This window comes from Saccharothrix stipae (assembly GCF_054781895.1).
Genome location: NZ_BAAGTN010000009.1, coordinates 221078 through 336420 on the forward strand (window position 1 = coordinate 221078; position 115343 = coordinate 336420).

At 71.4% G+C, this 115343-nt stretch carries 110 protein-coding genes, 2 tRNA genes and 1 riboswitch (2 of these 113 running past the window's edge); of the genes, 68 read left to right on the top strand and 44 right to left on the bottom strand.

Features of this window, described 5'->3' with window-relative positions; translation table 11 throughout:
* Positions 1–86, top strand: partial view of a hypothetical protein gene (locus ACYVLT_RS24150; RefSeq protein ID WP_461122480.1) — the end only. The gene continues 364 nt to the left of window position 1, outside the view; only the last 86 of its 450 coding nucleotides appear in the window; the start codon falls outside the window, past its left edge; the stop codon is at positions 84–86.
* Positions 87–324: 238 nt separating this feature from the next.
* Here the strand turns inward: ACYVLT_RS24150 and ACYVLT_RS24155 are convergent, their stop codons facing one another.
* Positions 325–975 carry a uridine kinase family protein gene (locus ACYVLT_RS24155; protein ID WP_461122481.1) on the bottom strand — a complete coding sequence of 217 codons (651 nt, stop codon included), beginning with the start codon at positions 973–975 and terminating at the stop codon, positions 325–327.
* Between the two features lie 83 nt (positions 976–1058).
* Here ACYVLT_RS24155 and ACYVLT_RS24160 point away from each other — a divergent pair, with 83 nt between their 5' ends.
* From ACYVLT_RS24160 to ACYVLT_RS24195, 8 genes are all read left to right on the top strand, one after another.
* Positions 1059–1592, top strand: coding sequence for a YlcI/YnfO family protein (locus ACYVLT_RS24160; RefSeq protein ID WP_461122482.1), 534 nt, complete (start codon positions 1059–1061; stop codon positions 1590–1592).
* An 87-nt stretch (positions 1593–1679) separates the two neighbouring features.
* The gene (locus ACYVLT_RS24165) at positions 1680–2525 is read left to right on the top strand and encodes a DUF4097 family beta strand repeat-containing protein (protein ID WP_461122483.1); all 846 of its coding nucleotides are present in this window, start codon (positions 1680–1682) and stop codon (positions 2523–2525) included.
* Between the two features lie 22 nt (positions 2526–2547).
* A complete protein-coding gene (locus ACYVLT_RS24170) occupies positions 2548–3507 on the top strand; it encodes an ATP-binding cassette domain-containing protein (RefSeq protein WP_461122484.1) in 960 nt (319 codons plus the stop codon).
* Entirely contained in the window at positions 3504–4343 is an 840-nt protein-coding gene (locus ACYVLT_RS24175) for an ABC transporter permease (protein WP_461122485.1), read from the top strand. The genes ACYVLT_RS24170 and ACYVLT_RS24175 overlap by 4 nt, the downstream gene beginning before the upstream one ends.
* A 74-nt stretch (positions 4344–4417) precedes the next feature.
* Positions 4418–7390, top strand: a complete 2973-nt coding sequence (locus ACYVLT_RS24180; protein WP_461122486.1) for a UvrD-helicase domain-containing protein — start codon at positions 4418–4420, stop codon at positions 7388–7390.
* A gap of 30 nt (positions 7391–7420) precedes the next feature.
* Complete coding sequence (locus ACYVLT_RS24185; protein WP_461122487.1) at positions 7421–7840, top strand: VOC family protein; 420 nt, start codon at positions 7421–7423, stop codon at positions 7838–7840.
* Positions 7841–7999: 159 nt separating this feature from the next.
* Positions 8000–9313, top strand: coding sequence for an alpha-lytic protease prodomain-containing protein (locus ACYVLT_RS24190; RefSeq protein ID WP_461122488.1), 1314 nt, complete (start codon positions 8000–8002; stop codon positions 9311–9313).
* A gap of 194 nt (positions 9314–9507) precedes the next feature.
* On the top strand, positions 9508–11484 hold the full coding sequence (locus ACYVLT_RS24195) for a serine/threonine-protein kinase (RefSeq protein WP_461122489.1): 1977 nt from the start codon (positions 9508–9510) through the stop codon (positions 11482–11484).
* Here the strand turns inward: ACYVLT_RS24195 and ACYVLT_RS24200 are convergent.
* Positions 11435–12577: an APC family permease gene (locus ACYVLT_RS24200; RefSeq protein WP_461122490.1), complete on the bottom strand. Its 1143-nt coding sequence runs from the start codon at positions 12575–12577 to the stop codon at positions 11435–11437. The two genes, ACYVLT_RS24195 and ACYVLT_RS24200, sit on opposite strands and share 50 nt — an antisense overlap.
* Entirely contained in the window at positions 12574–12966 is a 393-nt protein-coding gene (locus tag ACYVLT_RS24205) for a DUF2000 domain-containing protein (RefSeq protein ID WP_461122491.1), read from the bottom strand. The genes ACYVLT_RS24200 and ACYVLT_RS24205 overlap by 4 nt, the downstream gene beginning before the upstream one ends.
* Positions 12967–13070: 104 nt before the next feature.
* Between ACYVLT_RS24205 and ACYVLT_RS24210 the strand changes: the two genes are divergently transcribed.
* Entirely contained in the window at positions 13071–13529 is a 459-nt protein-coding gene (locus ACYVLT_RS24210) for an Lrp/AsnC family transcriptional regulator (RefSeq protein WP_461122492.1), read from the top strand.
* 125 nt (positions 13530–13654) lie between these two features.
* Entirely contained in the window at positions 13655–14992 is a 1338-nt protein-coding gene (locus ACYVLT_RS24215) for a hypothetical protein (RefSeq protein WP_461122493.1), read from the top strand.
* On the opposite strand, the gene ACYVLT_RS24220 is transcribed toward ACYVLT_RS24215, so the two are convergent.
* Complete coding sequence (locus ACYVLT_RS24220; protein WP_461122494.1) at positions 14943–16514, bottom strand: dolichyl-phosphate-mannose--protein mannosyltransferase; 1572 nt, start codon at positions 16512–16514, stop codon at positions 14943–14945. The genes ACYVLT_RS24215 and ACYVLT_RS24220 overlap by 50 nt on opposite strands.
* Positions 16515–16538: 24 nt before the next feature.
* Here ACYVLT_RS24220 and rsmI point away from each other — a divergent pair, with 24 nt between their 5' ends.
* Positions 16539–17384: a 16S rRNA (cytidine(1402)-2'-O)-methyltransferase gene (gene rsmI / locus ACYVLT_RS24225; RefSeq protein ID WP_461122495.1), complete on the top strand. Its 846-nt coding sequence runs from the start codon at positions 16539–16541 to the stop codon at positions 17382–17384.
* A 3-nt stretch (positions 17385–17387) separates the two neighbouring features.
* Here the strand turns inward: rsmI and ACYVLT_RS24230 are convergent, their stop codons facing one another.
* Positions 17388–17753, bottom strand: a complete 366-nt coding sequence (locus ACYVLT_RS24230) for a hypothetical protein (protein ID WP_461122496.1) — start codon at positions 17751–17753, stop codon at positions 17388–17390.
* A 152-nt stretch (positions 17754–17905) separates the two neighbouring features.
* Between ACYVLT_RS24230 and metG the strand changes: the two genes are divergently transcribed.
* The 8 genes from metG (at position 17906) to ACYVLT_RS24270 (ending at position 27699) form a co-directional block, all read left to right on the top strand.
* Complete coding sequence (gene metG / locus ACYVLT_RS24235; RefSeq protein ID WP_461122497.1) at positions 17906–19696, top strand: methionine--tRNA ligase; 1791 nt, start codon at positions 17906–17908, stop codon at positions 19694–19696.
* A gap of 31 nt (positions 19697–19727) precedes the next feature.
* Positions 19728–20564 (top strand): TatD family hydrolase, encoded by an 837-nt coding sequence (locus tag ACYVLT_RS24240; protein ID WP_461122498.1) that lies wholly within the window; start codon positions 19728–19730, stop codon positions 20562–20564.
* Positions 20565–20843: 279 nt separating this feature from the next.
* On the top strand, positions 20844–22277 hold the full coding sequence (locus ACYVLT_RS24245; protein WP_461122499.1) for a transglycosylase family protein: 1434 nt from the start codon (positions 20844–20846) through the stop codon (positions 22275–22277).
* Between the two features lie 89 nt (positions 22278–22366).
* Complete coding sequence (gene rsmA / locus ACYVLT_RS24250; protein WP_461122500.1) at positions 22367–23245, top strand: 16S rRNA (adenine(1518)-N(6)/adenine(1519)-N(6))-dimethyltransferase RsmA; 879 nt, start codon at positions 22367–22369, stop codon at positions 23243–23245.
* A gap of 86 nt (positions 23246–23331) precedes the next feature.
* Positions 23332–23422, top strand: a riboswitch (SAM riboswitch).
* 204 nt (positions 23423–23626) lie between these two features.
* On the top strand, positions 23627–24637 hold the full coding sequence (locus ACYVLT_RS24255) for a methionine ABC transporter ATP-binding protein (RefSeq protein ID WP_461122501.1): 1011 nt from the start codon (positions 23627–23629) through the stop codon (positions 24635–24637).
* A complete protein-coding gene (locus tag ACYVLT_RS24260; protein WP_461122502.1) occupies positions 24634–25317 on the top strand; it encodes a methionine ABC transporter permease in 684 nt (227 codons plus the stop codon). Before ACYVLT_RS24255 ends, ACYVLT_RS24260 begins: the two co-directional genes overlap by 4 nt.
* Positions 25318–25382: 65 nt before the next feature.
* Entirely contained in the window at positions 25383–26189 is an 807-nt protein-coding gene (locus ACYVLT_RS24265) for a MetQ/NlpA family ABC transporter substrate-binding protein (RefSeq protein ID WP_461122503.1), read from the top strand.
* A gap of 544 nt (positions 26190–26733) precedes the next feature.
* Complete coding sequence (locus tag ACYVLT_RS24270; RefSeq protein WP_461122504.1) at positions 26734–27699, top strand: 4-(cytidine 5'-diphospho)-2-C-methyl-D-erythritol kinase; 966 nt, start codon at positions 26734–26736, stop codon at positions 27697–27699.
* Position 27700: 1 nt separating this feature from the next.
* Here ACYVLT_RS24270 and ACYVLT_RS24275 read toward each other — a convergent pair whose 3' ends face one another.
* A complete protein-coding gene (locus ACYVLT_RS24275) occupies positions 27701–28045 on the bottom strand; it encodes a PASTA domain-containing protein (RefSeq protein ID WP_461122505.1) in 345 nt (114 codons plus the stop codon).
* 117 nt (positions 28046–28162) lie between these two features.
* Between ACYVLT_RS24275 and ACYVLT_RS24280 the strand changes: the two genes are divergently transcribed.
* The gene (locus tag ACYVLT_RS24280; protein WP_461122506.1) at positions 28163–29932 is read left to right on the top strand and encodes an ABC-F family ATP-binding cassette domain-containing protein; all 1770 of its coding nucleotides are present in this window, start codon (positions 28163–28165) and stop codon (positions 29930–29932) included.
* A 173-nt stretch (positions 29933–30105) separates the two neighbouring features.
* Here ACYVLT_RS24280 and ACYVLT_RS24285 read toward each other — a convergent pair whose 3' ends face one another.
* Positions 30106–31350, bottom strand: coding sequence for a DivIVA domain-containing protein (locus tag ACYVLT_RS24285; RefSeq protein ID WP_461122507.1), 1245 nt, complete (start codon positions 31348–31350; stop codon positions 30106–30108).
* 107 nt (positions 31351–31457) lie between these two features.
* Here ACYVLT_RS24285 and ACYVLT_RS24290 point away from each other — a divergent pair, with 107 nt between their 5' ends.
* Positions 31458–33107, top strand: coding sequence for a fatty acyl-AMP ligase (locus ACYVLT_RS24290; protein WP_461122508.1), 1650 nt, complete (start codon positions 31458–31460; stop codon positions 33105–33107).
* Positions 33104–33898, top strand: coding sequence for a DUF3626 domain-containing protein (locus ACYVLT_RS24295; RefSeq protein WP_461122509.1), 795 nt, complete (start codon positions 33104–33106; stop codon positions 33896–33898). The genes ACYVLT_RS24290 and ACYVLT_RS24295 overlap by 4 nt, the downstream gene beginning before the upstream one ends.
* Before the next feature lie 46 nt (positions 33899–33944).
* Here the strand turns inward: ACYVLT_RS24295 and pth are convergent, their stop codons facing one another.
* The 9 genes from pth to ACYVLT_RS24340 form a co-directional block, all read right to left on the bottom strand.
* A complete protein-coding gene (gene pth / locus ACYVLT_RS24300; RefSeq protein WP_461122510.1) occupies positions 33945–34514 on the bottom strand; it encodes an aminoacyl-tRNA hydrolase in 570 nt (189 codons plus the stop codon).
* Positions 34504–35016, bottom strand: a complete 513-nt coding sequence (locus ACYVLT_RS24305) for a DivIVA domain-containing protein (protein WP_461122511.1) — start codon at positions 35014–35016, stop codon at positions 34504–34506. The genes pth and ACYVLT_RS24305 overlap by 11 nt, the downstream gene beginning before the upstream one ends.
* Before the next feature lie 58 nt (positions 35017–35074).
* On the bottom strand, positions 35075–35680 hold the full coding sequence (locus ACYVLT_RS24310; protein WP_360463453.1) for a 50S ribosomal protein L25/general stress protein Ctc: 606 nt from the start codon (positions 35678–35680) through the stop codon (positions 35075–35077).
* Between the two features lie 201 nt (positions 35681–35881).
* Positions 35882–40189 carry a hypothetical protein gene (locus tag ACYVLT_RS24315; RefSeq protein WP_461122512.1) on the bottom strand — a complete coding sequence of 1436 codons (4308 nt, stop codon included), beginning with the start codon at positions 40187–40189 and terminating at the stop codon, positions 35882–35884.
* Between the two features lie 31 nt (positions 40190–40220).
* The gene (locus ACYVLT_RS24320; protein ID WP_360463481.1) at positions 40221–41192 is read right to left on the bottom strand and encodes a ribose-phosphate diphosphokinase; all 972 of its coding nucleotides are present in this window, start codon (positions 41190–41192) and stop codon (positions 40221–40223) included.
* 13 nt (positions 41193–41205) lie between these two features.
* On the bottom strand, positions 41206–42684 hold the full coding sequence (gene glmU / locus ACYVLT_RS24325; RefSeq protein WP_461122513.1) for a bifunctional UDP-N-acetylglucosamine diphosphorylase/glucosamine-1-phosphate N-acetyltransferase GlmU: 1479 nt from the start codon (positions 42682–42684) through the stop codon (positions 41206–41208).
* 67 nt (positions 42685–42751) lie between these two features.
* Positions 42752–44398, bottom strand: coding sequence for a GGDEF domain-containing protein (locus ACYVLT_RS24330; protein WP_461122514.1), 1647 nt, complete (start codon positions 44396–44398; stop codon positions 42752–42754).
* Between the two features lie 93 nt (positions 44399–44491).
* A tRNA-Gln gene (locus ACYVLT_RS24335) sits at positions 44492–44562 on the bottom strand.
* A 342-nt stretch (positions 44563–44904) separates the two neighbouring features.
* Entirely contained in the window at positions 44905–46050 is a 1146-nt protein-coding gene (locus ACYVLT_RS24340) for an alpha/beta hydrolase family protein (protein ID WP_461122515.1), read from the bottom strand.
* A 155-nt stretch (positions 46051–46205) separates the two neighbouring features.
* Here ACYVLT_RS24340 and ACYVLT_RS24345 point away from each other — a divergent pair, with 155 nt between their 5' ends.
* Together ACYVLT_RS24345 and ACYVLT_RS24350 are read left to right on the top strand one after the other, a co-directional pair.
* Positions 46206–47165: an acyl-CoA desaturase gene (locus ACYVLT_RS24345; protein WP_461122516.1), complete on the top strand. Its 960-nt coding sequence runs from the start codon at positions 46206–46208 to the stop codon at positions 47163–47165.
* Positions 47166–47279: 114 nt separating this feature from the next.
* Entirely contained in the window at positions 47280–47873 is a 594-nt protein-coding gene (locus ACYVLT_RS24350) for a TetR/AcrR family transcriptional regulator (protein ID WP_053719425.1), read from the top strand.
* Positions 47874–48065: 192 nt separating this feature from the next.
* Here the strand turns inward: ACYVLT_RS24350 and ACYVLT_RS24355 are convergent, their stop codons facing one another.
* Both ACYVLT_RS24355 and ACYVLT_RS24360 read right to left on the bottom strand, forming a co-directional pair.
* The gene (locus ACYVLT_RS24355) at positions 48066–49193 is read right to left on the bottom strand and encodes a PQQ-dependent sugar dehydrogenase (protein ID WP_461122517.1); all 1128 of its coding nucleotides are present in this window, start codon (positions 49191–49193) and stop codon (positions 48066–48068) included.
* A 53-nt stretch (positions 49194–49246) separates the two neighbouring features.
* Entirely contained in the window at positions 49247–49813 is a 567-nt protein-coding gene (locus tag ACYVLT_RS24360; protein WP_461122518.1) for a DUF4291 domain-containing protein, read from the bottom strand.
* Positions 49814–49957: 144 nt separating this feature from the next.
* Between ACYVLT_RS24360 and mfd the strand changes: the two genes are divergently transcribed.
* The 6 genes from mfd to ACYVLT_RS24390 all read left to right on the top strand — a co-directional run bounded on the left by mfd (position 49958) and on the right by ACYVLT_RS24390 (position 60822).
* Positions 49958–53536, top strand: coding sequence for a transcription-repair coupling factor (mfd, locus tag ACYVLT_RS24365; RefSeq protein WP_461122519.1), 3579 nt, complete (start codon positions 49958–49960; stop codon positions 53534–53536).
* A gap of 13 nt (positions 53537–53549) precedes the next feature.
* The gene (locus tag ACYVLT_RS24370) at positions 53550–54506 is read left to right on the top strand and encodes a SurA N-terminal domain-containing protein (protein WP_461122520.1); all 957 of its coding nucleotides are present in this window, start codon (positions 53550–53552) and stop codon (positions 54504–54506) included.
* Positions 54503–55417 carry a nucleoside triphosphate pyrophosphohydrolase gene (locus ACYVLT_RS24375; RefSeq protein ID WP_461122521.1) on the top strand — a complete coding sequence of 305 codons (915 nt, stop codon included), beginning with the start codon at positions 54503–54505 and terminating at the stop codon, positions 55415–55417. The genes ACYVLT_RS24370 and ACYVLT_RS24375 overlap by 4 nt, the downstream gene beginning before the upstream one ends.
* A gap of 521 nt (positions 55418–55938) precedes the next feature.
* A complete protein-coding gene (locus ACYVLT_RS24380; protein WP_461122522.1) occupies positions 55939–59112 on the top strand; it encodes a S41 family peptidase in 3174 nt (1057 codons plus the stop codon).
* Between the two features lie 99 nt (positions 59113–59211).
* Complete coding sequence (locus ACYVLT_RS24385) at positions 59212–59757, top strand: hypothetical protein (RefSeq protein WP_461122523.1); 546 nt, start codon at positions 59212–59214, stop codon at positions 59755–59757.
* 213 nt (positions 59758–59970) lie between these two features.
* Positions 59971–60822 carry a lytic transglycosylase domain-containing protein gene (locus tag ACYVLT_RS24390; protein WP_461122524.1) on the top strand — a complete coding sequence of 284 codons (852 nt, stop codon included), beginning with the start codon at positions 59971–59973 and terminating at the stop codon, positions 60820–60822.
* Here ACYVLT_RS24390 and ACYVLT_RS24395 read toward each other — a convergent pair whose 3' ends face one another.
* The 3 genes from ACYVLT_RS24395 to ACYVLT_RS24405 all read right to left on the bottom strand — a co-directional run bounded on the left by ACYVLT_RS24395 (position 60823) and on the right by ACYVLT_RS24405 (position 62313).
* Positions 60823–61155: a DUF6968 family protein gene (locus ACYVLT_RS24395; protein WP_461122525.1), complete on the bottom strand. Its 333-nt coding sequence runs from the start codon at positions 61153–61155 to the stop codon at positions 60823–60825.
* Positions 61152–61529, bottom strand: a complete 378-nt coding sequence (locus ACYVLT_RS24400; RefSeq protein WP_461122526.1) for a tetratricopeptide repeat protein — start codon at positions 61527–61529, stop codon at positions 61152–61154. Before ACYVLT_RS24400 ends, ACYVLT_RS24395 begins: the two co-directional genes overlap by 4 nt.
* 67 nt (positions 61530–61596) lie before the next feature.
* A complete protein-coding gene (locus tag ACYVLT_RS24405) occupies positions 61597–62313 on the bottom strand; it encodes an alpha/beta fold hydrolase (protein ID WP_461122527.1) in 717 nt (238 codons plus the stop codon).
* Between the two features lie 109 nt (positions 62314–62422).
* On the opposite strand from ACYVLT_RS24405, the gene eno reads away from it, so the two are divergent.
* The 5 genes from eno to ACYVLT_RS24430 all read left to right on the top strand — a co-directional run bounded on the left by eno (position 62423) and on the right by ACYVLT_RS24430 (position 67555).
* On the top strand, positions 62423–63709 hold the full coding sequence (gene eno / locus ACYVLT_RS24410; protein ID WP_461122528.1) for a phosphopyruvate hydratase: 1287 nt from the start codon (positions 62423–62425) through the stop codon (positions 63707–63709).
* The gene (locus ACYVLT_RS24415; protein ID WP_461122529.1) at positions 63709–64266 is read left to right on the top strand and encodes an FtsB family cell division protein; all 558 of its coding nucleotides are present in this window, start codon (positions 63709–63711) and stop codon (positions 64264–64266) included. The genes eno and ACYVLT_RS24415 overlap by 1 nt, the downstream gene beginning before the upstream one ends.
* Positions 64263–64754: a DUF501 domain-containing protein gene (locus ACYVLT_RS24420; RefSeq protein WP_360463397.1), complete on the top strand. Its 492-nt coding sequence runs from the start codon at positions 64263–64265 to the stop codon at positions 64752–64754. Before ACYVLT_RS24415 ends, ACYVLT_RS24420 begins: the two co-directional genes overlap by 4 nt.
* Before the next feature lie 165 nt (positions 64755–64919).
* Positions 64920–66230, top strand: a complete 1311-nt coding sequence (locus ACYVLT_RS24425) for a lytic transglycosylase domain-containing protein (protein ID WP_461122530.1) — start codon at positions 64920–64922, stop codon at positions 66228–66230.
* Positions 66231–66604: 374 nt separating this feature from the next.
* Positions 66605–67555, top strand: coding sequence for a Ppx/GppA phosphatase family protein (locus ACYVLT_RS24430; RefSeq protein ID WP_461122531.1), 951 nt, complete (start codon positions 66605–66607; stop codon positions 67553–67555).
* A gap of 124 nt (positions 67556–67679) precedes the next feature.
* On the opposite strand, the gene ACYVLT_RS24435 is transcribed toward ACYVLT_RS24430, so the two are convergent.
* On the bottom strand, positions 67680–69164 hold the full coding sequence (locus ACYVLT_RS24435) for a S10 family peptidase (RefSeq protein ID WP_461122532.1): 1485 nt from the start codon (positions 69162–69164) through the stop codon (positions 67680–67682).
* 30 nt (positions 69165–69194) lie between these two features.
* On the opposite strand from ACYVLT_RS24435, the gene ACYVLT_RS24440 reads away from it, so the two are divergent.
* The 11 genes from ACYVLT_RS24440 (at position 69195) to ACYVLT_RS24490 (ending at position 78429) form a co-directional block, all read left to right on the top strand.
* Positions 69195–69899 (top strand): uracil-DNA glycosylase, encoded by a 705-nt coding sequence (locus tag ACYVLT_RS24440; RefSeq protein WP_461122533.1) that lies wholly within the window; start codon positions 69195–69197, stop codon positions 69897–69899.
* A gap of 177 nt (positions 69900–70076) precedes the next feature.
* On the top strand, positions 70077–70736 hold the full coding sequence (locus ACYVLT_RS24445; RefSeq protein ID WP_461122534.1) for a DUF4129 domain-containing protein: 660 nt from the start codon (positions 70077–70079) through the stop codon (positions 70734–70736).
* A complete protein-coding gene (locus ACYVLT_RS24450; RefSeq protein ID WP_461122535.1) occupies positions 70733–71200 on the top strand; it encodes a hypothetical protein in 468 nt (155 codons plus the stop codon). Before ACYVLT_RS24445 ends, ACYVLT_RS24450 begins: the two co-directional genes overlap by 4 nt.
* Positions 71197–72177: an AAA family ATPase gene (locus tag ACYVLT_RS24455; RefSeq protein WP_461122536.1), complete on the top strand. Its 981-nt coding sequence runs from the start codon at positions 71197–71199 to the stop codon at positions 72175–72177. The genes ACYVLT_RS24450 and ACYVLT_RS24455 overlap by 4 nt, the downstream gene beginning before the upstream one ends.
* 13 nt (positions 72178–72190) lie before the next feature.
* Complete coding sequence (locus tag ACYVLT_RS24460) at positions 72191–73591, top strand: DUF58 domain-containing protein (RefSeq protein ID WP_461122537.1); 1401 nt, start codon at positions 72191–72193, stop codon at positions 73589–73591.
* 160 nt (positions 73592–73751) lie between these two features.
* Complete coding sequence (locus ACYVLT_RS24465; RefSeq protein ID WP_461122538.1) at positions 73752–74258, top strand: hypothetical protein; 507 nt, start codon at positions 73752–73754, stop codon at positions 74256–74258.
* A 170-nt stretch (positions 74259–74428) separates the two neighbouring features.
* Positions 74429–75754 carry an NAD(P)/FAD-dependent oxidoreductase gene (locus ACYVLT_RS24470; RefSeq protein ID WP_461122539.1) on the top strand — a complete coding sequence of 442 codons (1326 nt, stop codon included), beginning with the start codon at positions 74429–74431 and terminating at the stop codon, positions 75752–75754.
* A 194-nt stretch (positions 75755–75948) separates the two neighbouring features.
* Positions 75949–76071 carry a hypothetical protein gene (locus ACYVLT_RS24475; RefSeq protein WP_267935188.1) on the top strand — a complete coding sequence of 41 codons (123 nt, stop codon included), beginning with the start codon at positions 75949–75951 and terminating at the stop codon, positions 76069–76071.
* 3 nt (positions 76072–76074) lie between these two features.
* Positions 76075–77193, top strand: a complete 1119-nt coding sequence (locus ACYVLT_RS24480) for an ATP-grasp domain-containing protein (RefSeq protein WP_461122540.1) — start codon at positions 76075–76077, stop codon at positions 77191–77193.
* Positions 77174–78268, top strand: a complete 1095-nt coding sequence (locus tag ACYVLT_RS24485) for a SagB family peptide dehydrogenase (protein WP_461122541.1) — start codon at positions 77174–77176, stop codon at positions 78266–78268. The genes ACYVLT_RS24480 and ACYVLT_RS24485 overlap by 20 nt, the downstream gene beginning before the upstream one ends.
* Before the next feature lie 87 nt (positions 78269–78355).
* Positions 78356–78429: transfer RNA gene (locus ACYVLT_RS24490), tRNA-Leu, on the top strand.
* Positions 78430–78599: 170 nt separating this feature from the next.
* Here ACYVLT_RS24490 and ACYVLT_RS24495 read toward each other — a convergent pair.
* From ACYVLT_RS24495 to ACYVLT_RS24545, 11 genes are all read right to left on the bottom strand, one after another.
* Entirely contained in the window at positions 78600–80234 is a 1635-nt protein-coding gene (locus tag ACYVLT_RS24495; RefSeq protein ID WP_461122542.1) for a DUF885 domain-containing protein, read from the bottom strand.
* Positions 80235–80287: 53 nt separating this feature from the next.
* Positions 80288–80935: a LuxR C-terminal-related transcriptional regulator gene (locus ACYVLT_RS24500; RefSeq protein WP_461122543.1), complete on the bottom strand. Its 648-nt coding sequence runs from the start codon at positions 80933–80935 to the stop codon at positions 80288–80290.
* Complete coding sequence (locus tag ACYVLT_RS24505; RefSeq protein ID WP_461122544.1) at positions 80887–82164, bottom strand: sensor histidine kinase; 1278 nt, start codon at positions 82162–82164, stop codon at positions 80887–80889. The genes ACYVLT_RS24500 and ACYVLT_RS24505 overlap by 49 nt, the downstream gene beginning before the upstream one ends.
* A 59-nt stretch (positions 82165–82223) precedes the next feature.
* Complete coding sequence (pqqB, locus tag ACYVLT_RS24510) at positions 82224–83099, bottom strand: pyrroloquinoline quinone biosynthesis protein PqqB (protein WP_360453370.1); 876 nt, start codon at positions 83097–83099, stop codon at positions 82224–82226.
* Positions 83096–84166, bottom strand: a complete 1071-nt coding sequence (pqqE, locus tag ACYVLT_RS24515; protein ID WP_461122545.1) for a pyrroloquinoline quinone biosynthesis protein PqqE — start codon at positions 84164–84166, stop codon at positions 83096–83098. The genes pqqB and pqqE overlap by 4 nt, the downstream gene beginning before the upstream one ends.
* Positions 84159–84428 (bottom strand): pyrroloquinoline quinone biosynthesis peptide chaperone PqqD, encoded by a 270-nt coding sequence (pqqD, locus tag ACYVLT_RS24520; RefSeq protein WP_461122546.1) that lies wholly within the window; start codon positions 84426–84428, stop codon positions 84159–84161. The genes pqqE and pqqD overlap by 8 nt, the downstream gene beginning before the upstream one ends.
* 28 nt (positions 84429–84456) lie before the next feature.
* The gene (gene pqqC, locus ACYVLT_RS24525) at positions 84457–85161 is read right to left on the bottom strand and encodes a pyrroloquinoline-quinone synthase PqqC (protein WP_461122789.1); all 705 of its coding nucleotides are present in this window, start codon (positions 85159–85161) and stop codon (positions 84457–84459) included.
* Between the two features lie 102 nt (positions 85162–85263).
* Positions 85264–85359, bottom strand: coding sequence for a pyrroloquinoline quinone precursor peptide PqqA (pqqA, locus tag ACYVLT_RS24530; protein WP_360453379.1), 96 nt, complete (start codon positions 85357–85359; stop codon positions 85264–85266).
* Positions 85360–85434: 75 nt separating this feature from the next.
* On the bottom strand, positions 85435–86592 hold the full coding sequence (locus ACYVLT_RS24535) for a polysaccharide deacetylase family protein (protein ID WP_461122547.1): 1158 nt from the start codon (positions 86590–86592) through the stop codon (positions 85435–85437).
* A 131-nt stretch (positions 86593–86723) separates the two neighbouring features.
* Positions 86724–87425 carry a class F sortase gene (locus tag ACYVLT_RS24540; RefSeq protein WP_461122548.1) on the bottom strand — a complete coding sequence of 234 codons (702 nt, stop codon included), beginning with the start codon at positions 87423–87425 and terminating at the stop codon, positions 86724–86726.
* A gap of 26 nt (positions 87426–87451) precedes the next feature.
* Positions 87452–88873: an MSCRAMM family protein gene (locus ACYVLT_RS24545; RefSeq protein ID WP_461122549.1), complete on the bottom strand. Its 1422-nt coding sequence runs from the start codon at positions 88871–88873 to the stop codon at positions 87452–87454.
* Between the two features lie 251 nt (positions 88874–89124).
* Here ACYVLT_RS24545 and ACYVLT_RS24550 point away from each other — a divergent pair, with 251 nt between their 5' ends.
* Positions 89125–89925 (top strand): Bax inhibitor-1/YccA family protein, encoded by an 801-nt coding sequence (locus tag ACYVLT_RS24550; RefSeq protein ID WP_461122550.1) that lies wholly within the window; start codon positions 89125–89127, stop codon positions 89923–89925.
* A gap of 194 nt (positions 89926–90119) precedes the next feature.
* Here the strand turns inward: ACYVLT_RS24550 and ACYVLT_RS24555 are convergent, their stop codons facing one another.
* Both ACYVLT_RS24555 and ACYVLT_RS24560 read right to left on the bottom strand, forming a co-directional pair.
* A complete protein-coding gene (locus ACYVLT_RS24555; protein ID WP_461122551.1) occupies positions 90120–90332 on the bottom strand; it encodes a hypothetical protein in 213 nt (70 codons plus the stop codon).
* Positions 90333–90387: 55 nt separating this feature from the next.
* Entirely contained in the window at positions 90388–91608 is a 1221-nt protein-coding gene (locus ACYVLT_RS24560; RefSeq protein WP_461122552.1) for an acetyl-CoA C-acetyltransferase, read from the bottom strand.
* Between the two features lie 177 nt (positions 91609–91785).
* On the opposite strand from ACYVLT_RS24560, the gene ACYVLT_RS24565 reads away from it, so the two are divergent.
* The 3 genes from ACYVLT_RS24565 to ACYVLT_RS24575 all read left to right on the top strand — a co-directional run bounded on the left by ACYVLT_RS24565 (position 91786) and on the right by ACYVLT_RS24575 (position 95675).
* Positions 91786–93156: a cystathionine beta-synthase gene (locus ACYVLT_RS24565; protein ID WP_461122553.1), complete on the top strand. Its 1371-nt coding sequence runs from the start codon at positions 91786–91788 to the stop codon at positions 93154–93156.
* A gap of 196 nt (positions 93157–93352) precedes the next feature.
* Positions 93353–94438 carry an RDD family protein gene (locus ACYVLT_RS24570; RefSeq protein ID WP_461122554.1) on the top strand — a complete coding sequence of 362 codons (1086 nt, stop codon included), beginning with the start codon at positions 93353–93355 and terminating at the stop codon, positions 94436–94438.
* 85 nt (positions 94439–94523) lie between these two features.
* A complete protein-coding gene (locus ACYVLT_RS24575) occupies positions 94524–95675 on the top strand; it encodes a cystathionine gamma-synthase (RefSeq protein WP_461122555.1) in 1152 nt (383 codons plus the stop codon).
* Positions 95676–95943: 268 nt separating this feature from the next.
* Here the strand turns inward: ACYVLT_RS24575 and ACYVLT_RS24580 are convergent, their stop codons facing one another.
* The 3 genes from ACYVLT_RS24580 to hppD all read right to left on the bottom strand — a co-directional run bounded on the left by ACYVLT_RS24580 (position 95944) and on the right by hppD (position 97845).
* The gene (locus ACYVLT_RS24580) at positions 95944–96216 is read right to left on the bottom strand and encodes a DUF2277 domain-containing protein (protein ID WP_360453408.1); all 273 of its coding nucleotides are present in this window, start codon (positions 96214–96216) and stop codon (positions 95944–95946) included.
* A gap of 22 nt (positions 96217–96238) precedes the next feature.
* Positions 96239–96469: a hypothetical protein gene (locus ACYVLT_RS24585; RefSeq protein ID WP_461122556.1), complete on the bottom strand. Its 231-nt coding sequence runs from the start codon at positions 96467–96469 to the stop codon at positions 96239–96241.
* A gap of 194 nt (positions 96470–96663) precedes the next feature.
* Positions 96664–97845, bottom strand: coding sequence for a 4-hydroxyphenylpyruvate dioxygenase (gene hppD / locus ACYVLT_RS24590; RefSeq protein ID WP_461122557.1), 1182 nt, complete (start codon positions 97843–97845; stop codon positions 96664–96666).
* A gap of 74 nt (positions 97846–97919) precedes the next feature.
* On the opposite strand from hppD, the gene ACYVLT_RS24595 reads away from it, so the two are divergent.
* Complete coding sequence (locus tag ACYVLT_RS24595) at positions 97920–98414, top strand: Lrp/AsnC family transcriptional regulator (protein WP_461122558.1); 495 nt, start codon at positions 97920–97922, stop codon at positions 98412–98414.
* A 57-nt stretch (positions 98415–98471) separates the two neighbouring features.
* On the opposite strand, the gene greA is transcribed toward ACYVLT_RS24595, so the two are convergent.
* The gene (greA, locus tag ACYVLT_RS24600) at positions 98472–98966 is read right to left on the bottom strand and encodes a transcription elongation factor GreA (protein ID WP_360453420.1); all 495 of its coding nucleotides are present in this window, start codon (positions 98964–98966) and stop codon (positions 98472–98474) included.
* 185 nt (positions 98967–99151) lie between these two features.
* On the bottom strand, positions 99152–99562 hold the full coding sequence (locus ACYVLT_RS24605) for a DUF4307 domain-containing protein (RefSeq protein WP_461122559.1): 411 nt from the start codon (positions 99560–99562) through the stop codon (positions 99152–99154).
* A gap of 110 nt (positions 99563–99672) precedes the next feature.
* On the opposite strand from ACYVLT_RS24605, the gene mca reads away from it, so the two are divergent.
* From mca to ACYVLT_RS24675, 14 genes are all read left to right on the top strand, one after another.
* Entirely contained in the window at positions 99673–100554 is an 882-nt protein-coding gene (gene mca / locus ACYVLT_RS24610; protein ID WP_461122560.1) for a mycothiol conjugate amidase Mca, read from the top strand.
* Positions 100551–100874, top strand: coding sequence for a hypothetical protein (locus tag ACYVLT_RS24615; RefSeq protein ID WP_461122561.1), 324 nt, complete (start codon positions 100551–100553; stop codon positions 100872–100874). The genes mca and ACYVLT_RS24615 overlap by 4 nt, the downstream gene beginning before the upstream one ends.
* Before the next feature lie 67 nt (positions 100875–100941).
* The gene (locus ACYVLT_RS24620) at positions 100942–102909 is read left to right on the top strand and encodes a thioredoxin domain-containing protein (protein WP_461122562.1); all 1968 of its coding nucleotides are present in this window, start codon (positions 100942–100944) and stop codon (positions 102907–102909) included.
* A gap of 76 nt (positions 102910–102985) precedes the next feature.
* Positions 102986–103543, top strand: a complete 558-nt coding sequence (locus tag ACYVLT_RS24625) for a hypothetical protein (protein ID WP_360453435.1) — start codon at positions 102986–102988, stop codon at positions 103541–103543.
* A 95-nt stretch (positions 103544–103638) separates the two neighbouring features.
* Complete coding sequence (locus ACYVLT_RS24630) at positions 103639–104331, top strand: class I SAM-dependent methyltransferase (RefSeq protein ID WP_461122563.1); 693 nt, start codon at positions 103639–103641, stop codon at positions 104329–104331.
* A gap of 705 nt (positions 104332–105036) precedes the next feature.
* Entirely contained in the window at positions 105037–105807 is a 771-nt protein-coding gene (locus ACYVLT_RS24635) for a GntR family transcriptional regulator (RefSeq protein WP_461122564.1), read from the top strand.
* 116 nt (positions 105808–105923) lie between these two features.
* Positions 105924–106358, top strand: coding sequence for a hypothetical protein (locus ACYVLT_RS24640; protein WP_123745596.1), 435 nt, complete (start codon positions 105924–105926; stop codon positions 106356–106358).
* Positions 106359–106387: 29 nt separating this feature from the next.
* The gene (locus ACYVLT_RS24645) at positions 106388–106687 is read left to right on the top strand and encodes a hypothetical protein (RefSeq protein ID WP_461122565.1); all 300 of its coding nucleotides are present in this window, start codon (positions 106388–106390) and stop codon (positions 106685–106687) included.
* A complete protein-coding gene (locus ACYVLT_RS24650; RefSeq protein ID WP_461122566.1) occupies positions 106684–106938 on the top strand; it encodes a transcriptional regulator in 255 nt (84 codons plus the stop codon). The genes ACYVLT_RS24645 and ACYVLT_RS24650 overlap by 4 nt, the downstream gene beginning before the upstream one ends.
* 346 nt (positions 106939–107284) lie before the next feature.
* Complete coding sequence (locus tag ACYVLT_RS24655; RefSeq protein ID WP_461122567.1) at positions 107285–108757, top strand: FtsK/SpoIIIE domain-containing protein; 1473 nt, start codon at positions 107285–107287, stop codon at positions 108755–108757.
* Complete coding sequence (locus ACYVLT_RS24660; RefSeq protein ID WP_461122568.1) at positions 108754–110391, top strand: replication initiator; 1638 nt, start codon at positions 108754–108756, stop codon at positions 110389–110391. The genes ACYVLT_RS24655 and ACYVLT_RS24660 overlap by 4 nt, the downstream gene beginning before the upstream one ends.
* Positions 110392–110404: 13 nt before the next feature.
* Positions 110405–110584 carry a helix-turn-helix domain-containing protein gene (locus tag ACYVLT_RS24665; protein ID WP_461122569.1) on the top strand — a complete coding sequence of 60 codons (180 nt, stop codon included), beginning with the start codon at positions 110405–110407 and terminating at the stop codon, positions 110582–110584.
* Positions 110585–110665: 81 nt separating this feature from the next.
* Entirely contained in the window at positions 110666–111421 is a 756-nt protein-coding gene (locus ACYVLT_RS24670) for a site-specific integrase (protein WP_461122570.1), read from the top strand.
* Positions 111408–111842 (top strand): tyrosine-type recombinase/integrase, encoded by a 435-nt coding sequence (locus ACYVLT_RS24675; protein ID WP_461122571.1) that lies wholly within the window; start codon positions 111408–111410, stop codon positions 111840–111842. The genes ACYVLT_RS24670 and ACYVLT_RS24675 overlap by 14 nt, the downstream gene beginning before the upstream one ends.
* Before the next feature lies 1 nt (position 111843).
* Here the strand turns inward: ACYVLT_RS24675 and ACYVLT_RS24680 are convergent, their stop codons facing one another.
* Positions 111844–112131, bottom strand: a complete 288-nt coding sequence (locus ACYVLT_RS24680) for a hypothetical protein (protein WP_461122572.1) — start codon at positions 112129–112131, stop codon at positions 111844–111846.
* 145 nt (positions 112132–112276) lie between these two features.
* Positions 112277–112954: a PAQR family membrane homeostasis protein TrhA gene (gene trhA / locus ACYVLT_RS24685; RefSeq protein WP_461122573.1), complete on the bottom strand. Its 678-nt coding sequence runs from the start codon at positions 112952–112954 to the stop codon at positions 112277–112279.
* An 82-nt stretch (positions 112955–113036) separates the two neighbouring features.
* On the opposite strand from trhA, the gene ACYVLT_RS24690 reads away from it, so the two are divergent.
* Positions 113037–113816, top strand: coding sequence for an isoprenyl transferase (locus tag ACYVLT_RS24690; RefSeq protein ID WP_461122574.1), 780 nt, complete (start codon positions 113037–113039; stop codon positions 113814–113816).
* Between the two features lie 66 nt (positions 113817–113882).
* On the opposite strand, the gene ACYVLT_RS24695 is transcribed toward ACYVLT_RS24690, so the two are convergent.
* Both ACYVLT_RS24695 and ACYVLT_RS24700 read right to left on the bottom strand, forming a co-directional pair.
* A complete protein-coding gene (locus tag ACYVLT_RS24695) occupies positions 113883–114230 on the bottom strand; it encodes a hypothetical protein (protein WP_461122575.1) in 348 nt (115 codons plus the stop codon).
* Between the two features lie 352 nt (positions 114231–114582).
* Positions 114583–114927 carry a hypothetical protein gene (locus ACYVLT_RS24700; RefSeq protein ID WP_461122576.1) on the bottom strand — a complete coding sequence of 115 codons (345 nt, stop codon included), beginning with the start codon at positions 114925–114927 and terminating at the stop codon, positions 114583–114585.
* A gap of 219 nt (positions 114928–115146) precedes the next feature.
* Between ACYVLT_RS24700 and ACYVLT_RS24705 the strand changes: the two genes are divergently transcribed.
* Positions 115147–115343: the 5' portion of a DUF885 domain-containing protein gene (locus tag ACYVLT_RS24705; protein ID WP_461122577.1), read on the top strand. Its footprint extends 1063 nt past the window's final position; only the first 197 of its 1260 coding nucleotides appear in the window; the start codon lies at positions 115147–115149; its stop codon lies off the right edge, out of view.

The following is a 115343-nucleotide window of genomic DNA, read 5'->3' on the forward strand; positions in this document are numbered from 1 at the left end:
GGGACGCATCGCTCGTCTGGAACCTGCGTTCCCTCGGTGTTCCGAACGGAATCCGCATCGACAGTTCACCCGTCTGCTTCCCGTAACAGAAGCGCTTGGCGGGATCGGGAACCGGATGCCGGACCCCATGGTCGTCGGATCCGGCAGCCAGGCCGTTGTAAGCCGGGTGGTGGCCGTTCATCAGGCATCGCGGCATACTCTTCCGCGCCGTGGATGAACGTTGCGCCCAAGTGTCCACAAATTGGTTCGTGAACGCCGAGAGGGGCGGGTACCGGCTTACCGGTACCCGCCCCTTTCGCTTTCGGCAGGGGTGCTCGGTCGTCGTCAAGGGCGGATCGGTGGGGCGATGACCAGCTCCGTGTCCGGGTCGTGGTCGATCGGTGCCGGGCCGGCGACGATCATGGTGGCGCGGGTCCACGGTTGTTCTCGCAACAGGAACGGCAGTTCTTCCAGCAGCCAGTTCGCCACGTGCTCCCGTTGCTCGGGAGAGTCGCCGTCGCGGGCGGTCAGCAAACGTTCTTGCTCGTCGAGGTCGCCCTGCAGCCACACCGAGGCGTCCCACCACGGGGCGAGTTCCTCGCGGATGGTGCCGGTGCCCTCGACCCAGACGAAGTCGGTGCCGGCGGGGAGGGTGATGGAGCCGGGGCGGTCGTGGGTGATCCAGGCGTCGGGGCGGAAGTCGACCGCCTCGCCCCGGTGCAGGGGTTGCAGGACGTGCTCGACGAGCAGGGCGCCCCAGTCGAAGTAGGCGTGGTTCCAGGCGATGTCGTCGGTGTGCACGATGGCGGAGTGGGGTGCCACCTTGCGCAGCCGCTCGGCCAGGGTCGTCTTGCCGGCCCCGCCGCGGCCGTCGATCGCGATCACCCGCGGACGTCCGGTGACGTCAGGGGACGCCTCCCGCAGCTGCCGGATGGCGTCATGGACGGTCACCACCCGCCAGTCGACGGCCTCGATTTCGCCTGGGTGTAAACGCATCGGCAACTCCCGGATTCGCTGTGGTGCCACGCCTGACGCCATGAAGACTTGTGTGTGTGCCATCGGTGTGCCAGAGTGGTGCCATGGACTTGACCTCGTATGTGAGCAACCTCGGACGTGAGTTCACCACCTTGGCCGAAGCCGGCGGCGACGAGGCACGTGTGCTGGTCGAGCGCCTGACCGGATCACTCGAATCGGCGATCCGGATGACGCTGCTGGACGCGCTGTCGGCGGCCGCCGATGAGATCACCCTGGACCTGGCCCCCGGCTCGGTGGAGCTGCGCCTGCGCGGACGCGATCCGAACTTCGTCGTGACCGCCCCACCCGCCGAGCAAGCCGGCTTCGCGGCGGAACAGGCACCGACGACGGCGGACGACGCGCCGGACAGCGGGCTGCTCCTCGCCGAGGACGGCCCCGCCGCGCGGATCAACGTGCGCCTGCCCGAGCAGCTCAAGGCCGCCGTCGAGGAGGCCGCGGCCAAGGAGGGCCGCTCGGTCAACGCCTGGCTGGTCCGGGCGGCGGCCGCGGCCTTGCAGCGGTCCGAGCGCGAGCAGCGCCCCGAGTCGCACGCCGGCGGCAAGCGGGCCAAGCAGCGCATCACCGGCTGGGTTCGCTGACCCGAGCCGCACCACAAGCACTTCGTTACACCACACCGCTTCCCCGACCTGCGGGAACGGCTCACACACCCACGATGGGGGACGACCATGCCCAAGTTCGACACGCCCGAACCGATCTCCGTCACGCTCGAACTGGGCGTCGGCAACGTCCGGATCACCGCGAGCGACCGGACCGACACCGCGGTCGAGGTCCGCCCGACCGACGAAGCCGACGAGTCCGACGTGAAAGCCGCTCAGCAGGTCCGCGTCGACTACAGCGGCGGCGTGCTGCGGGTGATCGGGCCGCGGGCGCGCCCCTTCGACTTCTCCCGCAAGACCAAGTCGGTCGAGGTGTCCATCGAACTGCCCAACGGCTCCGGGGTGTCCGCCGACACGCAGCTGGGCGACGCCCTCTGCGCCGGCCGGCTCGGGGAGTGCAAGTTCAAGACCTCCGTCGGCAACTTCCGGCTCGAACGGACCGGCACGCTGCGCGTGGACACGTCGAGCGGCGAGGTCACCGTCGAGGCCGTCGCGGGCGACGCCGAGGTCTCCACCGGCTCCGGCAAGGTCCGGCTCGGCGCGGTGGAGGGCACCGCGGTGGTCAAGAACTCCAACGGCGACACGATGATCGACGCGGCCACCGGCGAGGTGCGGGTGCGCTCGGCCAACGGCGACATCTCCGTCGAGCGGGCCGGCGCCGGCGTCGACGCGAAGACCTCCAACGGCAGCATCCGGCTCGGCGAGGTGGTCCGCGGTTCGGTCGTGCTCGGGACCGCCATGGGCGGCCTGGACATCGGCATCGCCGAGGGCACCGCCGCCTGGCTCGACGTGAACACCGGGTTCGGGCACGTGCGCAACCTGCTGGAGACCGCCGCCCGGCCCGAGGAGTCCGACGAGACCGTCGAGGTGCGCGGCCGCACGTCCTACGGCGACATCACCATCCACCGCTCCTGATCCACCGGCAAGGGGAAGAACCATGACCAGCAAGCAATCCCGGCCGGCGATCACGGCGACCGGCCTGCGCAAGTCGTTCGGCGACCACGTGGTGCTCGACGGCATCGACCTGACCGTGCCGCGCGGAACGGTCTTCGCGCTGCTCGGCGCGAACGGCGCCGGGAAGACCACCACGGTCAAGATCCTGTCCACGTTGCTCGGCGCCGACGCCGGTGACGTCCGGGTGGCCGGGCACGACCTGGCCCGCGAACCGGACGCGGTGCGTGCCGCGATCGGCGTCACGGGTCAGTTCTCCGCGGTGGACAACCTGCTCACCGGCGAGGAGAACCTGCGGCTGATGGCCGACCTGCACCACCTCGGTCGGGACGAGGGCCGTCGGCGTGCCGCCGAGCTGCTCGACCGGTTCGACCTGGTCAACGCGGGCCGCAAGCCCGTCGCGACCTACTCCGGGGGCATGCGGCGCCGGCTCGACCTGGCGATGACCCTGGTCGGCGACCCGCAGGTGATCTTCCTCGACGAGCCGACCACCGGCCTGGACCCGCGCAGCCGCCGGGGCATGTGGCAGATCGTCCGGGAGCTCGTGGCGGGCGGCGTCACCATCTTCCTGACCACGCAGTACCTGGAGGAAGCCGACGAGCTGGCGGACCGGATCGCGGTCCTCGACCGCGGCCGGGTGGTCGCCGAGGGGACCGCGGAGGAGCTCAAGCGCCGCATCCCCGGTGGGCACGTCCGCCTGCGGTTCGCCGACCGGCAGCGCCTCGAAGCGGCCGTCGGCGTGCTGGACCAGGTCTCGCCCGACAACGACGCGCTCGCCCTGCGGGTGCCCAGCGACGGCAGCCTGCGCGCGCTGAAGGCCCTGATCGGCCGGCTCGACGACCGGGCCGTCGAGGTCGAGGAGCTGTCCGTGCACACCCCCGACCTCGACGACGTCTTCCTCGCCCTCACCGGCGACCCCAGCAACGAGAAGGTGAACTCCCGATGAGCACCCAGACCCTCGCCGGTCCCGCCCCGGCCGCCCTCCGCTTCCACCCGCTGCGCGACTCGGTGACGATGCTGCGCCGCAACCTCAAGCGCATGCTGCGGTACCCGTCGATGACCCTGATGCTCGTCGGGATGCCCGTCGTCTTCCTGCTGCTGTTCGTCTACGTGCTCGGCGGCACGCTGGGCGCCGGGCTCGGCGGGGAGGTGCCCGGCGGCGGGGCCGGCGGCCGCGCGGCGTACGCGAACTACGTGACGCCCGCGATCCTCCTGATGACGGTGTCGGCCACGGTCCAGGGGACCGCGGTCTCGATCGCCATGGACATGACCGAGGGCATCATCGCCCGGTTCCGCACCATGCACATCGCCCGCGTCTCGGTGCTGACCGGACACGTGCTGGGCAGCGTGATCCAGGCGGTGTTCGGCCTGGCGGTCGTGATCGGCGTGGCCCTGCTGGTCGGTTTCCGGCCCGCCGCCGGTCCGGTCGAGTGGCTCGCCGCGGCCGGTTTCCTGCTGGCGGTGACCTTCGCGCTGGTCTGGTTGTCGGTCGCGCTCGGCCAGGTGAGCAAGTCCGTCGAGTCCGCCAGCAACCTGCCGATGCCGCTGGTGCTGCTGCCGTTCCTGGGCAGCGGGTTCGTGCCCACCGACTCGATGCCGGCCGGGCTGCGCTGGTTCGCCGAGTACCAGCCGTTCACCCCGATCATCGAGACCCTGCGGGGCCTGTTGCTGGACAAGCCGATCGGGCACAACGCGTGGGTCGCGCTCGGCTGGTGCGCCGTCATCGCGCTGGGCGGGTACCTCTGGTCGAAGAAGCTGTTCAACCGCGAGGACTCGCGTTAACGGCGGGAGTCGGGGGTGTGCGGAGCGCTGAGTCCCTGTCGGGGGCTCGGCGCTCCGCCGTTACGCTCTGGCCGGTGCGCTTCGTGGCCGATCTTCACATCCACTCCAAGTACTCCCGGGCCTGCAGCCGCGACTGCGACCTCGAACACCTGACCTGGTGGGCCCGGCGCAAGGGGATCTCGCTGGTCGGCACCGGCGACTTCACCCACCCGGCCTGGTACGACCACCTGACCGAGAACCTGGTCGAGGCCTCGCCCGGCCTGTTCCGGCTGCGCGACGACCTCGACCGCGACATCGACCGCAGGCTGCCGCCGTCGCTGGCGACCGCGCCCGTGAGGTTCATGCTGTCGGTGGAGATCTCCACCATCTACAAGCGCGACGACCGCACCCGCAAGGTGCACCACCTCGTGTACATGCCGGACCTGTCGTCGGCGGCCCGGTTCAACGCCCGGCTGGCCAAGATCGGCAACCTCGGGTCGGACGGGCGGCCGATCCTCGGGCTGGACTCGCGCGACCTGCTGGAGATCACGCTGGAGTGCGGCGGCTACCTGGTGCCCGCGCACGTGTGGACGCCGTGGTTCGCGGTGCTCGGGTCGAAGTCCGGGTTCGACGCGATCGAGGACTGCTACGCCGACCTCGCGTCCCACGTCTTCGCGGTGGAGACCGGCCTGTCGTCCGACCCGGAGATGAACTGGCGGGTGTCGGGACTCGACAAGTACCGGCTGGTCAGCAACTCGGACGCGCACTCGCCGCCCGCGCTGGGGCGTGAGGCGACCTTGTTCGACACGGAGTTGGACTACTACTCGGTGCGCGCGGCGCTGGAGACCGGTGACGGGTTCGCCGGCTCCTTGGAGTTCTTCCCCGAGGAGGGCAAGTACCACGTCGACGGGCACCGCAAGTGCGGTGTGCGGATGGAGCCCGAGGAGACGTCGGCGCACCGCGGGATCTGCCCGGAGTGCGGCAAGCCGTTGACGGTCGGGGTGCTCAGCCGGGTGGAGGAGCTGGCCGACCGGCCGCACGGCGCGCGGCCCGCGGGCGCGGCCGGGTTCACCAACCTGGTGCCGTTGCCGGAGATCGTGAGCGAGATCGTGGGCACCGGGCCGAAGAGCAAGAAGGTGCTGGGTGAGATCGACAAGCTGACCGCCGCGCTGGGGCCGGAGCTGGTGATCCTGCGGGACGTGCCGGCCGACGACATCGCCGTGCACTCGCCGTTGCTGGGCGAGGCGGTGGCCCGGTTGCGGCGCGGTGAGGTGGTGCGCGACCCGGGGTACGACGGCGAGTACGGCGTGATCCGGGTGTTCGAGCCGGGTGAGCTGGAGCGACGGCGTTCGTCCTTCGCCCTGTTCGACTACGCCGCTCCCGCTCCGTCCACTGTGGAGCGCGTGCGCCCGGCGCCCGCTCCCGTCGCGGTTCCGGCTCCGGTCGCGGTCGTCCCCGGCGGCTCTTCGCTGCTGGACGGGCTGGACCCGGAGCAGCGGGCGGCGGCCGAGGTGGCCGGTGGGCCTTTGCTGATCATCGCGGGGCCCGGCACGGGGAAGACGCGGACGTTGACGCACCGGATCGCGGACCTGGTGACGTCGCGGGGCGTGCCGGCGACCGAGTGCCTGGCGATCACGTTCACCCGGCGTGCGGCGGAGGAGATGGCGGAACGGCTGGCGGTGCTGGCGCCGGACGCCGTCGGTGGGCTGACCATCGCGACGTTCCACTCGCTCGGTGTGCTGATCCTGCGTGAGCACGGCGCGACCTTCGGGTTGTCGGCGTCGTTCGGGGTGGCGGACCCGGAGCGGCAGTCGGCGGTGGCGATGTCGGTCGTCGCGGACGAGAAGGAGGCGCGGGCGCTGATCGCCGCCGGTGACGCCCGGTACAAGAAGGCGTTGCGGGCGCAGGACCTGGTGGACTTCGACGACCTGATCTCGTTGCCGCTGTCGTTGCTGGAGGGGTCGCCCGACCTGGTCGACGCCTACCGCGCGCGGTGGCGGTGGGTCTCGGTGGACGAGTACCAGGACGTGGACGAGCAGCAGTACCGGCTGCTGCGGCTGCTGGCGCCGCCGGAGGGCAACCTGACCGCGATCGGCGACCCGGACCAGGCGATCTACCGGTTCCGCGGCGCCGACGTCGGGTTCTTCCTGCGGTTCCGGGAGGACTTCCCCGGTGCCCGGACCGTGCACCTGACCAGGAACTACCGGTCCTCGGCCGCGGTCGTGACGGGTGCGCTGGAGGTGATCGCACCGTCGTCGCTCGTGCCGGGTCGCGAACTGCGGCCGATGGTGGACCACGGCGCCGCACCCATCGGCGTGCACCACGCCTCGTCGGAGGCCGCCGAGGCGGGGTTCGTGGCGCGGACGATCGAGCAGGTGCTGGGCGGTGCGTCGTTCCACGCGCTGGACAGCGGGCGCGTGGTGGGTGACGGCACGCAGGGCCTCGGCTTCTCGGACTTCGCCGTGCTGTACCGGACCGACCGGCAGGCGCGGGCGTTGGTGGAGGCGCTGACGCAGTCCGGCCTGCCGTTCCAGAAGCGGTCGCACGACCGGTTGGCGGACCGTCCCGGGGTGGCCCGGATCGCGCACGACCTCGGGTTCGCGGCCGGCGCCACCGTGCTGGAGCGGGTGCGTGCCGTGGCGGGGGACGACCACACCGCGTACGAGCTGCTCAAGCCGTTGGCCGCCGAGTGCGGCGAGGACTTCGAGCGCTTCCACACGGCGCTCGCGCTGGGGGTGGAGGTGGACACGTGGGACCCTCGGGCGGACCGGATCTCGCTGCTCACGCTGCACGCGTCGAAGGGCCTGGAGTTCCCGGTCGTGTTCATCGTCGGGTGCGAGGACGGTCTGCTGCCGCTGCGGTGGCCGGGTGACGACGACCGTGAAGCGGAGGACGAGGAGCGCCGCCTGCTCTTCGTGGGCATGACCAGGGCGCAGCGGCACCTGTTCCTGAGCCACACGGCCGGGCGGCCGAGGTCGCCGTTCCTGGCGGCGTTGCGCGCCTACGAGCAGGTGGGCGACCCTCAACCGCGCCGCCGGCGCAAGGGCACCCAGCTCAGCCTCCTCTGAAATGTCGGACCCCGGCTCTACCGTCGGGTCATGGCGCACACCATCGGATTGACCCTCGACTGCCACCACCCGACGCGGCTGGCGGAGTTCTGGAAGCTGGCGCTGGGCTACGAGGACGAGCCCCCGCCCCCGCCGTTCGCGACGAGGGCGGAGTGGGCGGCGCACTTCGCCGACCCGGACGACGACCAGGACGACGGCGCCTGGCTGCACGACCCGGCCGGCGTGGGCCCGAAGCTGTTCCTGCAACAGGTGCGGGAGCCGAAGACGCAGAAGATCCGGTTGCACCTGGACGTGCGGGTGAGCCTGGAGGCGCCGGCGGCGGAGCGCTGGCCGACGGTCCTGAGGAAGGTCGACCAGCTGCTGGAGGCCGGCGGGAGCGTGGTGCGGGAGGACCCGGAACACCACGTCGTCATGGCCGACCCGGAGGGCAACGAGTTCTGCGTCTGCTGATCGCGACCCCTCGGAGCAGGTACTCCCAAGATCGGAAGTGGACTGGACCATAACGTGGCGTTATGACGTGACTGGCATATCCGCCGCACGTCCGCGCCGCCTAGCGTCGGGTGCACGGCCCCGCATCCCGTGTCACCACCCCTGCAAGGAGACAAGCGGATGACTCGACGTAGCGTCGCCGCGGTCGCCGTGGCGGTCCTGAGCGCTGCCGGACTGGCAGCCGCGCTGGCCACCACCGCGACCGCCGGTCCACCACCGCTCGCCGCGGACGGCGGCATGGTCGCCGCCATGGCGCGCGACCTCGACCTCACCCCCGACCAGGCCCGGGCCCGCATCGAACGGGAGGCCGTCGCCGCGGGGACCGAGTCCGCCCTCAAGGCACGGCTCGGTCCCGGCTTCGCGGGCGCCTGGCTGAACGCGGACGCCACCGAGCTCGTCGTCGGCGTCACGGCCGCGTCGCAGATCCAGGCCGTCGAGGCGGCGGGCGCCAAGCCGGAGCTGGTCGGCCGCTCGCTCGCCCAGCTCGACGCCCTCAAGGTCAAGCTCGACCGCAACGCCCGCACCGCGCCGAGGTCCGTGCCCGGCTGGTACGTCGACGTGCCCACCAACTCCGTGGTCGTCCTGGCCCGCGACGTGGCCGCCGCGAAAGCGTTTGCGCGCGCCAGCGGGCTGACCGACACCGACGTCCGGGTCGAACCGTCCACCGAGGAGCCCCGCCCGCTGATCGACGTGATCGGCGGCAACGCCTACTACATCGGCAGCGGCTCGCGGTGCTCGGTCGGGTTCGCGGTCAACGGCGGCTTCGTCACCGCCGGCCACTGCGGCCGCACGGGCGCGACCACCACCCAGCCCAGCGGCACGTTCGCCGGCTCCAGCTTCCCCGGCAACGACTACGCCTGGGTCCGCACGGCCGCGGGCAACACCGGCCGGCCCCTGGTCAACCGCTACCCCGGCACGGTGCCGGTGGCGGGTTCGACCGAGGCCCCGGTGGGTGCCTCGGTCTGCCGCTCCGGTTCCACCACCGGCTGGCGCTGCGGCACCATCCAGCAGAAGAACACCTCCGTGACCTACCCCGAAGGCACGATCACCGGTCTGACCCGCACGAACGCCTGCGCCGAGCCCGGCGACTCCGGCGGCTCGTGGTTGACCGGCGACCAGGCGCAGGGCGTCACCTCCGGTGGCTCCGGGAACTGCACGTCCGGCGGGACGATCTACTTCCAGCCGGTCAACGAGATCCTCCAGGTCTACGGCCTCCAGTTGATCGTCAGTGGCGGCGGCACGCCAACCAGCACCACCTCGCCGACCACGACGACCACCACGAACCCGGGCCAGACCACCTGGCAGCCAGGCGTCGCGTACGCGACCGGCTCCCTCGTGACGTACGACGGCGTCGGGTACAGGTGCTTGCAGGGGCACACGTCCCAACCGGGCTGGGATCCGCCGACGGTGCCCGCCTTGTGGGGGCGCGTGTGAGCTAGCGGCAAGCGCACGCGCCGGGGGTCCGGCTCGCCCTCGCGGCGAGCCGGACCCTGCTCCCGTGCCACCGGGACGCGAGGAGCGCCGTCGCTCGCCCCGGTCCCGCGCCACGCGGGCTGAACTGCACGATGTTCACCGGACGGCACTGCCGGTGTGGCACGCCCCCGTACCCTGAGACACGACGAGAAGGGGTGGTGCGGGTCGTGGAGCTGGCCGAGTCGCTGCTGGCGTGGCTGCACGGCTGGTCCGGTGTGCCCCTCTGCCCGGGTGACTGGGCCTGGACCGTCACCGCGTTCGGCGCCCTGATCGGCGTGCTGCCGACGGTCGCCGCGCTGCTGTCGATCACGGTCCGCCGCGTGGTCGGCAACTCCTACGGCCCGATCACCGGCGCGATCTTCGCCGTGCTCGGCGTGGTCAGCACGCTGGTGCTGCCGTGGATGGCGTTCACGGCCACCTACAAGCTGGTGCGCACCCGTGCGCTGGCGGGCATGGAGTCGCTGGACCAGCGGCCGTGCGCGGCGTTCAGCCAGTACGAGTACCTGGTCGGCACGGGGTCGATCGTCGAGTCGATCACCGGTCGGTCGGGCGTGCCGCAGCTGATCGCGGCGGGTGCGACGGCGCTGCTGGCGCTGCTGTGCCTGCTGTTCGTGATGCTCCAGGCGGGCTCGGCGTTCCGGCTCGGGCCGAGCTGGCCGCGCCGGGTGTTCTGGCCGCCGTTCCTGGTGCTGCTGCTGTCCACGTCCGCGCTGCCGGTCACGCTGGTGGGCCAGCTGCTGCTCGGGTTCTTCCCGATCGCGCTGTTGGGCTCCCTCGTGGTGCGGGTTTTCGGGTTGACTACCGCCATGCTGAACCGCCCCGGTCGCGATCGCGGGAACCCGAGCCCGCAACCCGCGGTGTTTAGAACGCCGCCGCCCCACAGCCAGCAGGCGCACCACCAGCAGGCGCACAGCCAGCCGGTCCAGAACAAGCCGGTCCAGAACAAGCCGGCACAGAGCCAGCCGGTCCAGGGCCACCAGTCCCAGGGCGGGCAACCGCAGCAGCCGCCGCCGTACAAGGTGGAGAAGCCGCCGCCCTACCAGCCCGCGCAGATCCCGCCCTACCAGCCGATCCCGCCCTACCGACCGACGCCGCCGCAGCGGCACTACCCGCCGACGCGGGTCGCCGACGTGCCCGTCGAGCCGCCCAAGCCGACCCGGGTGGAACAGCCCGCGCAGCTCGCCGACACCCCCGGTCCGCTGCCCTTCGGGCCGGGCAGCGGCAGCGCCGGCAGTACGCCGACGCCCCCGCCCGACTCCGGCAAGGTGTGGAACCCGGCCGCCGGGCGGTTCCGGCGGATCCGCCAGCTCGGCCGCGGTGGCTTCGGCACGGTGTGGCTGGCCGTGGACGAGCAGCTGGCGCGCACGGTCGCGGTGAAGCTCGCGCACGCTCCCGACAACGACACCGAGCAGCGCATGTTGCGTGAAGCGCGCGCTCTGGCCGCCGTGCGGCACCCGAACTGCGTGCGCGTGTTCGACATCGTGCAGGACCCGGACGGCCTGGCCATCGTGATGGAGTACATCGACGGCAGGCCGCTGTCCGACGTCGTGCTGAACAGCGGTCTGCTCGCCGACACGCTCGCCGCCCGGCTCTGGGTGAACATGGCCGACGCGCTGGCCGCCGCACACGAGCAGGGCGTGCTGCACCGGGACGTGAAGCCGTCCAACGTCATCGTGGACACCCAGGGCACCGCGCACCTGATCGACTTCGGCATCGCCCGGTCGAAGGGCGACAGCACCCTCACCGCCACCGGGATGATGGTCGGCACGCCCGACTTCCTCGCACCGGAGACCGCCCGCGGCGAGGCGGCCAGCCCCGCCTCGGACGGCTGGCAGCTGGCCGCGACGGTCAGCTACGCGCTCACCGGCCACCCCCCGCGCGGCACGCGGGAGAACCCGATCTCGTCGCTGATGGCGGCCGCGCAGGGCGAGCCGTGCGTGAAGCTGCCCCAGCACAGCGCGCACCACCGGCTGCTCACCAGCGCCCTCGACGCCGACCCGGCCCGGCGGCCGTCGCTGACCGCCATCCGGTCCGAGCTGAGCACGTGGCTGACCCAGGCGGGGCTGAGCAAGGAGGGCCCGGTCACGAGGATGATCGACCGGCCGGAGCCGCCGACCCGACCCGTGCGCTGACCAGGGCGCTGACCCGTGCGCTGACCAGGGCGAAGACCCCGAGCACCAGCGGCACGGCGAGCAGCGCGCCGGAGAACGCCAGCACCAGCGCCGTGCAACCCAGGGCGAACGCGGCCGTGCGGCTGCGGAGGAGCTTGACGGCGGCGGCCAGACCCGCCGCCGTCACCGCCGCCAGCGTGGTCGACGCGACCCGCATGAGCGTGTCCAGCTCGACCTCCAGGCGCAGGGTGACGGCCGTGAGCAGCGCGCACAGCACCAGCAGGCCGGTCAGGCCGTGCCGTCCGCCCAGGCGTGCGCCGCCCGCCAGGTAGGTGTTGATCGCGCCGAACGTCAGCAGCGTCGCGGCCACCGCCGTGACCGGCCGAGCGGCCGGGCCGAACGCGCGTTCCAGCAGGTCGGCGAGCGGGACGTCGCTGGTCGTGCCCGCCGTGGTGATCGCGAGCCCCAGGTAGAGCACCGCCACGACGACCAGCGTCCGCCGGGTCGCCCGCCGCGGGTCGGCGAACTCGTCGGCGAGGTTGCTCGCCGCCTCCCAGCCGGAGAACGCGAAGAACAGCACCACGGCGGCGTGCCCGACGGCGAGCCACCCGTGCGGTGCGAAAGGCTCGAAGTCGGCCCGCGCCACGTTCGGCACAGCGCAGGCGATGGCCACGGTCAGCAGCACCGCCAGCAGCCCGACCAGCAGCACCTGCGCGCCCGCCGACACCCGCAGCCCGGCGTAGTTCGCGGCGAACGCGGCGGCCAGCAGCACGACGCCGATCATCACGGGATCGCCGCCGCCCAGCGCGTGCGCGATGTACCGGCCGCCGACCAGCGCGCCGCCGAGCACCCCGAACGGCACACCGGCCAGGTAGAACCACCACGCGACCGACCGCGCCGCCGGGCGACCGAACGCGGTGTGCACGAAACCGACCACCCCGCCGCGGTGCCGCTCGCCGAGCCGGGCGAACGACACCGCGATCGGGACGCTCAACGCGAGCAGCGCGGCCCACGCCAGCACCGACGCGGGCCCGGCGGCCGCGGTGGCCAGGGCCGGCAGCACCAGCACGCCGGGGCCGAGGACCGCGCCCACGTACATCGCGGTGAGCCTCATGTCATCAACGGGAGCTTGCGGGTCAGCCGGGTGACCTCCGCGCGTGGCCCGTAGAGGGCGACGGCGACGAACTCCGGGTCTTCGGTGCGGGCGAGGGCTTCCAGGTACTCGGAGTAGGCGCGGGCGCGGCGGGCGACCTCGGTGAAGCCGATCTTCAGCACGCCCGCCGCCCGGTGCAGGGCCTTGAGGTGCTCGGCGGAGGTGGTCAGCACCGGCACCGGGTAGGTGTTCAGGCCGAGGTGGACGGTGCCGTCCGCGTCCGCGGCGTCCTCGCCGAGCAGGTCCGGCAGGCGGGCGCCGAGGGTGAGGCCGAGGCAGACGGCGGCGTTGGCGGCGAGGTTGGGCGGCAGGTCGTCACGCAGGATCAGGGCGAGTTTGTCGGGCAGCAACTGACAGTCCGTTCGTTCGGTGGGTTGGGCCCAGACTTGCGCACCTGAGCAACCTGATCCAGAGTCACCGAACTTCGTTCGCCAGCGCCTGTCATGATCGGGTCGTGGACGAACTTGATTCGGCGATCATCAGGAACCTGCAACTGGATGCGCGGTTGACGAACCGCGAGCTGGCCAGGCGACTCGGCGTGGCGCCGTCGACGTGCCTGGAACGCGTGCGCGCGCTGCGTGAACGCGGCGTGATCAAGGGCTACCACGCGGACGTGGACCTGGGCGCGCTGAACCGTCCCGTCCAGGCCTTCGTCGCGGCACGCCTGCGCCCGATGAGCCGCCTCGTGATCGACAACTTCAAGGCCGCGATCGGCGCCCTGCCGGAGGTGACCGCGATGTACGTGGTGGCGGGGGACGACGACTTCCTCATCCACCTGGCCGTGCCCGACCTGGAACACCTGCACGAGTTCCTCATCGACCGGCTCAGCGAACGCCGCGAGGTGATCAGCTTCCGCAGCTCGGTGATCTACGAGAGCATCCGCAACCCGGTGCTGTCCGAACTGCCCCGCTGACCACCGCGGCCGGGCGGTAGGTGCGCGAACGGGTGAACGACCTCCGCGCGGCTAACGGATCCCGCACCCGCGCCGACCTAGGCCTTGATTCGTGTTCCAGCGAAACGGTCGGCGAGGTGGGGCCCGTGACGTCCGAGGAGAACCCGCACGTCGCGCGGTTGATCCCCACCTCCGGCCTCGACGGCGCCGATGAACGGCGACGACGGGCCACGTCCGCCCTGCTCGCGGTGATGTCCGCGGTGCATGAGCTCGGGCGGGCGCTCACCCGACCCCTCGGCGCGCCCGCCGCCGACGTGCGGGGGTTCGTCGAGGTGCCGTTCGACCTCGGAGGACGCGAGGTGGTCGCCGACGGGGTGATCCGCGTGGTGCGCGGACAGCGGTCGTGGACCGCTCTGGTCGAGGTGCGGACCGGCGCCGACGAGGTGCCCGCCGGTCAGCTCGAAGACCTCCTGGACCTGGCCCGCGCACGGGGGTTCGACGCGGTGCTCACGATCTCCAACGAGGTACCGCCGCTGCCCGGCCACCACCCGACCGCGGTCGACCGGCGACCGGCCGAGGTCGTCCTGCACCACTGGTCGTGGACCGAGGTGTTGTGCGAAGCGGTGGCGCAGAAGGAGCGTCTCGGCGTGGCGGAAGCGGACCGGGCGTGGCTCCTCGGTGAGCTGATCCGGTACCTGGAGCACCCGCGATCAGGCACGATGGCGTTCGAGGACATGGGCCCGGGGTGGGTGGCGCTGCGCGAGTCCGTCCAGGCGGGCACGGTGCGCGCGACCGACCCGACCGCGGTCGGAGCCGCCTTGCGCTTCGACGCGCTGGTGCGGTTCGCGAGCCTCGAACTCGGTCGCAGGCTCGGCGCGGAGGTGACGCCGGCCCTGACCCGCCGGGAGCTGGCCGAGCCGCAGGCCCGGGTAGCCAGGCAGGTCGACCGGCTCGTCGCCGAGGGGCGGTTGACCGCGGGCATCCACGTCGCGGGCACGGTCGGCGCGCTCCAGGTGACGGCGGACCTGCGGACCGGGCGCGTCTCCTGCCACGTCGACCTGGACGGGCCGAGGGAAGGCCGCCCCACCACCCGGGTCGAGTGGCTGGTCCGCCAGCTGAAGGACGCGCCCGACACCGTGCGGCTGGAAGCGTTCGCGGCACACGGTCCCGGCGCGGGCGCGTCGCAACCGCTGGGGACCCTGAGAGCGGATCCGACGGCGCTGGTGGCGCACCCGGCGCAGGAGATCCGGGGATTCCGCGTCGCCGACTCGGGCCCGCTGGGCAGCGGGCCCGGCACCGGTCCGGACTCGTTCATCGCCTCCGTGTCGGGCGCCGTCACGCGCTTCTACGAGGACGTCGTGCGCAACCTCAAGCCGTGGGCCGCCGCACCGCCGCGGATCCGGTCGGGGGAAGCCTTCGCGGACGGACCGGGGATCAGTTCCAGGATGGAAGCCACTTCTGGGCTTCCCAGATCTCCGGGGTGATCGGTATGCCGTTGAGGATCGGCCACAGCCACACGAAGTTGGCCACCACCAGGCCGACGTAGAGGGCGACCGCGAGCAGACCGGTGCCCCGGCGTTCCCGGCCGTCCGTCCGCGCGCCCAGGACCTCGCCCAGCGCCAGCGCGATGCCCAGCACCAGGAACGGCGCCATCGGCGTCACGTAGAAGAAGTACATCTGCCGGTCGACGTTGACGAACCACGGCAGGAAGCCCGCGCCGTAGCCGACCAGCACCGCCGCGTACCGCCAGTCCAGCTTGGCGATCGACTGCCACATCGCCCACGCCAGCATCGGGAACGCCAGCCACCACATGGCGGGCGTGCCGATCAGCATGATCGCGCCCACGCAGCTCGCCGCGCCGCAGCCCTGCACCGCGCCCTCGAAGTAGTACAGCATCGGCCGCAGACCCATCGGCCACGACCACGGCTTCGACTCCCACGGGTGCCGGTTCGTCTCCGACGTGACCAGGCCGGTGTGGAAGTCCAGCACGTTGCCGCTGTAGTACCAGAGCGCGCGCAGCGGCGCCGGGATCCAGCCGTCCTCGGGGATCTTCACGCCCGCGACGTGTCGGTCGATGGCCGTCTCCGACGCGAACCACGACCACCACGTCGCCAGGTACGCCAGGATCGGGATCACCAGCAGGGCGAACAGCGACGGCAGCAGGTCCTTCGCGATCGACCCGACCCACGGCCGCCGCACGCCCGCCGAACGCCGTGCCAGCGCGCTCCAGACCACCGTCAGCACGCCGAAGAACGCGATGTACCACACGCCGGACCACTTCACGCCGCACGCGAGGCCGAGCGCGATCCCGCCCGCGAACCGCCACCAGCGGAAACCCAGCCACGGGCCGAGCGGCGAGTCGTTCACCCACCCCTCGCGCACCGCCACGGCCAACCGCGACCGCACCTGGTCCCGGTCCACCACCAGGCAGGCGAACGCGACCACCACGAAGAACGCCAGGAAGATGTCGAGCATCCCCATCCGCGACTGCACGTGGCTCACGCCGTCCGCGATCAGCAGCACGCCCGCGATCGCGCCGATCAGGTCCGACCGCGTCATCCGCCGGGCGATCCGCACCACCAGCAGGATCGTCAACGTGCCGGCGACCGCCGAGGCGAACCGCCAGCCCACCCCGTCGTAGCCGAACAGCCACTCGCCGATCGCGATGAGCTGCTTGCCCAGCGGCGGGTGGACGATCAGCTCGTAGCCGGCGTTGTCCTCGTACCCGCCGTTGCGCAGCACCTGCGCGCCCTGCGGCACGTAGTGCTTCTCGTCGAAGACCGGGGTGCCCTTGTCGGTCGGGAACCCGAGGTTCCAGAACCGGACCACACCGCCGATCAGCGCGACGGTCAACGTGACGAGCCAGCCCCTCAGGGCGTCGCTCATCGGGCCGGGTTCGAGCAGGCGCGCCCGCTGCTCGCGGTCGTTGCCCGGTGGCGGGCTCGCCTTCGGGACCTCTCCGGCGGCGACCACGTCGTCTGCGGACTGCGGTGCGATCAGGCTCACGCGCCCGATCGTAGGGTGAGAGGCGTGAGACCTGTATCTGGATCAGGCCGTTTGGTGCTGGCGGCTACTCCGCTCGGCGACGTCCGGGACGCTTCACCGCGCCTGGTCGAGGCGTTGGGCACGGCCGACGTGATCGCGGCCGAGGACACCAGACGGCTCCGGTCGCTGGTCGCGGCGCTGGACGTGACGCCGACCGGGCGGGTGGTGAGCTTCTACGACCAGGTCGAGACGGCCCGGCTGCCCGGCCTGCTGGAGGCCATGCGGGAGGGGCGGACGGTGGTGCTGGTGACCGACGCCGGCATGCCGAGCGTGTCCGACCCCGGCTACCGCCTGGTCGCCGCGTGCGTGGCGGAGGACATCCGGGTGACCTGCCTGCCCGGGCCGTCCGCCGTGACCACCGCGCTGGCCGTGTCGGGCCTGCCGTCGGACCGCTTCTGCTTCGACGGCTTCCCGCCGCGCAAGCAGGGCGAGCGGCGGCGGTGGTTCGCCGGCCTGCTGGCCGAGCCCCGGACGTGCGTCTTCTTCGAGTCACCCCACCGGCTGGCGGACACCCTCGCCGACGCCGCCCACGTCCTGGGCCCCGAGCGCCGCGCCGCCGTGTGCCGGGAGCTGACCAAGACCTACGAGGAGGTCAGGCGGGGTGGGCTGGGCGAGCTGGCCGAGTGGGCCGCCGAGGGCGTGCGCGGCGAGGTCACCGTCGTGCTGGCGCCCGCCGAGGCCCGCGAGGCCCCGCCGATCGAGGCGCTGGTGGCCGAGGTGAGGCAGCGCGTGGCCGACGGCGAGCGGACGAAGACGGCGGCGGCGGAGGTCGCCGAGGCGGCGGGGGTGAGCAAGAAGGCCCTGTACGACGCCGTGATCAGCGCTCCTTGACCGCTAGCTGTTGGAGATCGCCACGATGATCCAGACGATCGCCCAGAGGCCGCAGGTCAGGATCGTCAGGATCAGGTGCAGCCCGTGGTTCACCCCCGGTCGGGCCGCGACGACGTTGACCTGCACGTTCTGCTGCGGCATCACCGGCTGGACGTACGGCGGGGGCGGGTAGGGCTGGGCGTAGGGCTGCTGCGGCGGGTAGGGCTGGGCCTGCGGCGGAGCCGGGTACGGCTGCGTCGGCTGCTGGAAGGGCTGCTGCTGGTAGGGCTGCACGGGGTAGGACTCGGTCGGCTGCTGGTAGGGCTGCACCGGGAAGCCGCCGGACTGCCGGTCGTCGGCCGGTAACGGTGGCTGCTGGGGGTAGGACACGTGGCGCTCCGGGGGTCGAGCGGGTGGGTACCGCTGAGCATCGAGCGATCACGGGAGATCGTTAACCGCCGACTCCGAACGGAGACCCGCGGCCGGTGCCCGTAGCCCCAACCCGCGGAAAACCGCTGGAAGGAACTCCGTAGGCTTGGACCATGAGTGCCTCCGTGCTGACCGCGGTGGCGTGGCCCTACGCCAACGGCCCCCGCCACATCGGTCACGTCTCCGGTTTCGGTGTCCCCTCCGACGTGTTCTCCCGCTACATGCGCATGTCGGGCAACCGGGTGCTGATGGTCTCCGGCTCGGACGAGCACGGCACACCGATCTCGGTGCAGGCCGAGAAGGAGGGCATGTCCACCCGCGACCTGGTGGACAAGTACCACCGGGTCATCGCGAACGACCTGCACGGCCTCGGCCTGTCCTACGACCTGTTCACCCGGACCACCACCGGCAACCACTACAAGGTGGTGCAGGAGCTGTTCCTCGCCCTCTGGCGCAACGGCTACGTGCTCCCGAAGACCGAGATGGGCGCGATCAGCCCCTCCACCGGCCGCACCCTGCCCGACCGCTACATCGAGGGCACCTGCCCGATCTGCGGCTACGACGGCGCCCGCGGCGACCAGTGTGACAACTGCGGCAACCAGCTCGACCCGGTCGACCTGAAGAACCCGCGGTCCCGCATCAACGGCGAGGTGCCGAAGTTCGTCGAGACCGAGCACCTGTTCCTGGACCTCCCGCAGTTCATCGACGCCCTCGGCGGCTGGCTCCAGACCCGCACCGAGTGGCGCCCGAACGTGCTCAAGTTCAGCCAGAACCTGATCGGCGACCTGCGCCCGCGCGCCATCACCCGCGACCTGGACTGGGGCATCCCCATCCCGCTCGACGGCTGGCGCGACCAGCCGATGAAGCGCTTCTACGTGTGGTTCGACGCCGTGATCGGCTACCTGAGCGCGTCCGTGGAGTGGGCGCGGCGCTCCGGTGACGACGACGCCTGGAAGGAGTTCTGGACCGGCGACGCCCAGGGCTACTACTTCATGGGCAAGGACAACATCGTCTTCCACTCGCTGATCTGGCCCTCCCTGCTGCTCGGCCAGAACGGCCAGGGCGCCAAGGGCGGCGAGCCGGGCTCGTTCGGCAGGCTGAACCTGCCCACCGAGGTGGTCTCCAGCGAGTTCCTGACCATGAGCGGGTCGAAGTTCTCCACCTCGCGCGGCACGGTCATCTACGTGACGGACTTCCTCAAGGAGTTCGGCCCGGACGCGTTGCGCTACTTCATCTCGGTGGCCGGCCCCGAGAACCAGGACACCGACTTCACCTGGGAGGAGTTCGTCCGCCGGACGAACTTCGAGCTGGCCAACGAGTGGGGCAACCTGGTCAACCGGTCGATCTCGATGGCGCACAAGAACGTGGGCGCGATCCCGAAGCCGACCAGCCCCACCCAGGCCGACCACGAGCTGCTGGAGCTGTCCCGCAAGGCGTTCGACGTGGTGGGCGCGAACCTGCGCCGCTCCCGGTTCAAGCAGGCGTCCGGCGAGGCGATGAAGGTGGTCGGCGCGGCCAACCGCTACCTGTCCGACCAGGAGCCGTGGAAGCTCAAGGACGACCCGGAGCGCCGCGACACCGTGCTGCACACCGCGTTGCAGGTCGTGCAGGACGCCAACGCCCTGCTGACGCCGTTCCTGCCGCACTCGGCGCAGAAGGTGCACGAGGCGCTGGGCGGCACGGGCGTGTGGGCGGCCCAGCCGCGGCTGACCGACGTGGCCGACCTGGACGTGCCCGACCGCGAGTACCCGGTGCTGACCGGCGACTACGCGGGCGAGCAGGCCACCTGGGCGTCCACGCCGATCGAGGTGGGCCGACCGCTGGCCAAGCCCGCGCCGCTGTTCGCCAAGCTCGACCCCGAACTGGGGGAGACCGGGCCCGAGTGGGCCCCGATCACGAGGTGAACGCGGTGCCGACGGTCACGTGGTGCCCACGGTGACGAAACGCCGCGGCGAACGGCCACCGGTCCCGGAAACCCTGCCGGCGCCGGTGGTCGACGCCCACACCCACCTGGACGCGTGCGGCGCGAAGACGCCCGACGAGGTCCGCGAGGTGGTCGACCGGGCCGTCCAGGCGGGTGTGGACCGCGTGATCACCGTCGCCGACGACCTCGACGCCGCGCGGTGGGCCGCCGAAGCCGCCACCTGGGACGACCGGGTGTTCGCCGCGGTCGCCCTGCACCCCACCCGCACGTCCACGTTCGGCGCGGCTGAGCAGGCCGAGCTGGAGCGGCTCGCCGTGCGGCCCAGGGTCGTCGCGATCGGCGAGACGGGCCTGGACTACTACTGGGACTACGCGCCGAGGTCCGCGCAGCACGAGGCCTTCCGGTGGCACATCGACCTGGCCAAACGGGTCGGCAAGCCGCTGATGATCCACGACCGGGACGCCCACGACGACATCCTCGCCGTGCTCGACGCCGAGGGCGCGCCGTCCACAGTGGTCTTCCACTGCTTCTCCGGCGACCTCGCCTTCGCGCGGGCGTGCGTGGAACGCGGGTTCGTGCTCTCCTTCGCGGGCACCACGACGTTCCGCAACGCCCACGCGTTGCGGGAAGCCGCAGTCTGGGTGCCGGAGGACCACGTGCTGGTCGAGACGGACGCGCCGTTCCTCACGCCCCACCCGTACCGAGGTCGCCCGAACGAGCCCTATTGCGCGAACTACACGCTCCGTGACCTGGCGACGCTGCGTGAGACAGACCTGGGTGAGTTGGCTACGAAGATCACCCGAAACGCCGAACGCGTCTTCGGTCTTCGTGACTCCGCGAAGTCGTAATCCTCCTTACGACGAATGGAGGACAGACTTGCTCCCCTAACGGAGTGACTGAACTCACAAGGGTTGCAGGGGTGTTGGCACAACCCCCGCGTACCCGTTACGGTCCCGTGACCGTGCCCCGAGTTGCAGTTCGGGGCGCACCCGCAGTCGGGGCGGGTCACGTTGACACCAGAAGCGCCAAGCCGAACACGCACAGGAGTTGCCGGAGATCACTAGCTGACCACCGACATCGAACGTGCGCGTCGCCGGACTTCGCGCCTTCAGGAGGTATGGCACCCCGTGAACTCGTTCAACGAGGACACCGACTGGTTTACGCCCGTGCAGCCGACACCCGTGGCGGGTGTCGACGTCCTGGACAGACCCGGGCCGCCGTCCGAATGGGACACCGCGGTGTTCACCATCACCCCGGACGACGTCCTGGACGTGCTGGGACCGGACGCCGACGAGCTGCTGGCCAGCGCGAACGTCGACGTCGACGAGCTGATCCGGCTCATCAACGCCGAGACCACGCTCCTACCCCCGATCATCATCCCCGACGAGGTCTCCCAGGACCGGGTCGCGGGCAGCCTGGCCGCCGAGCAGCCGAGCGTCCCGCCCGCCGCACTGGTCGAGGCCGCGGGGAAGTGGAAGCGCCGCTTCCTGAAGGCCGCGGTCGCCACCGTGCTGGTGACCATCTCCGGCGGCGGCGCCACCGCGATCGCGATGGACAAGTCCGTCACGGTCGACGTCGACGGCGAAGCCAAGACCGTGCGCACCTACGAGTCCACCGTCGGCGAGATCCTGGCCGACGAGGGCATCACGATCGGCGAGCACGACGCGCTCAGCCCGTCCCCCCAGGCGAAGGTCAGCGACGGCGGGAAGATCTCGCTGGACCGCGGCCGGCTGGTGAAGGCGACGGTCGACGGCGAGCAGCGCGAGGGCTGGGTCCGCTCGGTCACCGTGGACGAGGCGCTGGAGCAGTTGCAGGTCGACGACGAGGGCGCGTGGCTCTCGCACGACCGCGGCATGGACGTGCCCCTCAGCGGTCTCGCCCTCGAGGTCAAGAGCCTCAAGACCATCACGCTCTACGACGGCGGCAACGCGCCCCGGCAGCTGCGGACGACGGCCGTGACCGTCGAGGAGCTGATGCGCGGCGAGAACCTGACGCTGGGCCCCGAGGACAAGCTCGAAACGGCGATGGACCTGCGCGTCACCAACGGCGCCGAGGTCCACATCACGCGCACCGGCGTGTCGGTGATCAACGCGACGGAGGCCATCCAGCCGCCCGTCGAGGAGGTCAAGGACGACACGATGATGAAGGGCCAGAAAGAGGTCCTGGACCCGGGCGAGGTCGGCGAGCAGATCGTCACCTACCGCGTGACGGTGAAGAACGGTGCCGAGGTCGGCCGCGAGAAGCTGGGCGCGAAGGTCACCAAGGAGCCGAAGCCGAAGAAGGTCAAGGTCGGCACCAAGCTCCCGCCCGACGGCGAGGTCTGGGACCGGCTCGCCCAGTGCGAGGCGACCGGCAACTGGGCCATCAACACCGGCAACGGCTACTACGGCGGCCTGCAGTTCAACAAGAGCACCTGGGACGCCTACGGCGGCGCCCAGTACGCCGCGTACCCGCACCAGGCGACCCGCGAGCAGCAGATCGCCGTGGCCACCAAGCTGCGCGACGCCCGCGGCGGCTACTCCGCCTGGCCCCACTGCCGCTCGAAGCTGGGCCTGCCGTAATTTTGGCGCCGCCTCCGGCGTCGCGGCTCGGTCGCCTGGAAGTCGACCGCGCGCGGTAGCTCCGTTGGTGGCAGTGGAGAATGGGGCTCGTGACTGAGGATTCGACGACGGCCGGGTCGGGGAGCCACCTCCTCGGCCCGGCCGACGTCCGTCGGCTGGCCGCCGAGCTGGACATCCGCCCCACGAAGAAGCTGGGGCAGAACTTCGTGCACGACCCGAACACGGTGCGGCGCATCGTGGCGGCGGCCGACCTGCGCCCGGACGACGTGGTGCTGGAGGTCGGCCCCGGGCTGGGCTCGCTGACGTTGGCGTTGCTGCCCTCCTGCCGGGCGCTGGTGGCCGTGGAGATCGACGGGGTGCTGGCCGACCGCCTGCCCGTCACCGTGGCCGAGCGCGCGCCCCAGCTGGCCGACCGCCTGTCGGTCGTGCACGAGGACGCGATGCGCGTCACGGCGTCCCAGCTGCCCGTGGCACCGACGGCGTTGGTGGCGAACCTGCCGTACAACGTGGCCGTGCCCGTGGTGCTGCACCTGCTGGCCGTGCTGCCGTCGTTGCGCACCGGCCTGGTGATGGTGCAGTCCGAGGTCGCCGACCGGATGGCCGCCGGTCCCGGCAGCAAGGTCTACGGCGTGCCCAGCGTGAAGCTCGCCTGGTACGCGGACGCCCGCCGGGCCGGTCCGGTGCCGCGCTCGGTGTTCTGGCCGGTGCCCAACGTCGACTCCGCGCTGGTCGCGTTCGAGCGGCACGAGCCGTTGTCCACTGTGGACCAGAAGCAGCTGTTCTCCTTGGTGGACGCGGCTTTCGCGCAACGGCGCAAGATGCTGCGCGGTGCGTTGGCCGGGTGGGCGGGCTCCGCCGCCGAGGCGCAACGGCTGCTCGTCGCCGCGGGCGTGGACCCGGCGGTGCGGGGCGAACAACTGGCCGTCGGTGACTTCATCCGGATAGCCGAGGTCGCTTCCGCTCGGTAGTCGATGATCTTTCGGCCGAAAGTGTGATTTGCCGGACGATCCGGTTACAGGCTTGCGTCAGCCGGGTTCGGTCAGGTCTACTCGTGGTGCCATCCCGAGCGGCTGAGAGACCTGGCTCTACGACGCCGCAGCAACCACCCCCCACGGGGCAGGTGCTTCAGCCAGGATCGATGGAGGATCACGTGCCCAGGATGCGAACGCTCACCCGCCGGCGGGTCGTCGACCACGGCCGCCGCACGTCGTCAGCCTGTCGCAGCTGCCGCTAGCAGCACTAGGCGCCTTCGAATCCTCGCGTCCTTACTTCAGGACACCCTTCTGAGCTGAGCCGTCGGTCACGCACGCCATGAGCGTGCGCTGCCGCATGCAGTCGTGGAGCGAAACGTGATCACTGTCGAGAACCTCACCAAGACCTTCCCCGGGAGTACCGGGCAGGTTCGCGCGCTGGACGGCGTGAACCTGGACGTCGCCGCCGGCACCGTCCTCGGCGTCGTCGGCCCCAGCGGCGCGGGCAAGTCCACCCTGGCCCGGTGCGTCGCGCTCCTGGAGCGCCCCGACAGCGGCGCGATCCGCGTCGACGGCACCGACCTCGTCTCCCTCGACGGCACCGCGCTGCGGGCCGCCCGCCGGCAGATCGGCGTTGTGCCGCAAGGGGATTCGCTGCTGCGCCAGCGCACCGCCGCGGGCAACGTCGCGCTGCCGCTGGAGGCCGCGGGCGTGGCCGGTCCGCAGCGCCGCACCCGGGTCGCCGAACTCCTCGACCTCGTGGGCCTCACCGACAAGGCCGGCTCGTACCCCGACCAGCTCTCCGGCGGCCAGCGCCAGCGGATCGCGGTCGCGCGGGCGCTCGCCGCGTCGCCGTCGGTGCTGCTGGCCGACGAGCCGACCTCCGCGCTCGACCCCGACACCACCGGCTCGGTGCTCACCGTGCTGGACCGGGCGCGGGCCGAGCTCGGCGTGACGGTGCTCGTGGTCACGCACGACATGGGCGTGGTCCGCCGGATCTGCGACGACGTCGCGGTGCTGGAGGACGGCCGGGTGGTGGAGCACGGCAGGGTGCTCGACCTGGTGTCCGACGCGGCCAGCCGCACCGCCGCGTCGCTGCTGCCCGCCGTGGACCAGAACCCGGTGGCGGAGGCCTCGTTCGACCGGGTCGCGGACGTCGTGCTGATCGGCTTCGCCGCCGTCGGCGCGCTGCTGCCCGAGGTGACCAGCCGGTTCGGCGTCGAGCTGAACCTGCTGGGCGGCGGTCTGACCAGGCTGGGGGAGACCCCGGTCGCACGCTTCCGCGTCGGCCTGAAGGGCGAGCGCGCGGACTCGGCGCTGGAGTGGATCTCGGAGGCGGGCGGCTCGGTGCGACGGACCCTCTCGGGTCCGCAGGGAGTAGCTGCGTGAGGTCGGCAACACCCTGGTCCATCGTGTTCGACGACGTGCTGGTCGCCACCGGCGAGACGTTGTACATGGTGGTCGTCTCCACCCTGATCGCCGTTCTGCTCGGTGCGCCCGTCGGCATCTGGCTTCAGCTCACCGCCCCCGGTGGGCTGAAGCCCCGGCCGGTGGCGCACAAGGTGCTCGGGTTCGTCGTGGACCTGGGCCGCTCCATGCCGTTCCTGGTGCTGCTGGTGGTGCTCACCTCGCTGACCAGGCTGCTGCTCGGCAGCACCATCGGACCCACGGCGGCCATCGTGCCGCTGGCCGTCGGCGCGATCCCGTTCGTCGGCAGGCTGGTCCAGAACGTGCTGGCCGAGGTGCACGTGTCGGTGGTCGAGGCGGCCGTCACCACCGGGTCGTCCACCCTGCGGATCGTGCGCAGCGTGCTGCTGCGCGAGTCGTTGCCCGCGCTGGTCAACGCCATCGGCGTGACCGCGATCGCGCTGCTGGGCTACTCGGCGATGGCCGGGGTGGTCGGCGGCGGCGGGCTCGGCGACCTCGCCGTGCGCATGGGCTACCAGCGGTTCAACGACCGCTACCTGTGGAGCACGGTCGTCGTGCTGGCGATCGTGGCCACCGCGATCCAGTTCACGACCAACCGCGTGGCCCGCGGTGTCGACCGCCGCCGCACCGCGTCCGTCTGACGTTCGGGTTTTTCTCAGCGCTGCTTTCTCTCACTTCTGGTTTTCTCTCACCTCTAAGGAATGAAATGCGTATTCGTGCTGCCCTGCTGGCCGTGCTGCTGACCGCGGTGGGCTGCGGTAGTGGCGACACCGGCGCCGCTTCCGACCCGAACGCGGCGCTGAAGGTCGGCGTGAGCCCCGTCCCGCACGCCCAGGTGCTGCGGTACGTCGCGGACAACCTGGCCGCGGCGAAGGGCTTGAAGATCGAGGTGGTGGAGTTCACCGACTACGTGCAGCCGAACACGGCGCTGGTGGACGGGTCGCTGGACGCGAACTACTTCCAGACCGTGCCGTACCTGGACACGTTCAAGGCGGAGAGCGGCGCGTCGCTGGAGTGGATCGGGCCGGTGCACATCGAACCGCTGGGCGTGTACTCGAAGAAGCACAAGTCGCTGGCCGACCTGCCGTCGGGCGCCCGGGTCGCGGTGGCCAACGACGCGACGAACGAGGCGCGCGGGCTGAAGCTGCTCCAGGACAACGGGCTGATCAAGGTCACGCCGGGCGCGGAGAAGACGGCGACCATCCGGGACATCGCGGAGAACCCGCGCGGGCTGGAGTTCGTCGAGCTGGAGGCGGCGCAGCTGCCGCGTTCGCTGGACGACACGGACGCGTCCGTGGTGAACGGCAACTACGCCATCGACGCCGGCTTGAAGCCCGCGTCCGACGCGTTGGCGCTGGAGAAGGCGGAGGGCAACCCGAACGCGAACGGCCTGGTCACGCGGGCCGAGCTGAAGGACGACCCGCGCGTGCGCGACCTGCTGGCCCTGCTCCAGTCGCAGGAGGTCAAGGACTACATCAAGCAGACCTTCGCCGGCTCCGTCCTCGCCGTCTAACCACCCGAGCCCCCGCGTGTCCTACCTCCAGAACACGCGTGTCCTACCTCCAGAACGCGAGAGTCCTACGTTCGGAACGCGAGAGTCCTACGTTCAGGACGCGAGAGTCCTACGTTCAGGACGCGAGAGTCCTACGTTCGGAGTGCGTGAGTCCTACGTTCAGGACGCGAGAGTCCTACGTTCGCGTTGGGAGAGTCCTACGTTCAGGGACCCTGAGTTCAACGCTCAGGACGAAAGACCAAGAGCGTCCTCGCCGGACGGGCAGATCAGCAGGATGACGGGGATGGCACCGTCGGTGCGGCTGCGTCGTGGGTCGGGTTTCGTGTCATCCCGCCGACCTCCACAAGGGCAACCACACGTGTCAAGGGGGCGGTTCCAGCCTCAGGTGCGGTAGGGCTGGAAGCGCCCCCTTGACACGCGCGGTAGGGCTGCGCCAGGTCGGCGGGATGACACGAAGCCCTTCTTTTGGTGTTGGAGGGCGTTCCGTCGCAGGTCAGGGGTCGGTAGGAGCGGGCAACCCGGAAACGCCCGTAGGCTTCATGGCGTGCTCGCAGTCGTCCCGCCCCCGGTCACCGTCCGCGTCCCGGCCAAGGTCAACCTGCACCTGGCCGTAGGCGACTCGCGCGCGGACGGGTACCACGACCTGGTGACGATCTTCCAGGCCTTGTCGCTGACCGACGAGGTGACCGTCGCCATCGCCGACGACCCCGGTGTCGAAGTGCACGGCGAGGGCGCCGACTCGGTGCCCACCGGCGCGTCCAACCTGGCGTGGCGCGCGGTGCGGGTGCTGGCCCAGCACGTCGGGCGCGACCCCGAGGACCCGAAGGTCCGGGTGGTGATCCGCAAGTCCATCCCGGTCGCGGGCGGTATGGCGGGTGGCAGCGCGGACGCGGCGGCGACGCTGGTCGGTCTGGCCGGGCTGTGGCGGTTGGAGATCAGTCGGGACGAGTTGGCCGGCCTGGCGGGCAAGATCGGCGCGGACGTCCCGTTCGCCATCTACGGCGGCACGGCGCTCGGCACCGACCGGGGTGACCGGATCGTGCCCGTGCTGTCCCGGCACACGTTCCACTGGGTGCTGGCGTTCGACCGGAGGGGCCTGTCCACCCCGGAGGTGTTCGACGAGCTGGACCGGCTGCGCGCCGACGGTGACCCGCCCCGCGTGGGTGAGGCGGAGGCGGTGCTCGAAGGGCTGGCGTCCGGCGACCCGCGCCAGCTCGCGCTGCTCCTCGGCAACGACCTGCAGGCCGCCGCCGTCTCCCTGCGCCCGAACCTGCGCCGCACGCTGCGCGCGGGCGTGAACGCGGGCGCGTTGGCCGGCATGGTGTCCGGTTCCGGGCCGACCTGCGCGTTCCTCTGCACGGACGCCGACTCGGCGGTGCGGGTGGCCGCCGAACTGGCGGGCGCGGGCGTGTGCCGGACGGTGCGCGTGGCGCAGGGGCCGGTGCACGGCGCGCGGGTCATCGGGACCGAGGAGGCGCCCCGCCCGACCCCGCCCGAGGTGCACGCGTGAGCTACTCGCCGGTCTTCTTGGCCGACAGCAGGATCTCGGTGTCGCAGTCGACCACCTGACCTGCGGCGACGCTCTGCGCGGTGGTGGTCCAGTTGCGGTCCACGACCAGCACGCGCCCCTGGCCGGTCGAGTCCTGCTCGCGCAGCCGGTACAGGCCGGCGGCCTGCATGGTGTCCTGGGCGGCCTGGTGGACCATGCCGACCACGTCGGGGACCGTGCACGTCTTCGCTACCGGCTCCGGCGCCGCGGTCGGCGTCACGGTGACGGTGGTGGGTGGGGTGGTCGTGCTCCCGCACCCGGCGGCTAACAGCGCGAACGCGCCGACGACCCACTTGAGCTGTGACATCGGACTCCTCGGTAGGTGTTACGCCGGTAGGTCGGGCCGTGGCGGGCAGCCGTTACCGGTGCGATAGCTAGGCTGGCGTACTGCGTTGTCACCCGTTCTCGATGAAGGTGCTGGTACATGGCCAACTTGGTCAACTTGGAGAACGTCTCCAAGTCGTTCGGCGTGCGCCCGCTGCTCGACGGCGTGTCCCTCGGCGTCGGCGAAGGCGACCGCATCGGGGTCGTCGGCCTCAACGGCGGCGGCAAGACGACGCTGCTGGAGGTGCTGGCCGGGCTCGCTGACCCGGACGAGGGACGTGTCAGCCAGAATCGCGGGCTGCGCATGGCGGTGGTCACCCAGCGCACCGAACTGGCCGAGGGTTCGACGGTCCGCAACGCGGTGATCGACCCGCTCGGGTTCGACTCCGAGCACGAGTGGGCCTCCGACGCGCGGGTGCGGTCGATCCTGGACGGGATCGGCATCACCGGGTTCGGGCTGGACTCGCCGGTGGCCACGATGTCCGGTGGCGAGCGGCGGCGGGTGGCGCTGGCCGCGGCGTTGGTGCAGGACCTGGACCTGGTCGTGCTGGACGAGCCGACCAACCACCTGGACGTGGAGGGCGTGCGGTGGCTGGCCGAGCACCTGCTGGCCCGTCGCACGGCACTCGTCGTGGTGACACACGACCGGTGGTTCCTGGACACCGTGTGCAGCCGCACGTGGGAGGTCGTCGGCGGTCGCGTCGAGCAGTACGAGGGCGGGTACGCGGACTGGGTCTTCGCCCGCGCCGAACGCGCCCGGCTGGCCGACACGATCGAGGAGAAGCGCCGCAACCTGGCCCGCAAGGAGCTGGCGTGGCTGCGCCGCGGCGCGCCGGCCCGCACGTCCAAGCCCCGCTACCGCATCGACGCCGCCGAGGCGTTGATCTCCGACGTGCCACCGCCGCGTGACTCGGTCGAGCTGCTGGCGTTCGCCAAGCGCCGCCTCGGGCGCACGGTGCTGGAGCTGGAGGACGTGACGCTGACCGTGCCCGACCGGGTGCTGGTGCGCGACCTGACGTGGCGGATCGGGCCGGGTGACCGGGTCGGCATCGTCGGCGTGAACGGGTCGGGCAAGACGACGCTGCTGCGGGCGTTGGCCGGGGAACGCGAGCCGGAGACCGGCAAGCGCATCCAGGGCCAGACGGTGAAGCTCGCGCACCTCAGCCAGGAGCTGCACGACCTGGACGGGTCGATGCGGGTGCTGGAGGCCGTGGAGGAGATCGCGCGGCGGGTGGTGCTGGGCAAGCAGGAGATGTCGGCGTCGCAGCTGGCCGAGCGGTTCGGGTTCTCGTCGCAGAAGCAGTGGACGCCGGTGGGTGACCTGTCCGGTGGCGAGCGGCGGCGGTTGCAGCTGTGCCGGCTGCTGATGGCCGAGCCGAACGTGCTGCTGCTCGACGAGCCGACCAACGACCTGGACATCGACACGTTGCAGCAGTTGGAGGACCTGCTGGACTCGTGGCCGGGGACGCTGGTGGTGATCTCGCACGACCGGTACCTGGTGGAACGGGTGTGCGACAAGGTGGTGGCGCTGTTCGGCGACGGTGGGCTGACCGACCTGCCCGGCGGCATCGAGGAGTACCTGAGGCGGCGCGACCAGCAGAAGGAAGCCGCCGCCGGGCCGGTCGCCAAGGCCGCGTCCGCGCCCTCTTCGGCCGCCGACCAGCGCGCGGCGCGCAAGGAGCTGTCCCGGTTGGAACGTCGGCTGGAGACGTTGCAGAAGAAGGAAGCGCAGCTGCACGCGGCGTTGGCCGAGGCCGCCACCGACCCGGAACGCCTGCTGGCCCTGGACGCCGAGCTGAAGGCCGTGCTGGCCGAGGCGGAGGACGTCGAGGCCCAGTGGCTGGCCGCCGCCGAATCCGCCGAATCCTGACCGCGAGAGTCCTACGCCCAGGCCGCGAGAGTCCTACGTCCAGGATCCCTGAATTCAACGCTCAGCGCACGTCCCGCTGTTCTGAGTGTTCAACTCGGGGTGCCTGAACGTAGGACACGCGCGTTCTGAACGTAGGACTCACGCGCGCTGGAGGTAGGACTCTCGCGGAGGGGTTAGCGGCCGCGGCGGCGGAGTTCGGTGGCCAGCAGGGGCATCAGCTCGTCCACGAACGAGCAGTCGTAGCCCTGGCCCGCCAGCAGCGACGTGGCGAACTTCGTCTTGGCCACCTCCGCCGACGACGCGCCGATCATGCCGTCGAGCGCGATGCCGACCTCCTCGAGCACCCGATCGACCTGGGACGTGCGGTAACCGCGCTGCGCCGGCCCGGCCAACGGGATCTTGATCAGGCGCAGCTGCTTCCACGACGTGATCGGTGGGAGCGCGCTCGGCCGCAGGGGTCCGTCGCCCAACTGCTTCTCGATCCGCGCCAGGAACGCGTCCACCTCGGTCTCGTCGTACCCGCGCCGCCCGAACATCGGCCGGCTGAAGCGGACCTCGCGGACCTCGCGCGCGGTCAGGTCGTCCTGACCCAGCAGCGTGTTCTCGATCCGGTCGAGGAACTTGTCGACCTGCGACTCCTGGTAGCCGCGACGACCGCGCGGCGGCTTGCCGAAGGCGGCGGTGCGCACGTCCCGGGCGGTCAACGGGCGGGTGCCGGGGCCCGGCCGCGGTCGGGGCGGCACGATCGGAGGAGCGCCGAGCGAAGCGGGGGAAGCGGTGAGGGGACGTACCGGAGCGGGAGGGGTGGGCATGCGTTCCAACGTCACGACCACCAGGTCGAGGAACGTGTCCACGTCGTCCTCGTCGTAACCCACCTGCCCGGGCGGGGCGTAGGCGAACTCGAAGTCCTGCACTTCCCGGGCGGTCAGGTCGTCACGACCGGCCAGGGTGTTCTCGATCCGGTCGAGGAACGCGTCGATCTCGCCCTCGTGGTAACCCCGGTTCCCCGGTCTGGGCTTGTGGAACCGCACGCCGCGCACGTCCTGCGGCGTCAGCCGGGCCGCCGGGCGCATCCCGGTCGACGTGGCGTGCGCGCCCTGCGCGGGGGCGGTGGCCTGGCGCCGCTGCGGCGTGGAGCCGAGCGTCTCGGCCACCAGGTCCATGAACGCGTCGACCTCGGCCGCGTAGTAGCCCGGTCTCGCGGGTCTGAACCGCACCCGCCGCACGTCCTGCTCGGTCACGTCGTCCCGGCCGAGCAGGGTCGCCTCGATGCGGTCGAGGAAGGCGTCCACCTGGTTCTCGTCGTACCCGGGTTGGCCGGGCGGCGGGCGGTGGAAGGCGACCTGCCGCAGATCCTGCGCGCCCAACAGCGGCGCCGGATGTGCCGGCATGTGCCGGCGAGCGTCGAACCCGGCCACCCAATTACCTCCTTCGTGTGGTGTACCGGGGAGTATCGCCGGATGGTGCGCCGGTTGTTTCGCCCTATCGGCTCAATGCTCGAAAAGATCGCTCTACCCTGACGGACATGAGCCGGTTCGTGGACACGATGGTGGCAACCGCTATGGGTGCCGGGGGACGGGCGCGGGGCATGACCACGGGGGAGCCGAACACTCCCGTCCGCAGGTCGTGGGAGCAGGTGCACCAGCAGGCCACCCGCATGGCCGGGGCACTCGTGGCGGGCGGCGTGGCCCGCGGTGAGTCGATCGCGGTGCTCGCGGGCGACCCGGCCGAGATCGCGCCCGCCGTGCAGGCGGTGTGGCTGGTCGGCGGCAGCACGACCATGCTGCACCAGCCGACGGCCCGCACCGACCTGGCCGAGTGGGCCGCGGACACCCTGCGGGTGCTCACCATGATCGGCGCGAAGCTGGTGCTGCTCGGCGCGCCGTTCGACGCGCTGTCGGGCGTGCTGGACGAGAACGGCGTCGCCTACCGCAAGCTGGTCGAGCTCGACGCCGAGCCGCTGGCGGCGCCGGTCGACGTCGACGAGGACATGCCCGCGCTGCTCCAGCTCACCAGCGGGTCCACCGCCGACCCGAAGGCCGTCCGCATCACGCACGGCAACCTGTGGTCCAACGCCAAGGCGATGGAGACCGCCGCCGAGCTCGACCCGGAGACCGACCGGATGGTCTCCTGGCTGCCCCTGTTCCACGACATGGGGATGGTCGGCTTCCTGACCGTGCCCATGCTGTTCGGCCTCGACCTGGTCAAGGTCACCCCGGTGGACTTCCTCGGCCGGCCCACCCTCTGGCCGGACCTGATCAGCCGGTACAAGGGCACGATCACGGCCGCGCCGAACTTCGCCTACGCCATCGCCGCCCGCCGGATGCAGGGCGTGGACGACGGCGCGTACGACCTGTCGACGCTGCGGATCGCGCTCAACGGCGCCGAGCCCATCGACCCCGCCGCGGTGAAGACGTTCACCGACGCGGGCGCGCGGTTCGGGCTGCGCCCCGAGTGCGTGCTCTGCGCGTACGGCATGGCGGAGACGACGCTGGGCGTGGCGTTCGCGCCGGTGTTCACCGGCATCGCGGTCGACGTGGTCGACCCGGAGGAGCTGGAGGCGGGCCACCGCGCCGTGCCCGTGCCGCCGGACCGCCCGAACGCGCGGGCGTTCCCGCTGCTCGGGCCGCCGTTGCCGGGTCTTGAGGTGCAGGTGGTGGACGGCGAGGGCGCGGTGCTCGGCGAGCGCGAGGTCGGCCAGCTGCGGGTGCGCGGCGAGGCCGTGACGCCCGGCTACCTCACCGTGAACGGCCCGCAGGACACCCAGGACGCCGAGGGCTGGCTGGACACCGGCGACGAGGGTTACGTGGTGGACGGCCAGGTCGTCGTGTGCGGGCGGCGCAAGGACGTGATCATCATGGGTGGGCGCAACATCTACCCCACCGACATCGAGCGCGCCGCGACGTCCGTCGAGGGCGTGCGCGCGGGCAACGCGGTGGCCGTGCGGCTGGACGCGGGCACGCGGCGCGAGCGGTTCGCCGTGGTGGTCGAGTCGAAGCTGGCCGGTGAGGACGACGCGGTGCGCGCGTTGAGCAAGGCGATCAGCGCCCGGGTCGTGGACGCGGTCGGCCTGCGGCCGTTCTCGGTGGTCGTGCTCAAGCCGGGCAGCCTGCCCAAGACGCCGTCCGGCAAGCTCCGCCGCTCCGCCGCCGCGTCCCTGGTGCCCGCTGGGTGACCCCGGCAGAGCGCGCGCTCCGGCACGTCGGGGCGCGGTCGACCGGCCCACCGCTCGACCGTGCCCTGCGCGTCACCCTGAACTTCCACCCCGAACGAGTGGTCGCCGCGCTGGCCGACACGGGGCGTTACGTGTCGCAGTTCGTCACGGGAACGGGCAACGGTGGCCTGACCGCGTTCGCCGGCGGTGACCGGTGGCGGTGGGAGAGCCGGATCTTCGGCGGCGCGTACGACCACGCACCCGGCCACGAACGACCGGTGTACGGCGGCCTGAACTTCCGCCTGAGCCCGTACGGCGCGTCACCGAGGTTCGGGTCGGCCCACCTGAGGCTCACCGGGGACGCGCCAGCGCGCAGCACGTTCTGCTACCCGGACAGCTTCCTGGAGCCGGAGGCGTTCGGCACGGCCGACCGCATGTCGTTGATCGAGCTGGCGCTCGCGGACCGGCAGGACGTGCTGGACGACTACGTCGAGGCCCACGTGCACGGTCCGGTCCGGGTGGCGGCCGACGTGGAAGCGCTCGTGCTCGACCCGAGCTACCGCGGCACGGACGTGGAAGAAGCCGCACGGCGACTACCGTGTGCCATCGAGTGGCATCCGGGATTTCGCCTGCACGTGGACGACCTGCGCCGCCACCCCGACTACCGGGGCCCGCGGTACGTCGAGCTGGGCGTGGAGATCGCGGTGGACGGCGTCCTGACCCCGAAGGTCATCGGCGACGCCCGCGACCGCTACGACCGGCAGGACCTCAAGAAGGTCTGGCACCTGCTCGCCCGCTTCGGCCGCGCCTGATCGGTCGCACCTGATCGGCGGAGGCTCGTGCCCGGTGGGTTTGTGCTCAGTGGAACTTGTTCTGGGCGGCTTCCAGGCCCAGTTCCAGCAACGCCTCCACGGCGTCGGCCGCGCGGTCCAGTTCCAGCGCCAGCTCCTTGCGCTCCACGAGCGAGAAGTCGCGCAGCACGTAGTCGGCCGGGTCCATCCGACCCGGCGGCCGGTCCACCCCGAACCGCACCCGGTGGTAGTCCTTGGTGCCCAACGACTTCGTGATCGACCGCAGCCCGTTGTGCCCGTTCTCGCCGCCGCCGAGCTTGAGCCGCACCGCGCCGAACGGCAGGTCCAGCTCGTCGTGCACCACGACGATCGACGACGGCGGCACCTTGTAGAAGTTCGCCGTGCCCGCCACCGGCCCGCCGGAGGTGTTCATGTAGCCGCGCGGCTTCGCCAGCACGACCCGGCGGCCGGCCAACCGGCCCTCCAGCACCTCGGCGCCGCCCTTGTGCGCCTTGAACCTCCCGCCGACGCGGGAGGCCAGCTCGTCCAGCACGAGGAAGCCGACGTTGTGCCGGTTGCCCTCGTACTTGGGACCGGAGTTGCCCAGCCCGACGACCAGGGCGACGTCATCGACCACGGAACCGCAACTCCTGCTCAAGCTCGTCCAACAAGGCGTCCACCGCGCGCACCTGGTAGCCGCGCCGCAGACCCGACGTGGTGCTGAACCTGGTGTGGCGGACCTCGCTCGAAGTCATCCGCCCCCGGCCGTCCAGTGCCGCGGCGGCCCGGCCGAGGAACGTGTCGACTTCGCCGCGATCGTAGCCGTTCGGCGACCGCGGCAGCTTCACCGCCGACAACGCGTCACCGGTCTGCAGGGTGGTCGGCGGCACGTGCCCGGACCGCAACTGGTGCTCCAGCGCGGCCAGGAAGTCGTCCACGGTCCGCTGGTCGTAGCCGCCCGTGATCTCGGTGAACGCGATCGCGCGCACCCGGTCGGGGTGCAGCTCGACGCGGCCCGCGAGCGCGTCGGCGATGCGCAGCACGAAGGCGTCCACCTGCGCCGGGTCGTAGCCCTTGCCCCGCTTGCGGGGGAACCGCGTGGCGCGCACCTGCGCCGGGCTCAGGAACGGGAACGGCACGCCGCCCCAGCCGTGCGGCGGGGGTGGCGTGCCGTTCGAGTTGCCCGACGTGATGGGCTCAGCCTTCTTCGGTGGCCTCGGCCTCGGTGGCCTCGCCGGTGTCGCCGTCCAACTCGGCGGCGGTCGGCGCGGCGTTCACCGCGAGGACCATCGCGTCGCCGTCGGTCACCAGGGTGGTGCCGGCGGGCAGCACCAGGTCGGACGCGTGCACCTGGGTGCCCGCGGTCAGACCGGCGATCGAGTACTCGACCTGCTCGGGGATGTTCAGCGCGTCGGCCTCCACCTGGACGGTGGTGAGGTCCTGGGTGAGCAGGGTCGCCGCGGCGGCGTCGCCGGTGAGGACGATCGGCACCTCGACGGTGACCTTCTCGCCCCGCTGCACGAGCAGCAGGTCGACGTGCTCGATGTAGTTCTTGATGGGGTGCGTGGTGACGGTCTTGGTCAGCGCCAGCTCGGTGGAGGACTCGATGTCCAGCGTGAGAACTGCGTTCTGACCGTGCTCGCGGACAACACGGGCGAACTCGAGCGCCGGCAGGGCCAGGTGCTTCGGGTCGGAACCGTGGCCGTAGAGCACCGCGGGGATCTTGCCGGCGCGGCGGGTGCGGCGGGCGGCGCCCTTGCCGAACTCGGTGCGCTGCTCTGCGGCGAGACGGACCTCGGACACGGTGGGGCTCTCCTAACGGTCTGGCCTGGTAAACGTCGGCGGGTACGTCGGGCGGGGCGAAGCGGGGGTTGGCCTGCGGCGGCGGGCGGCGCGGAGGGTGAACACGCGCGGCATCACAACCGCCGCGTCGATCACGCCGAGCGTGATGCTCGCCCTCGCCGAGGCAACCTGAGCAGTGTAGGCCGACTCGGCGGACAGGGCCTAATCGGGGGTTGATTGCCCGTGGTGGCCCCCGTCGAACGGGGACTGGCGGGATGCTTCCACGCGAGTGATGGCGGTGATCTCGTCGACGATCGCGTCCAGCGCCGCGGGCGTGGTCCGGCACAGCGTGCCGATCATGGTGTCCCACTTCTTCGTGGCGAGCACCCGTGCGGTCAACCGGCGCGCCGGCCCTTCAGGCAGGTCGGCCACGTAAAACGCGACATCGCTCGGCAGCTCGCCCGGCGCCGCCGAATCGATCAGCTGCCCGGCTCGCTTCCGCTCTCCCTCGCGGACCAGCACTTCGGTGACCATCCCCAGGGCGGAGGTCCGGAGCTGCGCCGAGTCGATCGACCGGACGAGCACCGTCGCCCGGTCGAATTCGTGCGCCATCGCCGCCTCGACGGCCAGTTCGACCAGCGCGGAGTCGCGGCGACGTGGGTCGGCGATTTCCGACACGGCGGCTTCGGCATCGACCAGCAGCCGTCGGGTCCGCCAGGGTTCACCGGCTGTCTCGAAGGCCTTGGCCGCGTGGGCGAGGGTCCGCCCGCCCGGCACGTCGGTGATCAGTGACAGGGTGAGGGCTTGCGCCCGGTCCGGCAGCCCGGCGTCGACGAGGGACGTGATGACCTTGCGCAGCGCGCGGCCCGTCCAGTGCGTGTCGTGCGGCCCGGATGCGGTCAGCGTTTCGGCCAGGTCGAAGTCGGCCACGGCGAGCGCGAGGTCGACCTCCAGCAGGTGCCGATCGCCGTCGTGCGGCACGGAGGTGGTCACGGTTCGCGCGCGGTCGATTTCGCCAGCCGAGATCAGCGCTGTCGCGACCGCGCTGAGGGCGTACCCGCGGCGGACGGGATCGGAGATCCGAGCCGCGAGCGGTATGGCTCGTTCGAATGCCTTCTGCCACGCCAACTGCCTGACCAGCCACTCAAGCGCTTCATCACGGCTGGCCGCATCGGTGGGCGAGAGGGCGATCAGCTCCGCCTGGTCGACCTCACGCGCGGCCAGTGCGGAACCCATGGCTGCGACGATCTGATGGCGAGCGCTCCTCGGGATGGACTCCGGATTACCCGAAGATTGCGTGCGCAGGTCGACCACCTCCTGGATGAACTCCAGAGTCGAGGCCCGCTTTGCGAGGTCGGTGATGTGGTGGGCGAGGGCTCGGCCGACTCCGCTGTCGCTGCTCGCGGCGGTCTCGACCAGCAGCCTGCGGAGCGCTACGTCCCGGTCGGCGAGGTCAGCGAGGTCAGATCCGGCCCGCAGAAGGAGCTCGCGGGAACGATCGCGGTCGCCTGCCTTCCACGCGGCGATCGAGACGCGACCCAGGGCTCGGCCGAGGGTGGCGGCATCGGTGATGGCCGTGGCGAGGGATTGGGCCCGGTCGACGTCACCGCCCAGGGCGAGAGCTTCGACGACCTTTCCGATGACTTCTTGCGGTCGTGTCGACCCGGCGCGTCGACGCGCGAGTGCCACCGCCTCGCGCAACGTCGAGTCAGCCCGGTCGAAGCCACCCGCCTCGGCCGCCATCGTGGTCACCACGCCCAGCGCCAAACCCTGCCACGCGGGGTCCGGGATCGATCGCGCGATCGACCGCGCGAGCCGGGGATCGCCCGAACTCTCGACCGCCCGCACCACCGCGACCATCGCTTGGCCGTGGGTGCGGGGAGCCGCAATTGAGTCCGCCACCGCGTGGGCGCGGTCCAGGTCACGTACCGCGATCGCCGCTTCGACCACCGAAAGCAGCGCCGAGTCCGCACGCGACCGGTCCGGCACGGCGCGCGCGGTGTCGCACGCCCGGGCGAACATCCGGTCGACCCGAGCCGGATCACCCGCCGCGATCGCCGCGCGCACCGCGTGCACCAGCGCTTGGCCACGGCGGATCGGGTCCGGTGCGCTGAAGTCGACCGATTCCTCCAGCCGGTCGAGCAGCGACGCGGCCCGTGCGGTGTCGCCCGCCGCGACGACGGCGCCGACCACCGCGTTCAGCGCCCGGCTCCGGTGCCTGACCTCGGTGATCCGACAGGCCACGGCTTCGGCCTGAACCGGGTCGCCCGCCGCGATGGCGGTGTCGACGACGGCGACGAGCACCCGGTCGGCTTCGGCGTCCCGGTGATCGGTACTCCGCCGTTCCGGCGGTGACGTCGTGGCGTTCGTTGCGGCTACGACCTCGGCCAAGAGGGCGAGGGTGCGGTCGGGGTCCCTGCGCACCACTGCGTTGGCGACCCGAACCAGCAGTTCCCACCGCACCACCTGGGCGGTGACCTGGCGGGCGAGGGATTCCGCGCGGTCGAAGTCGTTTAGCCGCAGCACCGCCCACACCACCTCGTTCAGGGCGCCGCCCCGCGCCACCGGATCGGTGATCGAGATCGTCAAGGCCTCCGCGCGGTCGAGTTCGCCGATGGCGACGGCGATGTCGACGGCGGTTCGCATCGCGTGGTTCCGCTGTTCGGGAGCGGTGGCGGAGCGCGCCAGGGCAACCGCTTTGTGCAGGTCACCGCGAGCGTGTGCGTCCGCCACGATGGCGCGCAGCGCCTGACCACGCCCTTGGGTGTCCTTGATGGCCCCCATCAACGCCTCGGCGTGGTCGAGGTCGCCGGTCCGGACGGCGCAGCGGACGAGCGAGGCCATCGCCTCGCCCTGCCGAGCGGGGTCCTTGATGGACCGGAACGACGGCTCGGCCTGGGCGCGCAGTTCCCGCGCGGTGCCGAGGGCGCCCTGGTCGACCAGCGCCTGGACGAGGGCTTCGAGCGCACGGCCGTAGGACTCGGCCCCATGGATGGTGAAGGCCAACTCCGTCGCGCGCTCGACGTCGCCGAGCCCGATGACCGACTTCACGACGCCGAGCAGCGACTGGTCCCGAGCATGATCGTCCGGGATCGAGTTCGCCAGCGCTACGGCGCGGTCGACCTCGCCGATCCCGGCCCACAGGCCGGGCAGGCGGCTCGGCAATCCGGCGTTGCGGCTGGTCAACCGGTCGCGGTGGACGGCGAGGCGGCTCATCGCGACCAGGTCGGGCTCGTCCGCGGCCAGCACGGCGTTCTGGGCGGCCACGATCTCGGCCACGGCCGCCGCGTCCCCACCGGAGACCTCCAGCAGCAGGTCGTGGCGTGCCGCGTCGGTGGCGCACTCGATCATGTGCGGCAGGTCGTCGGTCGCGGTGAGCATCGCGAAGTAGCCGCGCAGCAGGTACTCCGGCGTGGTTGCGGCCCAGCCCCGCGCGCGGTGGTCGGCCGCCCAGTCGTGCAGGCGTCCGCGGCAGTCGGCGATCCGCTTCGGGCCGAGCATCGCGGTGGCCGTCCGGTGCAGTTCCTCGTGGCCGAGCAGGTAGACGTCCGGTGACGTGCCGGGCCGGTAGTGGCTGTCGCGGCGGCTGAAGCTGCGGCCCGTCACGGTGCGCAGGTGGTCGGCCACCTCCCACTCCGACCGGCCGGTCAGCTCCGCCAGGTCGGTCGCGGTCAGACCGCCGCCCGCCGAGGTGAGCAGCCCCAGGAGCTCCTGTTCGGTCCCGGACCCGTACAGGAGCCGCTTCAGGTCGCGTTCCATCTCCGTGCGCATGGTCCGTGCCGCCGGGGACGGCGCGAGCGCGCGGACGACGTCGGGCCGACGCAGCGGGTGGTCGTCGGGGACGTCGGTCGGGATCGGCGGGTCGGGGCGTCCGGCGACGACCACCCTCATGCCCGCCGGGAGTTCCCTCGGCAGCAGGGCGGCGATGCTGTGCGCGTCCGGGCCGGTCGTGACGCCCTGGTCCTCGTCCAGGCCGTCCACCAGCAGCACGAAGTGCTCGTCGCGGTCGCGGCACCACTGGGCGGCCTCGGCCAGCAGGTCGAGCAGCTGCGTCTCCAGCGTCGACTCGGCAGGGGAGGGGGGCAGCGTCCGGCCCAGCATGGCGGCGAGCTGTTCCAGCACGTTGTGGAGGAACGCGTTCCGGTCGTTCTGCGCGGCCCACCGCGCGGTGATGAAGAACGACACGACGCGTACCCCGGATGGCGGGTACAGGACGAAGGTCGACATCAGGGCCGACTTGCCCGACCACGCCGCCGCCCGCCACCAGCGGTAGTGCCCGGCGGTCGACGGGGAGGTGCAGAACGACGCCAACTCGACCAGCTCGGCCTCGCGTCCGATCAGCTCGGGAGGCGCGATGCGCGCCACTTGGTGCCGGTAGGCGGTCTTCACCGGGGCGCCGGTCACCAGGTTCACGTCGCCGTGCACGACGCCGATCTGCGCGACCGGACCGTGCACCGTGCCCGACACGGAGTTGGACGACGAACGGCCCAGCGCATCAGGTGCGTCGGGCCGTTCGGGTTCGAGCGCCATCCGGGGATCGTCCCGCACGGCGCGCGGGATGTCAGGCGTTGCCGTCGAACAGCGACGTCACCGAGCCGTCCTCGAAGACCTCCTGGATCACGCGCGCCAGCAGCGGCGCGATCGGCAGCACGGTCATCGCGTCGAAGCGCTTCTCCGCCGGGATGGGCAGGGTGTCGGTGAACACGACCTCACGCGCGCCGCACGACTGGAGGCGCTCGACCGCCGGGCCGGACAGCACCGGGTGGGTGGCCGCGATGACCACGTCCGACGCGCCCTCGGCCAGCAGCTGGTCCACCGCCTTGGTGATGGTGCCGCCGGTGTCGATCATGTCGTCGATCACCACGCACAGCCGGCCCTGCACCTGGCCGACCACCCGGTTGGCGACGACCTCGTTGGGTCGCATCGGGTCGCGGGTCTTGTGGATGAACGCGATCGGGGCGCCGCCGAGCGTGTCCGCCCACTTCTCGGCCAGCTTGGTGCGCCCCGCGTCCGGCGACACGACGGTCAGCTCGCGGCCCGCGTACTTGTCCCGGATGTGCTCGGCCAGCAGCGGCATGGCCCACAGGTGGTCCACCGGGCCGTCGAAGAAGCCCTGGATCTGGGACGTGTGCAGGTCGACCGACACCAGCCGGTCCGCGCCCGCGGTCTTGAACATGTCCGCCACCAGGCGCGCCGAGATCGGCTCGCGCCCGCGGTGCTTCTTGTCCTGCCGCGCGTACGGGTAGAACGGCATGATCACGGTGATGCGCTTGGCCGACGCGCGCTTCAACGCGTCCACCATGATCAGCTGCTCCATCAGCCACTGGTTGATGGGCGCGCAGTGCGACTGGATGACGAACGCGTCGCAGCCGCGCACGCTCTCCTCGAACCGCACGAAGATCTCGCCGTTGGCGAAGTCGTACGCCGACTGCGGGGTCACCGACACGTTCAGGTGCTTGGCCACCTGCTCGGTCAGCTCGGGATAGGCGCGCCCGCCGAAGAGCATCAGGTTTTTCTTGGGTGTCCCGGCCATCGTGGGGTTCACGTCAGCGCCCTTCATCGGTTGTGCCCGCATTCTCGGGCGTCAGTGCGCGTCGCGCCGCCTCGGCCGCGGCGGTGCCCGCCCTGCGGGACACCACCCAGCCGTCGAGGTTGCGCTGGGGTCCGCCGGACACGGCCAGCGCGCCGGGTGGCACGTTGCGCCGCACCACGGTCCCGGCGCCGGTGTACGCGCCGTCGCCGACTGTCACCGGGGCGACGAACATGTTGTCCGAGCCGGTGCGGCAGTGCGAGCCGATCGTGGTCCGGTGCTTGTTCACGCCGTCGTAGTTCACCGTGACGCTGGCCGCGCCGATGTTGGAGTTCTCACCGATGGTGGCGTCGCCGATGTAGCTCAGGTGCGGCACCTTGCTGCCCGCGCCGATCTCCGAGTTCTTCGTCTCGACGAACGTGCCGATCTTGCCGCCCTCACCGAGCCGGGTGCCCGGCCGCAGGTAGGCGAACGGGCCGACGGACGCGCGCGGGCCGACCTCCGCGCCGGAGCCGTGCGTGCGCACCACGGTCGCGCCGGGCCCGATCACGCACGCCGACAGGGTGGTGTCCGGTCCGACGACCGCGCCCTCGCCGACCGCGGTGCCCGCGCGCAGCTGCACGTTCGGCTCGATCAGCACGTCGCGCTCCAGCCGCACGTCGGCGTCCAGCCACGTGGTGGCCGGGTCGACCACGGTCACGCCCGCGCGCATGGCCCGCTCCACGAGCCGGCGGTTGAGCTCCGCGCCGAGCCGGGCCAGCTGCACCCGGTCGTTCACGCCCTCGACCAGCCAGCGGTCGGCCGTCTCCAGCGCGCCGACGCGCCGTCCGTCACCGCGCGCGATGGTCAGCACGTCGGTCAGGTACAGCTCGCCCTGCGCGTTGTCGGTGGACAGCCGGGAGAGCCCGTCGCGCAGCACGGCCGCGTCGAACGCGTACACCCCGGAGTTGATCTCGCTGATCGCCAGCTGCTCGGGCGTGGCGTCCTTCTGCTCCACGATGCCCTGGACCGAGCCGTCCGCGGACCGCACGATGCGCCCGTACCCGGTGGGGTCGGACACCACGGCGGTCAGCACGGTGACGGCGTTGCCGCGCGCGCCGTGCTCGGCGAGCAGCCCGCGCAGCGTGTCGGCGTCCAGCAGCGGCACGTCGCCGTAGGTCACCACGACCGTGCCGCCCAGGTCGGTGGGCAGCTCGGCGAGGCCGCAGCCGACCGCGTGCCCGGTGCCCTTCTGCTGCTCCTGGACCGCCACGGTGACCTTGCGGTCCAGCGCGGTGGACAGGCTGTCGAGGTGTTCGCCGACCGCGGCGCGGCCGTGGCCGACCACGACGGCGAGGTGATCCGGGTCGGTCCCGGCGGCGGCACGCACGGCGTGCTCCACCAGGGAGCGACCCGCGATGCGGTGCAACACCTTCGGGGTGGCTGAGCGCATGCGGGTGCCTTCACCCGCTGCGAGGACGATCGTGCTGATCGGGGTGGGGACACCCTCTAGCATCAGCGCTCTCCCTAGCTGAGTGCGTGCCTGCAGCGGGAGGGGCCTGGCTTCCCGCCAGGTGCCGATACTAAGCCTCCGAGGAGGGCTCGCCTTCCACGGCCGCAACCTGGCAGCCACCTCGGCGCTTCGCCACGTACATCGCCGAGTCGGCTCGGGCCAGCGCCGCGTGCGCCGTCTCCCGCGGTCGCACCGAGATCACGCCGACCGACAGGGTGACGCCCCTGGACAGGGTGGAATCCAGGCCGGCGACGGCATCCACGGCCCGGCCGAGGGCCGCCTCGGCGGCGTGCAGGGGCGCGCCGGGCAGCAGCACCACGAACTCGTCGCCGCCGTAGCGGGCCACCAGGTCGTCACCCCGCAACGCCTGCCGCAGTGTGCTCGCAATCACGCGCAGGACGTCGTCACCCTCGGCGTGCGAGTGCCGGTCGTTGACCACCTTGAACCCGTCGAGGTCCACCAGCGCGATGGCCATCGGGTGGGTCTGCGCGTTGATCAGCGCGGCCAGCCGGTCGTCCAGCGCCCGGCGGTTCGGCAGCCCGGTCAGCGGGTCCTGCAACGCCTGCTGGGCGATCGCGCCGTGCGCGCGCGTCAGCCGTTCGTGGTCGCGCCGGGTGAGCAGGGTGGCGGTGCGGGCCTCCTGCATCATCCACAGCTCCACCTCCAGCGCGTTGGCGTAGGTCTGCAACGCCGAGATCGTGCGCTCGCCGTGCGGGCCGGACAGCTTGGCGTACTCGCGGGTCAGGCACAGCATCAGCGTCGGCTCGGAGGTGTCGTGCGCCAGCCGCTCCCGGGCGTCGTGCAGCACCTGCAACGCCTGCTGCGGCAGCTCCTCCATCTCCAGGCAGCGGGCCAGCGCGATCGACACGATGATCAGCTCGCGGGCGTACATGGCCAGCTCGCGCAGCGTCCACAGCCGCGCGATGTGCTCCGCGCCCGGCTTGGCCAGCGCGTGCGCCGCGCCGATCACCGGCACCTGCTCGGCGGCGGTGCGGTCACGCCTGCCGGGGTGCAGCGACTCGCGGAACGGGCCCTCGACGGCGGTGGCGATGGCCGAGGCGGTGGCGAACCGCTCGCCGGCCTCCTCGTCGTTGCCCACCCGCTCCAGCCGCAGCCCCCAGCCGATCAGCAGCCGCGCCCGGTTGAGCAGGTGCACGTAGATCTGGTGCGGGTTGGCGCTGTCCCGGATCGCGTTGTGCGCCCGCGCCAGCACGTCGTCGGCCATCTCGTAGACGCCCAGCTGCACCAGCACCAGCCCGGTGCTCTGCAACGCCGAGGCCAGCAGCCGGTCCCAGGTGCGCTTGTCCAGCATCGGGTCGGGGGTGAGGTCCTCCTCCAGCATCGCCAGGCCGCCCGCGACCTCGGTCAACGCCTTGTCCTCGAACCCGCCGAGCAGGTACCGGCGGCCGCGCAGGGCGTGCGCCTCGGCCTCCAGCACCAGCAGGCCGTGCCGGCGGCAGTGCGCCAGCATCTCGTCCAGGACCGAGTCGGACAGGTCCACCAGACCGGGGGTGACGATCCGGACCACCGCCGCCGCGCGCAGGAGCTGGCCGACGATCCGCGGCTCGCCGCGGCCCTGCGCCTCGGCCAGGATCTCGTCGACCTCGTGCGCCGCGTCGAGCTGGTCGGACAGGTGGCTGCTCTGGGCCACGGCCACGAGCTCACTCGCGCGGCCGACCAGCCACGCGTCGGACATCTCGTGGAGCGCCGGCGCCACGTTGTCCTGCTCGTCGACCGCTTCCTCGTGCAGCGACTCACACCCCCATGCAGACGCAGGGCGGCCGGGGCCTTCGTGGCCCGGCCTTCCTCGCTCCGCCACCAGGATTCGAACCTGGACCATCGGAACCAAAATCCGAGGTGCTGCCTTTACACCATGGCGGAACGGCCGGGCTTCACCCCGACCGCGCGAACACATGTTGTCACGAGTCCCCCTCGGAGGTCAGCACCACCACTCAACTGGCGGCAAGCCGTCGGTGACGTGATCATGACAGCGCGTGTTGCCGCAGGTCAGCGGAGTCGGTGACGTCGGCCACGTCACGGGTGGGTGAACGGCGTGCGGCCCCTCGTCGACGGCCGGCGGTCCCGGGCGACCCGTTCGGGACCGCGGTTCGGCACGATTTCGGGCAAAACAATCACCCGTTTAACTACTTGGCGTAGCCGATCGGGTACTAGCGGATGTTCGGGGCGCGATGTTCGGGCGCGATGTCCTCGGCCCGGTCACCGTCACCGGATGCCGTCGACCGAGCGGAGGAACTCGGTCAGCGCCTGCTCGTAGGTCTCCGGGTCGACGTTCCACGCCGCCGTGTGCTCCGCCGCGGGCACCTCGACGTACCGGAGGGGCCAGCCGAGCCGGTCCGCCGCCGCGGCCAGGTCGCGCGAGGCCTGCACCGGCACGGTGCCGTCCGCGTCGCCGTGGAACAGCAGCGTCGGCGGCTTGCGCGGTGGCGGGTTGGCCCGCAGGTCGAAGCGGTCGAAGTCCAGGTCGACCCGCCAGTCCGAGACCAGCTCCGCGATCGGCACCAGCTGCTCGGGCACGTTCCGGTTGCGCGACTGCAGCTCCAGCGTCCTCGTCCAGCTCACCACGGGCGCGTCGAGCACGACGGCGGCCACGTCGTCCGCCTCCGCCGAACGGCCGAGGAACTGGCCGACGATCGCGCCGCCCATCGACCACCCGTACAGCACCACCTCGCGCGCGCCGTGCTCCCGGGCGTACCGGACGGCCGCCTCCACGTCCCGCCATTCGGTGTCGCCGAGGTGGTACAGGCCGTCGGGGGAGGCGGGCGCGCCCTCGTCGTTGCGGTAGGTCACGGCGAGAACGGGTAGTCCCAGTGCGTGCAGCGCAGGCATGACCCGCAACGCCTCGGCCCTCGTGCCGCCCCGACCGTGGACCGCGACCACCCAGGTGGACGACGTCGCGGGGACCAGCCACGCCGGGGCGTCACCCAACTCGGTGGGAATTCGCACGTCCGTGTACTCCAGGTCGTGCGCGGTGGCGGGGTCGGTGCTCCACACCGCCGTCTCCATCCGCACCCGCGTGCCGTCCGCGGGCGCCATGCCCTGCAGCTCGCGCACCACCGTGCCCTCGGACCGCTGGGTCACCGGACCCACCTTCGCGCCGCCACCCGGCCAGACGAGACCCCACGTGCCCGGCAGCACTGTGACCCTCGACTCCGCCAACGAGACGGTCCCCGAAGCGGACGAGGTGACCGTGTCGCGGTAGCCGGGACGGGCGTTCACGGGGTCGAGCAGTTCGCCGCTGTAGTACCAGCCGAACCCCAGCAGACCCCCGCTGAGCAGCAGGAACACCACCGCGAACGTGACCAGCGCGAGCCGCAGCCGGCGGCGCCTGCGGACGTTCGGTGAACCCATCACCGAATGATGCACCGGCGTTGATCGACACGCCCGACTTCCTGAGAACACGCCGTGACTTTCGCCCGGGCTATGGCGGGACAAGGTTCACCTAACTTACGCTTCCGTAAGTTACGGCTCCGTAGGTAACCCCGAACACACAACGAGGTACATGTATGACCAGCACCCTTGAGAGCAGGTCCACGCCGCAGGGTCCGGAGGATCGCGGACCCAAGCCGATGATCGAGGGGCGGCGCGGGCACGTCGAGCAGTTCAGCGTGTACGTGTTCGTCATCGTGCCGTTCCTGGCTCTGCTCGCGGCCGTTCCGCTCGCCTGGGGTTGGGGGCTGGGCTGGGTCGACGTCGCGCTGTTCGTCGCGTTCTACTACCTGTCCGGCCTCGGCGTGACGATCGGGTACCACCGGTACTTCACGCACGGCTCGTTCAAGGCCAACCGCGCGCTCAAGATCGGCCTCGCGATCGCGGGCAGCATGGCGTTGCAGGGCCCGGTCATCGTCTGGGTCGCCGACCACCGGCGCCACCACGCGTTCTCCGACCGCGAGGGCGACCCGCACTCGCCGTGGCTGTTCGGCACCGGTCCGGCCGCGCTGGCCAAGGGCTTCTGGCACGCGCACATGGGCTGGCTGTTCGACCGCGACCAGACCAACGCGCAGCGCTTCGCCCCCGACCTGCTGGCCGACAAGGACCTCGTCCGCGTCGACAAGCTGTTCCCGCTGTGGACCTCGATCAGCCTGCTCGCGCCCGCCGCGATCGGCGGCCTGGTCACCATGTCGTGGGCCGGCGCGCTCTCGGCGTTCTTCTGGGCGGGCCTCGTCCGGGTGGCGTTCCTGCACCACGTGACGTGGTCGGTCAACTCGATCTGCCACATGGTCGGCGACCGGCCGTTCGCGGCCCGTGACCGTTCCGCGAACGTCTGGGCGCTGGCGATCCTGAGCTTCGGCGAGTCGTGGCACAACCTGCACCACGCCGACCCCACGTGCGCCCGGCACGGCGTCAAGCGCGGTCAGATCGACACGTCCGCCCGGTTGATCTGGGTGTTCGAGAAGTTCGGCTGGGCGACCAACGTGCGGTGGCCGAACGAGCAGCGACTGGCGCGCATCAGCGCCAAGAAGTAGTTCCAGGGGGTCGACCCACCTGCCCCTCGCGGTTCCCGCGGGGGGCAGGTGTTTAGGGTGGTTGAGGTGGCGGGGAGACGGCGCGGCGACGAAACACCGGTGCCGCGCGTGCGGATGACGGGCAAGGAGCGGCGCGAGCAACTGCTCGACGTGGCCCGGGCGTTGTTCGCCGAGAAGGGCTTCGAGGTCACCTCCATCGAGGAGATCGCGCACCGCGCGGGCGTGTCCAAGCCCGTGGTGTACGAGCACTTCGGTGGCAAGGAAGGCATCTACGCGGTCGTGGTGGACCGGGAGATGCAGTACCTGATGGACCACATCGTCAACGCGTTGTCCGGCGGGCACCCGCGTGAGCTGCTGGAACAGGCGGCGTGCGCGTTGCTGGACTACATCGAGGGCTCCACGGACGGCTTCCGGATCCTCGTGCGCGACTCGCCCGTGGCGTCGTCCACCGGCACGTTCTCGTCGTTGCTCAACGACATCGCGTCCCAGGTGGAGTCGATCCTGGGCCTGCACTTCTCGCGGCAGGGCTACGACCGCAAGCTCGCCGCCCTCTACTCCCAGGCCCTGGTGGGCATGGTCGCCCTGACCGGCCAGTGGTGGCTCGAAGTCCGCAAGCCGAAGAAGGACGAAGTGGCCGCCCACCTGGTCAACCTGGCCTGGAAGGGCCTGTCCCACATGGACCACAAACCCCGCCTCCGCACCCGCTAACCCCCACCCCCCGCCACCACCCGCGAGAGTCCTACGTTCGCGTCGCGAGAGTCCTACGTTCAGGACCCCCGAATTCAACGCTCAGGTACCCCGCCGCTCGTCGTGAGCGTTGAATTCGGGGTACGCGAACGTAGGACTCTCGCGGCCTGAACGTAGGACTCTCGGGGTTTGGAGGTTCGACTCGCGCGGGGGTCAGGGGTGGTTGGTGATGCGGAGGATCTTGTCGTCGGTGCCGTTCGACGTGGTCACGTGGAGGGAGCCGTCGGGGGCCAGTTCGGCGCCGCGCAGGCGGCCGTGGGTGCCGTCCAGTTCCGGCGGGATGGCGACGGAGTGGACGCCGCCCTCCTGGGTGACGGTGAAGAGCAGGACCTTGGCACCCTTCAACGCGGTCACGGCCAGCACGCCGTTCAACGCACCCCACTGCTCGCCCACCAGGAACGCGGCGTCGCAGATCGCCTCCGTCGGATCCCCCGACGACCACACCGCGGGCACGGCGTCCGGGAACCGCTCCAGGTCCGTCATCGGCACGTCCTCGTCGTAACCACCGACCGTGCCGCCCCGCGACGGGTCCCAGCCGTAGTTCCCGCCCGCCTTGAGCGCGTTCACCTCGTCGTCCACGTCGGGCCCGTGCTCGGCGGTGAACACCAACCCGTCCTGCCGCACGGCGACACCCTGCACGTTGCGGTGCCCGTAGGTGTAGATCCGGTCCCCGAACGGGTTGCCCGGCACGCCCTCACCGGTGGCCAGGTCGACCCGCAGCACCTTGCCGCCGAGGCTGGCCCGGTCCTGCGCCACGCTGCCCCGCGCGGTGTCCCCGGTGCCGATGAGCAGCTTGCCCTCGCGGTCCAGCGCCATCCGGCACCCCGAGTGACGCCCGCTCGACGCCGTCGGCAGGCCCGCCAGCAGCGGGTCCTTCACCCTGGTCGCCTTGGTGCCGTCCAGCTCCCACGTCACCAGCCGCACGTCGGAGGACGTGTTGAAGCACGTGGTGAACCGACGGCTGGTGGCGAAGTCCGGGTGCACGACCAGGCTCATCAGCCCGCCCTCGCCGCGTGCCGCCACGTCACCGAGATCGGCCTCGACGTCGGTCGCCCGACCGTCCGCGACCAGCGCGATCCGCCCCGGCCGCTGCGGCACGAGCATCCGCCCGTCGGGCAGGAACCCCACGTCCCACGGGTGGCTCAGCCCGGAGACCACGACCTCGACCTTCAACCCCACGGGCGTGGTCGTGCCGGGCGCGCTGCCCCCGGCGCCCTCGGTCGAGCACGCCGAAGCGGCGACCACCACCGCCACCGCGGCGAACCCGACAACGCGACGCATGTCACCCAGCATGACGACCCCCATGTGTGCTCCCCGTTTCAGGCGATCGGGTGTCACCCTTCCCTAACCAGGTCCGACGTCACGTCCCCAGCCAGGTCCGGCATGGGGTACGGCCGTTCCACCGGCAGCAGGGCCCGCGCGGCATCGAGGTCACCGGCACGCACCAGCTCGTGGACGCGGTGCGCCAGCGGCGTCACGTCCGTCAACCCCACGACCCACTCGTCCACGTACCGCCGCGACGCCTCACCGGCCAACCCCAGCTGCAACGACCGGTACGGCAGCTCACCCAGCCGCAGGTCCCGCTCCGGGTCCCACTGCACCCGCACGTCCGGCTTCACCCCGCCCCCGACACTGCTCGGCACCGCCGCCCGCACCGCCCAGTCGAACCCCGAACGGGTGATCCGCACGGCCAGCACGCGCTCCTGGTCCGGCTTCGTCGCCCACCCCGAGCGGTACATCATCCACAAGAACGACGGCTTGACCCACGTCATCCGCCCCCGCCTGAACGGCGGCACGAAACGCCCCGCCGCCAGCGCCGGCTCCGCGATGGCCGGCGAGTACGCCTGGTACACGGTGACGTGCCGATCGTCGTAGTCGGCCCTGATCCGCTTCTGCTCCACGTACCCAGCGTCACCCGTCGGTCAACCGAAATCACGGGGCACCGCGCGCGGCAGGCCCGTAGGCTGGCAACCGAGAACCCCTCCGGTGGACGTTCGGTCCCGGGCAGGGGTCTGTCCGTGTTTGAGTCCCGGGGAGCCACCGCAATGCCCCAGCCCGGCCCGCTGTCCGGCCTGCTGACCGCTGTCCTGCCCGACAAGGCGCTGCGCGCCCTGGCCGACTCGGTCGGCGTGCCCGACCTCGAACTGGAAGGCCCACCCGCGGCCCGGCCACTGGTCGCGGCGGCCCTGGCCAACAGCACACCCGTGCTCGCGGTCACCGCGACCGGCCGCGAGGCCGACGACCTCAAGGCCGTGCTGTGCGACCTCATCGGCCCCGAGCAGGTGGCGCTGTTCCCGTCCTGGGAGACGCTGCCCCACGAGCGGCTGTCACCGAGGGCCGACACGGTCGGCGCACGCCTGGAGGTGCTGCGCCGCCTCGCCCACCCCGACGGCCACCCGCTCAAGGTCGTCATCACCACGGTCCGCAGCCTCATCCAGCCGATGGCGCCCGGCCTGGGCGACCTCAAGCCGGTCCGCCTGGCCGTCGGCTCGGAGCACGACTTCGAGGACCTCCTGGTCAACCTCACCGAGATCGCCTACACCCGCGTCGACATGGTCGAGAAGCGCGGCGAGTTCGCCGTCCGCGGTGGCATCCTCGACATCTTCCCACCCACCGCCGAGCACCCGCTGCGAGTCGAGTTCTGGGGCGACGAGGTCAGCGAGATCCGCCCCTTCGCCGTGGCCGACCAGCGGTCGCTGCCGCAGGAGGTCGACGGGTTCATCGCACCGCCGTGCCGCGAACTGCTGCTGACCGCGCAGGTCAGGGCCAAGGCCGCGGCCCTGGCCGAGGAGCACACCTCCGACGCCCACCTGCACGAACTGCTGAGCAAGATCGCCGAGGGCATCCCGTCCGAAGGCATGGAAGCCCTCATCCCGGCCCTGTGCGAAGGCGAGCTCCAACTCCTCACCGACGTCGTCCCCGAAGGCACGCACGTCGTCCTCAACGACCCCGAGAAGATCCGCGCCCGCGCCCAGGACCTCGTGCGCACCGGCCAGGAGTTCCTGGAAGCGTCCTGGATGGCCGCGGCCGGCGGCGGCCAGAGCCCCATCGACCTGGACTCCAGCGCCTACCACAGCCTCGCCGACGTGGCCGGGTCCGCCCGCGCGCAAGGCCGCCCGTGGTGGACGCTCAGCCAGCTCACCACCGAGGGCGAGGACGTCGTCCGGCTGGAGCTCAAGCACGTCGAGGCCTACCAGGGCGACATCGACCGGGCGTTCGCCGACCTGCGCGCCCACACCGTCTCCGGCGGCACCGCGGTGCTCGTCGTCCCCGGCGCGGGCACGGCCCAACGCGCCACCGAACAGCTGCGCGAAGCCGACGTCAACGTCGTCCTCCGCGACACCCTCGACACCGCCCCCCGACGCGGCGCGGTCACCGTCGTGCGCGGCGCGCTGGAAGACGGCTTCTCCCTGCCCGAACTGGCCCTGGTCGTGCTCACCGAGACCGACCTCACCGGCGGCCGGCACGGCACGTCCACCAAGGACATGCGCCGCATGCCCAGCCGCCGCCGCAACGCGGTGGACCCGCTGGCACTGCGACCCGGCGACTACGTCGTGCACGAGCAGCACGGCATCGGCAAGTACGTCGAGATGGTGCAGCGCACCACCAAGGACACCACCGGGAACACCGCCACCCGCGAGTACCTCGTCCTCGAGTACGGCTCCAGCAAGCGCGGCCAACCCGGCGACCGGCTGTTCGTCCCCACCGACCAGCTCGACGAGGTCTCCCGCTACGTCGGCGGCGAGCTGCCCACGCTGAACAAGCTCGGCGGCAGCGACTGGAAGAACACCAAGGCCAAGGCCAAGAAGGCGGTCAAGCAGATCGCCGCCGAACTGGTGCAGCTCTACGCCGCCCGCCAGGCCGCGCCCGGCCACGCGTTCGCCCAGGACACACCGTGGCAGCGCGAGCTGGAGGACGCCTTCCCGTTCACCGAGACCCTCGACCAGATGGCCGCGATCGACGAGGTCAAGGCCGACATGCAGCGCACCGTCCCGATGGACCGGGTGATCTGCGGCGACGTCGGCTACGGCAAGACCGAGATCGCGGTCCGCGCCGCGTTCAAGGCCGTGCAGGACGGCAAGCAGGTCGTCGTGCTCGTGCCCACCACGCTGCTCGCCCAGCAGCACCTGAACACGTTCGCCGAACGCATGCGCGCGTTCCCGGTGAACATCAAAGGCCTGTCCCGGTTCACCGACGCGCAGGAAGCCGAGCAGACCATCACCGGCCTCGCCGAGGGCGACGTCGACATCGTCATCGGCACGCACCGCCTGCTCCAGAAGAGCCTGCGCTACAAAGACCTCGGCCTGGTGATCGTGGACGAGGAACAGCGGTTCGGCGTCGAGCACAAAGAGCACATCAAAGCCCTGCGCACGCACGTCGACGTGCTCACCATGTCCGCCACCCCGATCCCGCGCACCCTGGAGATGTCGCTGGCCGGCATCCGCGAGATGTCCACCATCCTCACCCCGCCCGAGGAACGGCACCCGATCCTGACCTACGTCGGCGCCTACGACGACAAGCAGGTCGGCGCCGCCATCCGACGCGAGCTGCTCCGCGACGGCCAGGTCTTCTACGTGCACAACCGCGTGTCCTCGATCGAACGCGCCGCCCGGCACATCCGCGAACTGGTCCCCGAGGCCCGCGTGATCACCGCGCACGGCCAGATGAACGAGGACAAGCTCGAGAAGATCATCCAAGGCTTCTGGGAGAACGAGTACGACGTGCTCGTCTGCACCACGATCGTCGAGACCGGCCTGGACATCTCCAACGCCAACACCCTCATCGTCGAGCGCGGCGACCTCCTCGGCCTCGCCCAGCTGCACCAGCTGCGCGGCCGCGTCGGCCGAGGCCGCGAACGCGGCTACGCCTACTTCCTCTACCCGCCCGAGGCGCCCCTCACCGAGACCGCGCACGACCGGCTCGCCACGATCGCGCAGAACACCGAGCTCGGCGCCGGCATGGCCGTGGCGATGAGGGACCTGGAGATCCGCGGCGCCGGCAACATCCTCGGCGCCGAGCAGTCCGGCCACATCGCGGGCGTCGGCTTCGACCTGTACGTCCGGCTCGTCGGCGAGGCCGTGGAGGCCTTCCGCAAGCACGCGGGCGCCGACGGCGAGGTCGAGGAGGACCTGGCCGAGGTCCGCGTCGACCTGCCCGTGGACGCCCACATCCCGCACGACTACGTGCCCGGCGAACGGCTCCGGCTGGAGGCCTACCGCAAGATCGCCGCGGCCGTCGACGGCGACTCCCTGCAGGCCGTGTGGGACGAGCTCAAGGACCGCTACGGCACCCCGCCGCTACCCGTCGAACGCCTCCTCGCGGTCGCCAGGTTCCGGCAGACGTGCCGCGCGCACGGCGTCACCGAGGTCGCCACCCAGGGCGGCACGATCCGCTTCGCACCACTGGAGCTCAAGGACAGCCAGCTCGTCCGGCTGCGCCGGCTCTACCCCAAGGCGGTCCACAAGCCGGCCGCCAACACGGTCAGCGTGCCCCGACCGACCGAAGGCGCCGCCGGTGGCCGGATGGGCGCGCCGCAGCTGCGCGACCAGGAACTGCTCGATTGGTGCGCGCACTTCCTGGAGTCGTTGGCGGGGACTCCCGTGAGCGGCGTCACGAGGACGTGAGAAGGTACCGGTCGTGAGGACTGTGCAGAGGCGCTTCACCCTGACCGGCGCGGCCGTCGCCCTGGCATCGGCGGCACTGCTCGTGGCCGGCTGCGGCACCGGCCCCAGCCACGTCGGCTCGGCCGCGATCGTCGGCGACACCGTGCTGCCGCTGGCGCAGGTGCAGCAGCGGCTGGACGTCGTGCTCAAGAAGGAGCCCGAGGCCCAGAAGCTCCACGACCAGCGCAAACTCGACCAGGTCGCCCGGCAGCTGGTCACCCTCGGCGTGCAGCACGAGCTGATCGAGCAGGCCGCGCGGCGCGAGGGCGTGACGGTGTCCGAAGAGGCCGTGACCGAGTCCGTCGAACAGGCAGGCGGCGCCGAAGTCGCCTCGCAGAACACCGTGTACGACGCGGCGACGTTCCGCGAGCGCGCCAAGGACCAGCTGCTCCTCGTCGAGCTGGCCCGCAAGTACGTCGACCGGATGGAAGTCACGTTCGACTACTTCTTCACCAAGGACAACGCCGAGGCGGTCGAGAAGGCCAAGCAGGTCGCCGCCGACCCGGCGAAGATGGCCGAGTTCATCGCCGACGCGCCCCAGGGCGTCGAGGGGCAGGCGCTGTCCAAGGAAGGGCAGCGGGTGCGGTCCGCCGAATCGCCGCAGGCCGCCCAGTCGCCCCTGTTCGGCGTCCCGGCGGGCACCGTGGTGGCGTTCGCGCCGGACCCGAGCAGCGCGCAGTGGATCGTCGCCTACGTGACCGACCGCAAGACCGACGTGCGCGCCTCCGGCGAGTCGTCCACCGAGCAGTTGACGCCGCAGCTGCTGGAGCAGATCGGGCTGCGGCTCGTGCAGACGCTCGCGGGTGACCCGGAGATCCAGGTCAACCCCCGTTACGGCCTGTGGGACGGCACGGCCATCTCGCTCGCGCCCAGCGAGGGCGAGCTGAGCGGCTACCAGGCGACGGTCCGGGACCGGCAGAAGTCCCCGTGACCGTTGTCGTCGTAGGCACCACCCCGGTCCTGCCCGCCGCCGCGCTACCCGCACTGCGGGGCGCGGCGGCGGTGTACGCGGGGGAGGGCGTGGACGCGGCGGTGTGGTCGGCCGAGCCGGTGTCGGCGTTGGTCGTCGGTCCGTCGGCCGTGCTGCTCACCACGAACCCGGACGAGCCGGCCGCGATGGCGTTGATCGCGGCGGGGTCCACCGTGATCCGCACGCCAGCCGTGCCGTTGTCGGAGGCCGCGGCCGTGATGGACCGGCTGCGCTCGCCCGGCGGCTGTCCGTGGGATGCCGAGCAGGACCACAAGTCGCTGCGCCAGTACCTGGTCGAGGAGACCTACGAGCTGCTGGAGGCCATCGAGGACGGCGACCGGGCGGCGTTGCGGGAGGAACTGGGCGACGTGCTGCTCCAGGTGCTGTTCCACGCGCGGATCGCGGCGGAGGACGCCGAGGAGCCGTTCGGGATCGACGAGGTCGCCGGTGACCTGGTGGCCAAACTGGTCGGCCGGCACCCGCACGTGTTCGAGGGGCACGACCCGGCGGTGCACGACGCGACGTCGCAGCAGCACCGGTGGGAAGAGCTCAAGCAGGTCGAGAAGCAGCGCGAGTCGAGTGTGGACGGGGTGGCGACCGGGCAGCCGGCGGTGGCGTTGGCCGGGAAGTTGGCGCAACGGGTGGCGCGGGCCGGTTTCCCGGTGAATTTGTTGCCGGAGGGGGACGACACCGGTAGCACGTTGTTCGCGGTGGCGGCGTTGGCGAAGCTGGCCGGTGAGGATCCGGAGACGGAACTGCGTGCCGTGGCCCGGCGGTTCGAGGCGAATGTGCGCGCTGCCGAGCGCTCGGCTCGTGCGGCCGGCGTCAGTACCCTGACCGCCGCCGACTGGCGTGCCCACTGGCCCGGTTGAGCCGGGCCGTCGAGTCGGTCGAGTCGAATCGTCCGGCCGGTCGGGGTCGCTGGGCGTCCGTCGCCGGCCCGGTCCGGGGGTGGTTCGGTGTGGTTCGGCCATTGCGGGTCGTCACTCGACGGGGCGAAGCGTGCAACCCAGGACAACCTGAATCGCATGTCTCACGTTAGCCGGATAAAACGGCCGGCCCGGCGGCGACATGACCTGGCGGTGGCGATGACGGTGACGGTGACGGTGACGGTGGGCTGGTGATGGTCGCGGGATGGCGCGCCTGCGAGATGGCGATCGCCGCGGAACGGTGATGGCCGCGGGATGGCGCGCCCGCGGGTGGTGATGGCTGCGGGATGGTGATGGTCGTGGGTGCGGCCGGTTGAGGATTGGCGAAGGTCGAGGATTGCCGAAGGCATCGAGGCCGGCGGTGGCTCGTCGTCGGGGGTTTCCGGAGGGTGGGTGCAGGTTGTCGGCGGGCAGGTGCGTGGGGTGGGTCACTGCTGGGTGATCGGCGCGCTAACGTCGAAGAGGTGACCGAGGCCTACCTCCGCTTCCCGCACCTGCACGGCAACCTCGTGACCTTCGTGGCCGAGGATGATGTGTGGCTCGCCCCGCTCGACGGTGGTCGGGCTTGGCGGGTGACCGCTGACCAGGTGTCCGTGTCCTTCCCCCGCTTCGACCCGACCGGTGGGTGGTTGGCTTGGACGAGTCGTCGGGACGGGGCGCCCGAAGTCCACCTGGCGCCGGTGGAGGGCGGTGAGGCCACCCGGCTCACCTACTGGGGCGACTACACGACCGGCGTGCGTGGTTGGACGGCTGGTGGGGAGGTCGTCGCGGTCACCTCGACCGGTCAGGCGTCGACCAACCGGCAGTGGGCGCACGCGGTGGCCGTCGACGGTGGGCCGGCGCGGCGGTTGCCGTTCGGGTGGGTGGACGACGTGTCGTTCGGCCCCGCCGGGCAGGTGGTGGTCAGCTCGGTGTACGGGCACGATCCGGCCTGGTGGAAGCGCTACCGGGGTGGTGCGGCGGGCAAGTTGTGGGTCGACACGGCCGGTGACGGGGAGTTCGTCCGCATCCTGCCGGAGCTGACGTCCTCGTTGACCTCGCCGATGTGGATCGGGGACCGGATCGCGTTCCTGTCCGACCACGACGGGGTCGGTAGTTTGTATTCGGTATCCCCCGACGGCTCCGACCTGCGGCGGCACACCGAGCAGGAGTTCTACGCCCGCGTCGCGTCCACGGACGGTGAGCGGGTCGTGTGGCAGCACGCCGGTGAATTGTGGATTGTCGACAGTCTGCTGGATGCCGAACCGCGGCGGTTGGAGGTCAGGCTCGGTGGCCCCCGGACGGCCCGCAGGCCGCGGCACGTGGCGTCGCGGCCGGACGACTTCCACCCGGACAAGACCGGGCGCGCGAGCGTGGTCGAGGTGCGCGGCACGGTGCACTGGGTGACCCACCGGGACGGCCCGGTGCGCGCGCTGGCCGAACAGCCCGGCGTCCGGGCCCGCCTGCCGCGCGTGGTCGGCGACAACGTCGTGTGGGTGACCGACGCCGACGGCGAGGAGGGCCTGGAGTTCGTCCCCGTCGGCGGCGTCGAGCCGGGCAACGAGCCGCGCCGCGTCGCGGTCGGCAAGCTGGGCCGGGTGCTGGAGCTGGCCGTCTCCCCGGACGCCCGCAGGCTCGCCGTCGCCACCCACGACGGGCGGCTGCTGCTGGTCGACGTGGAGTCCGGCGAGGTCCGCGAAGTCCTGAAGGGCGCGAACCCGCACGTCAGCGACCTGGCCTTCGCCCCGGACTCGAACTGGCTGGCCTGGTCGCACCCCGGCCCCCGCCCGTTGCAGCACATCCGGATGACCAACACGACCGACCTGTCCGTGGTGGACGTGACGCCACTGCGGTTCTCCGACTTCTCGCCGACGTTCACCGAGGACGGCCGCTACCTCGCGTTCCTGTCGGTGCGCAGCTTCGACCCGGTCTACGACGCCCACGTGTTCGACCTGTCCTTCCCGACCGGCTGCCGGCCCTACCTGCTGCCGCTGGCCGCGACCACCCCGTCGCCGTTCGACCCGCTGCGCCTGGGCCGGTCGGTCGGCGACGACCCGTCGGACAAGGACAAGGACAAGGACGACGAGAACCCGATCACCGTCGTGGACCTGGACGGCTTGGCCGACCGGGTGGTGACGGTGCCGGTCGCGGCGGCCCGCTACGCGGGTCTGACCGCCGTGAAGGGCGGCCTGCTGTGGCTGCGGTCGCCGTTGCGCGGCGTGCTGGGCGACAACCTGGCCGACCCGTCGGCCCGCGCCCCCCGGGCCGTGCTGGAGCGGTTCGACCTGGCCAAGTCCCGCACCGAGACGCTCGTGGACGGGGTCGACTCGTTCGACGTGACCGGTGACGGTCAGCGGGTGGTCGTGCAGGACGGCGGTGACCTGCGGGTGGTGCCGACGGACCGGAAGGTCGACTCCGACGACCACGACTCGGTGGACGTCGACCTGTCGCGGGTCCGGGTGGTGGTGGACCTGGCCGCCGAGTGGCGGCAGGCGTACGCCGAGGCGGGCCGCCTGATGCGGGACCACTTCTGGCGCACCGACATGGGCGGCGTGGACTGGGCCGGGGTGCTGGAGCGCTACCGGCCGCTGGTGGACCGGCTCGGCAGCTACAACGACCTGGTCGACCTGCTGTGGGAGGTGCAGGGCGAGCTGGGCACGTCGCACGCGTACGTGATCCCGGCTCGCGGGTCGCGCGGGCGGGCGGTCGGGTTGCTCGGCGCGGACGTGGAACGCGACGAGTCGGGCGCGTGGCGGGTCGTGCGGGTGATCCCGGGTGAGACGTCGGACCCGGCGGCGCGGTCGCCGCTGGCGGCTCCCGGTGTCGCGGTGCGCGCGGGTGACGCGATCGTGGCCGTCGACGGCCGGCAGGTCGACCCGCTGACCGGTCCGGCGCCGCTGCTGGTCGGCACGGCGGGCAAGCCGGTGGAGCTGACCGTGCGGCCGGGCGGTGGTGGTGAGCCGCGACGGGTGGTGGTCGTGCCGCTGTCCGACGACGAGCCGCTGCGCTACCACGCGTGGGTGGCCGACCGGCGGGCGCGCGTGCACGAGCTGTCCGAGGGCCGGGTCGGGTACCTGCACGTGCCGGACATGACGGGTGCCGGCTGGGCGCAGCTGCACCGGGACCTGCGAGTGGAGCTGGGGCGTGAGGCGGTGGTGCTCGACGTGCGGGAGAACGGCGGCGGGCACACGTCGGAGCTGGTGGTGGAGAAGCTGGGCCGCAAGGTCATCGGCTGGTCGGTGGCCCGCGGGTACACCACGTCGGTCAGCTACCCCGGTGACGCGCCGCGCGGGCCTGTGGTGGCGATCGCGGACGAGTTCGCCGGGTCGGACGGCGACATCGTCAACGTGGCGATCAAGGAGATGGGCATCGGTCCGGTCGTCGGCACCCGCACCTGGGGCGGGGTGATCGGCATCGACATGCAGTACCACCTGGTCGACGGGACGCTGGTGACGCAGCCCCGGTACGCGACGTGGTTCGCGGGGCCGGGGTGGGGCGTGGAGAACCACGGCGTCGACCCGGACGTCGAGGTGGTGATCACGCCGCAGGACCGGGTGGCCGGGCGCGACCCCCAGTTGGACACGGCGGTGCGGCTGGCGTTGGAGGCGTTGGCGCGGCGTCCGGCGGCCGTTCCGCCGCAGCTCCCGCCCCTCACCTGATCGAGTCCACCCGAGCGTGTGACGGCGCGGTGGTTGCGGCCGGTGGTCCGAAACCGATCAATGGGTAGCACGCAAGATCGGGCTCGGGGGGTCGGTTCAGTGAGTCATCGTGAGTTGCCGCGCAGCGGGCGCGGGTGCCTGTCGGCGGTCGTGGGTCTGCCGCTCGTGGCGGTCGGCGGGGTGGCGTTCCTGGTGTTGACGTTCGGTGAACCAGGGTCGCCACCGGTGGGGTCGGGCGAGGTGCCGGTGACGGGTCGGCAGACGCTGGTGAGCGTGCGGACCAGCGTGCCGCCGGTCCCCGTGCCGCAGGTGGGTCCGGCGTCGTCGCCGCGACCGGCGGACCCGGGCCGGCCGTCCCACTCCGTGGCGCCGTCGGGCGGCCGGGAGCCGCGGCAGGACACGTCCGCCCGCCCCGGCGACCCACCGCACCCCGACCCCGCCCGGGGCCGCGCCGAGCCGCCACCGGCCTACGCCGCACCCCTGCCCACGCGCCCACCGCGCCCCCCGGCCTCGTCCTCCTCGTCGCCCTCCTCCACCCCCGACCCCACCACCACCACCAACCCCACGACCACCACCACCCCCGACCCCACCACCGAACCGCCCCCGACCACCACCGCACCCCCGACCTCCGCCCCCACCCCCTGAACCCGCGTGTCCTACGTTCGGAACGCGCGTGTCCTACGTCCGGAACACCCGAGTTCACCGTTCGGAACACCGTCGTGAGCTGTCCACTCCGCCTGGAATCCCGCAGGTGCGAGGGGTGTCGGGCGTGACGCGGGCCGGTCGCGGGCAGCGGTCCCGGGTGTCCGGCCGCTCGGGATCGGCCGCGCACCCCCGTTCAGCACGTAGCCTGGGGCCGTGGTCGTCCCGCCGCCGTCCAAGATCGAGCCGCGCCGCCCGTCGCGCGGCGGTGCCGGCAACTTCTTCGGACGCCTGGCGCTCGTGCTGGTGCTGCTGGCCGTCGTGGCCGGGGGAGCCTGGGCGCTGAGCACGTTCAACCGCTCCGGGCCCGGCCCCATCGCCGACCCGCCGTTCCCGGTGCCGTTCCTGGAGGTCCAACCGGGCGCCGCCGCGCCGGGCTCGGCGGGGGACGTGCCGTCCACCGGCCAACCCCAGGACGCACCCGCCGCCACGGGCGACGCCGATCCGATGACCGCGTGGGCGGCGGCGTTGTCGGACAAGACCGACATCCCGGCCCGCGCCCTGCGCGCCTACGCCGTCGCCGACCTGCTGACGCGCGCGCAGAACCCGGCCTGCCGCGTGTCGTGGGCGACGCTCGCCGGCATCGGCCGCATCGAGTCGCACCACGGCACCATCGGCGGTCTGCGGCTGGGTGAGGACGGCCGGCCGTCGCGCCCGATCATCGGGATCCCGCTGGACGGCTCACCGGGCGTGAAGGCGATCAACGACAGCGACGGCGGCACGCTCGACGGCGACACCAGGTGGGACCGCGCGGTCGGGCCGATGCAGTTCATCCCGACGACGTGGGCCAAGTACGCGGTGCGCGCCAACGGCGACGGGCAGACCCCGGACCCGCAGAACATCGACGACGCCGCCCTCACCGCCGCCCGCTACCTCTGCTCGGGCGGACGTGACCTGGGGACGGGCGCCGGCTGGTGGGCCGCCGTGCTGGCCTACAACAACTCCACCGAGTACGGCCAGAACGTCTACAGCGGCGCCGACGCCTACGCCCGCGCGAGCCTGGGCTGATCAGGCGCGGTACAGGGGCGGGTCGACGGTGAGGCCGAGCTCCGGCAGGCCCAGCCAGTCCAGCTCGACCCCGGCGCTCTCCGCGCGGGCGGCCAGGTCGAGGCGCACGCGGTACACGGCGAGCAGCAACGCTTGCAGTGAGTCGACGCCGAACGCCGCGCCGACGGCCTCGTCACCCAGACCGGTGATCCGGTACGGGCAGCGCCAGTCACCGTTCGTGCTCAGCGGGTCGGGGTGGGGCGCGCCGATCCGGATCACCACGGGCGTGCGCGTGCCGTCACCGACCCGCACCTCGCGTTCGGCCACCACCTGACCGAGCCCGTCGGCCGTCATCGGTCCCGTTCCACCGCGAGGCGGGCGCTGACCTCGCCCAACGCCTCCTGGTACTCCGGCGACGGGTTCATCGCGGCCGCTATCCGCAGCTGCGTCAACGCCTCGGTCAACCGGCTCTGCCGCTGCAACGTCCGCCCCAGCGCGAACCGCGCGTAGTGGTCGCTCGGATCGAGCTCCAGCACCTTCCGGAACGCCGCCTCGGCACGCTTGAGCTGGGCCGAACCCAGGTAGGCCCGACCCGCGAGCAGCTGCACGCCGACCTGGTTCGGCGCCGCTTCGAGCACGACCCGGAGCTCGCGCAGCGCCTCCAGCGGTCGACGCTCCGCGAGCAGCGCCTCGGCTCGGCGGAACGCCTCGAAGGTGCTGTCCGTCATGGTTCGATCAACGCTACCCGTGCACCCGGTTGCCGTACGACAGCCGACCGGATGACGGGACGGCGTGTCACCCCGCCAGGGCCGCGTGCAGCCGGTCGAGCACGGGCTTGATCGACAGGGGTTGCTCCACGTGGGCGTTGTGCCCGGCGCCGGGCAGCACCATTCCACCCGGCGACGCCGCCCTCAGGTGCTCCGGCGGGCACATGTGGTCCGACTCGCCCGCCGCGAGCACGACCGGGGCCTTGGCCGCCGCCAGCAAGCCGGCCACGTCCGGCGCGCCCACCCCGAACGCCGCCGGGTCCAGCGCCGCCCGCCACCCGCCGTCCACCGGCGTCACCCCGGAGTCGTCCAGCGGCACACCGGCCAACCGGGCCGCCCACGCCGACGCCTCCTCCCGGGTCTCGAACACCCGGGCCGGCCGCGCCGCCGTGGACGCCGCCTTGTCCAGCTCCGGCGCGGTCCACCGCAGCTTGACCCCCAGCCCGCCCGCGGCCCGCACGTCCACCCCGAACCACCCGCTGGCCAGCGTCAACGCCACCACGCCGCCCAACGAGTGCCCCAGCACGGCCACCGGTCCCGGCGGCACCGCCGCCGCCACCGAGGCCGCCAACGACCCGAACGAGTACCGGGGCAGGGGAGCCGACCGACCGTGCCCCGGCAGGTCGACCGCCAACCACGCCCCGGGCCACTGCGCCGCGGCCGAACGCCACACCGACCCGGTCGCCCCGAGCCCGTGCAGCAGCACCAACAGCGGCCCGTCACCACCGCGCGCCACGTGAACCATCGGTGAACCCCTCCCGACCCGGGCCCCAACAGGCGAGCCGGGGCCGTCCCACACCTTGCACCAACTAGGCTCGGCACCGATACACGGATGGTCTGACGAGGGAGCGCACGTGGCGGTCATCGAGCAGGTCGGCGCCCGCGAGATCCTGGACTCGCGAGGCAACCCGACCGTCGAGGTAGAGGTGGCGTTGGACGACGGCACGCTGGAGCGTGCCGCGGTTCCGTCCGGCGCGTCGACCGGTGAGCACGAGGCGGTCGAGCTGAGGGACGGCGACGCCAAGCGCTACCTGGGCAAGGGCGTCGAGCGCGCGGTCACGGCGGTGCTCGACGAGATCGGTCCCGAGCTGGTCGGCATCGAGGCCGTCGAGCAGCGGGTGGTGGACCAGAAGCTGGTCGACCTGGACGGCACGCCGGACAAGTCCCGCCTGGGCGCGAACGCCATCCTCGGCGTCTCGCTCGCGGTGGCGAAGGCGGCGGCGGCGTCGAGCGGGCTGGAGCTGTTCCGCTACATCGGCGGCCCGAACGCGCACGTGCTGCCGGTGCCGATGCTGAACATCCTCAACGGTGGCGCGCACGCCGACACCGACGTGGACATCCAGGAGTTCATGATCGCGCCGATCGGCGCGGAGAGCTTCCGCGAGGCCCTGCGCTGGGGCGCGGAGACCTACCACGCGCTCAAGTCGGTGCTGAAGTCGAAGGGCCTGGGCACGGGCCTGGGCGACGAGGGCGGTTTCGCGCCGTCCCTGTCGAGCAACCGCGACGCGCTGGACCTGATCCTGGTCGCGATCGAGAAGGCGGGCTTCACGCCGGGCCGCGACATCGCGCTGGCCCTGGACGTGGCCGCGACGGAGTTCTACTCCGACGGCGCCTACACGTTCGAGAAGACCAAGCGCAGCGCCGAGCAGATGACCGGCTACTACACCGAGCTGGTCAACGCCTACCCGATGGTGTCGATCGAGGACCCGCTGTCCGAGGACGACTGGGACGGCTGGGTGCAGATGACCGCCGAGCTGGGCGAGCGCGTGCAGATCGTCGGCGACGACCTGTTCGTGACCAACCCGGAGCGGCTGGAGGAGGGCATCTCCCGCCGGGCGGCCAACGCGCTGCTGGTGAAGGTCAACCAGATCGGCACGCTGTCCGAGACGCTGGACGCGGTCGCGCTGGCCACCTCCTACGGCTACAAGTCGATGATGTCGCACCGGTCCGGCGAGACCGAGGACACCACGATCGCCGACCTCGCGGTGGCCGTCGGCGCCGGCCAGATCAAGACCGGCGCGCCCGCCCGCGGCGAGCGCACCGCGAAGTACAACCAGCTCCTGCGCATCGAGGAGGCCCTGGGCGACGCCGCGCGCTACGCCGGTGACCTGGCCTTCCCGCGGTACACGCCGGAGAGCTGATGGCACGACGGGAACGGGAACCCCGGCGTGGTCGCGAGGCCACGCCGAGGTCCCGCCCTGCGCGGGCGCAGGCCCGCCAGTCGCAACCGGGCAAGCCGGAACCGCGCAAGCCCGGGACACGGCCCGCGCCGCGCAAGCCCCAGTCGAGGGCCCGGACCAGGGCGGGCGCGGGCACCGGTGGCGCGTTCGGCATGACCGGCACGCGCCGGGCCGCGCTGCTGGCGATGGTGGTGTGCGCGTTGGCGCTGAGCATCGCCGTGCCGCTGCGCACGTACCTGGCCCAACGGGAGGAGCTGCGCGGCGTCACCGCCTCGCAGGAGACGTTGCGCGCCGAGGTCGAGCAGCTGGAGCGGCGCAAGGGGGAGCTGGCGGACCCGGCGCACGTGGAGGCCGAGGCCCGGCGCAGGCTGCACTACGTGCGGCCGGGCGAGACGCCCTACATCGTGCAGCTCCCCGGCGACGCGGAGCGCGAACTGGAAGAACAGCGACCGGCGACCAAGCCGGCCGAGGACAAGGCGTGGTACGAGCAGCTGTGGGATTCGGTGGCGGCACGATGACGGTGAGCGACGAGGACCGGGCGGCGGTCGCGGCGCAGTTGGGCCGTGAGCCGCGGGGCATGCGGGCGGTCGCCGCGCGGTGCCCGAGCGGGCACCCGGCGGTCGTGCAGACCAACCCCAGGCTGGAGGACGGCACGCCGTTCCCGACCCTGTACTACCTGACGTGCTCGCGGTTGAACTCCTACGTCAGCAGGCTCGAAGGGGCCGGGCTGATGAAGGAGATGACCGACCGGTTGGCGACGGATGAACAGTTGGCCGAGCGCTACCACCGGGCGCACGTGATGTACTTGGCTGAGCGGGACGCGATCGAACCGCTCGGCACCACCGTCACCGCGGGCGGCATGCCGACCCGGGTCAAGTGCCTGCACGTGCACGTGGCGCACTCGCTGGCCGCCGGCCGGGGGGTGAACCCGTTCGGCGACGAGGCGCTCGACCAGCTCTCGGAGTGGTGGCCGAGCGGGGAATGCGCGTCAACGGTGAAAAACTGACCGTCCGGGCAGTTCTCCGGGCACAAAGCCGGTGCACGCCCGTGACACCGCCGTTCGGATCAGGCAGGCTGGTCTGAGGCCGGGTGACGAGTCGATGGGGAGTCCGTGGCTGTGCCGAAGTCGAAGCGTCGGGGGCGGAAGAGGACCAAGGTCCATCCGGGCACGATGACGCCGCGGCAGTGGGGGTTCGCCGCCACGGCGACCGCCGCGATGCTGGTGCCCGCGCTGCTGCACACCGCCGCACCGCTCGACTGGTTCACCGTCGCCGACCGCGCCGACGTCGAGGCCGTCCCGCCCGGTCCGGGTGACGTGCTGGGCACGCTCGCGCTGGACGCGAGGGGCAAGCTCGGCGCCACCGGCAAGCTGCCCGAGACCGACGAGTTGAGCGCGGGGCTGCTCGCCGACGCCGACGACCCGTCGGAGTTCGAGGACGACCTGCCCCCGTTGGAGGGCGGGTTCCTCCGCGAGGGCCAGCACGGCATCCCCGGCGTGATGCTCGACGCGTACATGCGCGCGGCGGACCGGCTGGCCGTGACCACGCCGAACTGCCACCTGGACTGGCCGCTGCTGGCCAGCATCGGCCGCATCGAGTCCGGCCACGCCCGCGGCGGCCGGGTCCGCGAGGACGGCACCACGGTCGACCCGATCCTGGGCCCGGTGCTCAACGGGGCGCCCGGCATGGCCGCCATCCGCGACACCGACGGCGGCAAGTACGACGGCGACCGCACGTGGGACCGGGCGGTGGGCCCGATGCAGTTCATCCCGTCCACCTGGGCCGGCTACCAGGCCGACGGCAACGAGGACGGCCAGCGCAACCCGAACAACGTCTACGACGCCACCATCGGCGCGGGCAACTACCTGTGCGCGAGCAACTCGGACCTGAGCGACCCGGAACAACGGGCCCGCTCGGTGTTCCGCTACAACCGGTCCAACGAGTACGTCGCCACGGTCCTGTACTGGGCGGACGTGTACGCCAACGGCGTGCCGGTGCTGCCGGACCTGGTCGGCTCCGACGACGACTTCGGGCCCGAGCCGGGCAACGGCGACACACCGGGCAACGGCGACAACAACAACACCTCGCCACCCGGGAACACCACGCCGCCGTCCTCCAGCACGTCGACCCCACCGACGACCACCAGGACCCGCCCCGGCGTCACGATCACCATCACGCCGACCGTGCCGACGAGCTCCACCACGCCGACCACCACACCGACGTGCCCCACGCCCCCCACGGAGACGACGACCAGCACGCCCACGACGACTCCCACCACGACGCCGTCGATCCCCTCGACCTGCCCCACACCGACCACCACCACCACCACCACGACGACCACCACCGTCGAGACGCCCGCCGAAACGACCTCCGTCGAATCGAGCTCGGCCGGATCCACCCCCGGCGGCACGTCGAGCGACTCTGCCTCGTCCTCCGCCTCGTCCTCCGCGCCGATCACGTCGTCGTCCATGAAGGCCACCTGAGCCGCACGACGCCACCGCCCCACCCGCTCGTCCACCACGCCCTTCCCCAAAAAGGAGGGCTTCGTGTCATCCCGCCGACCTGGCGCAGCCCTACCGCGCGTGTCAAGGGGGCACTCGGAGCCAGACCGCACCTGACGCTGGTACGGCCCCCTTGACACGCGTGGTTGCCCTTGTGGAGGTCGGCGGGATGACACGAAACCCGACCCACGACGCAGCCGCACTGACGGTGCCATCCCCGTCATCCTGCTGATCTGCCCGTCCGGCGAGGACTCTTTTCCCTTTCCCTCTCTCCACCTCGCACAGCGAACCCCACCCACCCCACTACTCTCTAACCGCACTCACCACCCACCACCCACCAGCGCGAAGGACCCGGCATGGCACGCGTAGCCGCGATCGACTGCGGAACCAACTCCATCCGCCTGCTGGTCGCCGACGTGACCACTTCGGACAGTGGTGAACGCCTGCTGCGCGACGTGCACCGCGAGATGCGGGTCGTCCGGCTGGGCCAGGGCGTCGACGCCACCGGCGAGCTGCACCCCGACGCCATCGCCCGCACCCGCGCCGCGCTCGTCGACTACACGAACGTCCTGCGCCGCAAGGGAACCGAGCGCGTCCGCATGGTCGCGACCTCCGCCACCCGTGACGCCGCCAACAAGGACGCCTTCTTCGACATGACCCGCGAGGTCCTCGGCGTCGAGGCCGAGGTCATCACCGGCGACGAGGAAGCCCGCCTCTCGTTCACCGGCGCCGTGTCCGACCTGGACGCCGACGAAGGCCCGTTCCTCGTCTCCGACATCGGCGGCGGCTCGACCGAACTCGTGCTGGGCACGTGGGACGGCGTGCGCGGCGACGTCACCGCGGCCCGGTCCGTCGACATCGGCTGCGTGCGGCTCACCGAACGGTGCCTGCACTCCGACCCGCCCACCGAGGCGCAGGTCGAGGAGGCCGTCCGGGTGACGCGGGACGTCCTGGCCGAGGCGTTCGACGCCGTGCCCACCGCCGAGGCCAAGACCTGGATCGGCGTGGCCGGCACCGTCACCACCCTCGTCGCCCTCGCCAAGGACCTGCCCCACTACGACCCGCAGGAGATCCACCTCGCCCGGCTGGGCCTGGACCGGATCCGCGAGACCACCGCCAAGCTGCTCACCATGGGTCACGACGAGCGCGCCGCGCTGGGACCGATGCACCCCGGCCGCGTGGACGTGATCTGCGGCGGGGCGCTGATCGTCCGGGCGCTGGCCGACCACCTGGAGTCGCGGGGCGTCACCGAGCTGGTCGCCAGCGAGCACGACATCCTGGACGGCATCGCTTTCGCGATCGCCTAGTCCCTCCCGCGTGCAGGAACACCACGTGGCACGCTGACCGTCCGCTCGCCGCCGCGAGGGCCCTGGCGCTATCGCGCACCAGGGCCCTCGTGTCCCATATCCGTCCCAGACGGAGTTGGTCGAGTCAGCGGTTCGAAGCCGATTGCACGAACTCCGCCAGGTCCTTCGACTGCCGCACCCGCGACGGCTCGTGCACGTACATCATGTGTCCCGCCGGGTAGTACGCCGCCTCGATGTTCGCGTGCAGCTCCTGCGGGATCCGCAGGTGCGCCACCACGTGCTCGGCCGCGTAGTAGGGCGTCGCGCCGTCCAGGTAGCCGTACGCGATGTGCACCTTGAGGTGCGGGTTGGCGCGCATCGCCGACGACAGCTTGTCCGCCACCGTCACGTGCGTGCCCTCGAACTCCTTGTACGACCAGGGCCGCACGTTCATGGTCAGGATCTCGTACGGCAGGTCGTTCTCGTACTCCAGCTCCGCCCGCACGTAGTGGTTCAGCGCCGCCGTGTACGGCCCGAGGATCGCCGAGTACGACGGGTCCTCGCTGAAGTGCTCGCGCCCGTAGTCGGCGTCCGCGCCGGTGAACCGCGAGTCCAGTCGGCCGACGACCTTGCGCTGCGACCGCAGCAGCTCGGTGAAGAACCGCACGTGCTCGATCCGCAGGTTCACCCGGTCCACGTAGTCCTCGCTCAGCCCGGTCAACCCGGCCAGCCGCGCCACCGCCGCCGCGCGCTCCTCAGTGGACAGCCGGCTGCCTCGTGCCAGCGCCCACGGGTAGTCGCGGGACGCGAAGTCCTCCGCGTCGGCCAGCACGTCCTCCAACGGCCGCGACCCGTGCAGCCCGTGGTAGTGCGCGATCGCCGCGTACGTCGGCAGGAACAGCGTGTGCGGCAGGTCGTTGCCCTCGCTGAAGTCCAACGTGGCGAAGTCCAGCACCGACGAGATCAGCATCAACCCGTTGAGGTACATGCCGTACCGGCTCTGGAGGTACTCGGCCAGGCCCGCCGCGCGCGTGGTGCCGTACGACTCGCCCGCCAGGAACTTCGGCGACATCCACCGCCCGTTGCGCGAGGTCCACAGCCGGATGACCTCGCCGACCGACTCCAGGTCACCTTGGAAACCGTGGTACTGGCCGGGCGCCTCGCCCTTCACCGCCCGCGAGTACCCGGTGGACACCGGGTCGATGAACACCAGGTCGCTGTGCGCGAGCAGGGTCTCGGCGTTGTCGACGAGGTCGTACGGCGGCGGCGCGAGCTCGCCGACGTCGCCGGAGACCACCCGGCGCGGTCCGAGCAGCCCCAGGTGCAGCCACACGCTGGACGAGCCGGGACCGCCGTTGAACGCGAACGTCACCGGCCGCTTCGCCGGGTCCGCGCCGTCCAACGTGTACGCCGTGACGAAGACCTCGGCCTTCGGCAGGTGCCCGTCGAACTTGCCGTCGGTCACCACCTCCTGGCGCAGCACCACCCGGCCGGTGGCCGTGGTGTAGTTCAGCTTGCGCCGCTTGACGGTGATGCTGTGCTGGGTGGTGACGAGGTCGTCGGCAGGGAGGTCCTTCTCGTCGCCGATGTCCTTGGCGGCCTGCTCGTCGCCGTTGTCCTTGTCGGTCATGGTCGAACCATACGATCGGAGTCGCCGTCCGTGCTCCCGCTTTCCGCTCTTGACGAACGCGTTACCGGTTGCCGGGCCTGCCCGCGCTTGGTGGCGTGGCGCGAGGAGGTGGCGCGGGTCAAGCGGGCGGCGTTCCGCGACCAGGAGTACTGGGGGCGTCCGGTGCCCGGGTTCGGCCCGGCCGACGCGTCGCTGGCGATCATCGGCCTGGCGCCGGCCGCGCACGGCGCCAACCGCACCGGCCGGATGTTCACCGGCGACCGGTCGGGCGACTTCCTGTACGCGGCGATGCACGCGGTGGGCCTGGCGACCCAGCCGACGGCGACGCACGTCGGCGACGGCCTGGAGCTGATCGGCACCCGGATCACCGCGCCGGTGAAGTGCGCGCCGCCGGAGAACAAGCCGACCCCGCAGGAGCGCGACAACTGCCGTCCCTGGCTGGTCCGCGAGCTCGAACTGCTCCGGCCGACGTTGCGCGCGGTGCTCGTGCTGGGCGCGTTCGGCTGGCAGGCCGCCCTGCCGGTGCTGGCCTCGTGCTGGCGGATCCCCCGCCCGCGGCCGGTCTTCGCGCACGGGACGCACGTGGAGCTGCCCGCCCAGGACGGCGGCGCGCCGCTGCACCTGTTCGGCTGCTACCACGTGAGCCAGCAGAACACGTTCACCGGCAAGCTGACCCAACCCATGCTCCAGGACGTGCTGAACCACGCCAAGACCGCCGCGGACATCCGCTCTTGAGCGCTCTCCGATCGTGCGCGGAACGGGCGGTACAGCGGACCGGGCGGTACAACGTGAACGGGCGGTACAAGGTGAACAGGCGGTACAGCGGACCGGGCGGTAGATACGGTTGGGCCGGACGGCCGCGTTCTCGACAAACCGCACGCGTCGCACCGGGCCAGCAGGCATCCTCTATCCATGAAGCCCCGCCTCGCGCTCGTCCTCGCGGTGGGGTCCGCGCTCGTCCTCATCGCGCTCGCGGCCCGGGGAACGTCGCCGGTCCCCTACGAGGACCGACCCGTGGACAACGACGAGACGATCACGGCGACACCCGAGTCGGCCCCACCCCTGGACTCCGAGGTGGGCGCCTCGACGCCGGGCGGATCGCTGGCGATCCTCCTGATCGTGCTGGTCCTGGTCGTCGTCATCGGGGTGGTGTCGCTGCTCTTCTCGCTCGACGCGTTCCGGCGCACGCGGCGTCGCGGTGCGGGTGAGGCGGTCGGCGCGCCCGACGCGCCCGACGAGCGCGCCCTGCCACCCGAGATCCTGGTCCGGCGCGCGGCCGAGGCGCTGGACGAGCTGCGTGGCCACGGGGACGGCCCACCGGGCGACGCGGTGATCGCCGCCTGGCTCAGCCTCGAACGGGCCGCCGAGGACAGCGGCGTGCCGCGGCAGGGCCACCAGACGCCCACCGAGTTCACCGGTGACCTGCTGCGCCGCTACCGGGTGGACGAGCAGGCGACCGGCACGCTCCGGCGCGTCTACCAGCGGGCCCGGTTCGGCACGGCCGACGTCACCGCGGCGGACGCGCGCACGGCCACCGAGGCGTTGGCGCACATCGTGCGGGACCTGCGGTGACGCCGTTGGTCGCCGGCATGGGCCGGGCCGTGGCACTGGCGCTCGCGATCGCCGCCGGCACCGCGTTCGTGCTGGTCCGCGCCGGCGCGCCGTGGCCGTGGGCGGTGCTGCTCGGGTTGCCTGTCGGCGGACTGGCCCTGCTCGCCGCACGCCTGCCGCGCGCCACGGACGTCCTGTGGTCGCCGCCGCCGGCGCACGTCTCCACCGCCACGTCCGCGCAGGCCGGCGCGCTCGCGAGCCGCCTCGCCGAGGCCGCGGTCGACCAGGACCGGTTCGTCAACCGCGTGCAACCCCGGCTGCGCCGGCTCGCGGAGGCCCGGCTGCGGCAAGTGCACGGTGTATACGACATACAGCATCCCAAAGCCCGCGAGGTGCTCGGCGACGAGCTGCACCGCCTGCTCACCGACCCGAAAGCGCCGCTGCCCGAGCCGTCCGAGCTCGCCGACCTGTTGGAGAACCTGTGACCTCACCCGACACCGACCGGACGGGCGTCGAGACGATCGCGGCCGAGGCCAAGGCGGTGGTCGCCGCCGTCGGCACCGTGGTCGTCGGCCGGGAGCGGTCGTTGCGGTTGGCGCTGGCGGCGATCCTCGCGGGCGGCCACGTGCTGCTGGAGGACGTGCCCGGCCTGGGCAAGACGCTGATGGCGCGGTCGCTGGCGCAGGCGTTGAAACTGGACTTCAAGCGCCTTCAGTGCACGCCCGACCTGCTGCCCGCCGACGTGACCGGCTCGTTCCTCTACAACCCGGGCGACCGTGAGTTCACCTTCCGCGAGGGCCCGCTGTTCACCGGCCTGCTGCTGGCCGACGAGATCAACCGCACGCCGCCGAAGACGCAGTCCGCGCTGCTGGAGGCCATGCAGGAACGCCAGGTCACGGTCGAGGGCCGCACGTTCCCGCTGCCGCGCCCGTTCCACGTCCTGGCGACCGCGAACCCGGTGGAGTACGAGGGCACCTACCCGCTGCCGGAGGCGCAGCTGGACCGGTTCCTGCTGCGGCTGGACATCGGCTACCCGCCGCCCGCCGAGGAGGTCGAGGTGCTGCGCCGCAGGCTCGTCCGGCAGCGCGAGGAGACCGAGGTCCGACCCGTGCTGGACGCGGCCCGGCTCCAGCGGCTCCAGCACGGCGTCGAACAGGTGTCCGTGGACGACGACGTGCTGCGGTACTGCGTGGACCTCGCGTCCGCGACCCGCTCGCACGGCGCCGTCGAGGTCGGCGCGTCACCGCGCGGCGCGCAGGCGCTGGTGCTGGTGGCGCGGGCCCTGGCGGTGCTGGACGGGCGGGACTTCGTGCTGCCCGAGGACGTCAAGGAGTGCGCCGTGCCCGCGCTGGCGCACCGGCTCACGCTGCGCCCGGAGACGTGGACGTCCGGCGTCACCGGCGTCGAGGTCGTGACCGAGCTGCTGGGCCGCGTGGCGGGCCCGGCCAGCACCCGCTCGTGAACCGGCGCTCGTCGTGAACCGGCGGGAACGGCTGCGCGAGGCGTTCACCAGCGGGCGCGGCGCGCACTGGCACGCCACCGACGCGTTGGTGCGCGGCCTGGCGCTGGGCATCGGCATGGTGGTGCTCGGCGGCCTGCTGCACCGGGTCGAACTGGTGCTGCTGGGCGCGCCGCTGCTGATCTCGACGCTGCTCGCCCTGGTCACGCCGGTCCTGGGCACGCCGGAGGTGACGGTGCGCGGACTGCCCCGCACCGGCGAGATCGGCGCGGCCAAGTCGGTGGTGGAGGTCGACCCCGGCCAGGGCGCCGAGGTGATGGCGATCCGGCTGCCCGGCGTCGGCGCGGGCATCGGCCCGGTGCACCTGGTGGCCGCGACGGCGCGGGAGATCGAGGTCGTGCTGCGGCGTGACGCGTGGGGCGAGGGTGTCGACCTGCGGCCGGACCACCTGGTGGCCGGGCCGGACGCGTTGTTCGTGCACGGTCCGGTCACCGCGGCCGAACGCGGTCGGGTGATCCTGCCGCCGGTGGAGGCGCTGCCCGCCGGTCTGCTGCCCGCGCGTGCCGTCGGCCTGGTCGGTGCGCACCGGGCGCGGCGGCCGGGCGACTCGGTGGAGCTGCGCGACATCCGGGCGTTCCAGCCGGGCGACCGGCTGCGGCGGGTCGACTGGCGGGTGTCGTTGCGGGCCAGCGCGATGGCGGGGTCCGTCGAGGGCACGAACCTGCACGTCCGCGAGCACCACGCGGAGGCGGACGCGGACGTGGTGCTGGCGTTGGACACGCGGCACGACGTCGGCGCGGAGTTGGGCGACTGGGCGTCGCCCGGGACGGCCACGGCGGCGCGCACGCCCGGCCGGTCGCTCGGGGAGTGGTCGTTGGCGGCGCGCCGGACGACGGTGCGGCCGAAGGGCAGCCTGGACGTGGCCGTGCGGGCGGCGGCGTCGTTGGCGGCGGGGTACCTGCGGCAGGGCGACCGGGTGAGCCTGGTCGACCTCGGCCGGCCGCAGCTGGGCGCGCGGGCGGGCGCGGGGCGGCGGCAGCTGCTGCGGCTGCGCAACCAGCTGGTGGTGTGCGCGAGGTCGGCGGGGTGGGCGCAGCGGCCCGTGCTGCGGCCCGAGCAGGTGCCGCACGGCGCGCTGGTGGTGGTGCTGTCGCCGTTCCTGGACGCCGAGGTGGTGGAGCTGGCCGTGCACGCCGCGCGCCGGGGCAACCTCGTGCTGGCGGTGGACGTGCTGCCGTCGCCGTTGCGGGCCGACCGCAGGACGCCGTGGGGCGAGAGCGCGATGAAGGTGATCCGGTTGGAGCACGACGTGCGGCTGGAGGCGATGCGGCAGCACGGTGTGGCCGTGCTGCCGTGGGGCGCGTCGATCGCGGGCGTGCTGCGTGCGGCCCGGACCGGCAGGAGGCTGTCCCGGTGACGCGACCGTTCACCTCGCCCGACCTGGACGTAGGACACGCGCGTTCCGAACGTAGGACACGCGCGAGAGTCCAACGTTCACCCCGCGCGAGTCCTACGTTCGGAACGACCGTGTCCTACGTTCGCGTACCCCGAGTTCAACGCTCAGGAAGAGGTGGGCGGTGAGCACCGAGGTCGGGACGGGGCTGCCGGCGTGGGTGTTGCGGGCGGCGATCGGGGCCGTGGCGGCCGGTGCGGCCGGCGTGCTGGCGGCCAACGGGGTGCAGTGGCCCGCGCTCGCGCTGTACGGGGCGCTGGTGGTGGCGGCGGTGGTGGTCCCGGCGTCCGCCGCGGTCGGGTTGGTCATCGGCTACCCGGCGGCGGCGATGGTGTTCGCCGGCGACGAGCCGTCGTGGCCCGGGGTGTTCGCGCTGATCGTGCTGCTGCACCTGCTGCACGTCCTGTCCGCCTACGCGGCGATCATCCCGATCGGGTCACGCGTTCACCTGAACGCGCTCAAGGCACCCGCGAAGAGGTTCGCGATCGTGCAACTCTCCGTGCTCACGCTCGGTGTTCTCGTCCTCCTGTTGCCGGGCGGCCGAACGGACGCGGCGGTCGAGGTCGTGGGGCTCGCCTGTACCGTCGCGGTCGTCCTCGCGGCGGTGCTGCTGATGCGTCGGAAAGGCTGAGGAACGGGCTCTTCCGCCTCAGCCCGAGCTGACCGTCTGGATCGTTCCTCTCAGCACGTTCACCACGATCCGCTGGTCAGCGGCGGCGTGTCGGCAATCACCCGGCGACCGTGGTCACAACGGGCCTGCTCGATGCGCCGGAAAGCCCCGCCCGGTGCGACCATGTGTGTATGGCTGCTGTGAAGTCGCAACCCACACGGATCGTGATTGTCGGCGGTGGGTACGTCGGCATGTACACCGCGCTGGGATTGCAGAAGAAGCTGCGTTCCGGCGAGGCGTCCGTCACGGTGATCGACCCCCAGCCGCACATGACCTACCAGCCGTTCCTGCCCGAGGCGGCGGCCGGCTCCATCGAGCCCCGCCACGTCGTGGTGCCCCTGCGCAAGGTCCTCAAGCGCTGCCACGTGGTCACCGGCCGCGCCACCCGCATCGAGCACGAGCGCAAGGCCGTCACGGTCGAGCTCGCCGACGGCCACGTCGAGGAGTTCTCCTACGACGTGCTGGTCTCGGCGCTCGGCGCGATCTCGCGCACGCTGCCCATCCCCGGCCTGCCCGAGGTCGGCATCGGCATGAAGACCATCGGCGAGGCCATCTACCTGCGCAACCACGTGCTGTCGCGGCTCGACCAGGCGGCCAGCACCAACGACCCGGAACTGCGGCGCAGGCTGCTGAGCTTCGTGGTCATCGGCGGCGGCTTCGCGGGCATCGAGACGCTGGCGGAGCTGGAGGACATGGCCCGCTACGCGCTGCGCTACTACGAGGGCCTCCAGCAGTCCGACATGCACTGGGTGCTGGTCGAGGCCACCGGCCGGATCATGCCCGAGGTGAGCGCGCGGCTCGGCGTCTACACCGTCGAGCAGCTGGAGAAGCGCGGCATCAAGTGCTACCTCGACACGCGCGTCAAGAGCATGGAGGGCGGCCACGTCGTCCTGGACGACGGCACCGAGTTCGACTCGGACACCATCATCTGGACCGCGGGCATGAAGGCCAACCCGATGCTGCGCAACACCGACCTGCCGCTCGACGAGCGCGGCCGGGTCCGGTGCACCGCGGCGATGCAGGTCGTGGGCCTGCCGGGAGTCTGGGCGGCGGGTGACTGCTCGGCCGTGCCGGACCTCTCGCGCACCGAGGAGGACCCGACGGCGACCTGCGTGCCCAACGCGCAGCACGCCATCCGCCAGTCCAAGCTGCTGGCCAGGAACATCGTGGCCACGCTGCGCGGCAAGCAGGCCAAGGACTACGAGCACAAGTACCTCGGCTCGGTCGCGGGCCTCGGCCTGTACAAGGGCGTGGCCGACGTGTTCGGCCTGCGGTTCAAGGGCGTGGTCGCCTGGTTCATGCACCGCAGCTACCACGTCATGTTCATGCCCACGGTCAACCGCAAGTTCCGGGTGTTCGTGGACTGGACGCAGGCGCTGTTCTCGGGCCGCGAGGTCGTGGCGCTGGGCCAGATCCACGAGCCGAAGGCCGAGTTCGACCGCGCCACCAAGAGCTGACGCGAACGGCCCCGCGCACGCTGCACCGTTCGGTCGTGGCAGGCGTGGGGCTGTTCGGAGCACCGCTCACACTTGAGCCCCCATACGGGCTAACGTACCGCCGGTCGCCTTGACATTGCGTAACGTGAACCCGAGAATACAGCTGGTGTATCGCCTGAATGTGTGATGCATCAGTGGGGAGAGAGGTGACCGCGATGTCCCTTGAGGAGCTGGCCGCACAGCTTCGCCGCGGTGAGATCGAGGATCGTGCGCTGGCGGAGTACTCCGCGGAGTACGCCACCGCCGAAAAGCGTTTTTGCAGCAAGAAAGACGACTGACCCATGACCGTCTCCGGGTGGGGGAACGAGACCGTTCCCCCACCCGAGGCCGTCAGACCGGCGAAACCACCCCCGCTGTTGCTCCAGGGCCAGGACTACCTCTTCCGGTCGCAGCCGAAGTGCCTGGACTTCCAGGAGCAGGTGCACCGCCTCGGCATGGTGGACGAGGGCGACGGCAGCCCCGTGCCCTGCGTGCTGGTCCTCGCCCGGGCCGCCGACATGGAGATGAACGAGCTCTCCATCGCGCTCGCCGAACGCGGCATCCGGATGGCCCGCATCGACGCCGACCGCTCGGTCGACCTGCCGCTCACCGTCTACACCGACCAGCCGCTGCTGGAGCTCGACCGCTGGCTGCTGCGCCCGCTGCTGGTGTGGCGCAGGCACTTCGAGCTCTCCGCGCTGCCCCTGGAACCCGGCACGCTCGCCGGCGCGTACGCGGTGGACCAGTGGTCCGCGGTCGCCGACTGGCTGTCCAGCCGCGGCGACTGGGCGCACGTGAACCCGAGCCGCAACACCTCCCACCTCAACCGGCTCACCCAGCTCGCGGACGCCGCCGCGTTCGGCCTGCGCGTGCCGCGCACCACGGTCACCACCCGACCCGGTCGCACCCGGCCGGGTGGTGGGCGGTGCATCGTCAAGACCTCCGGCCGCCACCTGCTCGAACCGCGCCCCGGCATGCAGCACGGCCTGTTCCCGCGCCCGCTGGAGACCAGCCGGTCCGGTGACGTGCCCGAGTCCGCGCCGGTGATCGTGCAGGAGTACGTGCCCTCCGAGACCGAGCTGCGGGTGTTCGTGGTGGGCGAGCGGTGCCTGGCGTTCAAGGTCGACAAGCTCGACCCGGCGCAGCTGTGGGTGGACCCCGAGGCGGTCCGCGTCACGCCCGTCGACGTGCCGAGCGCGCTGACCGACCGGCTGCTCGCGCTGGCCAGGCACTGGCGGCTCCAGGTGGCCGCGTTCGACCTGCTCGTCTCCGGCGGCGACCACGTGTTCCTGGAGGTCAACGTCAACTGCGACTGGCGGTGGTTCGAGCACCGGGCCGAGGACTCACGGGTGTCGGACGCCGTGCACGACTGGGTGGGGGCGCGCTTCAAGGAGCTGCTGGGTGCGGGCAAAGGTCGCTGAGCACGCGACGCTGTTCTACTCCGACGGCGCCGTGGTGTGGGACGACTACCTCCACCACCGCCAGTTCGCGATGAGCGAGACCGCCGAGCTGCTGTGCCGCAAGTTCACCGAGTTCACCGACGTGGACGAGCTGCTCGCGCCGTTGGCCGAGGGGGACCGGGCCGCGCTGCGCAAGGTGTTCGACGAGCTGGTCGAGGCCGGTGTGCTGATCGTGGAGGGCTCGCCCCAGCACGAGGAGGAGTGCCGGCTGCTGGCCGCGTGGCGGGAGTGGGGCAACTCGGCGCGGCACTTCCACTTCGCCAGCCGCACCCTCGCCGACGCGCCGTACCAGGGCTCGGAGGAGCACGACGCGGTGCTGGACGCCAAGCTCACCGCCAAGCCGCCGCCGGCGCCGTTCCGCAGCCTCGGCCGCACCGCGGTGCTGCTGCCGCGCCTGGACGGCACGTCGAGGTGGGCCGCCGCCGGGCTGCTCGACGTGCTGCTGGCCCGCCGCACGACCCGCGAGTTCGGGCCGGGGTCCCTGTCGTTGACGCGGGTGGCCGAGCTGCTGGCCGTGCTGGGCGGCCCGTCGCCGGTGCGGTCGCGCATCGGGCGGTCCGGCACGGTGTTCAAGACCAGCCCGTCGGGCGGCGGACGTCACCCGGTCGAGCTGTACGCGCACGTGGGCGTGGCCACCGCCGGCGGCGATCGGACGGTCGAGGGGCTCGAACCGGGCTGGTACCACTACGACGGGCTCGCGCACGCGCTGGAGCCCATCGGGGTGACGTGGGGGCCGGACGAGCTGACCGCCGCCGCCGGCGACCAGGACTGGGTCGGGCAGGCGCCGTTGGTCCTCGCGTACACCGGAGTACTCGAACGGACTAGATGGCGTTACGACACGTCACGTGCTTACCGTGTTGTGCAAATGGATGTGGGACATCTGTCCCAAACCGCTTATCTGGTTGCAACGGCAATGGGTTTTGGTATCGGCTTCACCGCAGCATTGCGGGATGAGCTGGTCGAACAAGCACTCGGCTGTGACGCGTATCACGAAGTCGTACTCGGTCTGAGCGCCTTGGGTCCATTACCCGAATGAGCGCAATAGCGGATCGCATTGAGCCGTGCGGGGGACTTCTTCTGAACCGACCCCACGAACGCTCGGTAACGGCTTAGGCTCCCCGCTGCCCCCGTAGCCCAACCGGTAGAGGCAGGCTCCTTAAAAGAGTCACAGTACGGGTTCGAATCCCGTCGGGGGCACGTTCGGCGCCGCATTGACTTCACCCGTCTGCCGGGTGAACCCAGAACGGTGCGTCGTGCCTGGTCACCGCCGGGTCACCCGATCGGACCGCGAACACCGATCCGGCCGCCGCGAACAGACGTACCGGACTCACGGATCGCGTTTGTCCGATCGGATGACCCGTGGCCTTTCACGCCTGGCGCGTGCGCACCCATTCCGCGACGACCTGGTCCAACACGGCCAGCGGCAGCGGCCCGCCGCCCAGCACCACGTCGTGGAACTCGCGGATGTCGAAGCGCTCGCCCAACGCCTCCTCGGCCGCCGCCCGGACGCGCTGGATTTCGAGCCGGCCCACCATGTACGCCAGCGCCTGGCCCGGCGCGGCGATGTAGCGGTCGACCTCGTTCTCGATCTCGACCGGCGCCAGCGGCGTGTTCTCGTGCAGGTACGCGACGGCCTGCGCGCGGCTCCACCCGTGCGCGTGCAGCCCGGTGTCCACCACGAGCCGCCCGGCGCGCATCGAGTCCATCGCGAGCATCCCCAGCCGCGCCACGTCGTCGGAGTACAGGCCCATCTCGTCGGCCAGCCGCTCGGTGTAGAGGCCCCAGCCCTCCAGGTACGCGGTGACGTGCGCGATCCGGCGCAGCATCGGCAGCTCGGTGAGCTGCTGGGCCAGGGTGATCTGGAAGTGGTGCCCCGGCACGGCCTCGTGGAACGCGATCGCCTCGGCCTGGTAGCGGAACCGCTCGCGCACGCGGTGGGTGTTGGCGTAGTAGATGCCGGGTCGCGCCCCGTCCGGCGACGGCGGCGAGTAGTAGGCGATCGGCGCGCCCGGCGCGTCGGCCGCGGGCACCGGCTCGACCTGGCAGCGCTGCTCGGGCACCCGGCCGAACCAGCGCGGCGCGGCCTGCTCCGCCCTGGTCACGGCCTCGCGCGCGGCGGTGATCAGCTCGTCCTCGGTGTGCCAGCGCAGGTCGGGATCGGTGCGCATGCGCTCCAGCACCTCGGCCACGTCCGAGGTGCCGAACACCCGCCGCCCCAGCTCGGCGTACTCCCGCGCCAGGCCCGCCATCACGTCCAGGCCGGTCCGGTGCAGCTCCTCGGGCGTGCGGTCGGTCGTCGTCTGGGCGCGTGCCAGCGCCGCGTACATCGCCTCGCCGCCGGGCAGCGCGCACAGCCCGACCCGGTCGTCCGGGCGGCCCTCGATGCCCGAGATCACGTCCCGGTAGGCGGCGAACGCCGGCCGCACCACGTCGGCCAGCAGGCGCTCCCGTTCGGCGTCGAACGCCTCGCCGCCGGCCGGTCGGGCCAGCGGGTCCTCGTCGGCGGCCAGGTACCGGTCCAGGTGCGCCACGGCGGCGTCCACGAGGCGCTGGACCGGCGTGCGGCCCGCCAGCGCGCCCGCGAGCTGCCGTTCGGCGACCCGGCGCAGGAAGTCGGGCACCGCGGCGAGCCGGTCCAGGTAGGCCCGCTCGGCGTCCGGTCCGGCTAGCACGGTCGTCGGCATGACCGACAGCAGCTCGCCAGGCGGCGCGAAGAACGAGTCGGTGATCGTGTACTCGACGCCCAGCGCGTCGAGCTGGTCGACGACCGCCTCTGCCTGCTGGATGACCACCGCACGCGTCACCGGGTCGTCGTCCGCGGGCAGGGCACGCGCCCGGTCGGCGATGTCCGCGGCCCGCGCCCGCGCGGCCTCCTCGGTCTCCGCCCGGTGGTCGGGCAGCAGGTGGTCGTACCCCGGCACGCCGTAGACGGTCGCGCCCATCGGCGACCGAGTGAACATCAGGTCGAGCAGTTCACCGGCCAACTCCGCCGTCGTGCCCATGCGCACCCCCTGGTCGTTGTGGAACCAAGATGGTACTTAGCCTAAGAAACGATTTACACCCGGTCCAAATAGGCGAGCACGGCGAGCACCCGCCGGTTGTCGTCCTCGGACATCGGCAGGTCCAACTTGCCGAAGATGTTCGCGATGTGTTTGCCGACGGCTTTCTCGGTGACGAACAGCCGCCCGGCGATCGCGCCGTTGGAACGTCCCTCGGCCATCAGCGACAGCACTTCCCGCTCCCGCGGCGTCAACGTGGTCAGCGGCTGGTCGCGCGCGCCCCGGGCGAGCAGTTGGGTGATGACCTCGGGATCCATCGCGGTGCCACCCGCGGCGACCCGGCGAATGGCGTCCACGAACTGCTTCACGTCCGACACGCGGTCTTTCAGCAGGTAGCCCACCGCGCCGCCGCGGTCGGACAGCAGTTCGCGCGCGTACAGCTGCTCCACGTACTGCGAGAGCACCAGGATCGGCAGGCCCGGCACCTGCTTGCGCGCCTCGATCGCGGCGCGCAACCCCTCGTCGGTGAACGTCGGCGGCAGGCGCACGTCGACCACCGCCACGTCCGGGCGGTGGTCGACGAGTGCCCTGAGCAGGGCGGGACCGGAGTCGACCGCCTCCACCACGTCGAAGCCGTAGGCCTCCAGGAGCCGGATCAGGCCGTCCCGGAGGAGGACGAGGTCTTCACCGAGGACAACTCGCACGGCAGCTCCATGGTCACGATGGTCGGCCCGCCCACCGGGCTCGCGACGCCGAGTGTGCCGTCGAACGCGGCCAGCCGGCGCTCGATCCCGCGCAACCCGCCGCCCTCGGTGGCCTCGGCGCCGCCGTGCCCGTCGTCACCGATCATGAGCGACAGCCTGCCGCCGTCGTGCCGCACCCGGATCCACGCGCCGCCGGCACCGCTGTGCTTGGCCACGTTGGTCAACGTCTCGGCCACCGCGAAGTAGGCCGCCGACTCGACCGGCGCCTCCGGCCGCCCGGCCAGCTCCACGTCCACCTCCACCGGCAACGGGTGCGCCAGCGCCAACGCGCGCAACGCGCCGTCCAGCCCGCGGTCGGCCAGCACCGGCGGGTGGATGCCGCGCACCAGGTCGCGCAGCTCGGCCAACGCCTGGGTGGACGACTGGCGCGCCTCGGCCAGCAGCTCCTGCGCCGCCCGAGGGTCACGGGCCAGCAGCTCCTCGGCCATGCCCAGGCTCAGGCCGAGCGCGACCAGCCTGGCCTGCGCGCCGTCGTGCAGGTCCCGTTCGATCCGGCGCAGCTCGGCGGCCTGCGCGTCCACGGTGTCGGCCCGGGAGTCGGCCAGCACCCGCACCCGGTCGGTGAGGGCGGCGGTGGCGCTGGGCGCGAGCAGCCACTTGGCGACGGTCGCGTGCAGCCGGGCGGCGCGGGGAGTGGCCCACCAGGCCAGCACCAGGAAGGCGATGCCCAGCAGCGGGGCGAGCACGAAGTTGCCCGGGGTGTCGTAGTGGACCAGGACGTACTCGATGCGCCCGTGGTCGAGCCAGATCAGCGGCACCACGAACCCGAGCACGCCGTTGACCCAGAACGCGGCCGGCAGCACGCCGCAGAGGATCCCGACGACCGCGTTGACCGGCAGGAACGCCAGGTCCCGCCACGTGGCCGGGTCGGTGACGACGGTGCGGACCCTGGTCATCGGGCCCCGGTTGGCGGGCAGCCGGTAGGGCGCCGGGATCGCCACCCCCAGCACCCGCGACGCCCACCAGCGGAAGAACCGGGTGTAGCGGCGGGCCAGCGCGGTGAACAGCAGCAGCAACGGCACGCCGACGGTCACCAGGATCAACGGGTAGGTGTAGAGCTGGAGCGGGATCAGCAGCAGCCCCGCCACGCACAGCGGCGTCCGGGCCAGGCCGAGCGCGGCCTGCGTCAGCCGGGTGCGGGCGGCGCGTACCAGGTCGTGGTCCGTCATGGCGCGGATTCTTCCGGCTGTCCACCGGGGAATCGGTGGGTTTAACCCCCCAATGCGCCTCAGATCGCGATCACCGTGCCGTCCGCGACGAGCTCGACGCCCGCCTCGGTGATCTTCGCGTGCTCCGGTGACGCCGGGTCGAGCACCGGGTTGGTGTTGTTCAGGTGGGTGTAGATCCGCCTGGTCGTCGGGTGACCGCGCAGCTCGGGCAGGCTGTGCGCGATCGGCAGGTGGCCCATCGCGGCCTGGCCGCTCGGCCGGCCGGTGGCCGCGCCCATCTCCGACGGCGCGTAGAACGTGCCGTCCAGCAGCACCACGTCGGCCTCCGCCACCAGCGCGTCGAACCCGGCCGGCCAGGACGCCAGGCACGGCGCGTACAGCAGCACCCCGCCGGTGGCCGGGTCGCGGAACCGGTAGGCCACCACCCAGTGGCCCGCCACCGGCGAGTCGGCGGCGTAGCGGGGCCGCTTGCCGCTGACCGGGAACGCGGTGACCTCCAGCCCGCCCGCGAGCACGACCGGCTGCTCCGGCTCCACCTGCCGCCACGACCACTCGCCGTAGGTCTCCAGCACGGCGCGCGTGGGCGCGAGCGCGTGCAGCACGGTCGCGGGCGCGTGCACCCGCAGCCCGGGCGCGCCGCGCAGCACCGCCAGGCCCAGCGTGTGGTCCAGCTCGGCGTCGGTGAACAGCACACCGCGCACCGGCGTCTGCCGCGGGCCGGGACCCGGTGCGAGCGCGGGCGTCGCGGCGAGCTGGGCGCCGATGTCCGGCGAGGTGTTGACCAGCCACCACTGCGCGCCGTCCGCGCTGATCGCCAACGCGTCCTGGGTGCGCGCGGGCAGCTCACCGGCCCGCACCGCCCGGCACGGCCCGCACGCGCAGTTCCACTGCGGCACACCGCCACCGGCGGCCGTGCCGAGCACGACCGCCTTCACCGCACGACCGCCCGGTGCTCCACGTCCGCCGGAGCGCCCGCGAGGATCGCCTCGACCAACCCGTGGTGCGGCGACAGCGTGCACACCGGGTCGGTCGCCGCCGCGTCACCGGTCAGCTGGAACGCCTGGCAGCGGCACCCGCCGAAGTCCAGCTCACGCCGTGCGCACGACCGGCACGGGTCGCGCATCCAGTCGAAGCCGCGGAACGCGGTGAACGCGGGCGAGGTGTGCCAGATGTCGGCCAGCGACCGGTCCCGCACGTTCTCCACGCCCAACCCGTCGATCACGCCCGCCGCCGGGCACGGCAGCACGTCGCCGTTCGGCGCCACGGTCAGCTGCCGCGCGCCCCACCCGTGCATGCACGGCTTGGGGTGCGCCTCGTGGTAGTCGGCGATCACGTACACGATCTCCATCGCCGACCGGGCCTGCGCGGTCGCCACCACCTCGCCCGCCCGCGCCAACTGCTCGCGGGTGGGCAGCAGCGCGGCCCGGTTGCGCAGCGCCCACCCGTAGTACTGGGTGTTGGCCAGCTCCAGGCGGTCCGCGCCCATCCGCTCGGCCAGCGCGACGATGTCGCCCACGTGGTCGAGGTTGAGCCGGTGCAGCACCACGTTCACGGTCAGCGGCAGGCCCGCGCCCCGGATCGCCTCGGCGGCCCGGAGCTTGGGCTCGAACGCCCGCACCCCGGCGATCCGGTTCGCGCCCGCCTCGTGCGCGTCCTGCACGGACAGCTGCACGTGGTCGACACCGCGCAGCTCCGCCAGCCGGTCCGGGGTGAGCCCCAGCCCGCTGGTCACCAGGTTCACGTAGCAGCCGAGCCCGGCCGCGTGGTCGACCAGCTCCGGCAGATCCTTGCGCGCCAACGGCTCGCCGCCGGACAGGTGCACCTGCAGCACGCCCAACGCGCGGGCCTGGTCGAACACCTGGCGCCACCGCGCGGTGTCCAGCTCGTCGCCGCGGCCGACCAGGTCGACGGGGTTGGAGCAGTACCCGCACCGCAGCGGGCACCGGTGGGTCAGCTCGGCGAGCAGGCCGAACGGCGCGTCCACCCCGGGCGCCTCACCCATCGACGTCCACCACCCTCCGCGCCACCAGCCGTTCGACGAGCTCGGCCACGTCGTCCGGCTCGACCCCCTCGAACTCCTCGGCCAGCCGGCGGGCGATGCCCTCGACGGACCTGCGCCCGTCGCACAGCCCGACCACCGCGGCCGCCGTCTCGTTGAGCACCAGCACGCCCTCCGGGAACAGCACCACGTGGCTGGCGCGGGTCTCGTCGTAGGTGGTCTTCACGCCCCGGCGCAGGCGCGGCACCGCGCTCGAACGCGTCACGCGCGGGCCGGTCACGAGCGTGCGCCGGTCATGAGTAGTAGTCCACGGCGTCCAGCAGCGCCCGCAGCACGTCGCACTTGAAGGCGAGCGCGGCGACCGCCGCCTCCTGCTGCTCGCGCGTGCGGCAGTTGCGCACCACGATGTCCAAAGTGGACCTCCCTTCGTCGGCGATCACCTGGAGCCTGGTGGTGAAGTAGGTGAAGCCCTCCTCGGCGATCCACGGGTAGTGCTCGCGCATGTCCACCAGCCGGCGCGCCATCAGACCGCGGGAGAACATCTCGGTCAGCCCGGACGCCACCGCCTCCACCCACGGCCGGGTGCGGGCGAACGTCACGTAGGCGTCCACCGCGAACCGCGTGCCGGGCAGCACGTGCCGCTCGTCCAGCACCTCCTCGCGGGTCAGCCCGACCGCCTCGGCCAGGCGCAGCCAGTTCTCCGCGCCGCCCTCGCCCGGCCCGCCGCCGTCGTGCCAGACGATCCGCTCCCGCCACACCCGCCGCACCTCCACGTCCGGGCAGTTGGCCAGGATCGCGGCGTCCTTGCGCGGGATCGCCCGCTGGTAGTACCAGCGGTTGGCGGCCCACAGCTGCAACTCGTGCTTGCTCAGCCGGCCCTCGTGCAGCCGGAGGTGGAACGGGTGGCGGTCCCAGTAGCGGGGTGACAGGGCGCGCAGGCGCGCGGTGAACTCGGACGGGGTCAACGTCACGGGTGCCGACATCTCGGGATGAGCCATCCCGGGGTCGGTCATCTCGGGGTGGGGCACGACGGGCAGGCACCTCTCGGTCCGCGGCGGCGCGCCCCTCGCGGCGCCGGCCGCCAGGGGCGCGGCCGGTGGCTAGCCGCGAGCCGCGTAGGCGGTGACTTCCATCGGGGTGTCGACGTCCCGGAAATCGGGCTTGACCCAGGGGCGCTTCTCGGGCTCGGTGGTCATGCGCTACTCCTCGGATGTCGGTGCTTCTCCGTGGGGCGGCGGTAACCCACCGTAGAGCCTCCGGCGGCTACCGCGCTAGTTGCGGGCGGCGGGCATGCGTCTCAACTGCTCCAGCACCACCGGATCCTGCAACTGCATCCACTGGATCACCTCCGTGTAGGTGGCGCACACCGTCTCGGGCTTGACGCACACCTCGCCCAGGAACCCCTCGACCGCCTGGCTGAACGCGCCGCCCGCCCACTCGTTGAAGTGGTTGCCGATCACGATCGGCGCGCGGTTGCCGTTGACCGCCGCCTGGTACACCGACCTGTAGGTGTCCAGCACGATCCGGGTGTAGTCGGCGGCCTTGTCGGGCTCGTCCTTGGCGCCGTTGAGCGCGTACCAGAGGTTGAAGTCCATCATCACGACCTGCTTGCCCAGGGCGGGCACGCGGACCTCGGGCATCGGGAACTCCCACATCCCGTCCTGCACCGACGGCCACACCACGCCCAGGCTCACGTGGCTGGTGTCGTAGGCCAGGCCGTGCCCGCGCATCGCCGGGAACGCCTGCCCCCAGTCGCCCTCCAGGCACGGCGTGCGCCCACCGCGCACGGTCGCCGGGTCCAGCTTGAACCCCTGCCGCCGGGCGTTCTCCACGATCGCGAAGAACTGGTCCAGCTCCCGGTTCCACTGGTCGGTGTTCCACTTGCCCACGTTCGGCTCGTCGCCGACGCAGAAGTGCCCGTTGTAGTGGGTGCCGATCTCGTGGCCGGCCGCGATGGCGGCGTTGAGGTAGTCGATGCGCAGCGCCACGTCCGCGCGGCTGCCGCCGAACCCGATCGAGGACAGGCCCTGCGGGTGGCCGGGACCGGTGTAGGTGGCGGCGTCCTCGTCGGCCACCAGGTACACGCCCGACAGCAGGCCGGTGACGTGCGCGTTCACCTGCCGGGCCAGCGGCATGATCCGGTCCCAGTGCGGCTTGGACGCCGCGCCGTCGAACGAGAACAGCACGAACTGCGGCGGCTTCTCGCCCGGCTGCATGCGCCGCATCCACGACGGCGGCGAGGCCGCGGCGGGCACGGTCGGCGTGGCGGCGGCGCTGGTGCTGTCGGTCGTGCGCGGCGCCATCGGCAGCGGTGTGGCCAGGTCGCCCACGTCGTAGCCGGGTCTGGGCTCACGGGCTCCCAGCACGGCCAGCACCACCAGGGTCAGTGCCAACGCGACGCCCGTGCTCAGCCAGCCCCATCGCTTCACAACAACAGGACGACGCGACGTAGTCGAAGGTTGCCTCTTCGTGACATGACCGCGTCACCCGGCCGCAACAGCGCACGATCGGACCAGCGCCGGATCGAGTCAGCGCACGATCGGACCAGCGGCGGATCGAGTCAGGGCACGGGCGTGGCGATCACGACCTGGTTCTCCTCGTACCCGGTGGCGCCGCCGACCCAGCGCCCGCCGCACGTCACCAGCACCAGCCGGTGCTCGCCGCGCGGCCCGAACAGGTCGACCGCCCGGGCGGGCAGCGCGTCCTTGCGCACCGTCTCGACCCGGCTGACCCGGAACGCGAACGTCCGACCCGCCGTGTCGACCACCGTCACGCCCTGGCCGACCGCCGCGCGCCACAGCTCGTCGAACGGCCCGGTCACGCCCTTCCAGTTCACGTGCCCGGCCAGCACGGTCGCGCCCTCGGCCGCGCCCAGGTCGACGCCCCACCACGTCGCCTCGCCGACGCCCTCGGGCACCGGCAGCACGCCGTCGGCGGTCACCTCCTCGCGCACCAGCGTGGCCAACCCGCCCTCGGGCAGCCGCACCGTCCCCGGCTGCTGCTCGGGCGCCTCGGCGGGAGGCGGGGGAGGAGCGGGCGTGGTCGTGGTCGGCGGCGGAGCGGTCGGGAGCTTGACGCCGGCCGGCATGCCGGCCAGGTCCACGCCCCGCCCGGAGCGCGCGCTGTCACCCAGCGGATGCGGCACCGCGGCGTCGGCGGGCAGCGCGCGACCCGCCGGCACGACGTCCGGCGACCGGGTGGCGACCAGCGCGGCGGAGGCGAGCAGAGCCGCCACCGCCGCGCCGGTCAACAGGGCCTTCACCGCGGCGGGTCCCCTCGGCGAGGACCTCACCGGCGGGCGGTCGCCCGTCGCCGCACCAGCAGCCCGGCGAACGCCGCGCCGAGCAGCACGACACCGCCGAACCCGACCAGGGCGCCGGTCGACAACCGCGTGGTGTACGCCGCCTTGGCGACCACCCCGGAGCCCTCGGAGCCGGCGTGGATCGTGATGGGCACGACCGGTTTGTCCGGTTTGTTGGTCAACGCGAGCGCCAACGTCTGCCCCGCCGCGACGGTCCCGCAGACCTTGGGCGGCGCGTTCGGGTCGAAGAACTCCTCGTAACCCTTGGCCGGGGCGACCTCGATCACGCAGATCTCCTGCGGGGTGCGCAGGTCGGGCACCTCCACGGTGCCGTCCGCGGCGGTCTGGAGCACGATCGGCGTGCCCTCGGGGCCGGCCAGCGCGGAGTCGTCCTGCCGCTTGGCGGGCGACGTGCCGTCGGGCGCGGTCACCTTCAGCGCCACGCCCGCGATCGCCTTGCCGCTCTCCGCGTCGGTCTTGCCGACCTTCACCGCGCCGGGCGCGGTCTTCGCGGTGGTCGACGCGTTCGCGGTCAGCTTCTTCTCGCCGCCGGTGGTGACGATCCGCTGCATGTTGTCGTCGGCCGGGACGTGCACCTTCGGCCGGTCGGCCGGGCTGTCCAGCCGCACCGTGACCGACGGGTTCGGCCCGGTCGGCACCACCTGCACGGCCAGCGCCTTGCCGTCGGTCGGGGTGGCCAGGTCGCCCGTCACCGCGCCGGTCTCCAGCGTCGCGTCCGCCAGCTCCACCGTGACCGGTGCGCCGGCCACCTGGCCGCCGCCGGTCTTGGTGATGTCCACCACCCACGTGTCGGGCGTGCCGATGATCTGCTCCTCCTGCGGAGCGCTCACCTTGGCCGTCCACGGCCCGCGGTTGGCCGCCGCCTCGGCCTCCAGCCGGCCGACCGCCTGCTGGGCCTGGCCGAAGCGCCCGAGCTGCTGGAAGTGGAAGTCGGCGTTGTAGGCGATGTGCCGGAAGTCGCTGTTCGGGTCGAGCGAGATCCCCCGGCCCGGGTCCTCGTACGCGGTCCACGTGTGCAGCAGGTGCGCCAGCGCCGCCGACTCGTCGGCCGACTGGGTGCCCGCGTACCTCAACAAGAGGTACGAGATGGAGCCCGCGACGTCGTCGGCGAGCCGCGCGCCGCCCTTGGAGAGCAGCTCGTCGCCTTCCTTGTACTCCACGTTGCCGTCCGGTGCGAGCAGCGAGTACTGCACGCACCACACCTGCTGGCCGCGCCACTTGTAGGAGCCCAGCCAGTCGCCGCCCGGGGGTTTGTTGCGGTAGCCCTGCGGGTCGGTCTCGTGCCCGGCGCCCTTCTCCACCCCCGGCTGGGCCCCGCCGGTGGCGGGCACGGCGAGCAGGGCCAGACCGGCCGCGAGCACCGCGCCGGCGAGTCGTCTCCACACCATGATGTCCTGAACCCCTCAGGGCGAGCCGGTGGGCGTCGCCGGTCGGTGGGAACTGCCGTCGTCGAGCCTTACGGGGATGAGATCACGTCGGCAAGCCGCCGCGAGGGTGGAATGCCGACTACGCTCCGCAGCGCGGGGTGTGGATCCGAGATCGACAGCCCGAGTAAAGTCGCTTTTACCCGGACGGGAACCGATCGACTCGTGTGGTCGTTGAACCCCGTGACGGCGTCAGCACGCCACAGGAGGACGAGGTGCGTACCACCAGCAACCCCGCGTTCCGCAACCTGCCGACCGGCGGCGGTAGCGGTAACTACGCAGGCTTCGGCCAGCCCTACGAGGCGCAGCAGCAAGGCGGCTACCAGGCGGCGCCGCCGACCACCGGCGAGCGCCCCATCACGATCGACGACGTGGTCACCAAGACCGCCACGACGCTCGGCGTCGCCCTGGTCACCGGGTTCATCTCCGCGTGGCTGGTGCTCTCCGGGCAGGTCGCGCCGTTCGCGCTGGCGGTCCCGGGCATGATCATCGGGCTGGTCCTGGCCCTGATCATCATCTTCAAGCGCACGCCGAGCGGGCCGATGGTGCTCGCGTACTCGGCGGCCGAGGGCGTGTTCCTCGGCGCCATCACCGGCGTGTTCGAGTCCATCTTCCCGGGCATCGCCTGGCAGGCGATCCTGGGCACGTTCGGCGTGTTCGGCGCCATGCTCGTGGTCTACAAGACGGGTGCGATCCGCGTCACGCCGCGCCTGACCAAGTGGATCATCGGCGCAACCGTCGGCGTGGTCGTGCTCATGCTGGGCAACCTGGTCATGGGCATGTTCGGCGTGAACATGGGCCTGCGCGACGGCGGCACCCTGGCGATCATCTTCAGCCTGGTCGTGATCGGCATCGCGGCGTTCAGCTTCCTGCTGGACTTCGAGGCCGCCAACGAGATGATCCGGGGCGCGCTGCCGGCCAAGTACGCCTGGCTCGCCGCGTTCGGCCTGATGACCACGCTCGTCTGGCTCTACCTGGAGATCCTGCGCCTGCTGTCGTACTTCCAGAACGACTAGCAGCACCCGCACACCGCGAAGGGCGCCCCGGCTCCGCCAGGGCGCCCTTCGCGCGTCCTACCCCAAACCACGCGTGTCCTACCTTCAGAACGCGCGTGTCCTACCTCCAGAACGCGCGAGTCCTACGTTCGCGTCGCGAGAGTCCTACGTTCAGGACCCCCGAATTCAACGCTCAGGACGCGTCCGGCCGGTCGTCAGTCGCGCCAGCCGTGGTCCTCGTCCATGACCGAACCCACCTCGACCAGGCACGGCACGCACAGCGCACCGCTCGGCGACCGGACCACCTGGTCCGGCGGCACCGAGTGGGCGCAGGCCGCCTCGAAGTACGCCTCCGAGGCCTGTGCCACGGAAAAGGCGTGGCACAGCCGGTCGTAACCGCTGTGCCACCACACGTACGGCATTGTCACCCGACCTCCCCTTACTCAAGGGTAGGACGCCGGGTAACAGTCAACGTGACGCGGTTCAGCTCAGTCGTTCGATGACCATCGCCATGCCCTGACCACCACCGACGCACATGGTCTCCAGGCCGAACTGCTTGTCGTGGAACTGCAGCGAGTTGATCAACGTCGTGGTGATCCGCGCACCGGTCATCCCGAACGGGTGACCCACGGCGATCGCGCCGCCGTTGACGTTGAGCCGGTCCAGGTCGATCCCCAGGTCCCGGTACGACGGGATCACCTGCGCCGCGAACGCCTCGTTGATCTCCACCAGGTCGATGTCCGAGATCGACATCCCGGCCAGCGCCAACGCCCGCCGCGACGCCTCGACCGGCCCGAGCCCCATGATCTCCGGCGACAACCCGGACACGCCGGTCGACACGATCCGCGCCAACGGCGTGATGCCCAGCTCCTTCGCCTTCACGTCGCTCATGACCACCAGCGCCGCCGCGCCGTCGTTCAACGGGCAGCAGTTGCCCGCGGTGACCCGCCCGTCCGGCCGGAACACCGGCTTGAGCCCCGACACGCCCTCGACCGTCACGCCCGGCCGCGGGCCGTCGTCGGCCGACACGACCGTGCCGTCCGGCAGCGTCACGGGCGTGATCTCGCGCGCCCAGAACCCGTTGGCGATGGCCTTCTCGGCGAGGTTCTGCGACCGCACGCCGAACTCGTCCATCTCCTGCCGCGACACGCCCTTGGTCAACGCGAGGTTCTCCGCCGTCTGGCCCATGGCGATGTAGATGTCGGGCACCTGCCCGTTCACCCGCGGGTCGACCCACTCCGACGCGCCGGACTGCGCCACGGCGGCCGTGCGCGCCTCGGCGTCGGCGAAGACCGGGTTGTGCGTGCCCGGCCACGAGTCGGACGACCCGCGGGCGAAGCTCGACACCGTCTCCACGCCGGCGCTGATGAACACGTCGCCCTCGCCCGCCTTGATGGCGTGCAGCGCCATCCGGGTCGTCTGCACGCTCGACGCGCAGTAACGGGTCACCGTGGTGCCGGGCAGGCCGTCGTACCCCGCCAGCACGGACACCACGCGGCCCAGGTTGAAGCCCTGCTCGCCGCCGGGCAGCCCGCAGCCGAGCATGAGGTCGTCGATGTCGTTCGGGTCGAGCTGCGGCACCTTCGCCAGCGCGGCCTTGAGGACCTGCACGGTCAGGTCGTCGGCGCGCACGTCCTTGAGCGAGCCCTTGCCCGCGCGCCCGATGGGCGACCGGGCGGCGGAGACGATCACGGCCTCAGGCATTACGGAACTCCTTTGTTTCGCCGCAACGTGTGACGTGCAGCCTAGTTAACGCCCGTTCAGCGCGGCCACCACTCGTGACGAACGACGCCGATCTGCCGACGCCCGTCGTCCACCGGGCCGGCGGCCCTGCCTCCGATATACGCTCAGCGGGTCATCTCAAGAAGTGGAAGGTCCGTCGTGGAGTACGTCGAGAGCGTCGTCGACCTGGTCGGCAACACGCCGCTGGTGAAGCTCAACGCGGTGGCCGAGGGCCTCCGACCGCTCATCCTGGCCAAGGTCGAGTACCTCAACCCCGGCGGCAGCGTGAAGGACCGCATCGCGCTGCGCATGGTCGAGGCGGCGGAGCGCAGCGGCGAGCTCAAGCCCGGCGGCACGATCGTCGAGCCCACGTCGGGCAACACCGGTGTCGGCCTGGCGCTCGTGGCCCAGCGCAAGGGCTACAAGTGCGTCTTCGTCTGCCCGGACAAGGTCAGCGTGGACAAGCGCAACGTGCTCAAGGCCTACGGCGCCGAGGTGGTGGTGTGCCCGACCGCCGTCGCGCCGGAGCACCCCGACTCCTACTACAACGTCTCCGACCGCCTGGTCGCCGAGATCCCCGGCGCGTGGAAGCCCAACCAGTACGCCAACCCGGAGAACCCGGCCAGCCACTACCACGGCACCGGCCCGGAGGTGTGGCGGCAGACCGAGGGCCGCGTCACCCACTTCGTCGCGGGCGTCGGCACCGGCGGCACCATCTCCGGCACCGGCAAGTACCTCAAGGAGGTCTCCGGCGGCCGGGTGAAGGTCATCGGCGCGGACCCGGAGGGCTCGGTCTACTCCGGCGGCACCGGACGGCCCTACCTGGTGGAGGGCGTCGGCGAGGACTTCTGGCCGGACGCCTACGACCGGAACGTGTGCGACGAGATCGTCGCGGTGAGCGACGGCGACTCGTTCGAGCTTACCCGGCGACTGGCCCGCGAGGAGGGCCTGCTCGTCGGCGGCTCGTGCGGCATGGCCGTCGCGGCGGCGCTGCGGGTGGCCGAGACCGCGGGCCCGGACGACGTGATCGTGGTGCTGCTGCCCGACGGCGGGCGCGGCTACCTGGGCAGCGTGTTCAACGACAAGTGGATGGCGCAGTACGGCTTCCTGTCGCCCGACACCTCCGGCGCGACGGTCGGCGACGTGTTGCGGCGCAAGGACGGCACGATGCCCGACCTGGTGCACGGCCATCCCAACGAGACGGTCGCCGAGGCGGTCGCGATCATGCGCGAGTACGGCGTCTCCCAGATGCCCGTCGTCAACGCCGAGCCGCCGGTGATGGCGGCCGAGGTCGCGGGCGCGGTCAACGAGCGCGACCTGCTCGACGCGCTGTTCACCGGCAAGGCGCAGCTGACCGACCGGCTGGACCGGCACATGTCGTTGAAGCTGCCCACGATCGGCGCGGGTGAGTCGATCAGCTCCGCCATGTCGGCACTGTCCTCAGCGGACGGTGCGCTGGTGCTGGAGGACGGCAAGCCGGCCGGAGTGGTCACCCGGCAGGACATCCTGGGTTTCCTCGCCGGCCGCTGATCGACCCCCGGTCGGTCACCGGACCGTCCCGACCCGCGTCGCCGGACCGTCCCGGTCCACGTTGCCGGACCGTCCCGGTCCAGGTCGCGGATCGGGACGGGTTGACCGGTTGCCCGTGGCCAGGGCGGTCGCATCCGCTAGCGTTGGCCACCGACTCATACACCTACGGCCCGTGCCAAGGGGGTTGGAAACTCCGATGAACGCTCCGCAGCCGCCAGGAAACCAGCAGTTCGGCGGTCACAACCAGCAGGAGCAGGGGCAGGGTGCCCAGCCCCCGAACGCCGACGCGACCCAGGTCGTGCCGAGCGGCGGCCAGCCCCCTGCCTTCCCGCCACCGGAGGCGACCCAGGTCGTTCCCTCCGGCCAGCAGCCGCCGTCGAACCCCGACGCGACCCAGGTCGTGCCGCCGGGCGCGACGCAGCAGCAGCCGCCGTCGAACCCGTACGGCCAGCCGGCGCAGCAGCCGGGCTCGGGCGCGTTCCCGGCCCAGCAGCCGCCGCCCGGTTACGGGCAGCAGCCGCCCGCCCAGTACGGCCAGCAGCCGTACGGGCAGCAGCCGCCGTCCAACCCGTACGGTCAGCCGCAGGCGAACCCGTACGGCCAGCCGCAGCCGCCGTCCAACCCCTACGGCCAGCCGCCCGCGGCGAACCCGTACGGCCAGCCGCCGCAGCAGGCGTGGGGCGCGCAGCCCGGGTACGCCGCCCAGCCCGCCTACGGTGCGCCCGCGGGCAACTACGCGGAGTGGGGCAGCCGCGCGGTCGGTGCGTTGATCGACTACCTGGCGCCCGGCCTCGTCGTCGGCATCCTGGCAGGCATCGGCGCGGCCACCGGTGACCCGACGATCGCGTTGATCCTCAGCGGTGTCGCGTACGTGGGCCTCCTCGGCTTCATGATCTACAACTCCTGGTACCTGGCCGGCACCACGGGCCAGTCGATGGGCAAGAAGATCGCCAAGATCAAGCTCATCAAGGAGGAGACGGGGCAGCCGATCGGCTTCGGCAACGCCTTCGTGCGGCACCTGTGCCACTTCGTCGACTCGCTGCCCTGCTACGCGGGCTGGTTCGCCCCGCTGTGGGAGGCCAAGAAGCAGACGTGGGCCGACAAGATCATGGGCACCGTCGTGGTCAACGCCCCCGCGGGCGCGGCCCCCGGCGGCTACCCCGGCACCGGCGGGTACGGCCAGCAGCAGCCGAACCCCTACGGCCAGCCGCCCGCGGCGAACCCGTACGGCCAGCCGCAGCAGCCCAACCCGTACGGTCAGCAGCCGCCCCAGCAGTGGTGACCGGACCACACCGGGATCTCCCCAACCGCCCGTCGGCCGCCAAGCCGACGGGCGGTTGCCTTTTCCGCCGCCGTACCCTGAGTCCATGACGGACACCGGCCACTACGGTTTCGCGACCAGGGCTATCCACGCCGGGCAGGACCCCGACCCGACGACGGGCTCGGTCATCGTGCCGATCCACGCCACCTCCACCTACGCCCAGGACGGCGTCGGCGGCCTGCGCGGCGGGTTCGAGTACTCCCGCACCGGCAACCCGACCCGTGCCGCGTTGGAGGAGTGCCTGGCGGCGCTCGAAGGCGGGCGGCACGCGCGGGCGTTCGCCTCCGGCATGGGCGCGACCGACACGGCCCTGCGGGCGATGTGCCGTCCCGGCGACCACGTCGTCATCCCGAACGACGCCTACGGCGGCACGTTCCGGTTGATCGACAAGGTGTTGTCGCACTGGGGTGTCGAGCACACGCCCGCGCCGCTGTCCGACGTCGACGCGGTGCGTGCGGCGGTCCGGCCGAACACCAAGGTGATCTGGGTCGAGACGCCGACCAACCCGTTGCTCAACATCGCCGACATCGCCCTGCTCGCACAGGTGGCGCACTCGGCCGGGGCGCGGCTGGTGGTCGACAACACGTTCGCCTCGCCGTACCTGCAGAGCCCGTTGGAGCTGGGTGCGGACGTCGTGCTGCACTCGACGACCAAGTACGTCGGCGGGCACTCCGACGTCGTCGGCGGGGCGCTGGTCACGTCGGATGACGACCTGGACGCGCAGTTCGGGTTCCTGCAGAACGGCGCGGGCGCGGTGCCGGGGCCGTTCGACGCGTGGCTGACGTTGCGGGGCATCAAGACGCTCGAAGTGCGCATGGAGAAGCACTCGGACAACGCCGAGCAGGTCGTCGAGGCCCTCGTGCGGCACCCGAAGGTCACCCGCGTCTACTACCCGGGCCTGCCCGAGCACCCAGGTCACGAGGTCGCCGCGAAGCAGATGCGCCGGTTCGGCGGGATGATCTCGTTCACCGTGGCGGGCGGTGAGGAGGCGGCGCTGCGCGTCTGCTCCCGCACCCGGCTGTTCACCCTGGCGGAGTCGCTGGGCGGGGTCGAGTCGCTGATCGAGCACCCGGGCCGGATGACCCACGCCAGCACCGTCGGCTCCCTGCTGGAGGTGCCGTCCGACCTGATCCGCCTGTCCGTGGGCATCGAGTCGGCCGACGACCTGGTCACCGACCTCCTGACCGCCCTCTCCTAACCGCGAAAGTCCAACCCTCACCCCACGAGAGTCCTACGTTCAGAACGCGCGTGTCCTACGTTCGGAACGCGCGTGTCCTACGTTCAGGACCCCCGAGTTCAACGTTCAGAACACCCGGACCCCACGCCCGGCACCACGGGCGTGGGGTCCGTGGCGTTCTGAGCGTTCAACTCGGGGTACGCGAACGTAGGACACGCGCGACGCGAACGTAGGACTCTCGCGTTCTGAACGTAGGACTCTCGCGTTCTGGAGGTAGGACACGCGCGGGTCAGCGGGGGCCGAAGCGGGCGGCGGAGCGTTCCTTGGCCTTGGCGGCCTCGACCTCGCGGTCACGGGGCGGCGCGTTCGTGACCAGCGCTTCGAGCAGGACGCGAGTCGCCTCGGCGACCGCCTCCACGGCGGCGTCGAACGCCTCCTGGTTCGCCGCCGACGGGCGGGCCGACCCGCTCACCTTGCGCACGTACTGGACCGCCGCCGCACGGACCTCGTCCTCGGTGGCGGGCGGTTCGAAGTTGTGGAGCACCCTGATGTTGCGACACATGGTTCCACTATCGCCCAAAACGTCAGGGCTTGACGTCGTACCGCGCGTTCTCCACCTGCGGCACGGCGGGCAGGTCGCCGCCGTCCACGCACCCGCCGACGAACTCCACCACGCCGTCGCGCTCCACGAACCGGCCGGTGTCCGCGCACCCCGCGTGGGCCACGGTGAAGAAGGCCGCGCCGGTCAACGCCACGGCCGTGGCCACCGCTCCGACGAGCGGGAGCACCCCGGTGACCCGTGCCGCGAGCCCCATCGCCACCCTCCAGGTGAATGCCGTGTGAGATATCCCCGAACCGAGAGTACCGGTCCCGGCGCGCCCGGTACGGGCATCGTCAGCGTTCCGACAGAAAAGGCCGGCCCGGGGTGACCGGACCGGCCCGTTGCCGTACCGACGCCAGGCGCCGCCCGACGGTTCCAGCGGCGCCCCAGCGCCGCCCCAGAGGCGACCTAGAGGTTGCCCCGGCGTTCCTGCTCACGCTCGATCGCCTCGAACAGGGCCTTGAAGTTGCCCTTGCCGAACCCGAGCGACCCGTGCCGCTCGATCAGCTCGTAGAACACGGTCGGCCGGTCGCCGACCGGCTTGGTGAAGATCTGGAGCAGGTAGCCGTCCTCGTCCCGGTCGACCAGGATCCGGTGCTCCTTGAGCACCTCGATCGGCACGCGCACCTCACCGATGCGCGCCCGCAGCTCCGGGTCGTCGTAGTACGAGTCCGGCGTCTCCAGGAACTCCACGCCCGCCGCCCGCATCGCGGTCAACGTCGTCACGATGTCGTTGGTCGCCAACGCGATGTGCTGCACGCCCGCCCCGGAGTAGAACTCCAGGTACTCGTCGATCTGCGACTTCCGCTTGGCCACGGCCGGCTCGTTCAGCGGGAACTTCACCCGGTGGTTGCCGTTCGACACGACCTTGCTCATCAGCGCCGAGTAGTCGGTGGCGATGTCGTCGCCGATGAACTCCGCCATGTTCACGAAGCCCATCACCCGGTTGTAGAACTCGACCCAGTGGTCCATCCGGCCGAGCTCGACGTTGCCCACGCAGTGGTCGACCGCCTGGAACAACCGCTTCGGCGCACCCGCGGGCCGCACGACGGTGCTCTCCCGCGCCTGGTACCCCGGCAGGTACGGCCCGCGGTAGCGGGACCGGTCGACCAGGGTGTGGCGGGTCTCGCCGTAGGTCGCGATGGCGGCGAGCCGGACGGTGCCGTGCTCGTCGGTGAGGTCGTGCGGCTCTTCGAGGACCGTCGCGCCCTGGGCACGCGCGTGCTCGACGCACCGGTCGACGTCGGCCACCTCCAGCGCGAGGTCCACGACGCCGTCACCGTGCCGGCGGTGGTGGTCGAGCAGCGGGCTGTCCGGCCGCACCCCGCCGTTGATCACGAACCGCGCCGAGCCGGACTTGAGCACGAAGGACTTGTGGTCCCGCTGCCCGGTCTCCGGCCCGGCGTACGCGACGAGCTGCATCCCGAAGGCGACCTGGTAGAACCACGCCGTCTGGGTCGCGTTGCCGACCACGAAGACCACGGCGTCCATCGAGCGGACGGGGAACGGGTCGCGCGTCCCGTCGTAGTCGACCAGGCCCACGAGTTGGCGGAGCTGGTCGTAGCTCACGTCGTCAAGCTGCTGCGTCATGCTTCACAGGATGTGCGCGCTGGTCAGGGTGAGCAACAGTCTCTGATTGCACTGGTCATCTTGTACAGTGGTCCATGCCTTCGGACCCGCAAACTGAACACTCTGACCAGGTCGTCGACGCCCTGGACGCACGGCTGTTGCTGCTGCTCACGGACGAGCCGAGGTTGGGCGTGCTGGAGTGCTCGCGGCGGCTCGGCGTGGCCCGCGGCACGGTGCAGGCCCGGCTGGACCGCCTGGTGGCGCGCGGCGTGCTCACCGGCTTCCCGCCCGCGCTGGACCTGGCCGCGATGGGCTACGGGTTGACCGCGTTCGCCGTGCTGGAGATCGCGCAGGGACGGCGGCACGAGGTGTCGCAGGGGCTGGCCGCGATCAACGAGGTGTGCGAGGTGCACGCGACGACCGGGTCCGGTGACCTGTTCGCGCGGGTCGTGGCCCGGTCCAACGCCGACCTGCAGCGGGTGATCGACTCGATCGTGGACGTGCCGGGCGTGCAGCGGCTGTCCACGTCGATCGCGCTCTCGACCCCCGTCCCGCCCCGTGTGCGGCCCCTGCTGGAACGCATCACGTGACGCGACAGCAGGAGGGCGGCCACCCCGCGCGGTGGCCGCCCTCCTGGTGCCTGGGGATCAGCCGGAGTAAGGCACGGCCTTGATCAGCGTGACCTTCATCGTGCTGCCGTTGGGCAGCTCGTACTCGCGTGCCTCGCCTTCCTTCGACCCGAGCAGGGCCTTGCCCAGCGGCGACGAGGGCGAGTAGACCTCGAGGGCGCCGTGCGCGCCCTCCTCACGGGTGGCGAGCAGGAACTCCTCCGTCTCGTCGTCCCCGTCGTAACGCACCGTGAGCACCATGCCGGGCGCCGCGACGCCCGTCACCGTGGGCGCCTCGCCGACCTTGGCGACCCTCAACAGCTCCTGCAGCTGGCGGATGCGGGCTTCCTGCTTGCCCTGCTCCTCGCGGGCCGCGTGGTACCCGCCGTTCTCGCGGAGGTCACCCTCTTCGCGACGCGCGTTGATCTCCGCAGCAATGACCGGGCGATTCTCGATCATCTCGTCCAGCTCTCCCTTGAGCCGGTCGTAGGCCTCCTGGGTCAGCCAGGTCACCTCAGTGTCGCTCACGGTCACCAACTCCTCGTCTTGCTCCGGCCCACGGCGTGGGCTGGCAGTTCCCGGGCGCACCAGCCCGGAACGGAAAAACACGGCCCGCGTCGGGGCCGTGCTGAAAGGCCAGAGTAACACGCGGAGAACGTTCGGCGACGGCGTTTTGTTCCCGGATCCGCCAGTAAACCCGCAGATCACCCGCTTGGCCGCTACCTCGTGGACAGGTACGCCGGAACCTGGTAGGAGCAGCCGAAGACCTCACCCGTGACGGGTGGTTTGGACGCCTTCAGCACGGTCGTCGCCCGCACCGTGCCGGCCGAGGGCTCGACCAGCACCTCCCGCCGCCCGGCCTCGTCGCCGTCCTGGGAACGCGCGCGCACGATGCACACCACGGGTTGCTCCGGCGTCTGCCTGACCACCTCGAACGTGATCCGCACCGAGTCGTCGCCCAGCACCTCGAACGCGGTCTGCTTGGCCTCGACCGGCATGGTGCCCAGGTTGCGGTAGCCGACCCACGCGACGACCCCGCCGATCAGCACCGCGATCACGGGGAGTGACCACCTCGCCCACCTGGGCAGGGCCCTGCGGGGTGTGCCGTACCGACCCTCGGGCAGTGCCACTGTCCAAAGCCTTCCTGCCCGTGGGGAACAATGTCCCTCGACCGCCGCGTTGAGTGTCGCAGGGACCGGACCTCAGGGGTCCGGCAGGGGCGAGGAGGAGCACCACCGTCATGGTTGACAAGCTGCGCCTGATGGCGGTGCACGCGCACCCCGACGACGAGTCGAGCAAGGGTGCCGCGACGATGGCCCGCTACGTCGCCGAGGGCCACGAGGTCATGGTCGTGACCTGCACGGGCGGTGAGGCGGGCAGCATCCTCAACCCCGCCATGGACCGCCCCGAGGTGCTGGACGACATCGCCGCGATCCGGCGCGCGGAGATGGCCCGCGCCGCCGAGATCCTGGGCGTGCGGCACCGCTGGCTGGGCTTCGTGGACTCGGGCCTGCCCGAGGGCGACCCGCTGCCGCCGCTGCCCGAGGGCTGCTTCGCGCTCGTGCCGCTGGAGGAGTCCACCCCGCCGCTGGTCGAGGTGATCCGCGAGTTCCGCCCGCACGTGATCGTCACCTACGACGAGAACGGCGGCTACCCGCACCCCGACCACATCCGCTGCCACGAGGTGTCGGTGGCCGCGTTCGACGCCGCCGGCGACCCGGAGCGCTACCCGGAGCTGGGCGAGCCGTGGCAGCCGTTGAAGCTGTACTACTCGCACGGGTTCTCCCGCGCGAAGCTGCTGGCGTTCCACGAGGCGATGATCGCGGCGGGCCTGGAGTCCCCGTACGCCGAGTGGCTGGCGGGGTGGGACGCCGACCAGCCCGACGTCATCGAGCGGGTCACCACCCGCGTCGAGTGCGCCGACTACTTCCCGGTGCGCGACGAGGCCCTCAAGGCCCACGCCACCCAGATCGACCCGGAGAGCCGCTGGTTCGCCGTGCCGCGTGAGATGCAGCGCTCGGTGTGGCCGACGGAGGAGTACGAGTTGGCGCGGTCGCTGGTCGACAGCACCGTGCCCGAGGACGACCTGTTCGCGGGCGTCCGGGAGAGGGTGACCGCGTGACCTCGTTCGACCCGATCCCGTGGTCGCAGACCACGGCGGTCGTGCTGGCCCAGCAGCCGTCCACGGACAAGGACCCGGGCGGCCAGCAGGAGGACTTCGGCAAGTCCTCCCCGCTGGGCCTTCTCGTCCTGGTGCTGTTCTTCATCGCCGTGGTCTTCCTGGTGAAGTCCATGAGCAAGCACCTGAAGAAGCTGCCCGCGTCCTTCGACGAGCCGGAGGTCGGGACCGGCCCGGACGCGACGCCGTCGACGCCGGAGTCGAAGCCTGAGTCGAAGCCGGAAGCCAAGGCCGGCAACGGCAACGGCAAGCAGGACGACTAGCCGCGGGCTGCGCGCACCCCGGTCCGATCGACGAGTCCGTCGGTTGTCCGGGAATTACTGTGGGGCCATGACGAACCGGCTCGCGTCCTCGACCAGCCCGTACCTGCTCCAGCACGCCGAGAACCCGGTGCACTGGTGGCCGTGGTCGCCGGAGGCGTTCGAGGAGGCACGCACGCGCGACGTGCCGGTGCTGCTGTCGGTCGGCTACGCGGCGTGCCACTGGTGCCACGTGATGGCGCACGAGTCGTTCGAGGACGAGGCCACCGCGGCCTACATGAACGAGCACTTCGTGAACGTGAAGGTGGACCGCGAGGAGCGGCCCGACGTGGACGCGGTCTACATGGCGGTCACGCAGGCCCTCAGCGGGCACGGCGGGTGGCCCATGACGTGCTTCCTCACGCCCGGCGGCGAGCCGTTCTACGCGGGCACGTACTACCCGCCGTCGCCGCGCCCGGGCCTGCCGTCGTTCCGGCAGGTGCTGGCGGCCATCGACCACGCGTGGCACGAGCAGGGCGACCAGGTGCGCGAGTCGGCGGCGGCGATCGTGGCGCAGCTGGCGTTCAAGCCGCTGCCGCAGTCCACTGTGGACGAAGACGTGCTGGCGGGCGCGGTGGTGTCGCTGCTCGGGCACTTCGACCGGGCCAACGCCGGGTTCGGCGGCGCGCCGAAGTTCCCGCCGTCCATGGTGCTGGAGTTCCTGGTGCGCCACCACGAGCGGACGGGCTCGGTCCAGGCGCTGTCGATGGCGCGCGCGACGTGCGACGCGATGGCCGACGGCGGGCTGTACGACCAGCTGGCGGGCGGGTTCGCGCGGTACAGCGTGGACGCGGCGTGGGTCGTGCCGCACTTCGAGAAGATGTTGTACGACAACGCCCTGCTGCTGCGCGCCTACACCCACCTGAGCCGCCGTGAGGACAACCCGCGTTACCGGGCCGTGGTGCGCGAGACGGCGGAGTTCCTGCTCCGCGACCTCGGCACGCCGGAGGGCGGGTTCGCCGCGTCGTTGGACGCCGACACCGACGGCGTCGAGGGCTCCACCTACGTGTGGACGCCCGCGCAGCTGGTCGACGTGCTGGGGTTGGCGACCGGAGCGCGCGCCGCGGCGCTGTACGGCGTGACGGACGAGGGCACGTTCGAGCACGGCACGTCGACGTTGCGGATGCTCGGCACACCGGATCCGGAGATCGCGGCGAAGCTGCTGGAGGCGCGTGACCGGCGGCCGCAGCCGGGACGTGACGACAAGGTCGTGACGGCGTGGAACGGGATGGCGATCGCGGCGCTGGCCGAGGCTGGGGCCGTGTTCGGCGAGCCGCGCTGGGTGCGTGCGGCGGTCGACGCGGCCTCGCTGATCCTGGACGTGCACCTGGTCGACGGGCGGCTGCTGCGCACGTCCCGCCACGGCGTCGCGGGCACGGCGGCGGGCGTGCTGGAGGACTACGGCTGCTTCGCCGACGGGCTGCTGGCGCTGCACCAGGCCACCGGTGACGTCAAGTGGTTCACCGCCGCCTGTGGACTGCTGGACACGGCGTTGGCGCGGTTCGCGGGCGACGAGCCCGGCGTCTACCACGACACCGCCGACGACGCGGAGGCGTTGGTGCAGCGGCCGTCGGACCCGTCGGACAACGCGAGCCCGTCCGGCGCGTCGTCGCTGGCCTCGGCGCTGGTGACGGCGTCGGTGCTGGGCGGACCGTCGACCTACCGCGACGCGGCCGAGGCCGCCGTCGCCCGCGCCGGCCTGCTGGCCGCCCGTGAACCCCGGTTCGCCGGGCACTGGCTGAGCGTGGCCGAGGCGTTGGCGCTCGGGCCCGTGCAGGTCGCCGTGGTCGGTGACGCGCCGGACCTGGTCGGCGCGGCCCGGCAGGGCGTGCACGGCGGCGGCGTGGTGGTGGCGGGCGCCCCCGACTCCGCGCCGCTGCTGGTCGACCGGCCGTTGGTCGACGGTCGTGCGGCGGCCTACGTGTGCCGCGGGTACGTGTGCGACCGGCCCGTGACGTCGGTGTCCGAGCTGACCGAGGCCCTGGCTGTCCACCGGTAGCGAACCGGGCTGATCGGTCGACGTAACGCGCGTAGCGTCAGCATCATCGTAATCATGTAATCAGAGGTGGTGCGAGATGCGACGTGGATGGGGAGGTCGGGGCGGTTGGCAGCAGGCCGACCAGCCGCCGGCGGACGACGCGGCGGGCTGGTTCGGCGGCAGGCTGCCCGACGGCTGGTTCACCGAGGCGCCGGTGGTGACGGTGGACCGGGAGGAGATCCTGGTCGTCGGCACGCTGCCCGCGTTGGAGGGCGAGTTCGCCGACGACGCGGAGCGGACCGCGGCCGAGTCGGGCCGCATCAGCCGGTTCCGCGAGCAGACGAGGGACGAGCGGATCGAGATCGCCCGCCAAGCCGAGCACCGCTACCGGCGCAAGGTCGCCTGGGGCGCCCGGCTCGGTGGTACGGAGGAGCTGTTCACCACGCTGTCGGTGCCGGTGATGACCAGGCTGCGGCAGCCCGAGCGCAAGGTGCTGGACACCCTCGTCGCGGCGGGGGTGGCGCGGTCGCGGTCGGAGGCGCTGGCGTGGGCCGTGCGGCTGGTCGGCGAGCACGCCGACACGTGGCTGACCGAGCTGCGTGAGGCGATGACCCGGGTGGACGACCTGCGTGCGCAAGGACCCGACCTGGCGTGACGACCACCCCGTTTCCCGGCTGATCCGGGAAACGGGGCAGTCGGCCCCGCGGTAATTGAATTGCCCCTTGCGAGGCCCGCACTACGCTGCGACCAATGACCGAGAGCGCGCTGACCGAGGCCGGGCAGGACTGGGAAGAGCAGGCGCGCAACTGGATCGCCTGGGTGCGCAAACCCGGCTTCGACTCGTACTGGCGCTACCGCGACGCGTTCTTCGCGCTGGTGCCGCCCGCCGGCCGGGCCACCCTCGACCTCGGCTGCGGCGAAGGCCGGGTGTCACGCGACCTCGCCGGGCGCGGGCACCGGGTCACCGGCATCGACGCCTCGCCGACGCTGGTGGAAGCGGCGCGCCAGGCCGACCCCGAGGGGCGGTACCTGCTGGCCGATTCGGCGGACCTGCCCTTCCCGGATTACAGCTTCGACCTCGTCATCGCCTACTGCGTGCTGATGGACGTCGACGACCTGCCGGGCACCGTCGGCGAGATCGGCCGGGTGCTCGAACCGGGCGGCAAGCTCTGCCTGGCGATCACCCACCCGATCACCAACACCGGCAGCCACCGCAACGGCCTGTTCGTCCTGGACCGCCCCTACTTCGGCCGTCACCGCTTCGAGGCCGAGGTCGAACGCGACGGAATGCTGATGAAGTTCAGCGGCTGGAACCACCCGCTGAGCGCCTACACCACGGCCCTGGAGGAGTCGGGCCTGCTCGTCGAGGCCCTCCGGGAACCACAGGTCGACAACGACCCGATCCCCTGGCACATGTGGATCAGAGCAACGCGTCCGCTCTAGCAGTGCGGAGCAACCCTCCTCTTTCCGCTGGTCAGGAGTAGATCGCGAACCAGATGGCGATGATCTGATCACTGGATCTCCCGATCGTGCCTGGCGAAGCTCAAAATAGCCTTCTACCTGGGCAGACGTCATTCATTGGCACTTGATGCTTCTCGCCGTCTTCCAACGTCGGACGGCCTGGAGACGGCCTGATCTTGCAGTCCAGCCACGGGCGTCACCTCGACACAGGGCGGGTCGAGGTGACGCCCGTTGGCGTGCCCGTGGTCCTGGCCCTCGTTGCCGACCCGGCTCCTCGATGGCAAGGCGGCGAAGCCGTCGCGGCAGTCGATCGCCGTGCCCAGCCCTACCAAGCCGCGTGATCGCGCGATCGTCCCGACTGCGGTGGCTGGGAGCTGTCGTGCCCTCCGGCAGGCGCGCCGCCTCCCGACCACGTGCACCGACTCCGCGCCCGGCCGACGGGCGAAGCGGAGCGGGAGCCCGGCGTGCCGGGATGCGGGGAGTCGGTGCCAACGTGCGTCGGACCCTGCCGCGCGCCGCCGAAGGCGGCGCGCCTTGATCCCATACAGCGCAATTCGGCAACGCACATCACTCACTTGTGGAGCGATCTATTCAGTTGGGATGTATCCATCACAACCCAAAAGTCGAGTTGATGGGAGGTGCAGTAAACTCGTCTACCCAAGTAGACAACTGGAGAGGAGGTGTGCGGTGCCCGTTGATCCGTCTAGCGATCGAGCCGTCTTCCGGCAGATCGCAGACGAGTTGAGGTCGTTGATCAAGGATGGCACGTACGGTCCTGGCGCTCGCCTGCCATCGGAGAACGAGCTTGCGAAGCGATACGACGTGACGAGGGTGACGGTTCGTCGAGCGCTCGGAGAGCTTGCGGCCGAAGGGCTGACCGTCTCGCAACACGGTCGCGGTGTTTTCGTGCGTTCGGCTCCGGTGATCGTTCGAGCGAGCTTGGCCCGGTTCTCGCGCAAGCGGCGGCAAGAAGGTGACGGCGCTTTTGCGGCTGAGGTGAAGCGACTCGGGATGGTGCCGCGTCAGCGGTTGACCGAAGTCGGTGAGATCGACCCTCCGGATTTCGTGGTTGGTGCCTTGGCTCTGGGCAGCGGTGAGAAAGTTGTGGTCAGGCGGCGGGTGATGTTCGCCGATGACCTCCCGCTCCAGTTGGCGGACAGCTACTTCCCGAGCTCCTTGGCTGCCGGTACCAAGCTGCTTGACGAGGACTCTGGGCCGGGCGGCTCATATGCCCGAGTCGAGGAGAAGGGGCACACTCTCACGCGGTTCCGTGAGGACCTGACCGCGCGGATGCCCACTCCCGAAGAGGCGCGGACCTTGCAGCTCGGTACAGGTGTGCCGGTCGTCCAGCTCCGGAGGACCGCCTACGACCAGGACGGTCGGGCTGTGGAGGTCTTCGACAGCGTGGTCGCTGCCGACAAGTATCAGTTCACGTACGAGTTCGACGCACCCGAGTAGCAACCTGTCTGACCGGTTTGCGCTGGTCAACAGGCCGCTTGGACTGCTTGCATACTTGTGTACACTAGTAGTTGAGTGGACAAGAGGCGCGCGATGCGCCACGAGAGGTGGAAGACATGGCGATCCCTGCTGGTCACAGGTTTCCGATCACCTTCGATGAGCTGTTCCCGCAAGGGTTCTTCGTGCTGAAGGTGGAGCGGGCGCAGGAGTTCAACGAGGGCAAGGCACCGCGTCCCGCCAACGACAAGGTGACGGGCCTGCCGGTGTGGACGGTGCAGGGTACGGATCCGTCGGCGCGTGGGAAGAACACCGGGGCGGTGGTCAAGATCGCGTCGGAGTACCAGCCGGTGCCGCCGGAGGTGCTGCCCGGTACGCCGTTCCGTCCGGCCGTGTTCACCGGGCTGAAGGTGTCGCCGTACGTCCGGGACGGCTGGGTGAACTACACGATCTGGGCTGAGGAGATGGTGTCGCCGCAGGAGGCAGCGGCGAAGGGGCGTCGGGGCAACGGCAAGTCGGACTCGTCGGCGGGCGCTCCGCCGGTTGCGGCCTGAGAGGGGACGTCGTGGAGATCGAAGGATTGATGACGCCTGGTCCGAAGGCCAAGCCGGAGGTGGTCACCAAGCCGGGTACGGACTGGTACGGGCTGCGGCTGGTGATGGATCCCGGCGAGGTCGTGTTGGGGCTGCCGGAGGAGGAGGACGGGCGGGAGAGGTTGGCGACCTTCCTGACCGAGTTGGGCAGGGCCGCGTACTTCCTCGCCGGGGTGCTCGACCCGTCGCCGAACCACGTGCTGATGCCGGGGCTCGGTACGCCGGGCGGCACGGTCTGGTCTGACGCCTCGATCTACGGGGACTCGGGGCCGGGAAGCACGTCGCGATGACCGCTGCCGCCAGTGCTAAGCCGACGTACGCGGTCTTCTTGCGGGCCGACTCCTTCGGGCGCGCGATGGCGTTGGCGGGATTCCGGTCGAACTACGCGTTGGCCAAGGCAATGGGGCTCAACCGGTCGACGGTGAAGCGGGTGCGGACCGGTGAGCTGATGCCGGGGCCGGGGTTCATCGCCGGTGCGTTGAAGGCCCTTTCACCGATGGCGTTCGAAGACCTGTTCGTGGTCGACGTCAGCGAGGAGTGACCGTACCTGCGGGTGCGTGACAACTGAACAGATCGCGGCTGGTCGGTGTGGTCGCGGGGAGACAGTCCAAGTCTTGGCGGGCTCCGGCTGTCTCCCTGCGACTCACCTGACTGGCTTCGCCATGCACATTTGTTGACACACAAGGGATTCCAGTCATGTCAAGGGTATCTCGTCGCGGGGGACGTGCGTCAAGTCGGGCCGTCGCCTCGTCAGGGTGGAAGCTGTCCAACGGTTCGAAGTGCCAGCGGTGCAAGCGGTTCGGTGTGTTCGCGCCCGGACAACTCACCTGCTGTGCCTGTCTGGGGTGGCTCGCGCTGATCTTCGCCCCGGTCGGGGGTGCGGCCTGATGGCGCGGTGGGTTGACCCGGCTCCGTTCGAGGGTGCTCGGCCTCGGGTGCCGTGGTGGGCGTTGGTGCCGGGCAAGTTGAAGTGGCTGGCCCTGTTGGTGGCCGTGGTGTGGCTGCTCGTGGTCGCCGCCGTGCGCCTGGTGCTCGTTGTGATCCGGTACCCGGTGGTCACGCTGGTGCCGTTGACGGCGGCCTGGTGCTGGCTGCGGTTCGGGCTGTCGCCGCTGGTCCTGGCCCTGCTGAGCCTGACGGCGGGGCTCACGGTCTGGGCGGGTCTGGATCGGGCGTCGTTCCTGCGGCACGTGTGGTTCCGGCTGGTCACCGAGTACCGGCGGGCGACGGTGTACGTGCCGCGTTGGCGCACCACCATGCGCCTGGCAGAGCTGGCGAAGGACAACCGCGGACGCGAGTACCGGCCCAAACTGCGGCGGGTGCGGTCGGAAGGGTGGAGGGACCGGGTTCGAGTGCGGATGATTCCGGCGCAGGCACCTGAGGCATGGGAGCTGCGTCGTGACGGCCTGGCGCACTCGTTCGGGGCGCAGTCGTGCCGGGTGCGGGTGCTGCGGCCGAAGGTGATCGAACTCGACTTCATCCACTCCGATCCGTTGGCACGGTCGCTGCCGGTGCCATCCCTGTCCGACGATGCGGACGCGGTCGACCTCAAGCGGGTGGTGGTCGGGCGCACGGAGACCGGTAAGCCCTGGCGGATTCGCTTGCAGGGCAACCAAGTCCTCGGCGTCGGTGTGCAAGGCGCGGGCAAGGGATCGGTGCTGTGGTCGATCATCTGGCACCTTGCCCCGGCGGTGCGGGCCGGTCTCGTGCGCCTGGTGGGCATCGACCCCAAGGGCGGTATGGAGCTGGGGCAGTGCCCGGACGCGTTCGCTCGGCTGGTGTTCGACAACGGCCGTGAGGCGGTCGAGCTGCTGGAGGAGCTGGCGGCGGAGGTCAAGGAGCGGGCGGCGCGGTACCGGGGTGTCCGGCGGCTGTGGGCGCGCTCCAACGGTGAGCCGTTCACGGTGCTCGTGGTCGATGAGCTGGCGGACCTGATCGCCTACCAGCCGGACAAGGGTCTACGTGAGCGGGCCACCCGCGCTATCCAGACGATCACCTCTCAGGGTCGCGCGCCGGGCTTCTGCGTCCTGGGCCTGGTGCAAGACCCGCGTAAGGAGGTCGTGGGGTTCCGGCACCTGTTCGGTACCCGCGTCGCACTGCGCCTGGACGAGTCGACGCAGGTGGACATGGTCCTGGGCGACGGTGCCCGTGCCCGTGGCGCTGCGGCTCACGAGATCAGCGAGCAGACACCCGGCGTGGCCTGGGTGAAGACCGACGGCAGGGGAGAGCCGGAGCGCGTGCGGGCCTTCCACGTCACCGATGCGGACCTGGTCGAGCTGGGCGTCTACCTGGCCGACGCGACCGTGCACGAGTTCCCGAACCGACCCGATGGCGACGCGACCGGAGGTGCTGCGGCATGACCACCCCTGTTGTCCCTGCGGTGCCGCTGGACGTGGCGGGCATGACCTCGGCCGAACGGGCCCGGCTGCCGCTGTCCCTCGACGTGGTCAAGGCAGCCGCCGAACAGCACGGCGTCTGTACCCGGCCCGTGCTCCGCGAGGTCGTGGACCTGGACACCGGAGAGGTGCGGATTGTCGGCATCCGCTGCAACTCCACCCAGGCGTCCAAGTGCCCGGCCTGCGCCGAGCGCAACCGCCGCTCCCGCATGGCGCAGTGCCGCGAGGGCTGGCACCTCGACCACGAACCGATCGCCGAACGCCACGCGCCCACCACCGATCAGGTCGAGCTGGTGACCTACCGCTCGGATCTGACCGCCGAGTACCGCCGTGCCGTCGCTGAGGGCGCTGAAGACCAGGTCGAGGATCTGCGCGAAGGCATCCGGGAGGCGGACACCGACCTCAAGCGGGAGGGAGTCCGCGGGAACCTTCCCAACGTCGAGCGGCCTGGGCGAGCGGCGCCGGTCAGGTCGACTCGTCGCAGGCAGGACGCCCCGAACCTGCCTCGTCGTAAGGTCACCAAGCGCACCGTGGGCCGGGAGTTCGCGGGCAAGTACCGGCCGTCGACGTTCATCACGCTCACGCTCGACACCTACGGCAAAGTCACCTCGGACGGCGCTCCCGTCGACCCGAACACGTACGACTACCGGCGGGCGGCTCGGGACGCGGTGCACTTCGCTTCCCTGGTCGACCGGTGGTGGCAGAACCTTCGGCGGGTCATCGGCTTCGACGCCCAGTACTTCGGCACGGTCGAGCCCCAACGCCGCATCACCCCACACGCCCACTTCGCCGTGCGCGGCTCCATCCCGCACAAGGTCATCCGCCAGGTCACCGCCGCCACCTACCTCCAGGTCTGGTGGCCCGACCACGACCACCTGAAGTACAGCGGCGAACGCCCGCCGGTCTGGGACATGCGCACCAAGGGCTTCGTGGACCCGGACACCGAACAGCCGTTGACCACCTGGGCCGACGCCGTGGCAGACCTCGACGCACCCGCCCACGTCGCCGAGTTCGGTCGCCAAGTCCACTCCAAGGGCATCCTCGGCGGCACCGAGGAGTCGGGGCGGCACATCGGCTACCTGACCAAGTACCTCACCAAGTCCATCACCGAAGTGGTCGAGCAGGACGCCTCACCGCGCCTGGCCGACCACGCCGACCGCTTGGCCGCAGAGCTGGCCGTCACGCCGTGCTCGGAGCGTTGCGCGGTCTGGCTGCTCTACGGCGTCCAACCCAAGGGCGTCACGTCCAAGACCACGCCCGGCCACTGCAAGGGCAAGGCACACCGCCGAGACACCCTCGGCCTCCCCGGCCGCCGCGTCCTCGTCTCACGCCGGTGGTCGGGCAAGACCCTCGCCGAGCACAAGGCGGACCGGGCCACGTTCGTGCGTGAAGCGCTCAAGGCTGCGGGCATCGCCAAGCCGGAAGACGAACGCGCCCGACTCCAGTGGGGACCGGTCCGACCGGGTGACCCCCACGCCCCGTCCCGCACCGAGCTGCTGATGCACATGATCGCCCAGCGGCTCGCCTGGCAGGCCGAGTACCAGCAGGCACAAGCCGCGCCGGCACCTCCGCCGGAAGTTTCAGCAATCGCAGCTTGATCAAGGGGGAGTCGTGGGGGAGATCGAACCGCTGTGGGGAGTGGACGAGGTCTCGGCGTTCCTCGGAGTGCCGGTCAAGACGCTCTACCAGTGGAAATGGCGTCGCTACGGGCCGCCTTTGCGGAAGGTCGGCAAGCACCTCCGCTACGTGCCCGCTCAAGTCCGTCGGTGGGTCGAAGACCTAGCCGCCTAGCTGTTTCAGCAGTTCAACCGACAGGAGGAGTCTGCCGTGGGTCACGTCCAAGATCGCTGGTGGAAGGAGGAGCGAGATCCCGTGACGCAGCAGGTCACACGGGTCAAGACCTCCTCGTACGGCAAGGGTCTGCGCTACAAGGTGCGCTACCTCGACCCGCAGGGAAACGAGAAGAGCAAGAGCTTCCCGGACCGCCAGAAGAAGCGGGCCGACGACTTCCTGTTGGCAGTGGAATCGGACAAGCGTGAGGGCAAGTACGTCGACCCCAAAGCCGGGGAACTCAAGTTCTCCAAGTACGTGGAGACCTGGTTCGGCGGCCAGTCGCAGGACGCGGCGACGCAGGAGAACCTGCACAACCAGGTGAACAAGCGTCTGGTGCCGTTCTTCGGCGGCATGGCCATGAAGTCGATCAGCATTCCGAAAGTCCGGGAGTGGCTGGGGACGATGGGTGAGGCGGGCCTGAGCCTCCGCTACCAGCAACTTCTCTTCGACCGGCTCTCCTCGATCCTGAACGCGGCGGTGGAGGAGAAGATCATCACGGCCAACCCGTGCAAGGCGCGGAGCGTGCAGCGGCCGTCACCGCCGGAGCGGCGCATCAAGCCCTGGCCGGAGGCACGGATGCGGGCCGTCCAGCTCGCCTTGCCGGTCGAGTACAAGATCGCCTTGGTGCTCGCTGCGGGTACTGGCCTGCGCCAAGGCGAGATCTTCGGCCTGGGCGTGGAGGAGATCGACCGGGACGCCCGTGAGCTGCGTCGTCCGCCAAGTCCGGATCGTCGGCAACGAGCTCGTCTACGCCCTGCCCAAGAGCAAGAAGGCGCGCACGGTGCCGCTCGGTGACGGGGTCTTGGACGCCTTGGACGCTCACATGGAGGCACACCCGCCAGTCGCTGTCACCCTCCCGTGGGATCGGCCCGGAGGTGATCCGGTGACCGTGCGCCTGGTGCTCACGATGGCCGGTGACGCGGTCAGGCGTCAGGTGTTCAACATGGGCATCTGGCGTCCGGCCTTCACCGCGGCTGGCATCGAGTACCGGCAGCAGGAGGACGGGATGCACGGGCTCCGGCACCTGTACGCGTCCAGCCAGCTGGAGAACGGCGTCTCCATCAAGGCCCTGTCCGCCCACCTCGGCCACCAAGATCCGGGCTTCACGCTCCGGACGTACACGCACCTGATGCCGACCAGCCACGACAAGAGCCGCAAGGCCGCCAACCGCCTCTTCAAGCCCAAGAAGCGCGCTGACGGGCTGGAGACGGCGTGACCTACAGCGCGTTCACCTGGTTCGCCTTCACCTCGAACTCGGTCCGACCATCGGGCGTCTCGATACCTGCCGGGTGCCGGGTCGAGATCGTCAGTACCTCTGTGCCGTCCGCCAGTTCTGCTCTCCCGATGACTTCGCAGCTCACCCGGACATCTGTCGGGTACGCCGCATCAGGGGTGAGGAGATCAGCTCCGTCGAAGATGGGCGGCTTGTCGAACAGGCTCCACACGACTCCGTGCACGTCGGTGAGCTGGACTTCGACCCATCCGGGGAACGGCTCGTCGCTCACCCAACGCACGGCCCGCCCTGCCACTGATGTCATGCGGCCGAGTATCGAGGGCCGTCCGACAGCGAGCCATCGTGTTTCCCGTGGGGACGGCCTGGAGACGGCCTGATCATGTAAATCAGGGGTCACGCGACCACAGAACCCCAGGTCAGGAGTAGATCGCGAACCAGATGGCGATGTAGTGGCACAACGCCGCCAGCACGGTGGCCGCGTGGAAGAACTCGTGGTAGCCGAAGACCTGTGGCCAGGGGTTGGGCCAGCGAGAGGCGTAGAAGATGGCGCCTGCGGTGTAGAGGAGGCCGCCTACCAGCAGCAGTACGAGAGCCGCGACGCCGACGTGGTGCAGCAGGTCGGGCAGCACGAACACCGCGACCCAGCCCAGGGCGATGTAGATCGGCACCCCGAGCCACCTCGGCGCGTGCGGCCACGCCAGTTTCAGGGTCACGCCGCCCAGGGCGCCCGCCCACACCACGAGCAGCACCACGTTGCCCGTGGCCGGCGGCATCGCCAGCAGGGCGAACGGCGTGTAGGTGCCGGCGATGAACACGAAGATCATCGAGTGGTCGAGGCGCTTCATCCACGTCCGCGCCCGCACGCTGACCCAGTTCACCCGGTGGTACAGCGCGCTGACGCCGAACAGGCCGAGCACCGTCACCCCGTACACGGACGTGGCGAGCGCGGCCTTCGCCGACACGGTGGCGGCGGCCAGGGCGATCAGCGTCGCGCCGGTCGCCACGGACACGACGAACGACCAGAGGTGCAGCCAACCCCGCAGGCGAGGCCGCAGGGCGGGCTCGGGCGGCTGCGGATGAGTCGACGTGGTCACCCCGCTGAGGTTACGGGAGGGTAGGTGACCCGGTCAGCACACGACGGCGTGACCGCGCCCACCCGGCGTACGCTCTTCCAGCGTGGGTCTTCGCGAACGGGTCAAGAGCGTCCTGCTCAAGGGTTACGAGTTCCGCCTCAACCGATGGCTCGACGGCAAGCAACGACCACGTCACGTCGGCGTGGTGCTCGACGGCAACCGTCGCTGGGCCAAGGAGGCGGGCTTCGACGACGTCGCGCACGGCCACCGCGCCGGCGCCCGCAAGATCCTGGAACTGCTGAGCTGGTGCCGCGAGGCCGAGGTAGAGGTGGTCACGCTGTGGATGCTGTCCACGGACAACCTCAACCGGCCCGTCGAGGAGCTCGGACCGCTGCTCGACATCATCGCCGACATCGTCGACGAGCTCGCCGAGCCCGGTAACCCGTGGCGCATCCGGCACGTCGGCGCGCTGGACATGCTGCCCACGGAGACCGCCGCCCGGTTGTCCGCCGCGGCGCTGCGCACCAAGGGCCGCACCGGCCTGGAGGTCAACGTCGCGGTCGGCTACGGCGGCCGGCAGGAGATCGCCGACGCGGTCCGCAAGCTGCTGCAGAAGCACGCCGAGTCCGGCGGCACGATCGAGGAGCTGGCCGAGGTCCTGGACGTCGACCACATCGCCGAGCACCTCTACACCTCCGGCCAACCCGACCCGGACCTGCTCATCCGCACCTCCGGCGAGCAGCGGCTGTCGGGCTTCATGCTGTGGCAGTCCGCGCACTCCGAGTTCTGGTTCTGCGAGGCCTACTGGCCGGAGTTCCGCCGCACCGACTTCCTGCGCGCCCTGCGCGACTACGCCGTCCGGCACCGCCGCTTCGGCTCCTGAACCATGCCGAAGGGCGGCGCTCCCCCGACCGGGGAGCGCCGCCCTCAGCGACGATCAGCGCAGGACTCAGTCGTCGATCGACTGGCCGGTGTTGCTGTTGCCGTCGTCGTCGGTGTTGATGCAGTAGTTCTCGTCGTTGTTCGAGAGGATCGGGATCGCGAGCACGTTGACCTCGACCTCGCAGACGTTGATGTTGCTCAACAGGTCGGAGTCGTTGGCGAAGTTGATCAGGCCGAACTGGTCCGCGTAGTCACCGTCGGGCGCCTCGGCCAGGTAGTGGTTCTCGAACTCGCCGACCGCGGTGTAGTCGTCGCCGCCGTGGCCGTCACCGTGGTACGGCGTCGCGAACGCGGGAGAGCCCAGCAACATGAGACCAGCCGCGGCGATGGCGACGGCGCCTGCCTTCTTCAACATGTGAAACACACTCCTCTAGTGGGGAATTGATGTGACGCCCAGAATCTCGCTCCACATTCCGAGCATTCGGGGAGTCTGGCGGCTCAGGCGGTTTGCCCTCGCCCGGTAATTTACCGGCTTGTGTTGTGGATTGCATCCGAGCAACACCATCGTGTGAACAATGTTTTACCGGTTTAGTTCTCGGGTTTGTTCCGGACAACGTGGCCACATACTCACGCGGTCCATTCACGCTAATTAACGCCTGGGCACGTGCCCCGCGGTCCCGTCCACGCCGTTCGCCGGCAGCCGCCAGTCGTTCGGCGGCTCACGGCACGCGTCGGCCTGGTCGGCCCGCTCGGACCGGTCGGTCCGCTCAGCCGCCGTCGTTGTCCGTGTTGATGCAGACCGCCTGGTCGTTGTTGGACAGGATCGGCACGGTGAGGACGTTCACCTCGACGTTGCAGATGTTGATGTTGCTGAGGACGTCGGAGTCGTCGGCGAAGTTGATCAGGCCGAACTGGTGGACCTCGCCACCCTCGTCGTCCGGCTCCACCCACGCCTGCCAGTGGCCGTCCTCCGAGTGGCCGTGGCCGTGCCCCTCGCCCGGCGAGTACCCGTCGCCGTGCTCGTGGGGTTCACCGGCAACGGCGAATGCCGGAGCGCCGACCATCATCAGTCCGGCCATGACCGCGACGACGGTGCCTGCCTTCTTCAGCACTTCAACACTCCTCTTTGTGGGTTTCCCCGTCGATCCAGCGCTGCTCGGAAGCCCGGATGTGGTTCGTCTGCGGGGCAAACTACCGAACCCCAGGCCCCATATGGATCTCTATAACACCATTGTGTGATCCACCGACGGGTGCTGTCCCCCATTGCGGTGCCTTCGGTCGTCATAATTCGTCGGCTCGGCGCTCTTGTGGTAAACCGAGCGGTCATCGCCATGCTCTATGGTCTTCAGTTCGTGGACGGCGACCGGATCGTGCGTGAGTACCTGTTGCTCGGGCTGCGGCTGGACAGGCTGTCGCCCGGCCTGGTCGACTCGTTCACCGGCGACCGGGCGCTGCGCCGCGCGGTGGACGGCGAGTCGAGGCCCCACCCGGTCGCGTTGACCGAGCAGGCCGCGCTGCTGCGCCGTGA

Bases quoted from the DNA above. Each gene is read 5' to 3' on its own strand.
- ACYVLT_RS24155 (WP_461122481.1), bottom strand. From the start codon at position 975: ATGCGTTTACACCCAGGCGAAATCGAGGCCGTCGACTGGCGGGTGGTG.
- ACYVLT_RS24160 (WP_461122482.1), top strand. From the start codon at position 1,059: ATGGACTTGACCTCGTATGTGAGCAACCTCGGACGTGAGTTCACCACC.
- ACYVLT_RS24165 (WP_461122483.1), top strand. From the start codon at position 1,680: ATGCCCAAGTTCGACACGCCCGAACCGATCTCCGTCACGCTCGAACTG.
- ACYVLT_RS24170 (WP_461122484.1), top strand. From the start codon at position 2,548: ATGACCAGCAAGCAATCCCGGCCGGCGATCACGGCGACCGGCCTGCGC.
- ACYVLT_RS24175 (WP_461122485.1), top strand. From the start codon at position 3,504: ATGAGCACCCAGACCCTCGCCGGTCCCGCCCCGGCCGCCCTCCGCTTC.
- ACYVLT_RS24185 (WP_461122487.1), top strand. From the start codon at position 7,421: ATGGCGCACACCATCGGATTGACCCTCGACTGCCACCACCCGACGCGG.
- ACYVLT_RS24190 (WP_461122488.1), top strand. From the start codon at position 8,000: ATGACTCGACGTAGCGTCGCCGCGGTCGCCGTGGCGGTCCTGAGCGCT.
- ACYVLT_RS24200 (WP_461122490.1), bottom strand. From the start codon at position 12,577: ATGAGGCTCACCGCGATGTACGTGGGCGCGGTCCTCGGCCCCGGCGTG.
- metG (WP_461122497.1), top strand. From the start codon at position 17,906: ATGAGTGCCTCCGTGCTGACCGCGGTGGCGTGGCCCTACGCCAACGGC.
- ACYVLT_RS24265 (WP_461122503.1), top strand. From the start codon at position 25,383: ATGCGTATTCGTGCTGCCCTGCTGGCCGTGCTGCTGACCGCGGTGGGC.
- ACYVLT_RS24275 (WP_461122505.1), bottom strand. From the start codon at position 28,045: ATGTCACAGCTCAAGTGGGTCGTCGGCGCGTTCGCGCTGTTAGCCGCC.
- ACYVLT_RS24280 (WP_461122506.1), top strand. From the start codon at position 28,163: ATGGCCAACTTGGTCAACTTGGAGAACGTCTCCAAGTCGTTCGGCGTG.
- ACYVLT_RS24290 (WP_461122508.1), top strand. From the start codon at position 31,458: ATGAGCCGGTTCGTGGACACGATGGTGGCAACCGCTATGGGTGCCGGG.
- ACYVLT_RS24315 (WP_461122512.1), bottom strand. From the start codon at position 40,189: ATGGCGCTCGAACCCGAACGGCCCGACGCACCTGATGCGCTGGGCCGT.
- ACYVLT_RS24320 (WP_360463481.1), bottom strand. From the start codon at position 41,192: ATGGCCGGGACACCCAAGAAAAACCTGATGCTCTTCGGCGGGCGCGCC.
- glmU (WP_461122513.1), bottom strand. From the start codon at position 42,684: ATGCTAGAGGGTGTCCCCACCCCGATCAGCACGATCGTCCTCGCAGCG.
- ACYVLT_RS24340 (WP_461122515.1), bottom strand. From the start codon at position 46,050: ATGGGTTCACCGAACGTCCGCAGGCGCCGCCGGCTGCGGCTCGCGCTG.
- ACYVLT_RS24345 (WP_461122516.1), top strand. From the start codon at position 46,206: ATGACCAGCACCCTTGAGAGCAGGTCCACGCCGCAGGGTCCGGAGGAT.
- ACYVLT_RS24350 (WP_053719425.1), top strand. From the start codon at position 47,280: ATGACGGGCAAGGAGCGGCGCGAGCAACTGCTCGACGTGGCCCGGGCG.
- ACYVLT_RS24355 (WP_461122517.1), bottom strand. From the start codon at position 49,193: ATGCGTCGCGTTGTCGGGTTCGCCGCGGTGGCGGTGGTGGTCGCCGCT.
- mfd (WP_461122519.1), top strand. From the start codon at position 49,958: ATGCCCCAGCCCGGCCCGCTGTCCGGCCTGCTGACCGCTGTCCTGCCC.
- ACYVLT_RS24395 (WP_461122525.1), bottom strand. From the start codon at position 61,155: ATGACGGCCGACGGGCTCGGTCAGGTGGTGGCCGAACGCGAGGTGCGG.
- ACYVLT_RS24400 (WP_461122526.1), bottom strand. From the start codon at position 61,529: ATGACGGACAGCACCTTCGAGGCGTTCCGCCGAGCCGAGGCGCTGCTC.
- ACYVLT_RS24405 (WP_461122527.1), bottom strand. From the start codon at position 62,313: ATGGTTCACGTGGCGCGCGGTGGTGACGGGCCGCTGTTGGTGCTGCTG.
- ACYVLT_RS24415 (WP_461122529.1), top strand. From the start codon at position 63,709: ATGGCACGACGGGAACGGGAACCCCGGCGTGGTCGCGAGGCCACGCCG.
- ACYVLT_RS24420 (WP_360463397.1), top strand. From the start codon at position 64,263: ATGACGGTGAGCGACGAGGACCGGGCGGCGGTCGCGGCGCAGTTGGGC.
- ACYVLT_RS24425 (WP_461122530.1), top strand. From the start codon at position 64,920: ATGACGCCGCGGCAGTGGGGGTTCGCCGCCACGGCGACCGCCGCGATG.
- ACYVLT_RS24430 (WP_461122531.1), top strand. From the start codon at position 66,605: ATGGCACGCGTAGCCGCGATCGACTGCGGAACCAACTCCATCCGCCTG.
- ACYVLT_RS24435 (WP_461122532.1), bottom strand. From the start codon at position 69,164: ATGACCGACAAGGACAACGGCGACGAGCAGGCCGCCAAGGACATCGGC.
- ACYVLT_RS24445 (WP_461122534.1), top strand. From the start codon at position 70,077: ATGAAGCCCCGCCTCGCGCTCGTCCTCGCGGTGGGGTCCGCGCTCGTC.
- ACYVLT_RS24470 (WP_461122539.1), top strand. From the start codon at position 74,429: ATGGCTGCTGTGAAGTCGCAACCCACACGGATCGTGATTGTCGGCGGT.
- ACYVLT_RS24475 (WP_267935188.1), top strand. From the start codon at position 75,949: ATGTCCCTTGAGGAGCTGGCCGCACAGCTTCGCCGCGGTGAGATCGAG.
- ACYVLT_RS24480 (WP_461122540.1), top strand. From the start codon at position 76,075: ATGACCGTCTCCGGGTGGGGGAACGAGACCGTTCCCCCACCCGAGGCC.
- ACYVLT_RS24495 (WP_461122542.1), bottom strand. From the start codon at position 80,234: ATGGGCACGACGGCGGAGTTGGCCGGTGAACTGCTCGACCTGATGTTC.
- ACYVLT_RS24505 (WP_461122544.1), bottom strand. From the start codon at position 82,164: ATGACGGACCACGACCTGGTACGCGCCGCCCGCACCCGGCTGACGCAG.
- pqqE (WP_461122545.1), bottom strand. From the start codon at position 84,166: ATGGGTGAGGCGCCCGGGGTGGACGCGCCGTTCGGCCTGCTCGCCGAG.
- pqqC (WP_461122789.1), bottom strand. From the start codon at position 85,161: ATGGCTCATCCCGAGATGTCGGCACCCGTGACGTTGACCCCGTCCGAG.
- pqqA (WP_360453379.1), bottom strand. From the start codon at position 85,359: ATGACCACCGAGCCCGAGAAGCGCCCCTGGGTCAAGCCCGATTTCCGG.
- ACYVLT_RS24545 (WP_461122549.1), bottom strand. From the start codon at position 88,873: ATGGTGTGGAGACGACTCGCCGGCGCGGTGCTCGCGGCCGGTCTGGCC.
- ACYVLT_RS24560 (WP_461122552.1), bottom strand. From the start codon at position 91,608: ATGCCTGAGGCCGTGATCGTCTCCGCCGCCCGGTCGCCCATCGGGCGC.
- ACYVLT_RS24570 (WP_461122554.1), top strand. From the start codon at position 93,353: ATGAACGCTCCGCAGCCGCCAGGAAACCAGCAGTTCGGCGGTCACAAC.
- ACYVLT_RS24575 (WP_461122555.1), top strand. From the start codon at position 94,524: ATGACGGACACCGGCCACTACGGTTTCGCGACCAGGGCTATCCACGCC.
- ACYVLT_RS24580 (WP_360453408.1), bottom strand. From the start codon at position 96,216: ATGTGTCGCAACATCAGGGTGCTCCACAACTTCGAACCGCCCGCCACC.
- ACYVLT_RS24585 (WP_461122556.1), bottom strand. From the start codon at position 96,469: ATGGGGCTCGCGGCACGGGTCACCGGGGTGCTCCCGCTCGTCGGAGCG.
- hppD (WP_461122557.1), bottom strand. From the start codon at position 97,845: ATGACGCAGCAGCTTGACGACGTGAGCTACGACCAGCTCCGCCAACTC.
- ACYVLT_RS24595 (WP_461122558.1), top strand. From the start codon at position 97,920: ATGCCTTCGGACCCGCAAACTGAACACTCTGACCAGGTCGTCGACGCC.
- mca (WP_461122560.1), top strand. From the start codon at position 99,673: ATGGTTGACAAGCTGCGCCTGATGGCGGTGCACGCGCACCCCGACGAC.
- ACYVLT_RS24620 (WP_461122562.1), top strand. From the start codon at position 100,942: ATGACGAACCGGCTCGCGTCCTCGACCAGCCCGTACCTGCTCCAGCAC.
- ACYVLT_RS24625 (WP_360453435.1), top strand. From the start codon at position 102,986: ATGCGACGTGGATGGGGAGGTCGGGGCGGTTGGCAGCAGGCCGACCAG.
- ACYVLT_RS24630 (WP_461122563.1), top strand. From the start codon at position 103,639: ATGACCGAGAGCGCGCTGACCGAGGCCGGGCAGGACTGGGAAGAGCAG.
- ACYVLT_RS24640 (WP_123745596.1), top strand. From the start codon at position 105,924: ATGGCGATCCCTGCTGGTCACAGGTTTCCGATCACCTTCGATGAGCTG.
- ACYVLT_RS24645 (WP_461122565.1), top strand. From the start codon at position 106,388: ATGACGCCTGGTCCGAAGGCCAAGCCGGAGGTGGTCACCAAGCCGGGT.
- ACYVLT_RS24650 (WP_461122566.1), top strand. From the start codon at position 106,684: ATGACCGCTGCCGCCAGTGCTAAGCCGACGTACGCGGTCTTCTTGCGG.
- ACYVLT_RS24655 (WP_461122567.1), top strand. From the start codon at position 107,285: ATGGCGCGGTGGGTTGACCCGGCTCCGTTCGAGGGTGCTCGGCCTCGG.
- ACYVLT_RS24660 (WP_461122568.1), top strand. From the start codon at position 108,754: ATGACCACCCCTGTTGTCCCTGCGGTGCCGCTGGACGTGGCGGGCATG.
- ACYVLT_RS24695 (WP_461122575.1), bottom strand. From the start codon at position 114,230: ATGTTGAAGAAGGCAGGCGCCGTCGCCATCGCCGCGGCTGGTCTCATG.